General features: G+C 52.7%; 73 protein-coding genes and 2 pseudogenes. 40 read left to right on the top strand and 35 right to left on the bottom strand.

All coding sequences use genetic code 11. The features are described 5' to 3' along the window. Positions 1-376 precede the first annotated feature (376 nt). The 3 genes from J2I46_RS29540 to J2I46_RS29550 all read right to left on the bottom strand — a co-directional run bounded on the left by J2I46_RS29540 (position 377) and on the right by J2I46_RS29550 (position 13,714). The gene (locus tag J2I46_RS29540; protein WP_207332711.1) at positions 377-5,809 is read right to left on the bottom strand and encodes an SdrD B-like domain-containing protein; all 5,433 of its coding nucleotides are present in this window, start codon (positions 5,807-5,809) and stop codon (positions 377-379) included. Positions 5,810-5,963: 154 nt separating this feature from the next. Beyond that, positions 5,964-6,278, bottom strand: a complete 315-nt coding sequence (locus J2I46_RS29545) for a hypothetical protein (protein WP_207332712.1) — start codon at positions 6,276-6,278, stop codon at positions 5,964-5,966. 506 nt (positions 6,279-6,784) lie between these two features. Then, positions 6,785-13,714, bottom strand: coding sequence for a DUF7948 domain-containing protein (locus J2I46_RS29550; protein WP_207332713.1), 6,930 nt, complete (start codon positions 13,712-13,714; stop codon positions 6,785-6,787). 632 nt (positions 13,715-14,346) lie between these two features. On the opposite strand from J2I46_RS29550, the pseudogene J2I46_RS33385 reads away from it, so the two are divergent. The 3 genes and pseudogenes from J2I46_RS33385 to J2I46_RS33395 all read left to right on the top strand — a co-directional run bounded on the left by J2I46_RS33385 (position 14,347) and on the right by J2I46_RS33395 (position 15,129). Further along, positions 14,347-14,759 (top strand): annotated as a pseudogene (locus J2I46_RS33385) (Y-family DNA polymerase). A 62-nt stretch (positions 14,760-14,821) separates the two neighbouring features. Continuing rightward, positions 14,822-14,950 (top strand): hypothetical protein, encoded by a 129-nt coding sequence (locus J2I46_RS33390; RefSeq protein ID WP_310589101.1) that lies wholly within the window; start codon positions 14,822-14,824, stop codon positions 14,948-14,950. Beyond that, positions 14,947-15,129, top strand: coding sequence for a DinB/UmuC family translesion DNA polymerase (locus J2I46_RS33395; RefSeq protein WP_310589102.1), 183 nt, complete (start codon positions 14,947-14,949; stop codon positions 15,127-15,129). Before J2I46_RS33390 ends, J2I46_RS33395 begins: the two co-directional genes overlap by 4 nt. Before the next feature lie 1,140 nt (positions 15,130-16,269). Here J2I46_RS33395 and J2I46_RS29560 read toward each other — a convergent pair. Together J2I46_RS29560 and J2I46_RS29565 are read right to left on the bottom strand one after the other, a co-directional pair. Next, entirely contained in the window at positions 16,270-18,225 is a 1,956-nt protein-coding gene (locus J2I46_RS29560; protein WP_207332714.1) for a sensor histidine kinase, read from the bottom strand. A gap of 23 nt (positions 18,226-18,248) precedes the next feature. Beyond that, entirely contained in the window at positions 18,249-18,935 is a 687-nt protein-coding gene (locus J2I46_RS29565; protein WP_207332715.1) for a LytR/AlgR family response regulator transcription factor, read from the bottom strand. A gap of 1,001 nt (positions 18,936-19,936) precedes the next feature. Between J2I46_RS29565 and J2I46_RS29570 the strand changes: the two genes are divergently transcribed. From J2I46_RS29570 to J2I46_RS29580, 3 genes are all read left to right on the top strand, one after another. Further along, positions 19,937-20,149 carry a hypothetical protein gene (locus J2I46_RS29570; protein ID WP_207332716.1) on the top strand — a complete coding sequence of 71 codons (213 nt, stop codon included), beginning with the start codon at positions 19,937-19,939 and terminating at the stop codon, positions 20,147-20,149. A gap of 52 nt (positions 20,150-20,201) precedes the next feature. Then, positions 20,202-20,345, top strand: coding sequence for a hypothetical protein (locus tag J2I46_RS29575; protein WP_207332717.1), 144 nt, complete (start codon positions 20,202-20,204; stop codon positions 20,343-20,345). A 188-nt stretch (positions 20,346-20,533) separates the two neighbouring features. Then, a complete protein-coding gene (locus J2I46_RS29580; protein WP_229380015.1) occupies positions 20,534-21,097 on the top strand; it encodes a hypothetical protein in 564 nt (187 codons plus the stop codon). Between the two features lie 72 nt (positions 21,098-21,169). On the opposite strand, the gene J2I46_RS29585 is transcribed toward J2I46_RS29580, so the two are convergent. The 3 genes from J2I46_RS29585 to J2I46_RS29595 form a co-directional block, all read right to left on the bottom strand. Beyond that, positions 21,170-21,406, bottom strand: coding sequence for a hypothetical protein (locus J2I46_RS29585; RefSeq protein ID WP_207332718.1), 237 nt, complete (start codon positions 21,404-21,406; stop codon positions 21,170-21,172). Between the two features lie 158 nt (positions 21,407-21,564). Further along, positions 21,565-21,795 carry a hypothetical protein gene (locus J2I46_RS29590; RefSeq protein WP_207332719.1) on the bottom strand — a complete coding sequence of 77 codons (231 nt, stop codon included), beginning with the start codon at positions 21,793-21,795 and terminating at the stop codon, positions 21,565-21,567. A 92-nt stretch (positions 21,796-21,887) separates the two neighbouring features. Continuing rightward, on the bottom strand, positions 21,888-23,480 hold the full coding sequence (locus J2I46_RS29595) for a peptide chain release factor 3 (protein WP_207332720.1): 1,593 nt from the start codon (positions 23,478-23,480) through the stop codon (positions 21,888-21,890). Positions 23,481-23,693: 213 nt separating this feature from the next. Between J2I46_RS29595 and J2I46_RS29600 the strand changes: the two genes are divergently transcribed. The 5 genes from J2I46_RS29600 (at position 23,694) to J2I46_RS29620 (ending at position 26,585) form a co-directional block, all read left to right on the top strand. Further along, a complete protein-coding gene (locus tag J2I46_RS29600) occupies positions 23,694-24,188 on the top strand; it encodes a hypothetical protein (RefSeq protein ID WP_207332721.1) in 495 nt (164 codons plus the stop codon). Between the two features lie 349 nt (positions 24,189-24,537). After that, complete coding sequence (locus tag J2I46_RS29605) at positions 24,538-24,720, top strand: hypothetical protein (protein ID WP_229380016.1); 183 nt, start codon at positions 24,538-24,540, stop codon at positions 24,718-24,720. A 28-nt stretch (positions 24,721-24,748) separates the two neighbouring features. After that, the gene (locus J2I46_RS29610; protein ID WP_207332723.1) at positions 24,749-25,162 is read left to right on the top strand and encodes a four-helix bundle copper-binding protein; all 414 of its coding nucleotides are present in this window, start codon (positions 24,749-24,751) and stop codon (positions 25,160-25,162) included. 119 nt (positions 25,163-25,281) lie between these two features. Beyond that, positions 25,282-25,785 (top strand): pyridoxamine 5'-phosphate oxidase family protein, encoded by a 504-nt coding sequence (locus tag J2I46_RS29615; RefSeq protein WP_207332724.1) that lies wholly within the window; start codon positions 25,282-25,284, stop codon positions 25,783-25,785. 71 nt (positions 25,786-25,856) lie between these two features. Next, positions 25,857-26,585: a DUF3891 family protein gene (locus tag J2I46_RS29620; RefSeq protein WP_207332725.1), complete on the top strand. Its 729-nt coding sequence runs from the start codon at positions 25,857-25,859 to the stop codon at positions 26,583-26,585. 65 nt (positions 26,586-26,650) lie between these two features. Here the strand turns inward: J2I46_RS29620 and J2I46_RS29625 are convergent, their stop codons facing one another. Continuing rightward, positions 26,651-27,316 (bottom strand): YggS family pyridoxal phosphate-dependent enzyme, encoded by a 666-nt coding sequence (locus tag J2I46_RS29625; protein WP_207332726.1) that lies wholly within the window; start codon positions 27,314-27,316, stop codon positions 26,651-26,653. 175 nt (positions 27,317-27,491) lie between these two features. On the opposite strand from J2I46_RS29625, the gene J2I46_RS29630 reads away from it, so the two are divergent. The 12 genes from J2I46_RS29630 to J2I46_RS29685 all read left to right on the top strand — a co-directional run bounded on the left by J2I46_RS29630 (position 27,492) and on the right by J2I46_RS29685 (position 37,836). Then, positions 27,492-28,460 carry a DUF8428 domain-containing protein gene (locus J2I46_RS29630; protein ID WP_207332727.1) on the top strand — a complete coding sequence of 323 codons (969 nt, stop codon included), beginning with the start codon at positions 27,492-27,494 and terminating at the stop codon, positions 28,458-28,460. Positions 28,461-28,616: 156 nt separating this feature from the next. Next, a complete protein-coding gene (rpsF, locus tag J2I46_RS29635) occupies positions 28,617-28,985 on the top strand; it encodes a 30S ribosomal protein S6 (protein ID WP_207332728.1) in 369 nt (122 codons plus the stop codon). Positions 28,986-29,000: 15 nt separating this feature from the next. Next, a complete protein-coding gene (gene rpsR / locus J2I46_RS29640; protein ID WP_085412948.1) occupies positions 29,001-29,252 on the top strand; it encodes a 30S ribosomal protein S18 in 252 nt (83 codons plus the stop codon). Between the two features lie 117 nt (positions 29,253-29,369). After that, positions 29,370-29,825, top strand: a complete 456-nt coding sequence (gene rplI, locus J2I46_RS29645; RefSeq protein WP_207332729.1) for a 50S ribosomal protein L9 — start codon at positions 29,370-29,372, stop codon at positions 29,823-29,825. A 370-nt stretch (positions 29,826-30,195) separates the two neighbouring features. Then, positions 30,196-32,916, top strand: a complete 2,721-nt coding sequence (locus tag J2I46_RS29650; protein ID WP_262898070.1) for a PAS domain-containing protein — start codon at positions 30,196-30,198, stop codon at positions 32,914-32,916. 35 nt (positions 32,917-32,951) lie between these two features. Then, a complete protein-coding gene (locus J2I46_RS29655; protein ID WP_207332731.1) occupies positions 32,952-33,320 on the top strand; it encodes a photoactive yellow protein in 369 nt (122 codons plus the stop codon). A 52-nt stretch (positions 33,321-33,372) separates the two neighbouring features. After that, the gene (locus J2I46_RS29660; protein WP_207332732.1) at positions 33,373-33,750 is read left to right on the top strand and encodes a photoactive yellow protein; all 378 of its coding nucleotides are present in this window, start codon (positions 33,373-33,375) and stop codon (positions 33,748-33,750) included. Further along, on the top strand, positions 33,750-34,157 hold the full coding sequence (locus J2I46_RS29665) for a hypothetical protein (RefSeq protein WP_207332733.1): 408 nt from the start codon (positions 33,750-33,752) through the stop codon (positions 34,155-34,157). The genes J2I46_RS29660 and J2I46_RS29665 overlap by 1 nt, the downstream gene beginning before the upstream one ends. Then, positions 34,154-35,257: an AMP-binding protein gene (locus tag J2I46_RS29670; RefSeq protein WP_207332734.1), complete on the top strand. Its 1,104-nt coding sequence runs from the start codon at positions 34,154-34,156 to the stop codon at positions 35,255-35,257. The genes J2I46_RS29665 and J2I46_RS29670 overlap by 4 nt, the downstream gene beginning before the upstream one ends. Before the next feature lie 74 nt (positions 35,258-35,331). Then, a complete protein-coding gene (locus tag J2I46_RS29675; RefSeq protein WP_207332735.1) occupies positions 35,332-36,330 on the top strand; it encodes a GSCFA domain-containing protein in 999 nt (332 codons plus the stop codon). Positions 36,331-36,414: 84 nt separating this feature from the next. Continuing rightward, positions 36,415-37,524 carry an Mrp/NBP35 family ATP-binding protein gene (locus J2I46_RS29680; RefSeq protein ID WP_207332736.1) on the top strand — a complete coding sequence of 370 codons (1,110 nt, stop codon included), beginning with the start codon at positions 36,415-36,417 and terminating at the stop codon, positions 37,522-37,524. Between the two features lie 42 nt (positions 37,525-37,566). Continuing rightward, positions 37,567-37,836, top strand: a complete 270-nt coding sequence (locus J2I46_RS29685; protein ID WP_207332737.1) for a NifU family protein — start codon at positions 37,567-37,569, stop codon at positions 37,834-37,836. Between the two features lie 83 nt (positions 37,837-37,919). Here the strand turns inward: J2I46_RS29685 and J2I46_RS29690 are convergent, their stop codons facing one another. The 4 genes from J2I46_RS29690 to J2I46_RS29705 form a co-directional block, all read right to left on the bottom strand. Next, complete coding sequence (locus J2I46_RS29690; RefSeq protein WP_207332738.1) at positions 37,920-38,756, bottom strand: hypothetical protein; 837 nt, start codon at positions 38,754-38,756, stop codon at positions 37,920-37,922. A gap of 18 nt (positions 38,757-38,774) precedes the next feature. Next, positions 38,775-39,701, bottom strand: coding sequence for an MOSC domain-containing protein (locus J2I46_RS29695; protein WP_207332739.1), 927 nt, complete (start codon positions 39,699-39,701; stop codon positions 38,775-38,777). 67 nt (positions 39,702-39,768) lie between these two features. After that, positions 39,769-40,596, bottom strand: a complete 828-nt coding sequence (locus J2I46_RS29700) for a hypothetical protein (protein ID WP_207332740.1) — start codon at positions 40,594-40,596, stop codon at positions 39,769-39,771. A gap of 150 nt (positions 40,597-40,746) precedes the next feature. Then, positions 40,747-41,613, bottom strand: coding sequence for a DUF58 domain-containing protein (locus tag J2I46_RS29705; protein ID WP_207332741.1), 867 nt, complete (start codon positions 41,611-41,613; stop codon positions 40,747-40,749). 150 nt (positions 41,614-41,763) lie between these two features. Here J2I46_RS29705 and J2I46_RS29710 point away from each other — a divergent pair, with 150 nt between their 5' ends. The 3 genes from J2I46_RS29710 to J2I46_RS29720 all read left to right on the top strand — a co-directional run bounded on the left by J2I46_RS29710 (position 41,764) and on the right by J2I46_RS29720 (position 44,347). After that, positions 41,764-42,159 carry a DUF4296 domain-containing protein gene (locus J2I46_RS29710; RefSeq protein WP_207332742.1) on the top strand — a complete coding sequence of 132 codons (396 nt, stop codon included), beginning with the start codon at positions 41,764-41,766 and terminating at the stop codon, positions 42,157-42,159. After that, positions 42,156-43,460: a protoporphyrinogen oxidase gene (hemG, locus tag J2I46_RS29715; protein WP_207332743.1), complete on the top strand. Its 1,305-nt coding sequence runs from the start codon at positions 42,156-42,158 to the stop codon at positions 43,458-43,460. Before J2I46_RS29710 ends, hemG begins: the two co-directional genes overlap by 4 nt. Before the next feature lie 104 nt (positions 43,461-43,564). Continuing rightward, complete coding sequence (locus J2I46_RS29720) at positions 43,565-44,347, top strand: polyprenol monophosphomannose synthase (protein WP_207332744.1); 783 nt, start codon at positions 43,565-43,567, stop codon at positions 44,345-44,347. Positions 44,348-44,369: 22 nt separating this feature from the next. On the opposite strand, the gene J2I46_RS29725 is transcribed toward J2I46_RS29720, so the two are convergent. Further along, positions 44,370-45,818, bottom strand: a complete 1,449-nt coding sequence (locus tag J2I46_RS29725) for a Gfo/Idh/MocA family protein (RefSeq protein WP_207332745.1) — start codon at positions 45,816-45,818, stop codon at positions 44,370-44,372. 239 nt (positions 45,819-46,057) lie between these two features. On the opposite strand from J2I46_RS29725, the gene J2I46_RS29730 reads away from it, so the two are divergent. The 3 genes from J2I46_RS29730 to J2I46_RS29740 all read left to right on the top strand — a co-directional run bounded on the left by J2I46_RS29730 (position 46,058) and on the right by J2I46_RS29740 (position 51,394). After that, entirely contained in the window at positions 46,058-47,350 is a 1,293-nt protein-coding gene (locus tag J2I46_RS29730; protein WP_207332746.1) for an asparagine synthetase B, read from the top strand. A 201-nt stretch (positions 47,351-47,551) separates the two neighbouring features. Then, a complete protein-coding gene (locus J2I46_RS29735; RefSeq protein WP_207332747.1) occupies positions 47,552-50,068 on the top strand; it encodes a DUF2339 domain-containing protein in 2,517 nt (838 codons plus the stop codon). Positions 50,069-50,113: 45 nt separating this feature from the next. Next, complete coding sequence (locus J2I46_RS29740; protein WP_207332748.1) at positions 50,114-51,394, top strand: hypothetical protein; 1,281 nt, start codon at positions 50,114-50,116, stop codon at positions 51,392-51,394. Positions 51,395-51,430: 36 nt separating this feature from the next. On the opposite strand, the gene J2I46_RS29745 is transcribed toward J2I46_RS29740, so the two are convergent. The 15 genes and pseudogenes from J2I46_RS29745 to J2I46_RS29815 all read right to left on the bottom strand — a co-directional run bounded on the left by J2I46_RS29745 (position 51,431) and on the right by J2I46_RS29815 (position 73,532). Beyond that, complete coding sequence (locus tag J2I46_RS29745; RefSeq protein WP_207332749.1) at positions 51,431-52,234, bottom strand: alpha/beta fold hydrolase; 804 nt, start codon at positions 52,232-52,234, stop codon at positions 51,431-51,433. 331 nt (positions 52,235-52,565) lie between these two features. Continuing rightward, positions 52,566-53,390: a sugar phosphate isomerase/epimerase family protein gene (locus J2I46_RS29750; RefSeq protein WP_207332750.1), complete on the bottom strand. Its 825-nt coding sequence runs from the start codon at positions 53,388-53,390 to the stop codon at positions 52,566-52,568. A 61-nt stretch (positions 53,391-53,451) separates the two neighbouring features. Further along, the gene (locus J2I46_RS29755; RefSeq protein WP_207332751.1) at positions 53,452-54,318 is read right to left on the bottom strand and encodes a sugar phosphate isomerase/epimerase family protein; all 867 of its coding nucleotides are present in this window, start codon (positions 54,316-54,318) and stop codon (positions 53,452-53,454) included. Positions 54,319-54,412: 94 nt separating this feature from the next. Continuing rightward, positions 54,413-57,589, bottom strand: a complete 3,177-nt coding sequence (locus J2I46_RS29760) for a PVC-type heme-binding CxxCH protein (protein ID WP_207332752.1) — start codon at positions 57,587-57,589, stop codon at positions 54,413-54,415. Positions 57,590-57,593: 4 nt separating this feature from the next. Further along, entirely contained in the window at positions 57,594-58,496 is a 903-nt protein-coding gene (locus tag J2I46_RS29765) for a ThuA domain-containing protein (protein ID WP_207332753.1), read from the bottom strand. Positions 58,497-58,657: 161 nt separating this feature from the next. Beyond that, positions 58,658-59,812, bottom strand: a complete 1,155-nt coding sequence (locus tag J2I46_RS29770; RefSeq protein WP_207332754.1) for a Gfo/Idh/MocA family protein — start codon at positions 59,810-59,812, stop codon at positions 58,658-58,660. A 143-nt stretch (positions 59,813-59,955) separates the two neighbouring features. Continuing rightward, positions 59,956-60,987, bottom strand: a complete 1,032-nt coding sequence (locus J2I46_RS29775) for a sugar phosphate isomerase/epimerase family protein (RefSeq protein ID WP_207332755.1) — start codon at positions 60,985-60,987, stop codon at positions 59,956-59,958. A gap of 130 nt (positions 60,988-61,117) precedes the next feature. Continuing rightward, positions 61,118-62,344 (bottom strand): class I mannose-6-phosphate isomerase, encoded by a 1,227-nt coding sequence (locus J2I46_RS29780; protein ID WP_207332756.1) that lies wholly within the window; start codon positions 62,342-62,344, stop codon positions 61,118-61,120. 155 nt (positions 62,345-62,499) lie between these two features. After that, positions 62,500-63,564 (bottom strand): aldose 1-epimerase family protein, encoded by a 1,065-nt coding sequence (locus tag J2I46_RS29785; protein ID WP_207332757.1) that lies wholly within the window; start codon positions 63,562-63,564, stop codon positions 62,500-62,502. 23 nt (positions 63,565-63,587) lie between these two features. Beyond that, the gene (locus tag J2I46_RS29790) at positions 63,588-64,349 is read right to left on the bottom strand and encodes a 3-keto-disaccharide hydrolase (protein ID WP_229380022.1); all 762 of its coding nucleotides are present in this window, start codon (positions 64,347-64,349) and stop codon (positions 63,588-63,590) included. Positions 64,350-64,421: 72 nt separating this feature from the next. Beyond that, positions 64,422-67,118 (bottom strand): c-type cytochrome, encoded by a 2,697-nt coding sequence (locus J2I46_RS29795; RefSeq protein WP_207332759.1) that lies wholly within the window; start codon positions 67,116-67,118, stop codon positions 64,422-64,424. Positions 67,119-67,340: 222 nt separating this feature from the next. After that, positions 67,341-68,759, bottom strand: coding sequence for a DUF1501 domain-containing protein (locus J2I46_RS29800; RefSeq protein WP_207332760.1), 1,419 nt, complete (start codon positions 68,757-68,759; stop codon positions 67,341-67,343). 66 nt (positions 68,760-68,825) lie between these two features. After that, positions 68,826-71,188: pseudogene (locus tag J2I46_RS29805) on the bottom strand (DUF1549 domain-containing protein). 202 nt (positions 71,189-71,390) lie between these two features. Further along, positions 71,391-71,903, bottom strand: coding sequence for an acyl-CoA thioesterase (locus J2I46_RS29810; protein ID WP_207332761.1), 513 nt, complete (start codon positions 71,901-71,903; stop codon positions 71,391-71,393). A 111-nt stretch (positions 71,904-72,014) separates the two neighbouring features. After that, positions 72,015-73,532, bottom strand: a complete 1,518-nt coding sequence (locus J2I46_RS29815; protein WP_207332762.1) for a glycine--tRNA ligase — start codon at positions 73,530-73,532, stop codon at positions 72,015-72,017. A gap of 134 nt (positions 73,533-73,666) precedes the next feature. Here J2I46_RS29815 and J2I46_RS29820 point away from each other — a divergent pair, with 134 nt between their 5' ends. Continuing rightward, the gene (locus tag J2I46_RS29820) at positions 73,667-74,698 is read left to right on the top strand and encodes a ComEA family DNA-binding protein (RefSeq protein ID WP_207332763.1); all 1,032 of its coding nucleotides are present in this window, start codon (positions 73,667-73,669) and stop codon (positions 74,696-74,698) included. A gap of 232 nt (positions 74,699-74,930) precedes the next feature. Here the strand turns inward: J2I46_RS29820 and J2I46_RS29825 are convergent, their stop codons facing one another. From J2I46_RS29825 to J2I46_RS29840, 4 genes are all read right to left on the bottom strand, one after another. After that, positions 74,931-75,131 carry a hypothetical protein gene (locus J2I46_RS29825; RefSeq protein ID WP_207332764.1) on the bottom strand — a complete coding sequence of 67 codons (201 nt, stop codon included), beginning with the start codon at positions 75,129-75,131 and terminating at the stop codon, positions 74,931-74,933. Between the two features lie 199 nt (positions 75,132-75,330). Beyond that, complete coding sequence (locus J2I46_RS29830; RefSeq protein ID WP_207332765.1) at positions 75,331-76,557, bottom strand: ABC transporter permease; 1,227 nt, start codon at positions 76,555-76,557, stop codon at positions 75,331-75,333. Between the two features lie 159 nt (positions 76,558-76,716). Next, on the bottom strand, positions 76,717-79,350 hold the full coding sequence (locus J2I46_RS29835; RefSeq protein WP_207332766.1) for an MGH1-like glycoside hydrolase domain-containing protein: 2,634 nt from the start codon (positions 79,348-79,350) through the stop codon (positions 76,717-76,719). A gap of 112 nt (positions 79,351-79,462) precedes the next feature. Next, positions 79,463-80,269 carry an SDR family oxidoreductase gene (locus tag J2I46_RS29840; protein ID WP_207332767.1) on the bottom strand — a complete coding sequence of 269 codons (807 nt, stop codon included), beginning with the start codon at positions 80,267-80,269 and terminating at the stop codon, positions 79,463-79,465. Positions 80,270-80,407: 138 nt separating this feature from the next. Here J2I46_RS29840 and J2I46_RS29845 point away from each other — a divergent pair, with 138 nt between their 5' ends. The 3 genes from J2I46_RS29845 (at position 80,408) to J2I46_RS29850 (ending at position 82,435) form a co-directional block, all read left to right on the top strand. After that, entirely contained in the window at positions 80,408-80,623 is a 216-nt protein-coding gene (locus J2I46_RS29845; protein WP_207332768.1) for a hypothetical protein, read from the top strand. A 68-nt stretch (positions 80,624-80,691) separates the two neighbouring features. Then, positions 80,692-81,018, top strand: a complete 327-nt coding sequence (locus J2I46_RS33040; protein ID WP_310589113.1) for a deoxyribodipyrimidine photo-lyase — start codon at positions 80,692-80,694, stop codon at positions 81,016-81,018. A 25-nt stretch (positions 81,019-81,043) separates the two neighbouring features. Beyond that, positions 81,044-82,435: a cryptochrome/deoxyribodipyrimidine photo-lyase family protein gene (locus J2I46_RS29850; protein WP_310589114.1), complete on the top strand. Its 1,392-nt coding sequence runs from the start codon at positions 81,044-81,046 to the stop codon at positions 82,433-82,435. Between the two features lie 302 nt (positions 82,436-82,737). Here the strand turns inward: J2I46_RS29850 and J2I46_RS29855 are convergent, their stop codons facing one another. After that, positions 82,738-83,703 (bottom strand): NAD(P)H-quinone oxidoreductase, encoded by a 966-nt coding sequence (locus J2I46_RS29855; protein ID WP_207332769.1) that lies wholly within the window; start codon positions 83,701-83,703, stop codon positions 82,738-82,740. Positions 83,704-83,785: 82 nt separating this feature from the next. Between J2I46_RS29855 and J2I46_RS29860 the strand changes: the two genes are divergently transcribed. From J2I46_RS29860 to J2I46_RS29890, 7 genes are all read left to right on the top strand, one after another. Then, a complete protein-coding gene (locus tag J2I46_RS29860; RefSeq protein ID WP_207332770.1) occupies positions 83,786-84,289 on the top strand; it encodes a DinB family protein in 504 nt (167 codons plus the stop codon). A 123-nt stretch (positions 84,290-84,412) separates the two neighbouring features. Continuing rightward, positions 84,413-85,426 carry a bestrophin family protein gene (locus tag J2I46_RS29865; protein ID WP_207332771.1) on the top strand — a complete coding sequence of 338 codons (1,014 nt, stop codon included), beginning with the start codon at positions 84,413-84,415 and terminating at the stop codon, positions 85,424-85,426. A gap of 68 nt (positions 85,427-85,494) precedes the next feature. Next, positions 85,495-85,854, top strand: a complete 360-nt coding sequence (locus J2I46_RS29870) for a hypothetical protein (protein ID WP_207332772.1) — start codon at positions 85,495-85,497, stop codon at positions 85,852-85,854. Positions 85,855-86,204: 350 nt separating this feature from the next. Next, entirely contained in the window at positions 86,205-86,882 is a 678-nt protein-coding gene (locus J2I46_RS29875; protein WP_207332773.1) for an outer membrane beta-barrel protein, read from the top strand. 163 nt (positions 86,883-87,045) lie between these two features. Further along, positions 87,046-87,603 carry a hypothetical protein gene (locus J2I46_RS29880; protein ID WP_207332774.1) on the top strand — a complete coding sequence of 186 codons (558 nt, stop codon included), beginning with the start codon at positions 87,046-87,048 and terminating at the stop codon, positions 87,601-87,603. Positions 87,604-87,684: 81 nt separating this feature from the next. Continuing rightward, a complete protein-coding gene (locus J2I46_RS29885; RefSeq protein WP_310589116.1) occupies positions 87,685-89,361 on the top strand; it encodes a T9SS type A sorting domain-containing protein in 1,677 nt (558 codons plus the stop codon). Positions 89,362-89,466: 105 nt separating this feature from the next. Further along, positions 89,467-91,545, top strand: a complete 2,079-nt coding sequence (locus J2I46_RS29890; protein ID WP_207332775.1) for a thioredoxin domain-containing protein — start codon at positions 89,467-89,469, stop codon at positions 91,543-91,545. Positions 91,546-91,714: 169 nt separating this feature from the next. Here J2I46_RS29890 and J2I46_RS29895 read toward each other — a convergent pair. Next, positions 91,715-96,326, bottom strand: a 4,612-nt coding sequence (locus J2I46_RS29895) for a beta strand repeat-containing protein (RefSeq protein WP_207332776.1), incomplete at its 5' end; no start/stop codon positions are given.

A 96,326-nucleotide genomic window follows, 5' to 3' on the forward strand; every position in this document is an offset into this window, starting at 1 on the left:
TACGAGCCACTGTAGTAAACCAGTTGCATTCGTAAAAGGAGACCGGTGTGAAGAGCCTGTACAAACCCATCAGCCTACCTTTCCTCTTCTGAAATGAAAAGCCTGTTTCGGTTCTATACTGACCGAAACAGGCTTTTCATTTCCAACCCAGCTAATCCAGTAATCAATCTATCAGACTAACAATCACACCCTGGCGCACGACCGGCACTCATCAGTAACGCCGCACAAACAAGTCGTAAGGCGGTGTGTTCAGCCGTTAGTCTCGCCGTTTTATTTCATGCCTTCCGAGCGGCCTGCGCTACTGGGTAAACCCAAAAAAAGGAGGGTAAAAGATGATTCTTTTACCCTCCCGACAAAACTTAAATCCGATTAGTTATTAGTTGCCGGTACGACCTGCACGCTTGCTCTTCCGAATTACATATGGCACGCACACGTCCGTCGGACAAGCACAAACCGTTGGCTTCAATACCACCGTCACATCCGTATAACAACCCGACTCATTGTAGACCCGGACCGTATAGGGCTGATCCGCTACCGGATTCGACAGATTGCTTACAAGCACTCCATCGGCCGGAATCGCTTTGGCCGCGCCTGACAGCGAAGCCCCTGCGTTGAAGGTGCTACCCAGCGAGTACTGATAAGTGTATGCGGAGTTAAAGCCGCTCAACACCAGTTTACCATCGGTCTGTGGACTGCTGCCTGCGCAAGTGACCGGCACAGCCATGGCCTGGAAGGTAGGTAGCGTGTCTTCCTCCACAATGAAGGGACAGCAACTGAAATCAGGGCAGTTTCCGCTGGCATTATCCACCATCAGGCTGTAAATACCCGGCTCTGTCACCGTCAACACGTTGCTGGTCTGCCCCGCAAGCGGCACATTATTCCGGAGCCATTGGTAACTGCTTCTTCCGAGCGGAGCTGTCAGGTTGAACATATACGAATCGCCGGCACATGCCCTGAAGGGTACCGATGTACAGACTGTAGCAACATCGCCAGGAATGCTCGCCGTGTTGTAGAGGATACCGGTGCTGTCTACCCTGGCCTGGAACGAGAGGGATAGACTCTGTCCTCCACTCAGACTACCCACCAGCCAGGTGCTGATAGGAGAACCCTGGGTGAATGTCGTTCCAGCGGGAATAGTTGCCGAGTTAGCTATGTAAGTGAGCCCCGATGTTGTAGAATCGCGAACGACAACGTTATTGGCCGTGACATTTCCTGAATTGGTGAGCACCAACGTGTAGGTCAGCACGTCGCCAACTTTTGCCCGTGATTTGTCGACCAGCTTTTCAAGAGATAATTGTGGCGTAGAGCTAATCGAACAACTGGCTGGGGCCGCGTAGGTCAGCGAAGTCATACCGCAGGCGGTAGCACTGCTTAGCACTGTCAGGGTTTTGACTAAGCCATCCGAAGGCAGACCCGTCAGCGTGTAGCTGGCCGGACCGTTGCCGCTCAGGCTCACCACCGTGCTCACACTGCCCACACTGATGGTCAAGCTCTGTGGGCTGGCATTGTTGACAGCCGCGTTGGTGGCCGAGACCGTGCCTGTCACCGTGTAGGTGTTGGTGGCTGAGGCACACACACCAGGAGTGGCTGTGGCCGTCAGTGAGCAGACGGGCACAGCGCTGGTCACAATACTCAGGGCCGCTACGGCTGAGCAGGACTTGGCATCGGAGACCTTCACCGTGAAGGAGGCCGTACCGCTGGCGGTGGGCGTACCCGAGATGACACCCGTGGCGGGGTTCAGACTCAGCCCCGCGGGCAGACTACCGCCCGTCACCGTATAGCTCAGCGGCGCCGTACCACCGGTAGTAGTCAGCGTCTGGCTATAGGGACTGCCCACCTGACCGGCAGACAGACTAGCGGTGGTCAGGCTCAGCGAGCAGACCGTGCAGGAGGCTGGCGTGGCGTAGCTGGTGCTGGCCGTAGCCGTGCCCAGACTGGCCACCACCGTGTGCGAAGGTGGAGTCGAGCCCGATACCCCCGTCACCGAGAAGCTGGCTGAGCTCTGGCCCGCCGTCACGGATACCGTCCCCACGGTAACTCCGTTGTCGGTGAGGGTGAGCGTACCCGCCGGCGCATTGGTGAGTGAGACCGTGCCCGTGGCGGTGTAATTGTTGGTCAGTGTGTTACAGAGGGGTGTGCCTATCACTACCGAGAGACCCACCGTGCAACTGGCCGGAGCCGTGTAGGTGGCGCTGGTGGTCTTGCCCCCCAAGCTGGCCGTCACCGTGTGACTGCCCGTGCCCGAGTTCAGGCCCGTCAGCGAGTAGCTCACCGAAGTGGCGCCCGCTGAAACGGCCAGGGTGGTCGAGACAACCCCATCGGTGATGGTGGCTGTGCCCGCTGGCGCGTTGGTCAGCGAGAGGGTACCCGTCAGGGTGTAGCCGTTGGTGGCCGACTGACACACTCCAGGTGTGGCCGTCAGGGCCATCCCTACCGTGCAACTGGCCGGAGCGGTGTAAGTCGCCGTAGTGGTGCCGCAGCCGGGCAACGAGACCGTCACCGTATGCGAGCCGGTGCCACTGGTCAGGCCACTCAGGGAGTAGGCCACCGAGGCAGCCGCAGCAGGTACGTTTACGGTGGTCGATTGGGTACCATCCGTGATGGTGGCCAATCCGCCCGACGTATTACTCAGGCTGATGGTGCCCGTAACCGCGAATTGATTGGTAGCCGAATTGCACGTACCTGGCGTGGCCGTGGCGATCAGGTTACAAGGCAACACACAGGCCGCAACCGTCAGGCTCGACACGGATGCCGAACAAGCCGTATTGCTGCTGAAATGAGCTTCCAGCGTGTGCGTGCCGGTTCCTCCAAGTACGAAGAACTTGGTGGGCTGGGGTGAGGTCAACCCGTTGGTGACCTGAATCGTGTCGACAGCTACGCCATCCCAGCTAACAATGATGTCCTCGCCTACTGGTCCATTACTCCACGATAGGGTTGCATTTATTTCGCGCTGGGTGCCGGTGCAGGCACCCGGCAGTACATTGCTAATGCCAAGCGCACAGACGGCCGGGGCACAGGGTTGCGGAGCCAGAATCGAAGCCGCATCCTGACAGCCGGCATTGAAGCCTGCCGTAATGGCGTGGGCCGCCCCGTCGGCCGCGATGGTAAAGCTGACCAGCGCAGGCGAGGTAGATCCGCCCGTTACGTTAATGGTTTGCGGACTGGCTCCGGCCAGCGTAACGGTGATGTTCTGACCAGCCGGTGGATTAGCCCAGGTCACAAAGACATTCACCGTAGCCCGGCTCACACCGCCCGAATACGAACAGGGGCTAACCGTCGTGTTGGCTACTTTCACATCACAGGTGGTGCTGGGGTAGAGACCCAAATCCCAGGTCAGGTCGATCTCGGTGGCCGACAGGGAGGTCACCGCAGCAATGATGCCTTCGGAATCTTTCGTTTTATCCGGACCAACCAGGCTGGGCGAAACGGCGTAGCCGGATGGTGGGTAGAACACGGCAAAATAGTCGCCGGGGGCCAGATTGGGGAACAGGTAATTTCCCGACCCGTCGGTAACGGTGAAGCCCACGAAGGTATCGGTTGTCTTGTTGGCCACTCCATCGCCGTTGTCTTTGTAGAGTTCAACCTTCACGCCCGATATGCCCAGTTCGCCGGGGTCCTGGATGCCGTCTTTGTCCGTATCCAGCCAGACAAAATCGCCATATATAGCGGGAGTCAGCGGCTGTACCTTAATACCCACTTTGATCGGTTCGGCGGGTAACAAAGGCTGATTGTTATCGGTGCGTGTGCCAACGTACCCAAACGAGTTCCAGGCAATTTCGCCAGCCGTGGGGGCATTGGTCGGGGCGCGCATGGGCCAGGTGAGCAGCAGCGAATCGCCCGGCTGCAACACAATCGTGCCAAAATCAAACCCAAGCGATTGCACTTTGGTGATATCTGCCGGTGGAGCCGTCGACCAGTTGGCGGGGGTACACCCCGCCGGATTATAGCCCAGTTCGGGACGACAGGGATTGCTTTCAATCGAATAATAGACCGTTACGCCAGTGGGCGGCGTTACCGGCCCGGCCAGGTTGGGCCGCCACTGGGTGAGTCGATCCTGAGTATCCAGCACGCCTTTATCACCAATGAAAGGTAGAATGTCCATTACCTGAATACCGGTCATGGGCACATTTCCCTCATTGGACACCCGAAGCCGATAATCGGCCAGCCCACCGGGCACGGTCAGGCCAAAGGCAGGGTATTTGGAGTAACCCGCATCGAGCTGCCCCTTCACCAGTTTTTCGGACGTGAGTTTAGCCAGCGACTGGAGGGTAATAGGCACTGAATTTGAACAGGTCATTTCGGTGGTATTACCGTCTCCGTCGATGTCGTAGGTATCTACGTTCTCTCGGTAGGGACAGCCAGCTATATTATCGGCAATTATATAGCCCTGATTGACTTTTTGCGTCAGGGCACTGGAGTTTTTGACAATGGCCTTTAACGTAATAGTCATCGACCTACCCGTAGGTATACTTTCATTGAGTTGCCACTTCAGAAAGGTGTTGGCACCACTGGTAGTGGAGCTGAAGACAGGCATAGTAGCTCCATACTGACTGGTATACGTCCAGGAAACAAACTGTAGCTCATCTGTCTTGAACACATCGGCGACAATGGGATTATCCAGGGGTAACGATGGGGCTCCACCGTTGGTAAAAACAAGCTGATAAGTCACCGTATCGCCAACGGTGCGGGAAGGACTACCCACCAAAACCTTGTCAAATGATATGAATGCCCCTGTTCTGGGTGGCTCAATAGTTGCCGTAACACAGGCCGATCTGTTGATTTGATCGGAGGTGGCGCGTGCGCAGTTTGTAACAGGGCCTAATGGCGCATCGGCTGCCACATCGAAATAAACCCTAAACCCGGTTGACGTATTAGCCCCGGGTGTAAATGCATTAGTAAGGCACCAGCGCACAATGGTTACGTACTCGTTGGCGGGTAAAGTTACTGGTATACTGAGGCCAGCCGTTACCAAAAAAGGCGAACCCGGCAGCGTAGTCCAGTTTGTATTCAGGTTTGTCTGGTATTGGATACTAACGGTATTGCCGTCATAATTTTGCATTATGCCGGTGTTAATGGATTTGACTCGTAGCTTACTTGCCATCGGCAGGGTATCAACCAGGCATAAGTTGGTTTTAGCCACGTTACCGCTTGAGCCAATATACAAATCATAATAACCTTCCTGACCTTGCATCAGTCGGTTCGCGCCCAAAGAAGGAACAGCTTGTATCTGTTTATTGAGATCAAGGCTAAGTACACTGTTAACCGTTGTCGATACGGTGTTACTCACCGTGGTTGAGCCCCCGGAAGTGATGGTGGCACTGTTGGGCAATACCGTTCCGCCGGGGATAGCGGAACTAACATTACCCGAAATTTTCACCTCACCCGTCGTACCAGCGGGCAAATTACCCAAACTAAACGTTACCTGCCTCAGGCTCGAATTATACACCCCATTGGCAGGTTGTAATGTTACACCGTACATGGGTGGAATAATGTCATTGATCACCACATTCGTACAGGGGTTTGTGATGCTGACACAGTTATACTGGATCGTATAGGTCAGGATTCCGTCGGGATTGAGCGATGACCTGTCAACCGTCTTTCGAACCTGTAGACTCTGCGCCTGCGCTTTATACGACGGTGACGCTGCGAAGAGCCCTAACAGGGCTAGTAGAACATAGATAAAGCCAGCGCTACGTCCGGTGGGTGCGGGCGTACAGGCTCTCGGCGGAACACACCTCAGCACAGCCCCCCCGGAGGTAATGTACTGACGGATTCGATCGGGGTAAAAGCGAGTATGTAGTTGGTTCATAGACTGCCTTTTCTTTTGAGGATTTTGCTGTTTTACCATTGTGTGCTTCTGTTACGGTAGTTTGTTGCTCGATGCGTTCATTTGGTCAGGAGCGTGTCGCCCATTTTACCAAGCCGAGTAATAGGATGCTTCTGCTGGCTTGAGTGCCGCTTTATCAACTACTATAGCCGTCTTGATTTGGGTTGTAGGCGCTACCAATTGAAGTCGGTTGACTAAGTCCGTTGGCCGGAATAGTGGCCGTCAACTTAACCCCCGTACAGTTGGCGGTTATGCTGGCACACTTATACTTGAAGGTGTATGTGAACGGTTCGCTGGCTAACACAGCCGCTTTGTCGGTGGTGGCGGTTAACTCAAGGGTTTGTGCCTGAGCTACACCGACCAAAAGAAGTACGCCCAGAAGTGTAAAGAAACCCCAGCTTGCCAGCTTGCTTCTGTAGGTGCGATAGAGGAGAGAGTAAAGTTGATTCATATACCTAAATTTTTCCAACAGGTGTGTCACTGGCGGCGGTAACCAATAGGGTTGAGTGCCATTGAATGAAAACAATTAGCCGGTTTCAGGCTGTTGCCGGAGCCGATTCATCACTCCCAGCTTCCGGCGCTGCTGCTTTCCCCCTGGTCAAACAATGTGCCACATGGTCTATGGTTTGGCAAGTATCGTATATTAGTTTACTCATTTTATATTGAGTAAATTTACTATTTCCATTTCAACCTAAGCCAGCAAACTACAAGGCTAAGTCAGCAATCAAGCCATTAGAGCTACTATGGTTATCAAGTTCTGTGCCAACTACTCAAAATAAATACTCATACTTTCATGTATTAATTGATTATCCTTCGACAATTGACAGAATTAACAAGCCCAAAGCCCCCAACTCCTTCAGCACTACCGCCCTGGTCTGCACCATTAGCGGGCGGTAGTGCTGAAGGAGTTGGGGGCTTTGGGCCGTTACTTGCCTTAGCGATCAACCAGACTACGCACTAAGGCCGCACAATCTTCCTGACAAGGATAGGGACACAACGGTTGGGCGGGCACGCACAAAAGGCAGTCGGTAGCACTACCGCCACATCGCTCACACAGCCCCCCGCCCCATAGACCCGAACCGTATAGCTTTGTCCGTCTGGCTGACTGGGGTTGGCTTGCCCGCTCAACAAGGCCTCCCCTACCCCCGGCAAGGGCTGATTGCTGGCCAACAGCATCTGGCTGGGGTTGAAAACGCTGCCCAGGCTGAGGTTATAGTGGCTGGCATTGGTACTGCTCACCAGCACCAGGCTGGCGTCTGCGTTGGGGGTAGCGCCCAGACAGGTAGCCGGTACGGCGGTAACGGCCAGAGAAGGCAAGGGGTTGAGGGTCAACGCAGCGGTAGCCGTGGCCGAACAGCCCGCTGAGGACGTACCCGTTACCGAATACGTGCCGGCCACACTCACCGAGATACTGGCCGTGGTGGCTCCCCTACTCCACACATAGGTAGTGGCTCCGCTGGCCGTCAACGTACCTGATTGCCCCTGGCAGACCGTCGCTGAGCTAGCCGTGACTGTGGGCAGCGGATTCACCGTTACCGTAGCTGATGTCGTGCTTGTGCACCCACTGGCAGTGGCCACCGTTACCGAATAAGTCGACGTCGCGGCAGGGCTCACCGCTAACATACCTGTGGTGTTCACAATCCCTCCGGTGAAGCTATAGCTAGTGCCGCCGGTGGCCGTCAGCGTAGCCGATTGCCCCCGGCAGATGGTTGCCGACGTGAGGGCTGGCGCGATGGAACAACAATTCGGAGCTGCTACGGTTGTCGACGACACACAGCCGCTCAGACTGGCCGTGAGGGTCAGGGTTTGACCGGCAGGTACGTTAACAACACTGTCGCCCTGAACTGTACCCAGGTTAGCCGTAACAATTGCGTTGGATGGACTCACCGTGAAGTGTACGGTGAACGTGCTGTTGGGCCGACAGGCGGGCGTACCCAACGCTATGGCAGGCAGGGGACTGAGATCGACCGAGACCGGCCGGATGGTCGTACAGCCTGTGCTGAACATCGCTCTGACATAATACGTGCCTGATCCAACTGCCGCCGTGTTGGCGACCGGAATGCTCTGGGCACTGGGGTCGAGCCAGTAGCTCAACGTACCTGAGCTTTGGGCGGCTGCCGACGCAAGGCTCACGGTTGCCGTACCCGCTGCATTCTGACAGGCCGTAAGTGCTTCGTTCACAGCCAGAGTGGGCGAAGGGCTCACCGTTACGACGATCTGGTCAGAAACCGAACAACCTGAAGCGGGATCGGTGGCCGTTAGTTCATAGATGGTGCTGCCTGTGAGACAAACCTGCGTCTGAAAGTTGGTCGGTGTATCAATCGTGGCAGCTCCTGCCGCCGTATTGGGGGCCGTTTTCCAGCTATAGGTATAAGGCCCGTTTACGGCTGGACCAATTGTGACGCAGGTATTGGCACAGATGGTCTTGTCGGTGCCCGCTGCCAGCACCACGGCGCTGACCGTAATCTCCTGCTCGACGGTAGATGAACAGCCGCTGCCATAATTCACCGTGATCAGGTACTTATAAACGCCCTCTGGCGGGTTGTCGGTCACCAGGAATGTTGGCGTGGCTGAGGCATTGTTGGAAATCCGGCCTGTGGTGGGGTTCGTATAGCCTGCTACCGTAGTCCAGGAGACCGTAGCACCGCTTGGAATCGTGTTACTAAGCCCAACGGTTGGGTTTGTGGTACTGGGCAGGCAAATACTGATTGGGTTAGCCTGCGCAGTGTAGGCAGGTGACGGTACGTTGAAAACAAATTTCTGCACGCAGCCACCTGGTGCCGTGGTCGTCAGGGTGTAGGATGTAGCCACGCTCGGATACACCTGAATACTACTTCTGGTGGTGCCGGTCGACGACGGAGCGAGCGGCTCTGTCAGTACCCCGGCAAACGGCGACCAACTGTACGTATACCCCGTCAGCGCGCTGGTATTGATCACCGCTAACAATACGCCCGTGGCCGAACAGGGTGCTCCGCTGACCGTGTTGACGATTGGAACCGGTGCGGCGGTAACCGTGACACTCTGCGAGGTCGGGCAAGCGCCAGCGTAAGAAGCCGTCACGCTGTATGTCCAGGGGCCGCTGCCCGTTGGTGTCACCTTTGGGTTGCGTTTGGCAGCTTCAGCCGGCGTCAGCCCATTCCCGGCCGAAGCGGATGACCAGGCGTAGGTCAGCGTAGCATCGTTGGCATCTCTACCGATATTGATCGTTCCGCCCACGCAACTGACCAACGGCGTATTCAGGCTGATGGTTGGTGCGGCCACACTGGTGTAGGTCACGCTGGACACATCGGAGCAGCCCGTAATCGGATCCGTTGTGGTCAGTTGAAATACAACGTTCGTTGTCTGAGCCGGAATGGTCGCCGTCGTAACATTATTGTTCGCGTTGGCGATGGTGGCCGTGCCCGCCGTAACCGCCCACGAATAGGTCAGGTTTGTGGGGCCGGGCGTACCCAGCGTCACCGATTTACCCGTTGTCCGGCAGAAGGTCCCCCCCTCGCCAATGGGCATGGCTACCGTCCGAACGGTGACGTTGACCGTATCATAAATGAAGCAGGTGGTTAATTCATCGGTTATCTTGACGATGTATTGTCCTGAAACAATCGTACCGGGTGTAAAGGTTGGCTGCGAAAGCGTCGTGCTCGACAGGCCGGTCGGTGGTGTCCACAGGTACGTATACCCCTGAATGGCTGGCCCGCCAATTGTAATGGGCTGTCCGGCGCAGGTAACGGCATTCTGAGGAAAATTCTGATTTGGCAATGACGACGCCCCCCCAAACACCTTGATAACCAATGCACACACCTGCCCCCCCGGATATACCCCCGTCAAGGTGTAGGACGTTGTCGAAGTGGGATTGGCTTTGACATAGGGGGAGAATGGGCCCGTTCCGCTCAGGGGCGCTCCCGTTACGGCATCGCTAAGCCCGGTGAGCGGCGCCCAGTAATAACGAACCCCGTTGGCTGCCTGAGCAGGCCCTATCGTTGTGTTGGCACCTGCACACGCGCCCGCTGCGCCTGCCGGCAGCGACAGCTGGCAGTAAGTCACATCACCATCACCACACCCAGGTACGTATTGAATGATCACTTCATCGGTGCGACTACAGGCTGGATTAGCCAGGTTGTAGCTGGTGCGAATGTAGGTGATCGTATAAGGCAGTTTCGATTTCCCAACCGTAGGGAACGCTGCTCCCGCCGGAATCAGAAAGGTGGTGGTGCTGGCGGTCGAGCTGCTCAGTAAGGCTACAGCCTGGGCGCTGGTGGGGGTACCGGCATCGGTAGCCGTGGCTGACACGACTGCCGACCAGGTATAACCAGCGCCCGCCTCTGCTGGCGTGCCGAAGGTCCAGGTGGCGGTGCTGTTCGGGTCGGTTGGGCAAATAATAACCGGATAATTACCCGCTACGGCATAGTTACCGATCTTATATACCGTTACGCTTTGGGTCGCTGTCAGTGAACACCCCGAACTGGCTTGCAAGGCGGTCAGGTAATACGTGTACGTATTGACGCCAGCGGGCGCCAGCGAACCCGTTGCCAGCGTGGTTGGAACCACATCGCTCATCACCAGGCCGGAGCCGGGCGACCATTGATAGGTAAAAGCAGGGTCCTGCGTGATGCCCTCCCCCAGCGTCAGGTTGGCACCCTGGCAAACGGTCAGGCTGGGAAGTGTCGGGAGCGGACTGGGTTGTGTGTTCACCACGACCACCGAAGTCGACGCGCAGGTCACGCCATCCAGCGTGGGAGTGAGTGTGTAGGTAGCCGATCCGCCTGACGGAATCACGACGGTGTTTAGTGTTGGATTTAGAATAGTTGTTCCACTCAGTCCAGTGGCCGGGCTCCAGTTGAAACTCAGCGCATGATCGTCTGACAGGACGGGCGTGTCCAGCGGTCCTAGTTTCACGGTGGGCGCTCCGCAGGTGATCAATGTTGTGTTGGAAGCGGCGGGTAAGCTCAGCGTGGTCAACTGAAGCGTATCTACACTGGTACAACCCCGCGAGTCGGTGGCGTAGAGGTAATAAGTACCGTCCTGCGTGAAATTGGCCCGAATAGGCGACGTACCGTTGGCGGCTATCGTGCCACTGGCTACAGTCGTGTTGTCGGGCTTTTCCCACTGGTAGCTATAAACGGGTTTGGCTCCATCGGGGCCCGGCACTACGGCAAACGTTTTCGCCAGCGGCTGCCCGGGACAGTGTACATAAGGTTTCGAGTCGATGGTAGTCCGGTGTGTCAAGTTGCCGCCGCAGTTGACCTGTACGGCCGCGCTCACCAGCGAGTCTCTACAGACACTGCCCAGCCAGTTGGTTGCGCAGTAGGCAATTCGGCGATAAAACGTATTGTTACCCGTACAGGTGGGCGCAAAATCTTTGCCGGTCGCGTCGGGGATCGTTGTCCAGGGGCCGCCTGCACTGGTAGCCTGCTGCCACTGATACGCTACTTTAGGCGGGCATTGGGGGGCTTGGTTCGTCGCCGGTATATCGAGGTTCTGCGATGCGTCGTTGCCGGTAATGACGGGTACGGCGGAATTGATGCAGTAGGTTGTGCTGCCACCTGTGAAGGTGAGCGTATTCTGCTTGAGCTTTACCGGCCCAAATTTGACCAGCAACAACTCCTTGTCGGCTTTGGGCCCCGCATAGCCTGTAATGACATTACCGCTGGCATCGAAAGCCGATGGTGTCCAGGGATAATAGATGGAGTTCGAACCGGCGGTCGAATACACATACAAATTGCAGCCCTTCAACAGAATACGCGATGTGGGATTGTAGCTGTCCAATCCCACGAAATTCACGAAGCTGCCGTATTGTGTCTCTCCCGTCGCGCCGTTGAACGTGGCGATGTAGGTGGGGTTAGTTGTTGTGTTAGGGGTTGGCGTATTCGAACCAATGCAGGCATCAGGAGATATATATTGTGGACTATCCTGCATGATTTCGGTGCGGCCCCGCACCAGTAGCATTACGCTTCCCCGGCCATCGGTTGCAATAGACGGTATCAGCGGCCGGGAGGTATTGGCCGCCGCCCGAACGTACCTGAACGACAAATCCGTTTTATTCAGTGCGATCAACGGGGCTACGCTCGACGTAGCCGTGGCACCAGGAGGAAGCGCCCCCGTAAACGGAATCGTGGTGGCGTTGACCAACATATCCCGGCCCGGAAAATAGATACCGGAACCATCTATGGCCATAGGAAATACACCCACCCCACTCGCAGTTGTCGGTGCCGGCATCGACAACACATCATACGGGACGGCAGTGGCAGCCAGTAGCCCTCCCGTGCTGCTCATTTTGGTCACGGTGGTCGGGCGCGCGGTATAGCTCGTAGGCATACTACTTCGGGTCAGGGGAAAGCTGGCAAGTGCATCGGAGGTTCCCAGCACGTAAGCCGTTCCGTCAGGATCAACCGCCAGCGCCGCCGTCCGGTCGGTTCCAGTCCCACCCAGATAGGTACTCCACCGGAGCGAACCGGTAGCGCTGAATGACGCCACGAACTGATCTTCCCCACCCCTGAAATAGGCCTGATAAGCGCCCGTAGTGATGGGAAAATCAAGGCTATTGGTGGTGCCGGCAACGTAGATATTATCGTTGCTGTCGATGCCAAAGGGTTGCGCAGAGCCCCCAAACACAGAGGCATCATCGCCAGACCCACCAAAGTAGGTTCCCCACTCCACGGTGCTGCCGTCGGCCGAGAGCTTGGCCAGGTAGATGTCCCGAAGACCCGCCGACGCTGGCTGGAGAGCGCCCGGTGTCGTGTAGGAAGGGGGCACGTTTCCGGGGGCACCGGCCACCGTGGTGGTGGTCGTATGCATGAGCACCACTGGCTTGCTGTCGGAACCAACGACCAACGCCACATTCAATTCATTTCCATTGAAATCGCCCGTGTGCGTATCCAGGATGGTGCTCCAGATAATCTGATTGCCATTGGGGTTCAGTTTCATTACAAAGACCCGCGCATAGTTCGGGATGGACGTCAGACTATTGGCCAGCGTCGTAGGAACCCCTGAGCCATTACGGGTAGTCCCTGTCAGGTAAATAAAGCCCTGATCATCGACCCAGATGCCACCATTATAATCGCGGGACGATCCCCCAATAAACGTACTCCACAGAATTACCACCGGGTCGATCACCAGCGGCTGGCTAACGTCGTAACTACCAACTTCGAAGCCAATGCTGTGATCGGGTTGTAGTTTATAGCGAACCGCCACGGGCTTTTCTTCGCCCCTGATGGTCTGATAGGCATACGGTTTGGCTTTTTTCAGATCGCCAACCGGCAGGCTAAGGATCAATTCGCCCCCTGGCGACAACTGTATGTCGCTCACTCCATCCATCGCCAGTCGAATGGCGTTGGGGTGCCCGCCAGGTTTCACCACGAAATCATATTCCAGGTCTGTTTGCCCCCGTCCGTAAAAGCGCAGGTCTGTCTGTTCGTACACATCGGTATACCATAGTTCGGCATATCGGCCAATAGGATGGCTACCGTGCTTGTCTACAAAGCGATAGTCTCCTTTATCGTCTAGTTCATGGACCGGCTCTGGACGCTGTCTATTTTTGGCTCCCAGCCAGCGCATGCTCCAACTCACAGCAGCGGGGTTCTGACCGGAGGTCTCCGTCGATGGCACCCCCGAAAACTGGACCCGGTCAGCCATAAACGCCAGATTGACCTGAGGCGTTGCCAGCAGGTAACTGGCTTCTCCGCCAAAGACGTTGGTTTCAAACGCCAAAGTAGTGGCGTGGTTTCGTACCGTTTGCTGCGCCAGTTTCACCTGTGTTGCGGTTGGCTGGCTAAGCAGTGTCTTTCGCGCCTCCTGCCCAACTGCGTGTATAGTTGTTAGCAGGAATACCGCCCAGACACTTATTTGTCTGATAGAGCAGAGCCGATAAGCAATTGTATACCGTGTGCGCATAGAATGGATGTGTAGGGTGGCACTACCGGATACGTCCGACAGCTACCAATGAACATCTGGGAGCGCACAATAACCGTGCAACAAGTATGTGTATAAATACTCAATCTGTTAACAACTAGAATATGAACGCATTAGCAGTAAGTAGTAACCATTAATAAAAAAAATCAGCCCATTAAGCAAATAACCTGCCAAATCGACTATTGTTCTCTCTATAATTACCTGAAAATAAGCTACTTATGTATGTATTTAAGAAAACAATAAATGGGAAATACCAATTATTCTTGCCTCAATTTCAATATATTTCAAGTTACTATTTATACTCATTTTATAAATAGCAGTTTGTAAGCATTAAACGAATTATACTGAAATAAAAATACGTCTATCTCTATTATTCCTTTGAGCGGATCGGGGTACTTAGCAGTTGACTCTTTTTCGACGATTATTCTGTCTAGAATCCATTGAAATAGCTTGAAAACGAGTTATCTCAATAGTTTACAGTGACCAGTATATTTGCCTTTTACTATAGTGAGCCATGGCAGGTGTTTCCGTCCGCAAAATCATCCATATCGACATGGAGACCTTCTTATGTGTCGGTGGAGCAACGCGACAACCCGGCGTTGGGAGGTAAGCCCGTGGCGGTAGGCGATTCGCGGGAACGGGGTGCGCTGGCAGCGGCGAGTTACAAAGCCCGGGTTTTCGGCGTACGGTCGGCCATGCCGTCGAGCACCGCCCGCCGCAAATGGCCAGATCTTTTGTTTGTAAAACCCTGTTTCGAGGTCTACAAGGCCGTTTCTCCGCAAATCCGATTCATTTTTGCAGCATACACGCCGCTCATCGAACCCATCTCGATGAAGCTTATCCTGATGTCACCGCGAACCAGTTGGGAATTTCGTCTGCCACCCAGATTGCCCGGGAAATCAAAGCCAGGAGTCTGGCAACCACCGGCCTGACCGCTTCGGCAGAGGCTTCATACAACAAGTTCCTGGCGAAACTCGCCTCCGGCCACAGTCAACCCGATGGTCTGTCTGTCAGTAAGCCGGACTAGCGTTTGTCGAATCGTTGCGCGTGGGCCAGTTTCATGGTATCGAGCTAGCCACGGTGGGCAAAATGAATCAGCTAGGTATAGCAACCGGCCTCTACCTCCGGCAGCAGACCGAGGCCTTTCTGGTACGGCATTTCGGCAAGATAGGCCACTTCTATCACGCCATTGCCATGCCATCGATGACAACCCAGTGAGGCCCGACCGGGAACATAAATCGGTCGGCTCCGAAACGACCTTCGCCACCGATCTATTCGAATGGGATGAGCTTACCGACGGCCTCGACGGCTCGATCACTAACCTTTGGCAGGATTGCCAGCGCCTGAAAACAACCGGGCGAATGGATTTTCTACATTTGACTGGAGACAGGTTCTAAGCACATTGTGGGACAAACTAAAAGGTACCCATGAAAAAAGGCGTGTGTTCGACGAGAGGTTTAAAAAATGCCCCGCGCCGACGGACCGGTTGAGTTATCCCATGCAAACTGAATACTTGACATGTCCAGGAAACGTTTATTGAGCTGCATGACGTTGAGCCAGGATCGCCGCCATGACCCACCCTTGCGCCACCTTGTTAAAATGATAACACCCCCCTTGCCAAGTCAATTGTTCATCGTCAAAAAACTGTTTAACAGGGAGTTTTCGCTATTGATAACCCGTCTTGACCTCGTAAAGTATAGCTTCAACTAGAGCGGTCATATTTACTATGATGCGTATATCCCGTTAGTCTACAATTAGATGCGGCAGAATCCGGAGTGGGATGATAGTTTATCTAAAATTTCCAATACGTGAGTTAATTTGAGTGTAGCGACTAAAATTTCGCACTTCGACGGAAGTTTTTTTTCATTAGCCTAAACAACTTCATCGTTACAATAAGCAGGTGTCCGAAGCATAGAACGTATAAACTACCTCAGAATTAGCAGACGTTCTTTTCATGTAACAGTCACGTAGACCGGGATAGCTGAGTTACTTGGCACGGGTTCTCGAATCAGGCAAAAAACCACTAACGATCGCTGAATTATGGGACAATGTTTATAAGTAGTTGATGTACGAATTTACGAATGCCGCCTTCATTATTGGCTTAGACAAGTACTATGTTTAGTCAGATTAAAAAATAATCAGTCAACCAATCTATTTGGTTGAAAAAGCGCGTAGCGTAGCGAAATGGATTGGTTATCACTCTTTTATGCTACACTTAAACGATAGCTGGAAATAGCATAGAAAAGTCGAAATGCAAGAGAAATGGTGCTACCCTACCGGCTGTAGCCAGATACCAGCCCAAACAGTAGTTAGATAGTGAACGTACCTAACTGAAACTAGTGGACCAGTTTACCGTCTTTTGCATTACAATCAGTCACAGAGTTCTACGCAGTTACTTGCGAAAACGACACAAAAACTTATGCACATATTTCTGACGAAAATCGGTCGCAATAGGCGTGCGAGAATTGAATAAAAGCGGGCAAGTTGGCGACGAACCTCTGTTTATGTACACGAACTGCAAGAGGATCTCCTATCAGTCAATAGGTGTTGGGGACGCGGCGATAGGCCGGATTTGTTAACTCGGCTACAGTCTTTGTTGTAGGCAAGGTAAGCGTAAATGTGGTGCCGACTGCGGGCGAACTCTCGACCAGTATGCGGCCCCGATTACGCTTCGTAAACTGACTGATTAAAACCAGCCCCAGCCCTACGCCAGTCTGTCCGGGTTGAGCGTTGGTATGATCTGCCAGCATATGCCTTATCATTACCAGTTGCCGCAAATTCATGCCATTCCCTGTATCCTTAATATAAATAGTGATCGCCTGCGAATCAGTCTGAGTGGCTTCGATTCGTATGCTTCCTCCCTTCTGGCTCATCGATTTGAGAGCATTATCGATCAGATTACGAAAAATTAAGTCAATAGCATTTGAGTCTGCGAAGATATAAAAGTGGTCAGGGCAGGTAATTGAAAACGTAACCGGATACTTATAGGAAAGGCTCTCAAATAACCCAATGACTTCATTCAGTTTTGGTAGCAATGCGATCGTCTCAGGATGATAAGGTAGCTCGTCACGCTGCGAGAGTGCCCACCGAAGCAGGTTATCGAGCAAAAGCTGAATCTTATAACCAGCTTCATCAATGGCCTGAGACAGCGTTTCAATCGCCTCATACCGGTGTGTTTTAAGGTAATAGCTAACCAGCTTATTCATGCCATGAAACGTGTGCATGGGGCGACGCAGATCATGAGCGATAATACTGAAAAAGCGTTCTCGTGACTGGGTTAAGGCTTTAAGCTGCCGATTCGCTTCTCGGAGCTGGTTTACCAGTACGCCAAAAAACAGGGCTACGATAACAACTATAGCTAAAGCCAGTACCATCATGCGTTGCTGCTCGTCGGCGTCATGCTGCTGTTGCTGTAGTTTCTGAATTTGTATCTGTTTACGCTCAAACTCAAATCGGCTTTCAACCTCAAGCATTTTCTGACTATTTTCAACCTCTTCAGCCAAATTCACATACTTAAAAACACTATCTGAATAAGCGAGTGCATCAGCCATGTTTCCCTGTTGAGTGGCAGCTACTTTCAGGTTGATATAGAATTCACGGAGATATTGGTAATTCTTTGGTTCATAGCGCCTAATGATTGCAATTCCGCTATTACAGTACATTACACAAGCCGTGTATCGTTTCAACCTTTTGCAATCAGTTGACATATTATAATACATCACCATCAGCTCCTGAAACTGACCCTCATGAAGGCTGGCTACTATTTTTCTATTTTCCAAGTATGATTCCTCTATCCGTCCTTGAAGAAATAAGCTTATCGACAAATCTATTCTAACCCGAAGTTCAGCATATCGGAGCGATGGCTTTTCTTTTGTTTTTTGCAAAACTTCTGTCATAAGTTGCTCCATATACTTTGCATATTTTTGCTCTGTCAAAGACTTAGACTGGGCAATTTTTCCTTGCAAATAATCGTGATCATTATCAGATATCTTCAACAGTTTTTTTAGTTCATTTGCGTATTCTTTTTCAAAAAAATCTTCTTTAATTATAGAATCTCCGAACGTATCGTATTGTATCTGAACCAGGAGGGCATATACATGAATTAGGCCGGAAATATCATTTGCAGATTGGAATAGATCAAGTGCCTGTTTTATATATTGAATAGATGCATAAACTCGTTTTTTGTTATGGTATTGATATCCATTCAGGTAGTAATATACAGCGCGTGCTGCCGGAATATTATATTTTTTCGTTAACCGATTAATCTCAACAAGGTTCGTACCTATTTTACCAGAATATTCCCAGGTATAGGTACGTTCCAGATGAATTAAGTTCTTTAATCGGGATACTGAAGGTTTGGGATTATCCCTTATCCATTTCTCCAGGCTATCTACATTATTAACAGGGTACGTATCTGAGAATTTAAATGATTGCGCGAAGGCAAATTCAGTTGATAACCAGAAAAAAAGAAGCAATTTTACGGCAAGCCTCATATGTACTCAAAAAAAGCGTAAAGTTATTCATTTATATTATTCAGTAATTCTTTCCGATACATACGGCCAATGGGAAAGTGTACGCCATTAACATTTACTCGAGACTCGCTCAAATCTATTCGGTTGATAAAATCTTTATTGATTATGTATGTCTTATGAATCTGAACAAAACGTAAATCCAACTGCGATAACACACTTTTAAGTGCTCTTTTCAGCAGATATTTTCGATCTACCAGATGGATCATCGTATAATTGCCCTGGGCTTCAACATGCACAACGGTTGAATAAGGCAACACTATCTTTTGCCTGTGCTTACCCACAACTGTTAAACCCTTAACCATTGGCTTAAAGGATTGCCTGGGTTGGTTCAGCATGTTCTCAATCAGGGCTACTAAAGAATAATCGTGGAAAGGTTTTACTAAAAAACTGCTATTTGGCAGTTGCAACGCTTCCTGTAGAAACTCATGATTAGCGTAGCCAGTAATAAATATGACTGGGTACGTTCTGTTATCCGATTGGAATAAATTAAAAGAAATCTGTTTATTCAGCGACACATCAGAAACAACTATGTCTGGTTGGTTATGCTCTAAATACACCAGCGCTTCATCATATGTAGCTAGTTCAACAATTGTTGAGTTGGTAAACTGTTCTGCGATCATGCGGAGGTTCAATCGCCAAATCGGATCATCTTCAAGCAAAAGGATTGTCATAAAACGCTTAATTTATTATCTATCTTCTTGTCAAAGCATAGATAAATGTCCCTTGGTCACTCATTCCTACTAGTGGAAGACAGGCTGAAATGGTTGCTCAACCCAATAAGTATTAATACAGACATTCGCTGTTTCCCTCCACTGAACTGATTTAATTATTACTTACGATAGTCAATAGTGTTGTATTAATTGTGAATCAAACTTGTCACAAAGCTTCGTTTCTAAGTTTCTAATTCATGAGCGATAAATCTATCAGCAAACAGAGGAAGTAAATCATGTGTGCACACTCTTGCTTAATTTAATTTAGCTAATACTAATAAACGGCAAAAAGCGGTGACGAACAACACGCAATTGTATTTAATTCATTTTTTCTTCATAAATACATAAAATTGTTTGTCTATGGCTGATTATTTTATACGTATATACATCAAAAATAGACCTAAGTTTACCTTCTGTAACAAACAGAAAATATATACAATATAGATTAATCTACTATGTCTATAGTCTAATTATTATATTCCTGGAAATTATTCTCTACTGCTGGTACTTACAGATTATGCCGGCAAACCAAAAAAATAACTTACCAAAATTATCAGTTTATGATTTAAGAAAACTACGCAGTTACCGACAGCTAAAACAGTTGACAGATCGTTGCTCGCAAACTAACATATCATCGATGTCAATTATGATTTAAAACTGCCGGAAGCGAAGTATGAATTGCGCTTACGCTTGTTTCATCCAATTGATAGTAATGCAAATTAGTATACCAGTCAACATAACGTTGACTAGTATACGTCGATAGTTACGTTTTCAAACTCCTATTCTCCACGTAGGCACTTAGCGAGAGTAGTAGGTAGTTGCTAACGGGCATAGCAACAACACTTCAGCTCTGTTTCAGGATACACTGCCAACCTGTCTTCTTCGCGTTCATCGGCTTGATAATGGTCTTGAAAGCATTCACCGAGCGCCCTAAGGCCCGCATGAGCTGACTTCTTATCATTATGAACCATTTCTGGGTAGCGCTGGCCATTTCGTTCAACGAGCAATTCCACTACACACAAACACTGCTGTACCTGAGCGGGCTAGCTACTGGTTTCATCTGCATTAGCCGAATCAAGTCACTTGAGAAAGATATCAACCTCGACCAGTTTCATGGACACTCATTGAAGCGATCCAAGCTGGCGTTCATTTTTTCCTGGCCTGTCTGGGCGTAACTGGTTTCCTAATCACCTCTACATTTATTGTGCAGATCTGATTTTCGGCCACATGCTTGAAAAGCAGATCATTTTGGCCCTTTTCGTATCACTGAGCTTCATCCTTGACGGACTAGCCATCATCCGTATATACGCCCTCATCTTTCTGGGGCCATACGTGAAGTCGATCTACGAAACGGCCTATCGGTCATCTTGACCTGAAACTTTTCCCCGACAGGCCGTTTATCTGACATTAATGCTAATAACTGCCTTAAAATCAAGGCACTATCAGAAAAGAAGGGCATACCTTTACTCTCATTTGAATTTAGGATTAAAGACCCCTTAACAGGCCAAAGTGACCTTCGTGGCACTACCAAATAACGACAAACGAACTAAACAAATCACATGGAAACAGTGGCCAAACCGAGTACCCATTTTGTTCCTGCGAACGGTCTCGCGGGCATAAAAGAGATCTGGCAATCAGACCTGATTTCGGGCTTTCAGGTGTCGCTTATTGCCCCTGAGTCTCGGTATTGCATCGGCCAGCAACTTTCCGCCTATTATGGGTGTGCCCTGTTGATTGGTAGCGCCGTCGGCATCGTCACTGAGTTTATTATTCAGTTGGTAATGGGTTTACCGGTAAACTATCTGTTCAATCCGGTTCAGACGCTTGAGTCAGATGGTAAAAACCACACCCTGACGATCAAAGGCGCGGCTTTATTTACCAATTACCTCTCGATCAAAAAACAGCTGGATTTAAGTCCACAGGAAGCCGGTCAGCATGTCATCGTTGACCTGCACCACGCCAGGTACGTCGACCACACGGTGATGAAGAACCTGCACAACTACGAGCGCGATTTTAAACTGGCGGCGATTTTCACGTCATTAATCCGGACGAGTACAGGCCAATGTCGCTCCACCCACTGGCTGCCCGTCGTAAACTATAAAATGTCTAGTCAATCTCACTGATTGACAAACCCATAAAAAAGGGAGACACGGTCAATGTCTCCCTTTTTTATGGGTTTGTCAAGTTTAAAGAACCTATGGATTCTTCATCGCTTTGGCTTCTTTTTTAGCCTCTTTTGCTGCCTTCTTACTATCCTTAGCCATATCTTTTGCCATACCGTTGTCATTGGTACCGGCTTCATGTTTCATTTTACGAGCCTCTTTTTTGGCCATTTTCGCTTCTTTCTTGGCAGCTTTAGCTGCGTCGTCCTGAGCAAACGAAACCGACGTACCTGCAATGAGGAGCGCGGCAAACAAGATCAACTTTTTCATAACCTGAGTTTGGTTTGTTTTCCTATTAACTACTCAGTCTATAGACTTGTTATTAAAAATTTGTTAACCTGTTCGGTTTGTATTCGTAGGGCTAAACAAGCAAAAGGGAAGGCCATTTGGCCTTCCCTTTTGCTTGTTTAAAGAAATCAGGGATAACGCTAATTCGTCGTCATCTTGACTTCTTTCTTCATATGTTTGGCTTGTTTCTTGGTTTCCTTAGCTACATTTTTAGCTACCTTGTCGTCAACTTTACCCGCCTCATGTTTCATGTGCCGGGCTTCTTTCTTAACCATTTTTGCGCTCTGTTTCGCAACCTTAACGCTGTCTTGTGCAACTGATACCGACGTACCTGCAACAAGTAATGCGGCAACCATAATTAGCTTTTTCATACGGAGTGATTGGTTTATTACCAGCTAAACAAGCAATCACTCAAGAAAGCCGAAATTCCGCTTAAACGGCCTTCAAGCACGCTGGAACAACCTTATACCATTTCCGTTTTAAACTCAGATGTTTTGTGGAATGTAATAGCCGGATTGTTATCCTGATTCATCCTCAGCATCCAGTCTGACTCGGCCAGGAATACCGGATTCTGGTCTTTGTCGTAGGCAACCTGATTGCCCTTCAGTCGAATAAACTCGTTTAGTTTCACCTTGTCATCGGCAGTGATCCAGCAGGCGCGACTTGTATTAAGCGGCACCCAACGGCATTTTGCGCCATATTCGTGTTCAAGGCGGTACTGAATTACTTCAAACTGAAGTTCACCTACTGTACCAACGATTTTACGGTTACCCAGCGCCAGCGTAAACAATTGAGCTACGCCCTCGTCGGTAAGCTGTTGAATACCTTTGTCGAGCTGCTTGGTCTTCATCGGATCGAGGTTAACCAGCTCTTTGAATAACTCCGGAGAGAAACTCGGAATACCCTGATACTGAAAATCTTCCCCTTCTGTCAGCGTGTCACCGATCTTGAACGTACCTGTATCGTACAGACCAATTACATCGCCGGGGAACCCTTCATCGACAACCGCCTTTGCATCGGCCATAAAGCTGAAGGGACTGGAGAAACGAACATCTTTATCAAGGCGTGTATGGTGGTAAAACTTGCCCCGTTCGAACAAACCCGAGCAGACCCGCAAAAAGGCAATCCGGTCGCGGTGACGCGGGTCAAGATTGGCGTGGATCTTAAATACAAACCCACTGAACTTGCTTTCTTCCGGTTCTACAACTCGCTTATCAGTTGGACGGGCAATGGGTTCAGGCGAAACCTGACAGAATCCGTCAAGCAATTCTTTCACGCCAAAGTTATTCACGGCCGACCCGAAGAATACCGGTGCTATTTTACCAGCCCGGTACGCAGCCACGTCAAACGGATCGTACACGCCCTCAATCAGTTCCACGTCTTCGCGTAACTGGTTGGCATCGCGGGTACTTACCTTCTCGTCAAGCAATGGATCATTGATATCGATGGGAAGCACATCATCTTCTACTTTGGTTTTATTGACCCGGAAGAAATATAACTTTTTCTCGTAAAGGCTATATACGCCCTTAAAGTCAGAGCCCATATTTACAGGCCATGTCAGAGGACGTACCCGGATATTCAGCTTCTCTTCCAGCTCATCCAGCAGATCAAACGGATTGCGGCCTTCGCGGTCCATTTTATTCACAAAAATGATCACCGGCGTATCGCGCATCCGGCACACTTCCATCAGCCGCTCGGTCTGCTCTTCTACACCCTTTACACAGTCAATTACCAGAATGACACTGTCTACAGCTGTCAGCGTACGATACGTATCCTCGGCAAAGTCCTTGTGACCAGGCGTATCGAGAATATTGATCTTCTTTCCGTCATAGTCGAAGGTCATCACCGAGGTAGCCACGGAGATACCCCGCTGCTTCTCGATCTCCATGAAATCGGAAGTAGCCGACTTCTTGATTTTATTAGATTTTACAGCCCCGGCGGTTTGAATGGCTCCGCCAAAAAGCAGCAGTTTTTCGGTCAGTGTGGTTTTGCCGGCATCGGGGTGGCTGATGATGGCGAAGGTCCGCCGACGGGCAATTTCCTGCTCTCTGTTCATTTAGTACTTTTCTAAGAATCAGGCTACAAAGGTACAAAAAAAGGAGGAGAAAAGGGACCCGGATTAGCACCGTAACCTGCACAGAAAACCGATTACCTTTTATGATGGGTTCCCAAACCCGCAGCTACATCCGTGTTGCCCTACAGATAAAATCGCTAAACCTCAACCTGGAAATCCCGTTTATCAGATCAATCAACCAAAACACACAACGTTATGAAAAAGATGACTTACGCGGCCACTATGCTGGCCATCATGCTGGGTACGTTCCAGTTTAGCTGTGAATCGAAAACAGAGAATAAGGCCGAAGACGTAGCCGAAGCCAAACAGGAAGTGGTGAACGCTCAGGTAGAAGGCGAGACCAAAGAAGAAGTAATGAACAAGCAAGCCGATCTGGATTCGGCCCGGAAAGACTTCAAGAAAACCTGGGATGCTGACCGCGACGACATGCGTAAGGAGTTGAACGCCGAAATCGAAGATATCGACGAAAAAACAGCTAAATACGAGCGTGATCTGAAAACGGCTACGGGTGCTGCGAAGACAAAACTTACCGCTGGGTTATCCACTTTGAAAAAAGAGCGCGCCACGATGACTGGTTTACTTAAGGAAATTGACCAGGTGACAGCCGCCAGCTGGACTAAAACCAAGCAGGCCATTGAAACGGTTAAAGACGGAGTTGATGATCGCGTAGACGCACTGGACGCCTATTAATAAAGAGCGAGCAGAGGCGTTACTTCTCACTACCTACGCATTCTTATTGAGTAGTGTAAGCATCGATTCCAGCAAATGGATTAATTCCCCAACTTCCACAGTCGGGGATTTTTTGTGGAAAAAAGTGGGCAATAAACTCTACAGTTTTCGCAGTCCCAATTCAGTTATTCTCCGTAACACAGGGTCAAATATCCCCGATAACTATCTGATTATGAGAAATTAAACAGACTACCCATTAACGATGGTAGCACTTTCCTGGAATCTGGCACAATTATTTACCCGTTTCAGGCAAACAGCAAGTATTATGACGACTATTATGAACTGGACTCCTACTCACTTTCCCGCAGCAATGCGGTCTTTAAGTCCAACCACCCGGGCGAAGGCTATTGAGTTAGCCAACATGATGATGTCTCGGGGCGACATGGACCGTCAGGAAGCAATACAGGCCAGTATCATAGAAGCCCGTCGGCAAGCTCGCGCTGCTTTTCCCGATACGCAGAGCCAGCCAATTTATACGTACCCACAAGCCTGATTTACGCTATTTCTAACGGATACACCTCATGATCTGGAACAAAACCATCTACGACACACTGACTGGCTGCGCTGCACTATGCGACGAAACTGCCACGGAGTCTTCTCGGGCAACTGATATTGAAAACTGGTATCGGTTCATTTTCCTGAATCTTGATTGTGCGGATCTGTGCCGTCAGGTAGCTATGCTTTACGTTCGTGGCTCAGAGAATACCCGGCTTTTGGCACAGACCTGTATTGAGGTCTGCGAAAAATGCGCTGATGAAGCCAAACAGTTCAACAACGAGCGAGCCAAACAGGTATATGCGATGTGCCAGCAGACGATCGTTAGCTGCGCCAACATTCTGAAAATGGATGCACCACGAGAAACTGAGTCCGCTACGGTATCAACGCCTGCCTCGCGTTTTTACGGAATTGACCTTCGCGACGCGCTCTACAACTAACATACTTTACCTTTTCCAGTTTACTGTATTCAGTCACTCCTTACTGGGCCAACTGCCTTACCCGCAGCGTGACCTGTAACTGGACTCTGAAAGCAGTAAACTTTTTTTTGCTCAACACGATGGAAACTCAACAACAGAAAAACGCCGGATTAGAAAAAATCAAAGATATGGTCGACGACATTCGCATTGCGATGATGACGACTCAGGATGAGCAGGGCAACCTGGTTAGCCGCCCAATGGCCTGCATGCAAATGGACGCCGACGGTACACTCTGGTTTTTTACTAAAAAATCATCTCCCAAAGTAGCACAAGTTGAACAGCACGACGATAAGGTTAATCTTAGTTTCGCCGACGCCGGTGATTCTGATTTTGTCTCAATATCCGGTTCAGCACAGGAACTTGACGACCGCGCCAAGATTGATGAACTATGGTCAGACATGGCCAAGCCGTGGTTCCCGAACGGGAAAGATGATCCGGAACTGACTCTTCTGAAGGTCCATACCGAACTGGCCGAGTACTGGGATTCTAACGACAGTCGCTTGGTTCGTCTCTTTGAAATGGCCCGTGCGGCCGTAACGGGCGATACCTACAAGGAAGGCGAGAATGTGAAAGTTACCAATTAGTAGTAAGCCACTACCATACCGCAGCCGGTTGTCGTGTTCGGGAGAGCAATGCAACCGGCTGTTTCTTTTTTATGATCGTTAATCTTATTGATGCTGGCTGGGAAATAACTCATCAACCGGCACATGGACTGCTTGCTTTTCAACTGGCCATGCACTGGCAGCCTGATACACGCCCTGCACACTGGCCCGAGACGCTGATTGCACTCACCGAACATGATGACGGGCAACTTCCTTACGAAGGCCGCAATCACCTGACAACGGCAGGCGCACCGCTCCATTTTCAGGTACTGGAATTCTCTGTAGAACAGGCGAAGAACATGGTTAACGTGGCATTACAGAAAAGTCGCTGGAACGCCTTGATGGTTTCGATGCACGCCAGTTTTTTGTACGAAGAAAAACGCGGGGAATCAGCCGGTTTAGATGAGTTTCTGGATGAGCAAAAAGAAAATCAGCAATCGTGGCGCCGCGAGTATAAAGTCTCAAAAGCGGTAGCTCAATACGCGTATGATTTCGTGCAATGGTGCGATGCCTTTTCGCTAATCCTTTGCCTGAATCAGGTGCCCCCGGAAGGCCGACGGCTCGAGATCAGCATCGGGCCGGATGGCGTGCATTATTACGTTTTTCAGCGAAAAGATGAATCAATTGGAGTTGAGCCGTGGCCGTACAACGTACCTGAATTTACAGCACACATCGAGTACAATAGTCTAAATCAATTGGTCTTTACCGACGATCAGGAATTATATAATGCCTTGCAGAAAGCGCCTGTTCAGGTACGTGAATGGAGGCTATCCAACTCGTGAGTGAGCAAACGTTGCGCATAAGGAGTATAGTCACTGGATTTTCTGAGTAACCCCTCTCTCTCGCTTTAAACGCTTCTGCTTCCGAAGATGGCGCTTCCAACGCGCACCATCGTACTGCCCTCTTCAACAGCAATCAGGTAGTCGCTGCTCATGCCCATCGATAGTTCGCGCAGGGAAACATTGGGGCGTTCAACCGGTCGCAGGGCATCAAAAAGCTGCTTCAGACTTTTAAACTCCTGCCGAATCTGAGCGTCATCATCAGTATTGGTGGCAATACCCATGAGCCCCGTGATCCGAATATTAGGCAGTTCGTCGAGCACCGGTGACTGTAACAGATCGATTACTTCTTCAGGCAACAAACCGAATTTAGTCTCTTCATCAGCGATATACACTTGTAGCAGACAATCGATCACCCGATTATATTTACGGGCCTGCCGATTGATCTCTTCTAATAATTTCAGGCTATCAACCGATTCGATCAGGCTTACGAAGGGAGCAATGTATTTGACTTTGTTTGTCTGCAAATGACCGATCTGATGCCAGCGTACATCGCCTGGTAACTGCGGCTGCTTTTCGGCCATTTCCTGCACCCTATTTTCGCCAAAATGCCGACAACCAGCGTCATAGGCCTCTTGCAACAGATTGACCGGCTTTGTTTTTGTAACGGCAATCAACGCCGCCTGCCCCGCTAGTTGTTGCTCAATATGATGAATAGATGCTTCGATTGTCATATAAAATGCGTCATTCAACGCTTACCGTTAGGGAAGATTGTGCAAAGATAGGTTTGAGTTTCGTGGAGAATGCTGTAGTTTTTCCGCCGCAAACTGGTGAATTCGGTGAGAATCTATACAAATTGCCGACAACCTGCCGTTTCCACTCTAACCGCATCACCCTGTATCCTATACTATGGAACAACGACCCGAAAAACGAAACGATAACAGTAGCCGTAGTTTTCTCATCATTGCCCTACTGGCTTTAGCTGCGCTGAACGTGTTGCTGCTGTATTTCTGGTACCAGGAAAAAGAAAACAACAAAACAAAAGACGCCACCATTGCCGCCAAGACAGAGGAAGTGCTGGTGACGAAGATGAAACTTGATTCCATTTCGGCTCAGTTAGACGCCAAGATTGCCGAAATTCAACAGTTGGGAGGCAGCGTTGATTCTCTGTTGAAAGTCAAAGAGCAGATTGAAAAAGATAAGATTCGGGTTCGGGATGTAAACAATTTCGACGCCCGGGCCTTCAACCAGAAGATCCGTAACTATGAAAGCCTGCTGGCAGAAAAAGATCAGGAGATTGCCCGACTACGCGAAGAGAACGGCATTCTGACCGAGCAGAATACGGCCTTAGCATCTGAAAATACAAATCTACGATCCGAGAAGCAGGAGCTATCGGATACGATTGTCAGTTATGCTGCCAAAACAAGAGAGGTTAAGGCCCAGAATCGAGAGCTTAGCGATAAGGTTACTGTAGCGGCGGCACTTCATGCCGATGATATTGCGGTAACGGCTCTAAACACCCGTGGTAAAGAGCAGGACGGGGGCAGCTACAAAGCCAAACGCCTCGACAAAATCAAGGTCTCGTTCAGATTAAGCCCGAACCCGTTGACGCAGCAAAATGCCAAAGATATTTATCTGCGTATCCTGGACCCGAGCGGCGCCGTTATTTCTGACATGGCCACTGGCTCCGGCGAGTTCACGTATGCCAATAAAGAGATGATCTACACGTCTATGCAACGAATCGATTACAACAACACAGGCCAGCAAATTGCCTTTATCTATGGTCGCGGTGGTCAACGTTTCAATGAGGGTCGTCATACCGTCGAAATCTATTCAGAAGGCTTCCGTATTGGTCAGGGAGAGTTTACGGTAAAATAGAAAGTAGTCGTAAGTAAAAAGGAGTCATAGGTTGTAAGTCGCGCTGCCCGGTAACGTACCCGGCCTGGCAATATGACTTACAACCTATGACTCCTTTTTATTTACGACTTTTTTACTTACCTTTGCGGCCTCATTTCAAATCAAATTAATTTCATCATGTTCCAAAAGAACTACGAAACGGTGTTCATCCTGACTCCCGTTTTATCTGAATCTCAGATAAAGGACGCCGTTGACAAGTATCGGACGTTGCTGACTGGCAACGGAGCTGAGCTTGTGCATGAATACAGCATGGGTCTGCGTAAACTGGCTTACCCCATCAAAAACAAGAACACGGGTTACTATCAGGTGTTCGAGTTTAAATGTGATCCTACGCTGATCGAGAAGCTCAACATTGAGTATCTACGTGACGAGCGCGTGATCCGTGACCTAACGACCGTGTTAGACAAACACGCCGTTGAGTATAATGACCGGAAGAAAAACGGTTTGGTGGGTAAGAAGAAACAAGAAACAGCAGACGCCCGGTAACCGGGACGAACAACCATGAGCTTACAGAACGAAGCAATGAATAGCGGCGAAGTCCGCAAAAAGTACTGCCGCTTCAAGAAAGCCGGTATTAAGTATATCGATTATAAAGATCCCAATTTCCTGCTGAAGCTGTTGAATGATCAGGGCCGTATTCTGCCCCGCCGTATCACAGGTACCAGCCTGAAATACCAGCGTAAAGTTGGTCAGGCCGTTAAACGTGCCCGCCATCTTGCCCTGCTTCCTTTCGTAGCCGATTCACTTAAATAAAGTTTATAGTTTACTGTTTACAGTTTGCTGTCTACTGTTGCGCTGCTTAGGCAACGTAACGTACCTACGCAGCGCAATAGTAGACAGCAAACTGTAAACAGTAAACTCTTTATAGACATGGAAATCATTCTCAAAACCGATATAACCGGCGTTGGGTATAAGAACGACATTGTTTCGGTGAAGCCGGGCTATGGTCGTAATTATCTGATTCCGCAGGGCTTTGCTGTTATGGCAACCCCTTCGAATAAAAAAGTAGTGGCCGAGAACGTACGTCAGGCTGCTCACAAAGTAGAGAAGATCAAAAATGACGCCCTGGCCCTGGCCGAGCAGATTGGCGATTTGAAACTGACGCTTGTGGCGAAAGCCGGTGAAAGCGGCAAAATCTTTGGTCGGGTAACCAACACGCAGATTGCCGATGCCCTACGCGAAAAAGGCTTCGACATCGACCGGAAGAAGATCACCATCGAAGACGTGAAAACCCTGGGCGAATACCAGGCTACGCTTGACCTTCACAAAGAAGTGAAGCATCAGGTTAGCGTTGACGTGGTTGGCGAAACTGTTGTGCAGGCGTAATGCCAGCCTAGGTCTCTAAAACCACCATCAGTTTATAAAAGCGGACCCGAAAGGTCCGCTTTTTTTGTGCTCAATACTCACAAGTTACTTTATACTTATTTTACTAAACTAATATCCGCAAAATATTCTTCCCTGGAATATTTTGTTTATCAAAAGTTAAACAACTCTGCTATATTTACTCAATAATGCCAATATATCCATGTGTATATACTTAATAAATAACTTAAGTACACGCAATTGGTTTATTCTTTTTACTAGCTTAGCGTATTTAGTTTTCTAGTAGTACATAAGCGTCACTGTCAATTGACCTCTAGCTCGATTTAGTTAATCAGTATGATTCACAGCCCCAAAACTAGCTCTTTCAACAACGATGAACGCTATTACTCAATCAGCTCCAGCTTTGCTACAAAGCTTATTGACAGCCTCTCAGAACGGAGTGTTATTGTTTAGTGGCGTACAAGATGAGGAGGGGACTATAAATGATCTGCGGTTAGTTATGCTTAATGCTGTGGCCGAGCAGGATTTAGGGCGTTCGGGTGTAGAGCTCCTTGGGTTGTCATTTAATGAGGTATTCCCGAGAGATACCAATAAACAATTGTTCCAGCGTTACCGTGACGTACTCCTGTCAGGCAAAGCAGATCGATTCGAGCATCAGTACACGCTGAGTGGCCAAGTACAGCCCAACTGGTTCGATGTATCTGCAGTTCCACTGGAAGACATGGTGGTGGTGTCGTACAACAACATATCACAACTCAAAGCTGAAGCTGATTCGAAAAAGTTAACTGAAACCCTTACGCAAGCCTTTAACGCTTCGCTTAGTGGAATTACCGTTTTTGAGCCCATCTACGGTGCAAACGGCCAGATAGATGATTTTCGGTTTGTTATGATTAACGAAGTCGGTCTGCGCATGAGTGGCGGCTTTACCCGTGAAGAACTCATAGGACAAACGATCTGGCAAATTTACCCTGCGACCAGTATCAATGGTCTTTTCGACAAGTATGTGCAGGTTTGCCGAACCGGCCAATCTCTATCTGGCGAGAAGTACTACCCAGAATATGACATTTGGCGTGAGTACACCATTCTTCGGGTAAACATTGGCATTATGGTGACGTATAATGATATCACGATGTACATGAAGCAGGAAGAAGCGGCTCAACAAAGTTCTCTTCTGCTCGACGATATCCTGATGGGGGTCCCCGTGGGGCTTGCGATCTTTAAGGCCGTTCGCAGCCTCAACCAACATATTACTGATCTACAGATTCTACACGCGAACAACTTTTTCCGAAAGGTATTCGGCACTGTAACTAATGGCCAATCTAGTGAGCTCCTCAGTGAACTGCTGAAAGGGGATACTAATTTGGGGTTGCTCAACCGTTGTATAGCGTCCGTGGAAGCGAGATTGCCGCATGCCTTCGAGATGCCTTTTAAAAGTCAAGGCCAAACTCATTGGTATCAGGCCTCGCTTACTCCAAAGAAAGATCAGTTGATTCTGACGTTGACAGACATCACGCAGTCGAAACTGACACAGCAGGCCATTCATTCTCAGGCCGAATTGCTCCAATCGATCAGCAACAACACGCCGGCAGGGCTTGTGCTCTGGGACGCCGTTCGGGATAGTAACCAGCAGATCATCGACTTTAGATACCGGATGACCAACCGGATGAACAATTACCTGACAGGCTTTACGGAGGAGTATCTGGTTGGTGAAGACCTGTTAACCTTATTTCCACGCTTCAGAGGTACGGAACTTGAAACTACCTTAAAACAAACCATAGAAACGGGACGTACCCAGCACATGATTCTGACCTATTACACCGAACGCTCCGACGGGTGGTTCGACGCCCAGTTCAACCGGGTAGGTGATGGTGTACTGATGACATACATGGACGTCTCGGAGCAACATAAAGCGCAGCTTGCTCAAAAAGAGCAGGCTGACTTATTGCAGCTGGTAATCGACGCTCAGCCGTCGGGACTGGTATTGTATAAAGCCGTTCGGGAGAAATTGGCTAACGGGCAGCCGGGAAGCATTATTGACTTTACAATAGAGTTGGTCAATAGTGTTAAGCTCAACACATCGAAGCGCACAATGAGTCAGTTGATTGGCAAGCGAATGCTAAAGCTGTTCCCCGATGAGGAGGGGCACGCTTTTTTTGATCTAGTAGCCGAAGTAGCCACAACGGGCGTTACTAAAGAATGGGTGCTACCCAATATAGTAGAGGGCGTTAATAGCTGGTTCAAGTCCTCGCTGATTCGTCATGGTGACCTGGTCCTCTTCACCTTTCTGGACGTTTCGGAGTTAAAACACCAGCATAAGGCGCTCGAAATGGCTAATACGGAACTCCGTAGAAGCAATGAAAATCTACAGCAATTTGCCTACGTAGCCAGCCACGATTTGCAGGAGCCGCTCCGGAAGATACAGTCATTTGGCGACTTACTGGCCAACAACTATGCGGTGCTTCTCGACGAAAACGGCCGCGATATGATTCGCCGAATGCAGCTGGCAGCCCAGCGGATGTCGAATCTGATTGCTGATCTGCTCAGTTACTCACGGGTATCGACCCAACGTAGTCCTTTCGAGCTGGTGTCGTTGACACGACTAATGAGTAGTGTCATCGATGACCTGGACATAGCTGTTCATGAATCAGGCGTTGTGTGCGAATTTAGCAATCTACCTACAGTGATGGGCGATAGAACGCAGCTTAATCAGCTGTTTAGAAACCTTCTGTTCAATGCCATACTTTACCGTCGGCCAAACGTACCGCCTGTTGTAAAGATTTCAGCGCGAAAGGTTGCTGCCGCTGATCTACCAGAGTCAATATTAAAAACGGAACTATCACTGACAACTGACCAGTCAGCCAACATTCCGTTTTTCTACGAGATTAGTATTACCGATAACGGTATCGGCTTTGATGAGAAGTACCTCGACCGGATTTTCCAGGTCTTTCAGCGATTACACAGTAAAACAGCCTATCCCGGCACCGGTGTTGGGTTGGCGATTTGCCGGAAAGTTATCGAAAATCATAGGGGAGCCATTACTGCGACCAGTAAACCTGGTGAAGGAGCAACGTTCAGCGTATACCTTCCTGTCTAAGCTGCCATCCAAACGGCTGCATTACCCAGTCAATTATGATCAGACTCGTTGACTTTTCAGCTCCAGAACTGCTCGCCTGGCTGGATACCCAGACAGACGAGCAACTCGATGAAGTGCCGTTTGGCATCGTTCGCATGACCCTCGAGGGAGTTGTGGCAGGATATTACAAATCAGAATCACATATTACTGGCGTCTCCAAAGAGTACGCGATAGGCAAATACTACTTTACCCAAGTAGCGCCCTGTGCCAACAACATGATGATAGCAGCAAAGTATGCGCAGCCAGAACTGGACGAAGAACTTGATTACATGCTGACCTATGTATGCGATCCGGTCAAAGTTCGACTACGCTTGCTTAAATCGACTTTTAGCAAGTACCAGTATTTTTTAGTCAATATACAGTAAGTATCTGACGATCAAAGCAATTCATTTCTCGTCTCTCTTAATAACCGAAATCGTGACTCAGCCAATTACTTTTTCTGACCCAAATATGCTCGCCTGGCTGGAGTCTCAAACAGACGACCAGTTCGATGAGGCCCCTTTCGGCATTGTGCGTATGACACGCGATGGTATCGTAGCCGCCTATTGTAAATCAGAGTCACACATAACCGGTATTTCGCAAGAGTACGCGCTTGGCAAATACTACTTCACGCAAATTGCGCCTTGTGCCAATAACATGATGGTGGCCTCAAAGTATGCGCAGCCGGAACTGGACGAAGAACTTGACTACATACTGACCTATGTCTGTGAGCCAGTTAAGGTCAGGTTACGCCTGCTTAAATCGCCCGATAGCCGGTTTCAATACTTTCTGGTTGATCGTAAATCGTTCTCCTGATGATGGACGCGCAACTTCATCTTCAGAAACTGCTCCCTATCTTCCACCATTCGCCGCTGGCCATGGTAGAAGCTAATGCTGAAGGAAAGATCCGGCAAGTGAACCCGAAAGCAGTTCAACTGATGATGCCGCTGGCAACGTACCTGGACCTTCCGGGTACAAATATCATCGATACGCTTTCTGGCTTCATACCGGCTATTCGAGGCGCAATAGCCGATTTCTACTTCGACTCGGGACTGATTATTGATCAGGAACCGTACATCATTCACTTCGCCTACGGACAATCATTGATCGAGCGACACTTCAGCCTGACGATCGAAAAGATCACGCCGGATAGTCTGCTCTTTTTCTTCGATGATGTTACCGATTTTCTGGTGAAGGCTGACGCACTCCGGCACCGGTCATGATCTGGACTCCTGAGAACGTCGGGCGGATTATTCTTGATACGGCCAGCCGAATCACCCAACTGCCCCAACATGGGCTGACTGTCGGCGCAATGGCCCACGTAGACCTTCACTACGATTTGGGGCTAAATTCCCTGCAACGTATGGAGTTGGCCGCTCATATGAATGAGTTGTTTGGCATTTTTCAGACGTCAGCAGACAACTATTTATTAGCCAATACCAGCCTGTCTCACTGGATAAATTGCGTGCTGCGGGCAAGGGCGCAGGCCGACCAAGTGCTGACTTTCCGCACATCAGGCTCTACAGGGGCCTCTAAATCGGTAACCCATTCGTTGACCTCGCTGCTTGCCGAAGCCCGTTTTCTAACGGAGCTGATACCAAGACCGGCTCATGTAGTTACCAGCGTACCCGCCAATCATATATACGGGTTCATTTTTACGGTTCTTCTCCCTGCCCTTTGGGATTGTCCACTTCAATCGCTAAACCAGCAACAGGTTTCGGATTTAACGGAAGATACCCTTGTTGTTGGCACTCCCCTCACTTGGGAATTCCTCTACAGGGCATTACCTGAGAATCCGGCAATACATTGTCGGGGTATCTCGTCGGCAGCACCGATGCCACCCGATCTGTTTAATCGGCTCAGCAAGGCCGGCGTTGTGCTGACTGAAATTTACGGCTCATCAGATACGGGTGGCATGGGCTATCGTCATTCGCCCGATCAGCCATTTACGCTTTTCCCATATCTGGAGCGATTTACAAACGACCCAGCAACGATTACGAATACAAACACCGGAGCAACGTACCCAGCCCCCGACAGGCTGAACTGGATTTCAGAACGTGAGTTGTCTGTAGTAGGCCGTCTAGACGATGCTATACCCATTGCGGGCGTGAATGTATCAATCACTCATGTTCAAAAAGTCATAGAAGACTGTCCTCTTGTTGCTGAATGTGATATACATGCAAAGGCAGACAACGGAGTCAGTCAGCTGTACGCGGCCATCCGGCTCCGCACGCTGACGGAAGCCAACCGAGTTGCCTGCCTACACTGGATTAATGAGCGATTGATAGCGCCCGAAGTACCCAAGCATATGTATCTGTATTAAGTATTGCTCCTGAAGCACTATCTCAACAGTCAGTAGCGGATCAACTATCAGGCGGTTTTTTGCGTTGACTCCGTATGCAATTTCGCACCGAACTAACGCCCGACCGCCTGCCAGTTCAGCTAAAGCTGACCGACCGGATCGTAACCATCGGTTCCTGCTTTGCCGAGGTGATAGGCGCGCGACTCGCCGATCATAAGCTAACGGTACTGAATAACCCGCTGGGTACGTTGTTTAACCCGTTTTCGATCAGTAAGCTGCTCAAGCTGGCCTTAACCGGCAACTTGCCTGACGAGGTGGGGTATGTAGAGCGCGACGGGCTGTGGTTCCACTACGACTTCCACTCGTCATTCTGGGGGACATCCAAAGCAGCGTTGGCTCAGTTACTACAGGTACGTTTACAGGAAATAGGAACTGGCTTGCAGCAGGCAGACTGGCTGTTGCTGACCCTCGGATCAGCGGTAGTTTACCAGCACAAGGAAACGCAGCAACTAGTGGCAAACTGCCACAAAATGCCAGGTACGTTGTTCAATAGATTTCTGTGTCAGATTGGCCTGGCCCGTAACGAGCTGACAGACCTGTTCAGGCTGCTTCAGCAACATAATCCTAAACTGACGATCATTCTCACGGTTAGTCCCGTGCGCCATATCCGAGATGGGCTACCGTTGAACTCAGCCAGTAAAGCCCTGCTCAGAACCGTCTGTGCTGAGTTGTGCGGCGAATCCGAATCTGCACTGGATATGCCTACACCGATGGTTTATTATTTCCCGGCTTATGAGCTTGTTCAGGATGACCTTCGCGATTACCGATTCTACGAGGCTGATCTGATTCACCCGAATGCACAGGCGCACGAATATGTATTCACGAAGTTTGCCGAAAGCGCCTTTACACCCGACCTTTGTGCCTTCGTTAAACAATGGGAACAAATTCGGCGGGCAATGGCACACAGGCCGCTACATGGCCTGACCGACGCGCATCGGCTTTTTCTACAGAAACTCCTCCGACAAATTGAAGTGCTGCCCGCCAGTATTGATACAACAGCCGAACGCGCTGAGATTTTGAATCGTTTACTATAAAACAGTTTACCGTTTTCAGTTGCGCTGCCAGCAACCAACTGTCTTGTCTAGCAGTGCAACTAAAAACGGTAAACTTCTTCAGAAATGTCAAGTTATAAACTCACCGAACCAACCGTACTGGCCGCTTTAGGCCATGTTGAGGAACCAGACCTCAAGCGCGACATTGTGTCGCTAGGCATGGTTAAAGACATCAAGCTAGGGGTTGATTCTGTTCGCTTTACGGTTGTACTGACCACGCCCGCCTGCCCGTTGAAGGAGTTGATCCGGCAGCGGTGCGAGGATGCTATTCACACGCATATTGGCCCTGAAGTGACTGTTACAATCGATATGACCGCCAACGTCACGTCGACGCGTAATGACGCCCCGTTGCTTCCCGGCGTGAAGAACATTATTGCAGTGGCCTCCGGTAAAGGTGGCGTTGGCAAATCGACGGTAACGGCCAATCTGGCCATAGCCCTGCACAAATCGGGCGCGAAGGTAGGCATCATCGACGCCGACATTTACGGTCCTTCCATTCCGGTTATGTTTGGCGCCGAAGATATGCAGCCACAGATCATCCAGATCGACGGTCAGAATCGTCTTCAGCCCATCCAGCAATTCGGCATCAAGCTGATGTCGATTGGTTTTCTGGTACCACCCGATCAGGCCATGCTCTGGCGTGGGCCGGTAGCCAGCCGGGCGTTGCAGCAGTTTTTTTCCGATACAGAGTGGGGCGAACTCGATTACCTGCTGATTGACCTTCCTCCCGGTACGGGTGATATTCACCTCTCGCTGGTACAGACTGTTCCGGTTACCGGGGCGATCATCGTTACAACGCCGCAAAAGGTAGCGATTGCCGACGCCATCAAAGGGTTAGCCATGTTCCGGCAGCCTCAAATCAACGTACCTGTGTTGGGAATCGTTGAGAATATGGCCTACTTCACTCCTGCCGAATTGCCCAATAACCGCTACTACCTTTTTGGTTCGGGCGGCGCTGCTATCCTGTCCGAGAAATTCGACGTACCGGTGTTGGGTCAGGTTCCGCTGGTACAGAGCATTCGCGAGGCAGGCGATGAAGGTAAACCAGCCCTGGTTTCGGGAGATGGCCCGGCAGCTGATGCGTTCCGGGGTGCTGCCGAAGCCCTGGCCCGCCGGGTAGCTATTCGTAATGCCACGCAAGACGAAACGAAGCGCGTCGAGTTTACACGGGTATAATACCTGAATTGTGCTATATTTACGAGAGAAGACATTGATTTTATGCAAATGGTCGTAGACAGCGTGAATCCTCTGATTGCCCGTGTTGACAAGGCACTTGACAGTATGCGGCCTTATCTGGCTGCTGATGGAGGTAATGTTAAAGTACTTGATATCAGCGATGAAGGCGTTGTTCGTCTGGAGTTGATGGGGTCTTGCGGAAGCTGCCCTATGTCGGCAATGACGTTTAAAGGCGGCCTGGAAGAAGCGATTCTTCGAGCCGTTCCGGAAGTTACCCGTGTTGAAGCCGTCAACCTTACGGCTCTCCCCTAACGTACCTGCTTTTCATATAAAAGGCAGCCCTGATGAAAGGGCTGCCTTTTTTTATGCTGGTGAAGCAAACTGGTCACTCCTGGCTATAGTACCAGCGCAGGGAGCCAGAATACAGCATCGCCAATAAATCGATACCGATTGTTTTTCAGAAAATAAGCCGGATAACGCTGAATAACGTACAGCACCAGACTCATAATACCCAGCATTAAACTGGCGCGTTGTGAGAAACGAGCTCCGCCACCAGAATCGTCGGCAGTAAAACACAAAGCCAGCGCGCCAACCACAATAACGAACGTCAGCCAACGCAGAACAGCCTCACATCGACCGACACCCCAGGCCGTAGCCAGCGAAACGGTATCTAATGAGCTGGAAGCATCTTTTTGCTCAAAGATCGAGAACAGCAGTAAATTTTGAATGGCAATACCAAAAAACAAGGCGATCTGCACCTTGAATGGCCAGCCAATCGTTTCTCGCTGCACCCAAACCGTTCCCCAGATACCAGCCGTAAACAGTACGGCAACAAGGGGCTCTTTCGCTACCAGAACCGGGTGTCTGTCGCGGAGTTGGTAGACAGCCAGCACATAGGCGATACAGGCAATGCCCAACACGGCACCAAAGCGCACAACAGGACCGGGCAGAAAGAAGACGAGAATAGCGCCAACAGCGCCCAACCCACCAACCATACCCCACAGGAGGTCGGCATTTGCGGCATGAAAGCGATGGCGGGAAGTACGCGGAACAGGCATCTGGCGGACGTCCAGCAGGCGATCGGTTGTATAGATCATCCAGACAACAATGGCCAGCAGCGGTGTGGTAGCCCAATGGATTGGATCAACGTCAGACAGCCGCACCGCCAACCGGTTCGAGAAAACAGCCCCCAATACAACAGGGAGACTTAAATAAATAGCAGGACGAAGCATGATGGTTACGGTTACCGTTTATAAACTGACAGGCAACCACGGTTCTTTACGCTCCAGAACCCGGATGCTTGCTCCTTCATGTATGGTGTGGCCGGCACAACTGGTAGCAGGCATGAAGTTTTCCCCAAACAGAATCTTGTTCTCGTAACTGCGGTAGGTTGCCAACGTCCGCAATGGTTCTTTTCCTCTATCTCCGGTTTCGGGGTCAATTGTTGTCAGCACACACCGTACGCAGGGCTTTACTCCATAGAATGTTGCCCCGTCCAGATCAATGGCTGCCCAGGTGTCTTCATCGTGGGGCCAGCAGAGCCCTTCCACAATGAAATTGGGCCGAAAACGGGCCATGGTCAGTGGCGCATCCACCGATTCGGCCAGCCGCCGGTTCAACTCATCCAGCGACGATTGGGTGACCAGCAGCATCGGAAAGCCATCGGCAAAGCTCACGATCGGGTCGGCCAATTCATCGTGCCGGGTGTGGCGTGAGGTAATCGATCGCCGCGTCGTATCGGGCATATAGACGAGGCGGCATGGTTTGCCAATTACCCGGCTGAACCAGTCGTCGGCCTCGGCGCTGACAAGCTGCGCAGGTACGTCTTCACTATCCCAGATCGATACGCTGATCGGCTCATTTAACACGTGTGGTACCAGCGGTACGGTTAGCACGTCGGCTGGCGCGTGCCGATGCCATACACGCAATTCGTTTTCAGGTACGTTGATGGCCGTATCGATCAAGGCCATTGAATGCACGGTTCGCTGCGTAATGAATCTGCCCTGGCGGGTTGCTGGTTCAGTAGCTTCGTCTGCCTGGTTGTCAGTCGATGGCTCTACCAGCATATACCGGCGATCATATTTCAGGCCACTGGCTTCTATTGTTGCTTCTGATACAGAAACGCCACCCAGCGACTTAATCGGATAAATAATAATCTGTTCGAGCGTAAGAGACATGAAACATCATTTTATAGCCAGTCAGTTGAGTAACCCGGGAAGAGCAGTGCAACCTACTGACGTGAAACTAACTAATTGCCGCGCGGCGACGCTGATACGCCGCCACTGCCACGTCGAGCAGTACGCGCAGGGCCAACGGCGACTGATCGGTGAACGAGCCACCGTAAATCATCCGGTCGGTTTCGCGCAGGGCATCGGTCAGCCGGTCGTCACCAATCCGGTCGGCAATTTCGCTACTGGTAAGCGAGGTATAAGGCTTTTTTTCCAGCCGTTCCAAATATTTTTTCCAGTTCACAATGGCCTGGTTGGTGGTATCTCCCGTTGACTCGGGCCCCAGATTGCGCGTAAGCTGATTGTAGCCAGCCAAAAAACGAGCGTGGTAGCGGGCAAGCAAGTAGCGCTCCCACCGCTGGCGAAGCAACGAGCCGAACAAAATATAGATGGCTGCCGCCACTACCCCCATTGCAGCAACGGCCACGGTTAAATAGGCGTAGTTAAATTCCTGCGGTAATGGCGTCAGCACGGCATCGGCCGCTAACTGCAGGGTATCGGGGCGGGTTGTGGCTAGTACCGTCGATTGAAGAAAAACGGTATCGGGCGACGAAAGGAGGGCAGTACAGTCGGCCCCGTTGGCCAGATAAACAGGTACCTGCAATACCCTGGCACGACTTACTTCAAACGACACCAGCGTATACACGGCGCTGTCGATGCTGGTCTGATCAATGGTTCTTGTTGGGAACACCGCCACGCCCTGCACCAAAAAAGGAGCGAAATGCCGGGCCGTATCCGGGTAGAACACGTCTTGCGATGACCGATGGCGCACGGTGAGAGCGAACCGAAACGGGCGCCCTACTTCGATGGTGTCGTCGATAAACTGCCCAACCGGCTGTGCCACTGAACCATGAGCTATGAGCAGTAAGCCGTAAACCAGAAACCATACCGCACCCCTACAGGCACGCAAACCATGTCTCACTGTTGCCACCAAAACCATAGCCAACTGGCTATCACCTGCGTTCATCGAAAGTATACTGATTATTGCTGCTTGTTACCTGTATTTCCGCACCCGAAACAGCTCGGCTAAGGTTGGCACAAAATCTGACTGGGAATCGAGGGCCACATAATCAGCATCATACTGGCGGCAGAACCGTTCGAGCCGAACGCGACTTTGCGCAAACTGATCGTGAAGCTGCTGCCTAAACCGGGCCGACGACGTGTTGAGCCAGACCGTGCGCCGCTCTTCCATATCATACACCGGAATGACACCAAGTTTCGGCAAATTCACCTCACGCGGATCATAAAAGTGTATAACAACCAGATCATGTTTTCTGGCCAGCGCTTTCAGATTATGCTCGTACCCCTGATCGATAAAGTCGGACAGCAAAAAAACCAGGCTCCTGCGTTTCAACACGTTAAGCGTAAACAGTAACGCCTCCGCAATGTTGGTCCGTATCGATTCGGGTTGTAGTTTACCCAGCGACGTGATCAGTTGATAGCCCTGTTTCTGCGTATTGCCAGGTTTTAGATATTGTTCTTTTTTATCCGAAAAACAGTATAAGCCAACGTGGCTGGCCTCGCGCAGGGCAGACATAGCGAGCGTCCCGCAGACTTCCTTGGTGGTATCCAGCTTCGATCGCTGATATGTACCTACCTGCTGCGATGCGCTCACGTCGACCACAAAAAATACGGTCTGATCCTTTTCTTCCCGGAAGACTTTCACAAAGGCGCCGTGGCCTTTCGACGATACGTTCCAGTCGATGGCCCGCACGTCGTCGCCGTATTGGTACTGCCGCAAATCGGCGAATTCCAATCCAGACCCCTTAAAAACAGACCGGAAATTTCCGCGCAACTGCGATGTAACGGCCTTTCGGATTCGGATCTCGAACTCCTGCACCTTTACCAGAAAATCATCCATGCCGCACTGCTTTTAACGATTTTTGATATCCCCTTCGTAAACGATTTGCCCACGATTGGGGGTTAATTTGTAAAAGTACGCCCTGATTCTGTCAGGCCATTCAAAATTACGTCAAAGCCCCGCCCGTCTTATCCACGTCGGAAACTTACAATGATACGTCAACTCGCCGTCTGGCTGTGCATCTGTCTCTTCTTTGCGCAATGCACCAGCACTGGAACGCCCGAATTGGGCGCAAAGCCCGCTAACCTGGTCGATGAAGATAAAATGGCCGCTATCTTAACTCAGGTCCATTTATCAGAAGCACGCATCGTCAAACTCACCATTGGGTCGAGCGATACGTCGGCTTTGCTGTTTAAACGACTTCAAGCACAAACGCTGAAGAAGTTTAATGTCGATACAGCGTCGTACACGCAGAGCTTTGTGTATTACTCGTCGCACCCCGCCAAACTGGCGAAGATCTATGAGCAGGTGGTTGAAAACCTGAAAGAGGTAGAAAAAGAGAAAAAAGAGAAGGTCAGCACCACCAGGCCAAAGCCCATTCCATGACAACCGGTATCATTGGCGCGGGAATCTCGGGCCTGACCCTGGCCTACGAATTGCAGCAACGTGGCCAAGCCTACCAGCTATGGGAGGCCAGCCCGCAACCAGGCGGCTACATCCGGTCGGTGCGCGACGGTGACTACCTGCGCGAACTTGGACCCAACTCGTTGCTTGGCGATGAAGCGTTGCTAAACTGGCTCGATGGCCTTGACCTTACTCAGGACATCGTATTTGCCAATGCCGTCAGTAAGGCGAGGTACATCTTTCGAAATGGTGCCTATCGGGAGTTGCCCGGCACACCACCTGCCCTGCTGTTCGGCGGATTCTTCAGCCTGAAAACGAAGTGGGCCGTCTTTCGAGAGTTGAGTAACAAAACGACGTCACCGCCCGGCGAAACGCTGGGGCAGTTTTTCCGTCGCCGTTTTTCGCCCGAGATCGTCGAGTATGCGCTGGGGCCGTTTGTAGCGGGAATCTACGCGGGTGACCCTGAACGGTTGCTGGTTTCAGAGACGTTCCCGATCCTGTTGCAGTATGAACGTGAGTTTGGTTCTGTGCTGAAGGGCCTGATCAAGAATCAGGGTAAAACGGGGCGCCGTCAATCATTCAGTTTCCGCAACGGCATGCAGATGCTTCCCGATGCGCTGGCCGCGAAACTGACAAACGCTCATTTCTCCTGCCCTGTCGACCAGATCGAACGTACCCAGACGGGCTGGAACGTGCACACAGCAACCGGTTCGCACTTGGTCGACAACCTGGTGCTAGCCGTTCCAACCGACGCTGCAGCCCGATTACTGGCTAGCCACGCTCCGGCTTTTACAGATGCGCTGGGGCAAATTGACTACCCACCAATGGTTGCGGTTCATACGGCCTACAAACGAGCGGATGTGGCGCACCCATTAAACGGCTTCGGGGGGTTGAATCCAGCCGTTGAAGGCCGGTTTGCTGCGGGTCATATCTGGAGCAGTTCAATCTTCCCCGACCGATGTCCGGCCGATGACGTACTGTTCACCACCTTCGTGGGCGGTCAGCAGAATGCCATTAACGCGCGGTTGCCCGAAGCCCAGATTCGTACGCGGGTTCACGAAGAACTAGTCGATTCTTTCGGTATTCGTGCCGACCAGCCCATCTGGCAGCAGTCGTTCAACTGGCCCAAAGCCATTCCGCAGTACGACCAGAATCTGGCAGCCGTTAAGCGCCTCGTTTCTTCATTGGAAGCCGATCATCTGTTCATCTGCGCCAACTGGTACGGAGGCGTTTCCCTCTCCGATTGCATCGGGAAAGCAAAGGCACTGGGCAACCGACTTTAAGCCCTATGTCAACGGCTCAGGTACGTTTGATTAACGTTATTTAACGGCTGGAATGCATTATTTTTGACCACGCACCTGTTATAGAGAATAAACGCTTATCCGCCGTGACCGACCGCCTCGTCATCATCCCCACGTTCAACGAAATCGAGAATATCGAAGCTATCATTCGGCGCGTGTTTTCGTTACCAACGGCCTTCGACCTGTTGATTGTCGACGATGGATCACCCGACGGAACGGCAAAGATTGTCAAGCAGTTACAGGCAGAATTTCCTCAGCAGCTCTATTTACTCGAACGGCGCGGCAAACTCGGCCTCGGCACAGCCTACATTGACGGATTCAAGTGGGCACTGGCGCGCGGATACGAGTATCTGTTCGAGATGGATGCCGATTTCTCGCATAACCCCGATGATCTGGTTCGCCTGTACAACGCCTGTGCAACGGGCGGCGCGGATGTTGCCGTAGGGTCACGCTATATTAAGGGCGTCAATGTGGTAAACTGGCCCATCGGCCGGGTTCTAATGTCTTATGGAGCAGGTATTTATGTTCGATTCATCACCGGCATGCCCGTCATGGACCCAACGGCTGGCTTTGTATGCTACCGGGCTCACGTATTAGACATTCTCCTTCAGAACCCGATCCGCTTCGTTGGCTACGCGTTCCAGATTGAGATGAAATTTACCTGCTGGAAATACGGTTTCACCCTCACCGAAGTACCCATCATCTTCACTGACCGCACCCGTGGCGAGTCGAAAATGTCGACGAAGATTTTCAAGGAAGCCATTCTGGGTGTCATTCAGATGAAGATCAACAGCTTCTTCCGTCATTACATTCCCGTCAAAATAACAACGGCTACCCCCGTCTCGGGAGAAGCCGTTGAAGCGGTGTAGGTACGTTGGTACGGCAACCCTACTATTTCTTTTTCTTCGGGGTAGCTGCCACCCTTGTTTCACCCGTTTTCATGGTCATCGTTTCGGGGTTCCAGTGCACCACTTTCTGCTCAAAGTAGCTTTGATTACTGGCGAGCACCGGCGCCGCAGCACGGAAGCCGAATACGGGATCTTCAATGGTGCCCTGACTACCCGCCCGCACGTTTTTGAAGAAATCGGCGAAATGGAGTGAGTGCGGATCTTCGCCTTTGGGGGCGTTGAAACGTACTTCCTTTACCGGTTCCACCGTGCGTGTTTCGGGCGGATACTGCGCATCATACTGTTTCTTGAATTCTTCTTTCACGGGTTCGGTAAACGTGAAATAGCTATCGTAGCCATTGTAGCCCGGCGCAACAGGCAGCTTGTGTTTCGTCAGAATCAGGTTGTCTTCCGAAAACTCGATCTGGCCCTCGTTTCCAATAATGCGTGTTACGTTACTGATCTTGCCGGCGTTGGCAAAGTTTACCCGCAAAACCATCTGGAAAGCCTCATGATCGGCCGTTTTGGGGTAGTCCATTACGCTTGTCATGATGTCAGGTACGTCGCGCCCGTCTTTCCAGTAGGCCAGGTTACCCGAGGAGAAAATCCGCGTAGGGCCCATGGCATTGGTTACAAAATGAACACCCGTAATCAGGTGGATGAACAGATCGCCCGCTACGCCGGTACCGTAATCTTTGTAGTTGCGCCACCGGAAGAACCGCTTGGCATCGAAGGGTCGTTTGGGTGCATCGCCCAGGAACCGGTCCCAGTCGAGGGTTGTCAGCGATGCATCGGGCGGAATAGAGTAGTTCCAGGCGCCAATAGCGTTGAAGCGATCGTTATTGGATTCGATGTAATTGATCTGGCCAATATCGCCCGCCTGCACCATGCGTTTGGCTTCCTGAAAAGCAGAACTGCTAATCCGCTGACTGCCCACCTGCATGGTTTTACCCGATTTCTTCCAGGCGTCGATCACGGGCTTGCCTTCGTTGATATGCTGCACCATCGGCTTTTCGCAGTACACGTGTTTACCCGCCTGCAGGGCCGCAATGGTAATGTGATCGTGCCAGTGATCCGGCGTAACAACCAATACCGCGTCGACGTCGGGGCGGGCTAATACCTCGCGAAAATCACGCGTGGCGAAGAGGTCTTTATCTTTCCCATAAGCCGTTTTTGCGTGTTCGAGACGCCCGTCATACAGATCAGCTACGGCTACCAACTCAACATCGGGGTTACGCAGGGCGGCCATGGTATCATAGTTACCCTGAATACCCATGCCGATGGTCGCAATCCTGATCTTGTCGTTCGGGCTGACGCGCATCAGGTTGGGAATGTAGGCTGGTGCGCCAACGCTGGTGGGTACGTTACCCATCACCGTTTGAACGCCTCCCGCGGCAGCCAGTGCGGAGGCGGTTGAAAGCGTACGAAGAAAATCGCGGCGCGAGGGAGTCATAGTTTGTCGTGTTTTCAGGAAAAGACGGGGGTTTGATCAACTTACCCGGTCGGTTTCTATTCGCTCAGTCAGGTACGTTCCATAGCCGCCAACTGACGGCCAATCATCCTGGCAACGTACGTGAGCGCCGGATGAAGACCGTTACCTCTTGTTCCATAATTAAAACGCCGCAACTACTGTAAATCAGCGTTGTTATGCTGTAAATTACACCATCAACCGCTTTCTAACCGACTTCTGTCATGAAACGAACAACCCCGTTTCTGTTGCTGTTCTGGGCCATCATCAGCTATGCCGGACAGGCACTGGCAGGATCGATTCTGATTCCGATGGATGACCGCCAGACAGACCACCTGAAAGCCTATGGCATTGCCTATGCCGTATTGAAAGATGAACAGGACGTTGACTGGCTTCTGAACTACCGGGGTGGCAGTTTCATGATCAGGCACTCAGCCAAATTCGAGAACGAATGCCGCATTCGGGGTGTAGCTTTCGAGTCGCTGACCGACGCGGGTGCTGCGTCTATCAAACGGCAGATTGCCAACCCGGACCTGAACATGGACGTGGTGACGCTCAACAAAGCCGCCAAGATCATTGTGTATTCGCCCGCTAAAGTTGGCCCCGCTGAGTTTGAGAACAACGACGCCGTGCTGCTGGTGCTGACCTACGCCGAAATTCCCTACGAACTGGTGTATGATGAAGAAGTCTTGAAAGGCGACTTACCGAAATATGACTGGCTCCACCTGCACCACGAAGATTTCACGGGGCAGTTTGGTCGGAATATGCAACGCATGACGCTGTCTGACATTAAGGCGCAGGAAGATATTGCCAAGAAATATGGGTTCGCGAAAGTATCGCAGATGAAGCTGGCCGTTGCTAAAGGTATCAAAGCATTTTGCGCAGGTGGCGGCTATCTGTTCGCTATGTGTTCGGCCGCCGAAACGCTCGATATAGCCCTGGCGGCTGATGGTGTCGACATTGTGGGCGATACGTACGACGGCGATGATGTTGATCCGGCAGCACAGGCCAAACTTGATTTCAGCAAAACGTTTGCCTTCCATAATTTCAGGCTTGAAGGCGACAACGGCGGCGGGCGCGGTTTCTCTACGTTTTCCGACATCAATTCAGCGGCGGGAATGGGCTATGGTGGCGGCGGTTCATCGAGCGGTTATTTCGAGTTGTTTAATTTCTCGGCCAAGTGGGATGTCATTCCGGCCATGCTGACGCAGAACCACGAGGCCATCATAAAGGAATTTACCGGCCAGACAACGGCGTTCCGCAAATCGACGGTGAAGGCAAGCACTCTGGTGATGGGCGAAAGCACAACATCAGACCGGTATCTCTACGGCGAAATGGGTCGGGGGCAATGGACGTTCTATGGCGGGCACGACCCCGAGAACGTTCGCGGCGGCGGTGGTGGTGGCGGCTGGCGCGTACCCACCGACCTGAACCTGCACACCCATTCGCCCGGCTACCGGCTCATCCTGAACAACGTGCTGTTCCCATCGGCCAAAAAGAAGAAGCGGAAGACATAGGAATCCACGATTGTGGTTCGAGGTCAACGTCCAGCATGCGCTCCCAGTTTTGAGATCTGATTCTCAGGCAGCGCATGCTGGACGTTGACCTTTAAAACAGACTGTTTACCAGACAATTAATCAGACAGTTGTGATTAATACTGATTTTGGCATCTTTGCCTGGTTGCCGAATGTGGCCACCCTTTTTCCTATCATTCCCCTATGGAAAGTCTTTACATCCTGCTCCTCATTGTGCTGTTTTTGTACCTCAATCAGCAGTTTGTTCAAATAAAAGGCAGCATTGCTGAACAACGCGATAACCTGCTTCAGCTTCAGAAATCATTACTGGCTAAGGAGCAAGATCGACCATCGTCTTCAGTGAGTACCATGCCCAACGCTCCTGTTCGGCCTGTAGTGCCACAGGTCAGTCCAGTTTTACCTCCGGTTACTCCACCACCTATCTCTGAACCGCCTGTCCAGCCTGCTTTCCGGCCTGAACCTACGCCGAAGGAAATGGAACCGGTACTGTCTATCTCAACGCCTGAGCCACCCAGAGCACAGAAACCTAACCTGTTGGATGATTCGCTGCTTGATCCGCCAGCAAACGTACCTCCTGTTTTCGCAGCACCCAAACCTTCCTGGTTCCGGCGGTTTCTCGACGAGAATCCCGATCTGGAAAAATTCATCGGTGAAAACCTCATCAACAAAATTGGCATTGCCATTCTGGTGGCTGGCATTGGCTATTTCGTTCGCTACGCCATTTCGCAGGAGTGGATCGGCGAGGCTGGGCGGGTACTGATTGGTGTGCTGGCCGGTGGCGGTTTACTGGGGGTAGCGCACCGAATGCGACAACGGTTTGCGGCGTTCAGTTCGGTGCTGGTGGCCGGTGGGCTATCGGTGCTTTACTTCACCATCGCCATTGCTTTCTCCGATTATAAGATCTTCAGCCAAACGGCGGCGTTTCTCCTGATGGTTGTGATCACGGGCTTTGCCGTTGCCTTATCCATCGCCTATAACCGCGTTGAACTGGCCGTGATGTCGCTGATCGGTGGATTCGCCACACCCTTTATGGTCAGTAGTGGTCAAGGCAATTACGTAGTGCTGTTCGCCTACATTCTCATTCTCGATCTGGGAATGCTGGTACTCTCGTCGTTCAGGAAATGGCCACTGGTGCATTGGGTAGCCTATGGCCTGACCGTGTTGCTGTTCGGATCGTGGCTGGCTACAGATGTACTTGACCACATACCCAGTCCTGATGCGCCAGCCCCACCCTACAGCGGCGCGTTTGTGTTCGGCACCATCTTTTATACCCTGTTTGCCGCCATGAATCTCTTCGACCGGCTTCGGCACGACATTCGTTTTTCAGCGCTCGACGTCAGCCTGTTTATGAGCAATACTGCTTTCTATTACGGCGCGGGTATGGGTATTCTGGCCTATGTAGACAAAGGCTCGTGGCAGGGGCCGTTTACCCTGGCGCTGGCGGTGGTCAATTTTGGCTATGCAGCCTTACTTCGTCGACGTAATTCAAGCGACACTACGCTTTTCTATTTACTGATCGGCCTGGTGATCACGTTTGCCAGTTTAACCATTCCGGTGCAGTTAAACGGCAATTTTATTACCATGTTCTGGGCCCTGGAGGCCGTTCTACTGCTGTGGCTCAGTCAGCGGTCGGGATTGCGGCTGGTGGCAACGGCGTCGGTCATTGTGCTGGGATTAATGGGCATTAGCCTGCTGATGGACTGGGCCGCACTGTACGACACAGCCGTTACGCCTCCGCTGTCTGTAGTTATCAACAAAGCATTCATTACCAGCCTGGTTTCGGTGGGTGGGCTGGGTGTTTATTACCGGTTACTGGCCCAGCAGTCGGTGCCCATTTCGATATACATCAGCGAATGGCCCGCCCCTTCGTATCGGCGGTTTGTTGGGTACGTTGCCGTAATTGTCACTTATCTGGCAGGTATCGAAGAATTGGATTACCAGCTTCTGACTGCTTTCGGCTACGATGCGAACAGGGTCATTCTGCTGGGTACGTACAATCTGCTGGTGGCGGTGGCTTTCCTTGTTGTTTCGCTCCGGTCGGGCAGCAATCAGCGGGTATGGGTAGCGGTTCTGTTCAGCCTGGTCATTCTGATCATTTACCTGTTCAATACAGGCCCCGCCGTGATCGACCTACTCGACTCCTACTATCAGGGATTGGTTTCGAGCCGGGCGGCATTCCTGTTTCAGTATGTCAATCTGCTGGCGGCAGGTGCCGTACTCGGGTTGCTGTTCAGAGCCAAAGTACGGCTGGCTACTGCTACTCCCCTGCTGGAAAAACTGTGGCCCTGGTTCCTGGTCATCACGGTCGTATCCATAAGCAGTATGGCCCTGTTCGCCAATGTCATTGCCTTTTCCTTTTCACCGGAAGAAATAGCCCGTGTGCCGAATCAGCAGGCGGCCGTTCAACGGCGGTTTGATGCACTGATTGAACAGGCAAACAAGGTGGGGCTCCCTGTAGTATGGGGGCTTTGCGCCTTCGCATTTATGTACGTGGGTCTCGTTCGCCGAAACCGAATGTACCGGATCCTGTCGCTAAGTCTGTTTGCACTAACCTTGCTAAAACTGTTTATTTATGATATTCAGGGTATTTCGGAAGGCGGTCGGATTTTGGCGTTTATCTCACTTGGGGCGCTGCTACTTGTCATTTCGTTTATGTACCAACGCATTAAACGACTACTCGCCGCCGACGCAGCAGCTTAGTGGCACCGAAGCTGGAGCTTCGGCGTTATAGGGAACCTCACTTGTATGCACGTACGCACTCACTTTCTCATACCCTTCTTTCTCTGCTTCCTTCCTGCGTATACCGTTGCGCAACAGGCGTTCCTATACAAAGCGCAGGTTGGGCCAGTGGCAGCATCAGGGTATCATCGAATCGAACTACCTCCTGATTTAGTCGGCAGACTACATGAAGGGCTGGGCGATATTCGCCTGTATGACGGACGAAAACGCGAAATACCGTATGTGATGACTCGTCAGACCGGCGTTCAGGCCACGGCATTCATCACTTATGAAGTAGTGCGAAAAACCAACGTACCCAACGTCAGTACAACCATTGTGGTGAAGCGGCCATCCAGACAACCGATTACCGCGCTTGGAGTGGAGAGTCAGAATACGGAGGTAGAGAAGAAAGCGACTCTGAGCGGTAGCCACGATGGCAACGTATGGTACGCGCTCGACGACGGCATACGACTTGGCAACAACACCAATGCAACGACTACGGCCACCCTACAAACGATCACCTTTCCTCTCACCGATTATACGTATTTCCGATTGGTCGTCAATGATTCAACCTCTGCCCCGCTGAACATTCGACGTATTGGCAACTACGGGCAAACAAACGCATCGGCCCACTACACGCCTATTCCGGGCTTGCAATTCACCCAGCATGATAGCAGCGATCACTACACGTACCTGGTGCTCAACCGCCCCTCCCCCGCCCGCATCGACCGCCTGACCATCCACGTTAGCAATCCGGCACAGTTTAGGCGACAGGCGGCGTTCGGGCATAAGTTCACCGAAACCGTAGCGCGCAAACGCCATCAGCGACCTGTACTCAGGCAATCGTTCGATCCACTGATTCCATTCACGCTCAGTTCTACTGGCGACACGACCATCACATTACCGAGCGTACTAACCGAAAAACTTTGCCTCCGAATTGCCAATAACGACGACGCGCCATTGAGGGTCGGCCGCATCAATGCGGCGCAAGTAACAACGTACCTGACCGCCAACTTACAGGCCGCTACTACCTACCAACTTCAGTTTGGGAGCATGCTTGCCCCCGGCCCGGTATATGATCTGGCTTTCTTCAACGATCAGTTGTCAGGTACGTTGCCAATCGCCTCCGTCAGTAACCTGACGAACTGGTCTGGCAGCCCTTTATCTACTTCAGCAGATGAGTCAACCGACCCGTTTGAGTTTCACCAGATTGCCCTTTGGGTAGCGATACTCGGTATCATCCTCCTGATGGGCGTCATGACATACCGCATGCTGACCGGAATGACTCGCGAACAGCAGGACGCGTAAGCATTGGCTGACATGTTTTGCTTCGCGCTGTAGGCACTAATGCGCCAGCAACCACGAGCGAACACGCGGGTTGAAATCGTCGATACACTCCCAATGGAACGCGTGGCCAGCTTCGTCGTAGAGATGGAGTTCACTGTTGGGGATGGCAGCTGCTACTTCTTCGGTCATCCAGACGGGCGTGAAGATGTCGTTTCGCCCGCCGATAACTAAAGAGGGCTGTGTGATCTTGCCCAGATCGGCCAGGGTATGATGCATGATGCAGGCTTCGGCCTGCCCTTCCAGCCCATGCAGCGGCTGCGGATTGGCATCAATTGCCGCTGCTTGCCGCCCAGCCTGTAGATCAGCGAACGTGGCATCATCGTCCCAGCTTCGCTTTGAGTAAATCAGCAGTTGGATATAATTGGCAAATTCCTCGGGGCGAAGGCGAGCTTTGATGGTGGCCATATGCCGGAAAATGGCTTCGGCAGTGCGGTCGCAGCGAGCCCAGGGGCACATCAGCACCAGCGATTTCACCTTACCGGGATGGCGCAACGCCAGTTGTTGCGCAATGGTACTGCCCATCGAAACCCCAACGACCCTCACGTTTGTCAGGCCAAGCGCATCGATCAGACCGGCGTAATCGTCGGCCATTTGCTCGGTGCTGTAGGGTCCAACGGGTTTATCAGATTGCCCCACGCCCCGGTTATCGCCCAGGATACATCGGAAATAGTTGCTCCAATCGTCTGCATGTTTTTCCCACACGGAACCGGGGGCCGTAATGCCCATGATCAGGAGCAGCGGCTCTCCGGTCCCGCGCTCTTCGTAATATAGATTGATGCCGTTGGTTTTGACGAAAGGCATAGGTGGAGTTGGTTGATTGGGTAATTGGTTAACTGGGTGACCGAGCAGCGCTTTTGTCATCCCGACGGTAGGAGGGATCTTGGCGTTCTTATTAAAAGTGCCAAGCGCTGTTAGAAGGAGCGCCAAGATCCCTCCTACCGTCGGGACGACAAAAGCGCTGCTTGCCAACGTCTATACATTGGCTTAGATGAGTGTTAAGTGACTCGATGATTGAGTAAGTCGGGAGTCGTTGAACTGTATTAGTTAATTACTGGGTGAACGGGCTATTACCGATTTACCTCAATCAACCAATTAACCAGTCAACCAATTAACCGATTACCCAGTCAACCAATCAGCCAACCACCGAAGGAAGCAGCGTTTCGTAGACCCAGCGGCCATCGTGGAGCGTGACGCCGTCGGGGTCGTTCATAGCTTCTGGGCCTTCATCTTCGCAAATGATCCAGCCGCTATATTGCCGTTCGATGAGCCAACGCGTGATACCGACGAAATCGACTTTTCCGTTGCCGAGCAGGGCAAACTCCGGCTCGCCATTCCAGTCTTTGAAATGCACCAGGTTGATCATCGAGGCGTACTCTTTCATCTTTGTCAGTGGGTCCATACCGCCATTGATGAGGTGGCCCACGTCAGGCGTCCAGCCCGTTACTGACGTATCCAGCGATTCCAGAATAACCCGGTAATCCTCTTCGGTCCGGGTAATCGATGAATGCGGCGAATTCGGGTGAAAACTACAGGGGACACCCCGATCAAACGCCCGCCGCGATACCCGATTCACGATGTTGACCAGATTTCGACGCCGTTGTTCGATGTCGTGCCGACCGGTTGGTTTCTGAACGGTACAGAGTATGGCTCCTGGAAAGTGCGTTAGCAGGTCAATGGCCCGGTCGGCTTCGCGGCGTTCGTGCTCGCTTTCTTCGGTACCGTTCCAGTCGAGGGCCAGCGCAATGGCGGCTAGCTCAACGCCTTTTTCGGCTAGTTTTTGGCCGAGGCTACCGGCATCGGGCAAGTCGCCCATCCAGTTGAAAATGGGTTCGATGCCAGCAAATCCAGCCTGCGCCGTAATGTCGATCATGTGCCCCTGCCGGTTAGCGTGGGTCTGACCGTTGTTGTTCATGAACCAGGTATACGCCTCAGCGCCAAATCGGAAGGGTATGCTCATATGGGTGTAGTGAAACAGGGGGTTAAACACAGAGACGCAGAAGATACAGCGTTTCTATATTTCAACAACTATACTTCGCCTGCATGGCTTTTATGAATGTCAGGCCGTTTTCGGCAATGGCCCAGGGGTCGTTGTATTCGCGCCAGACGTTGATCGAATTGGCGAAGTCAATGTCGTTGCGCGTAAACGCTTCGATCGTCATCCATCGGTTGAAACCTACTTCAGCCAGCGTTTTAAACGTATCGTCCCACGGAATATGTCCGTCTCCGGGAGTACCCCGGTCGTTTTCGCTGATGTGCACATGGGCCAGCACCGGCGCAATGGTTCTGATCGCGTCCGGGAAGCGTTTTTCTTCGATGTTGGCGTGGTGCGTATCAAACATGGCCCGCACGTTCGGATGGTCGGCTTTTTCGATCAGGTACGTTAGCTGCCCCATCGTGTTGCAGAGGTAACACTCGAACCGGTTGAGCGCCTCCACTGCCAGAACGATACCAGCCTGTTTGGCATAATCGCCTACGGCATGAAGCACCTCGGCGCTGTACGCATATTCGTCGGGTTGTGGTTCACGCTTACTGAACGTAGCAAAGGCGGAGTGAACAGGACCGCAGATCACCGTCGCGTTCATGGCTTCGGCCCGGTCGATCGCCCCCTTCAAAAAATCAACCGCCTGTGCCCGAATGGCTGGTGAATCACTGGCCGGATTTGTGTCAGGACCCGCTACGGTGACACACGTACTTTGCAGGCCAAGCTGATTCAGATGCTCACCAAAGCGGCGGTACGCAGCCACATCCCCGTTGTCGATAAAACATTCGATACCGTCGTAGCCAATGGTTTTCAACCGCTCAGTAATCGGATTTAGCTTTTCCGACATAACGGCTGTCCAGGCCAGTACGTTGAAGCCAATAGGGCACGTTGTTAATGAAGGCATAGTAAATATCCTGTAGCACCGAAGCTCCAGCTTCGGTAGTCAGCTCTAGGTTAATTACACGACCGAAGCTGGAGCTTCGGCGCTACAGAACTCATCACTTTTCCATTGGATGAGCCTTGAGCAATTGATCGGGTGAATAAAAATCGACCTTACTAGCCGTGGCGGCACGTACTTTTTTCACCTGGTCAGGCGTGATAGCGGAAGCGTTGTTGCCGAACGAATTCCGCACGTAGGTTAACACGGCGGCTATTTCGTTGTCTTTCAACAAACCTCCAAACGGCGTCATGGGCACCTGACCTGGGTACGTTTTCCCCACCACTTCGATCGGCCCCATCAGTCCGTTCAACGCAATCTTGATCAGTCGATCCTGATTACCCGACACCCAGTTGGTGCCTGTCAGCGGCGGGAAACCCGACGCAGCCAGGCCTTTGCCATCAGGCTGATGGCAGGTGGTGCAGTAGCCTTCTTTGGCGTAGATCGTTTTGCCCAGATTGAACAGTGCCAGTTCCTCGCCTTTCAGCGTCGACTTCACCGCTATTTCTTTTTCTTTCTTCACGTTTTCCCCTTTCAGGTGCGCCAGCGCTGCGTCGTAGGCGTGAACCATCCAGTCGTCGAGGGGCTTTTTGGCAGCTTCGGCCAGAATGGGCAGGCCTTTTTCTTTACCGATCCAAGAAGCGGCCACGATGGCATCCAGACGTACGCGGCTGTTTTCGTCACGGGCGGCCTGCATCAGCAGGGCGGCCTGGTCGGGTACCTGATGGCCGGTGTAGCGAACCACCTGAACGGCGGCGGCACGTGCGTGGTAGTCCTTTGCTTTCAACACTTGCCGAAGCAGTTTCTGATCGACCTTATTCATACCCCAGCTTACCCAAAGCCCTTCCAGCAGATGGTGTTCGTAACGCGGGTCTTTCTTATCCAGGCCCGCCACCCAGGCGTTCAGCCTGGCCAGCACCTGCGAGGCATCGCGGCCACGAAGCTCGCGGCGGGTGCGGTAGCGGGTCCGGTACTCAGGCAGTTTCAGGTTATCCAGCAACTGTTCAATGCTGGCACCGTCTATCTTGGCAGGCGTCACCAATGGTCGTGCCGGGTACGTTATCCGGTAGATTCGTCCGTGCGAATGGTCGCGCAGGGGGTCGCGGGCGTTGTGCTGCATGTGGCCAATCAGGATATTGTGCCAGTCGATCAGGAAGAGCGAACCGTCGGGGGCAAACTCCATATCGACGGGCCGGAAGTTACGGTCTTCGCTCACGACCAGATCCTGCCGGTGTCTGCTCTTGTAGCCGGTACCGTCATCCACCAGCGTGTGCTCTTTCATCCCCAAAAAACCGATGGTGTTGTTGATCAGGAAATCGCCCTGAATCTCATCCGGGAAATGGCGGCTCGACACGAATTCCAGGCCTGACGTGGGGCGAACCATATGGTCTTTTTCAATCAACTGAACCGATTTATGCGTGGCTTCGCCGTAGCGCGGTAACACCGTTCCGGGCATCATCCAGCGAACGTCGGGGCTCGATGTCTCGGCAAAAAACGGCTGGCCCCAATCGTCGAAAGCAATGCCCCAGGGGTTTGGAATCGACAGCTGGGCCGTGCGTTCCAGCTTGCGCAGTTGCGGCGCATAGCGGTAGAAACCGCCATTGGTAGCCCGTACGGGACCGTAGGACGTTTCTACGTTGGTGTGCAGGAAGACCCCCTCGCCCGAGTAGATCGCCCCCGATGGATCGACGGTAAAGGCGTGGCTGTTGTGGTGGGTGTCGTGGTCATCGAAACCACTCAGCAGAATCTCGCTTTTATCAGCCTTATCATCGCCGTTGGTATCGGTGAAGATTTTCAGGTTCGTTCCCTGCGACACGTACACGCCCTCTTTGGCGATCTCGAATCCAAGAGGCAGGTGAAGTCCATCGGCGAAAACGGTTTCTTTATCAGCTTTCCCGTCGCCGTTGGTATCTTCAAAGATCAGGATCTTGTCGTTCGGTTTGGCGTCGCCGGGTTTGTAATGCGGGTAACTGGGCATCACCGCCACCCACAGCCGTCCTTTGCCATCGAATGACATCTGCATCGGTTTGGCCAGGTCAGGAAACTCTTCTTCCGACGCAAACAGCTCAATTTTGTAGCCTGCCGGCACTTTCAGTTTGCTCAGGGCCTCCTGCCCGTACAGGTACGTCAGGCTCCCGTTTTTTTCCGGGTTAAAATTGGTCTTTACCGGCGGCAGTACCTTTGTCCGCTGGTCGGCGGCGGCAATGTCCATTTTCTCTCCTTTCGATGCTGCCACCCAGACGGCCGTGTCGCGAATGGCGGTCATCTGCCGGATCTTCTCAATTTCAGCGGGGTAATTGTCTGGTCCGAATGGGTTGTACCGACGACCGTAGACGTGAACGCCATTCGGAATTTTGTAGTCGTTGTGCCACATCCAGTTCTTTTCCAGAACCGCTTCGCGCACCAGTTGCCGGTTGGCTTCTGCTTTAGCCGACGTTTTCCCGAAAAGCTGATCGGCCAGTAACGTACCTAGCTTTATATAGCCTTCGTCGTTCAGTTGCGACCCGTCGATCGTCAGCGGTTCCTTGCTGGCGGCGTACCAGTTTTGCGAGGGCGTGAACGCATCAACGAACAAAACATTATTTTGATCGGCTACTTCACGCATCGCGTTCGCATACAACGACAGGTTCTCGTTTTCGACCTTACCATTCGGCAAATCATACGTACCTGACAGATCTTCAAATGCGATTGGTGAAACCAAAGCGAGTTGCGGTGCCGAAACGCCGTTATACTTCTGTTTCAGCGTCCATTTAACGAACGCATCCAGTTCGGCCTTGTAGTTGGCCAAACCGGCTTTGCCCTGAAACGACTCATTGTAGCCAAAGAACGCCACAATGATATCGGCTTTCAGGCGGGTTAGCCACTGGTCGGGATATTCCATATGCCCTTCGCTTTCCGACTTATTAGCATACTCTGTCTGGAATTTTTCGGCACCGGGAAACGCCCAGGGTGTATTACGGCTGGAGTGCGGCCGAAAGCCAGGGGTATCGCCCCCATCGCACATGTTGCGTATGTACAGCTGGTCATCCGGGTAGCGTAGCTGAAGCTCAGTTTCGAAATGACCGTAGTTCATCATTCGCGACCCCAGGTTATTACCCAGCAGCATAATGTGGCTGCCTTTTTCGACTTTCAGCACATCGGGCTGGTTAAACTGGAAGGCGCTGAATGCAACAGCAAATAGCCCTGAAAGGGCGAACAGTACGCTAAAACGCGTAGTTCGGGGAGACAGAGAGCGCATCAGATCAAGGCTGTTTAGGGTGGCCGTAGGGTACGTTGATGTCGAGTTTCCCCTTCCATCGCTTAGGAACGGACTTGCCCGCAGCCCAATGGATGGCGTTAATGACCAGTCGCTGAAAGGCTTCGACCTGAAAATCTTCGGGATGACCCAGTGTAGTCAAGAACGCTTTACCGCCCCACTGATTTTGCCAGGTCCAGGCCACGGGGTTATCAATAGCGGCTTTGTCAGGATTCACTGACTTGCCCATCAACAGCGGCACCGCGCCTTTGGCCGGGTAGTCAGGTAGAACGCGATACAGCCAAGATGCGGCGTGAAATGCTGGCGCAACACCCGTTAAAATCGGATTGTTGGCTGCTTCGGGGATGATGGTAACGTCGGTCGTGCTTTTGTGGCCGTAGTGCGTGTGCTGCGCTTTTCCACCCCAGCCGGGCGGTGCGCCGAAGGCAAATTCGCCAAAGCTGTTCCAGCGTTCGCGCGGGTCACCGGCCGGAAAATTGAACGCGTGGGTTGTGGTTCGGAAACCCATAACCGGTTTACCCGATTTCAGGTAAGCATCAATATAATTGAGCTGTTCCTGAGGCAGTTGCCGCCAGCGGAGGTAAAAAACGGCCAGATCAGCATCTTTGAGCGCTTCAAGGCCGGGAATGTCTTTTTCGCCGTTATAATCCGGGTACGCTTTCAGCACCTTTGTTCGCATGCCGTAGTTTTTCTCCAGCTCAGCGGCAATCAGCGGTAGGGTCAGCTCACCGCTGTATTCATGATCACCAGTAACGAATACGACCAGCGGCTTAGTCGCTTTTGCCGCCGCGGGTTTCAGTCGATCGGCAATAGCGTCGGGCAGGCCTAATTGAGTGAGTGCCAGCAACCCGGCAGTATAATGAATGAATTCGCGGCGGCTATTTTTCATACTTAATTGGATACGCAGATTGAGGGAATTGAACGGATTTGCGCGGATTTTTGGATTTAAACTGATCAGCCCCGCTTTAATTAAAAAATCTGCGCAAATCCGTTTAATCCCCTCAATCTGCGTATCCATTAGACACTCATAAAAAAGCGGTGTGCTATAGTTTATACCGTTACGCCGGTCTCTTTCCAGCTTTTCGAGGTGGCCGATTCGAGTACGGCTTCGCAGACTTTCTGGGTTTCGAGCGCGTCCTGGAAATTCGGAGAGCAGGGTTCGCCAGTTTCCAGGCTCTTCAGGAAGTCAGCCACCTGATGCAGGAAGGTATGTTCGTAGCCAATGCTAGTCCCCGGAATCCACCAGCGGTTCATGTAGGGCTGATCTCCGTCGGAAACGTGAATGTTGCGCCACCCCCGCACGACCGATTCGTCAGAATGATCGAAGTATTCCAGGCGATTCATGTCGTGCAGATCCCAGCGAATCGACGCGTGTTCGCCGTTAATTTCGAAAGTGTACAGTGCCTTGTGGCCACGTGCATACCGGGTTGCTTCAAAGAGACCCAACGAACCGTTGTCGAAGTGGCAGTGAAACAGGCAGGCATCGTCGATCCCGACGGGCTCTACCTTGCCGGTCAGCTGGTGCATGCGCTCTTTTACGAAGGTTTTGGTCATGGCCGATACATCCGTAATGGCACCGTTGAGCCACATGGCCGTATCGATGCAGTGCGCCAGGAGATCGCCCGTTACCCCTGAGCCGGCGGCGGCGGCATCGAGTCGCCAGAGGGCCGTTCCACCCTGCGGCAAGTCGGCGTTGATGGTCCAGTCTTGCAGGAAGTTGGCCCGATAATGGAAAATCTTGCCCAGTTTACCGGAATCAACGATTTGTTTGGCCAGCGTAACGGCCGGCACACGCCGGTAGTTGTACCAGACGGTGTTGGGTACGTTCGCTTTCTCAATAGCATCGACCATGCCCTGCGCTTCGGCCAACGTGCGGGCCAGGGGTTTTTCGCAAAGAATCATTTTTCCCGCCTCAGCCGCGGCAATGGCAATTTCGGCGTGTGTATCGTTGGGCGTACAAATGTCGACGGCATCGATATCATCACGGGCAATCAGGGCCTTCCAATCGGTTTCAAACGACTCGTAGCCCCATTGTTCAGCAAAAGCTTTTACGCCCGCTTCATTCCGTGAACACACGGCTTTCAATACCGGCCGATACTCGAGTTCAGAAAAGAAATGAGCTACCTGAAAGTAGCCGTTTGTATGGATCCGGCCCATGAGGCCAGTTCCGATTAAGCCAATTCTGAGTTCTTTTTTGGTTGACATAGTTAAGGGAAAGGTCAATTTGTTGTCATTCGCTTCCAGCGTTATTATGCTGCCCTGTCATTTATGGTCATTGATAGTAAGGCCATTAATGACTATGAATGACTTTACTACCAATGACCATGAATGACAGGGCAGCATACGTATTACACCTCGTACCAGCCGTGCTTCTTACGTACCTCGATCATGGTGGCCAGAATGTCGTTCCAGGTTTGCTGGTTGGTCATCACCGCGTTGGGGAACATGCAGCCATCCCAGCAAATATGCTTGAACGTTTTGGTGAGCTGACCGTTTTCATCGCGCAGCCAGAAGCCTGCGTCGTTGGCTACATCGAGTTTACCGTTGGGGTCCAGCGCCTGACAGTGGCGACCGGTTTTGTCGTGCGAGCCTGAGCCGAAGACAGTGCCGTCGTTTTGGGCCACGTGGAAATCGATGGTCCAGGGGCGCAGGGCATCAGAAACGGTCTTCAGCCCTTCGGTTAGTGCCGCGCGGTCGTTCCAGTCGAAATCGTCGGGCAGAATACGGTCTTGCGGACGGTTATAACCGAGCAGGTACAGTAACGTATGCGCCATGTCGGCCTGGAAACCCATGTTTGGGCGGTCAACCGCTTCAAGGGTTTCGAGCATCGTTTTCCAGCTGTGCATGCCGCCCCAGCAGATCTCCCCTTCGGCGGCCAGTTTCTCGCCAAAGTCAGCGGCAACATCGCAGGCTTCGCGGAAAGTCTGGGCAATGAGTTTGGTGTTTCCAGATGGGTCAGCATCCCAACTGTGGGGCGAACTGGCCGAGTCGATCCTGACCACGCCGCTGGGCCGCACACCAAGCTCGGTCAGCCGTTGACCGATGTGGCACGATTTACGGACCATCTCCACAAACTGGGTACGTTCCTCTTTGCTACCCATTGCCGGACCGCCCCAGATAGGTGCCACCAGCGAACCGATTTTCAGGTTATGTCCCGACACTTTATCGGCCAGACGTTTGATGCCGTCGTCGTCCAGGTTAACGTCGATGTGCTCGAACAGGGCGAGGTCGACGCCATCGAATTTCACGCCATCTACTTCGGCAGCGGCGGTCAGATCCAGCATGGTATCAAAGGCAATGACGGGCTCCGAATCGGGGCCCTTGCCAACCACGCCGGGCCACATGGCATTGTGCAGTTTGGGATAGTTATTTTCGTTCATGGGGATTGGAATTGGTTGATTGGTTGACTGGGTAATTAGTTGATTAGACGACTGGGTGACTGGGTGATAGGTTGACTAATTCGCACAGATCTTACGAACGCCCTAATTACCCGGTCAACCAATTAGCCAATCAACCAATCACCAAATCAGGGTTCGATGGGCCGAAGTGTTTCAGGATCACGATCGGGTCGGTGGTGGATGGGTTTACGATGGTAACGCCTTCCATGGCCGCTTTTTCACTGACGAAAAACTCGTCGTTCGTCAGTTGGCCGTACCGGATCAGGGCGGGGGTCTCGATGTCCCAGACGCCCAGTTTACCGTGGCCCTGCATCACGATCAGGCCGTAGGCAGCGCTGTCTTTGATGGTCACAGTAGTACCCGGCATAACGGTCAACTCTTTGGCACTGAACGCGTCTGATTTGTAGCAAACCCAGTTTTCAACGTACCCGGCGGCTTCCATTTCGGCTTTATCCCGAACCGGCAGCGGTGCCATGAACCGATTGGCCATCATCTGCGGGTCAACATTCAGGTCCCAATCGATGGCTTCCATCAGTTGGTCGTAATCGCCGATCCGTTCTTTTGGCGTGCCATTCCAAAGCAACTCTTCGGGAATGATCGCTTCATTCACCAGCGACTGATACATAGCAAAAACATCGGACGCTTTTTGAGGCTCGTAGGTGCACAGACTACCCGGCGCGTGGAGCAGTCCGGGCGGTACATCCCAGCCGGTTCCGGGCTCTAGGCGATAGGCCATCGAGTAGTTGGTGATCTTGTTGTCGCCCTTCGTGAAGTTCATCAGGCACTCCTTGATCTGCTCTTTCGACGTACCTGGCGCAATACCGATGAACGTGTATGGAAAATCGCCGCCGTGGTTATTCAGTTGCGGCGGGAAGTAATAGGCTTCGGGTTTACCCAGTTGACCAATGTGTGCAGCCTGCTCGTCGTTGTGGTGCAGGTGATGCGGCAACGGGCCCATGTTGTCGAAAAACTTGGAGTACATGGGCCAGCTACCGTACTGATCCCAAAGCCGGTCGCCGATCAGACTACCTTTCAGTTCCTCGACGGCATCTTTCAGCAGGAACTGTACCTCCTGATCGCCGTCGTTGAAAACGATGGCACTGAGTCCTTCATTTTCGCCAGTCAGCGGACCGTTTTTCGCCGGGGTCGTTGACGACAGCCAGCGTTCGTCGATGCCGCCGCGCTCGCCGCCCAGCACGTAGTAATCGTTCGGATGAAGTTTGATGCGCCGACCGGGGACGCAAAACGACCGGGGCACCCAGGTTGGGGCCAGCCGTAGCACGCCTTTTCCCTGGTCTAATGCTTTTGCTGCTATACTCATTGTTGCGGTTGTTTCCATGAAGGGTTTAGTTTTTAAAGAAGAGGTCGTTGGTTGGGCTATCTTATTTTGTCATCCCGACAACGGAGGGATCGTGGCGTTCCTTCTAATAGCGCTTGGCCCTTTTGACAAGAACGCCACGATCCCTCCGTTGTCGGGATGACAAAAAAGGACTACTATCCTTGTCCTTGATTCACAAAGTCATCAATCTGTTCTGCGCTACTCAGCACGGTCAGTTCAACATCATACAGTTGGGTTTCGCCAGGTTGCAACATGATCAACGTTTGGTTTTCCCGCGCCTTTGCCTGACCAATGGGCGGATGCGTACCGGGCTCAATACCCGTGACGTATTCACCTTTACCCCAATGCTGCCAGTTGGTTAGCCACGGGAGTTGCGCCTTCTGAAACCGGATCGATACGGCCAAACCGAGTTTGGTATTGTGCAGACCGGCCGTGCACCAGCCCGATGCATCAGGGGCGGCGTCGATAAACGCGACGGCTTCTCCCGTTCCCAGATGCGATTCCAACGGGGCAGGGCAGGTTTTAAAGTCGCTGCCTTCCCGGAAAATATCGGCATGAATACCACCTTCGCGCGGTTGCCAGTTGCCCCGCCAGATGAGCTTCGTGCCATCGTCGACCAGTGGCCAGCCGAAGTTGAGGTGGTAAAGCAGCATGTGCGGAGTGGGCGTATTGCCTCGGTTGGTCACCTCATCGTGAATGCGGATGGTAGGGTCGCCGAGGGTGGCCGAGATGGTCCGTTTCAGCTCGAGACTGGGACCAAAAATCTTGGTTTCCTTCATTCGACCGGTAATGCTCATCGCCAGTCTTCCCATCACAGGATCAGGCTGAACGATGGATTCGATCTCCGCAGGTACGTTGCTGATATGTCCGTGAATGCCTCGTTCGCCATACGCATCGGACTCAGGTCCGCCCACATGCGCCAGCCCACAGGTGGTCAGCAAACCACCGTTGAAGGTTCTGAGCCAGTCGAGTCCTTTGTCAGAAAACGGTTGCGGCGTGGTGATGCCCGAGTGACATAACCAGGCCAGACTATGCTGGTTGTAGAATGCATCGGCAATATCCAGGCCCCGGTCAATGACGACTTTGAAACGAAGTCCCGAGCCGGTGTTGATCCAGGCTACCCGAACGCCACGACCAGCGCCGTTGTCGAGAATTGCCGTTTCGATGCCCCCGACCTGCGCCGGGTTGTTGATTTTATCTGTCCAAGGGTACGGTGCCAAGGGATAGGTGGGGTTATGGGCGACTACAACGTTTTCAGCATCAGGTTTCTGTACTGTACTTTCATGGGTGGGCCAACGTGTACCTGTACACCCAGCAGCCCTTTTCTCATTCCATTTACGGTGTCTTCGTCCGTGACATCGCTCATCAATACGCCGTTGATATAATGCTGGAGGTGGTTTCCTTTCACAACCAGGTGAAACTTGTTCCAGTCCTCCGGTTTGATAAACGTCTTGAGCGAATCCGAGCTACCCAGTGAGCCAGTGACGGTCAAGCCATTCCAGGCATTGTTCTTCACATTGGCGCGAACTCCTTCGGGCGTCGCGGAACCGGTATAGGCCGGGATCGTGGTTTTCTGTCCCCGATAGGCCAGCGTTGTCCGTTTGCGTTCTTCGTAGTTCTGCCCGGTGTAGCGCATTTTGCCGTCGATGTCGGCCTGGTAGCCACGCAGGGCAAACGGTACGTCAGTCAACCGGTCGCTGCGGTAGTTGATGCCCGAGTTTCCCTCGGCGGTGATGTTGAACTCGCCGGTGAACTCAAAGTCAGCGGGCTCACCCCCTTTCCAGATAATGAACGAGTTGGTTTTCAGCAATGTAGCAGGCGTAATTTCCCCGACCAGCACACCGTTCTCCACGCGCCAGTATGTCGGATCACCTTCCCAGCCGTTGAGCGTCTTTCCATCGAATATCTGGACGAAGCCGTCTTTTTTCGCTTTTTTGCTCTGCGCATCACAAACCGTTGCGAAGGTCACCGCCAACGTTGCGATCAGGAATAACGTTCTTTGCATCATACTCTGTAGGTAGTTTATAGGTTTTAGGCAGGCTTCGCGTTCTAAGTTGCTTTCGCGTAGCCCTTCGCCCTATTTACCCTTACCCGTGTCAGACGTTTTGTACAACTCATTGGCCTGGTTACCACCCGATTTCAGGTAGGCGATCAGGTCTTTCAGTTCGCCGGGATTCAGGCTGTTGATCAGACCGGGCAGCATGATCGACGAGGGTGAGTACTTTCTTGACACCACGTCTTTCTTCGCCACCTTCCGGAGTTGATCTGACGCAAATGGGTTCTGAGAGATGAAGTAGTTTGCCTTATCTTCATTGATCAACCGACCCAGCACCGACTGCCCGTTTTTGAGCGTGAAGATGCTCGAGGCGTATTGATCCGAAACGGTTTTATCGGGGTAAATAATCGCTTCCAGAATGTCTTTGTTGGAGAAACGGGTGCCGAGTTGAGTCAGGTCGGGGCCGATATCGCCACCCTGACCGCCCATCGAATGGCAACGGCTACACAGAATGGCACCGTATAGTTTTTTACCCGTTTCGTAGCTGCGTCCCGTCAGGCCACTATCAACCACGGCCACGGCGTTTTCCAACTTCCAGTTCCGGTACGGTCCTTTTGGCGTGTAATCCGACGCAATGTCATTGCCCGATTTCGTCAACAAATCAGCGCCCGAGAGTTTGTTGTACTTCTCGAATTGCTCTTTAGGTACGTTTGCCAGAGCCAGTTTACGCGCTTTATCGACGTACCCAACGTAGCTGTTACCACCCTGGTAGCCAAACGCTTTGGCAAACCAGGCAAAGTACTGATCGCGCAGTTGCGACGTCCAGCCAGTTTTGGCACTGCTGAGCATCGTGGCGTAATAGGTTTGTTGGGCAGGCGGCACCTTCGCCAGCATCTTGGCAATATCGAGCCCGTATTGTGGATTACGGAGAATCAGGTCGCTCGATGCTGTCACGGTTTCGCCACCTACCGGCCCGTTGTCTTCATTGTTGAGCGCCAGCAACTTCAGCGTCTTGTCGACCGCCCCCGGCGCTTCCAGCGAAATAAGCAATTTGCTATATGCCCGGTTCAGCATGGCCGAACCAGCCGGGTAGCGAGGACTCAGTACGGCAATAGCCTTGGCCCGGTCGGTACCTTCAGGAAGGCCCATGCGGGTACACACCAGTTCAATGGCCCGCAACACGTCAGCCTGCTGCTGTTCAGCAAGTGTGTTCAGTTTCACATTCAGCAACGAGGTTAGCATCTGGCTTTTCAACGACGCATCGCCGTGGTGAGCCAGGGCAATCATGGCTTGCGTGAGGCGTTGGGGATCGGTTTCGGCCAGGGCTTTTGCCTGCCATTCGGCTACCGGCTGATGCTCAACTGCCACACGAGCGGCATAGCGAATAAACCGGTCGGGATGATTCAGGTACGGCCAGGCCGTATTAACCGCGTCGGCCATCGGCGCACCGTGGTATTGCTCCAGCTTCGTACGAATCTGATGTTCAGCCGTAATGACAGGCGCTTTCGTGTCCGGCGCGGTGGCCTCGGTGCCGGCGTAGGTGATCCGGTATAGATCAGATTCCAGCCGACGGCCACCGGTAAGGAAATACAGGGCACCATCCGGGCCGATCTGCCCGTCGGTCAGGGGTAGTGGCGAGCCGGAAATAAACTCCTGGGCAGTGGCTTTGTAGGAAGCGCCCTGTGGTTGCAGATGAACCGCATACATGATGCCGAAGCTCCAGTCAAACGCGTAGATGGCCTTCTGGTATTTTTGCGGGAAACGAGCACCACGGCCGGCAAACACACCCGTTGGCGATCCCTGACCCATGTTTAGTGTGGCAGGCAGGCAGTCGGCAAACGTTGGCGACCAGTTTGTGGCCGATGTGCGCCAGCCAAAATCGGCTCCGCTGGTGATGTGGCAAATGCGGGTAGGCTTATACCAGGGAAGGCCAAAATCCCATTCCATGTCGGAGTCATAGCCGAAAATGTCACCGGCATCATTAAACGCGAAGTCGAACGTGTTACGGAAGCCACCGCCAACGAACTCCCAATTCTTTCCTTCGGGGTCGATCTTGGCAATCCAGCCACCGGGGGCCATACGGTCCACGGCATGCCCACGCGGGTCTTTAATGGCGGGAAACAGGTTGTCTTCTTTCCAGACGGGCGGTAACCGATAGGCGTCCATCTTGGGTACGTCCGTAAAATTGCCGCACATCAGGTAGATCGACTTTTTATCGGGCGACAGCACAAGGCTGTGTGGCCCGTGTTCTCCTTCACCTTTCAGCGCTTTAATAAGGGTGATCTTGTCAAACTGATCATCACCGTTGGTATCCTGCAACCGATAGAGCCCACTCCCCTTCCCGAAATTTTTATTCTCCCGGTTGTTCACCATGACGTACAGGCTATTGAACGCATAGAGTAGCCCCTGCGCATAGCCCATGCCTATGGTGGTATCTCCGGGCACCTCACTTACCTTCAATTTTTCAACATTGGGCCGCTGCACACCTGAGCCAATAGTTGGCAATTGGAGGCGGTAGAGGAACCCATATTGATCGGACGTGATCATCCGCCCTTTATCGTCGAACGCCATTGCTACCCACGACCCCTGCTGGTTGGCAGACGGGCTGTAGAGGTGCTCTGCCTTAAAACCGGGCAGAAGCTTCAGCTTATCGATTTTAGTGCTATCGTCTACCCGTTCGCTCCAATAGGATTCCCGAAGGCTAACCCAGGACGTACCCAGTAAAACGAACGTGCAAAGAGCAATGCCAATTTTGGTCGGGCTAGTCAGTTTAAACATGCGGTTTATAAGAGCTTAGTTGTTGATAAAAACTCCCTCAACAAGTATTCTACTGAGTTAACTTCCCCGTTTCATCCTTAACCAATGGAGAAAGCCATCAGCCTAAAAGTGCAATTCGATCGCTAAATTTTACCAGACCTTTTTCCCTAACTTACCTCCACCTCCCTACTTCGTTCTGATTCTTCGTGATTATCTATTTTGTGACCTGATCCGGGTATTGAACTAGGTTAATAAATCCAGCACAGGCTTTCCTAACCCATCCGGCGTGGAATAAAACGGCCGCTTCTCTACGTCGTAATGGGTATCGGGTGCTATACCCAGCGCGTGGTAAATTGTCTGATGGATTCCGTCGATCCGAACCGGATTTTCGATGGTTTTGCAGGGTCGCTCATCCGCTGTTTTTCCGTAAACGAATCCTTTCTTGATACCACCACCAAACATCAGCATCGAGCAGCCATCCGTAAAGTGTCGGTGCATGCCATAGAACTTCAGGTCAGACAGGATCTCCGGCTGATTCACCTGTTCCTGCACCTTGGCATCGGGCCGTCCTTCGACCATCATATCGCGGCTAAATTCACTGGCCAGCACAACGAGCGTCCGGTCCAGATGACCGGTTTTATCGAGGTCTTTGATCAGCTGAGCAATCGGGCCGTCGATCTGTTTTTTCATGGCCTCCAGCCGCGTGTGACCATTTTCGTGCGTATCCCAGCCTTTAAACGGCTCATACTCGGTAGTAACGCTGATAAACCGGGCACCCTGTTCGGTCAGTCGGCGGGCCAATAAACAACCCAGTCCGAATTTACCAGTGTTGTATATATCGTAGCTGGCTTTCGGTTCCTGACTCAGATCGAACGCTTTAGCTTCGGGTGAATTCAGCAGTCGATACGCTTGCTCCATCGACCGCTTGAGCGACTCTTTCTGGTAATCACTGCCATACTCGCCAATCGGTCCATTGCTGATCAGGTCATTATACAACTGATTTCGGCGTTCAAACCGTTTTGCATCCATCCCTACAGGTGGCCGAACGCTCTCTAGCCCCTGACTGGGGTCGGGAATGAAGAAGGGGCCAAACTCATTACCCAGGAAACCGGCGGTATGGAAAGCTTTCAGTTCTTCGGCCTCCCCCACCGTAAACCGTTGCCCAATGTCGACGAAAGCCGGAATCACCGGATTTTTGGGACCTAACTCCTTGGCAATCCAGGCACCCAGATGTGGCGCGGCCACTGTTTGTGGTGGTTCGTAGCAGGTATGCCAATGGTACTGGTGGCGTGAATGCAGAATATGCCCCATGTCAGCGGCGACATACGATCGAATTAATGTGCCCTTATTCATCACCTGCCCGATGGATTCGAGTCCTTCCGAAAAATGAATACCATCCAGCACCGTGGGCACCGATTTGAACGTGCTCAACACCCGATTACCTTCCATGTCTTTTTCAAAAGGCGTGTAGCGTTTCGGGTCAAACGTTTCAGTATGCGCCATGCCGCCCGCCATCCAGAGCAGGATCACGGTATCGGCCGTGCTGGACGTACCCGCCCGGCTACAGCCCGACAGCAGGCTCGATACCGGTGCACCCGCCGCCATCGCTGCCAGCGTAGCCGCACTGGTTTTTTGCAAAAACTCCCGTCTGTTCCAGTTCATGGTGTTGATTCAGTTTAGGCGTAGCACAACGGCGGCGGACTGTGCGAATAGCCTGTCTAAAATTCATCAATAAATCAGTTGAAATTCGGGATGCAGGCTGATCGCCCAGACCAGATCCTGTACGCTTTCCGTAGTGGGCTTCTGGCCAATCATTTTTTGGCAATGGCGAGTTCACCCGCTTTGGGTTCGCGGCCCAGCGCTTTCCAGTACAGCTTTCTTACCAACGCGTCTGGGGCAGGATAAGCCGCCCTCCAGCGCAATGCCGCCCGTTTAAGCGTACCATTGAATTGATCGCCATTCGTCAGTTCCAGCGCCTGCAACAGATTCGCCTGTGATGACCGGCTGGTGCTTACCGTTTCCCGATTTGGGCGACCCAGGGCCGTTAAGAACGGGTCGTTCTTTACCAGCGACGCCCGGGGAAACGGCATTTCACGGCTGAGTTGTGGCGGAAAGCGCGTCGCGGCAACAGAGGTATCGCCGTAGATTGGGCTAAACGCCAGACTGACCGCATCGGCAAACTGCTCGGCGGTAAGGCGGCGGCGAACCATACCCTGAAAAACAAACGAAGGCGCTGTCAGGTGATCGGCATCTTGTAAACCGACCGAGGGAAGCTGGTACGTTTTAGACGTCAGAATGGTCACCATCAGCTTTTTGATATCGTAGCCGTTCGCCGCAAAATCAGCCGCCAGCCAGTCGAGCAAATCCTGGCTCCAGGGTTCATTATCCATGGCATCGACCGGTTCAATAATACCCCGCCCCATCACCTGCGCCCACACCCGATTCACCACCGTCCGGTATAGCCGACCATCTTTCGGTTGTACCAGAAAATCGGCCAGTTCTTTCAGCCGCTGCGCGGTTGTGGCTTTTCCGTTGATTGTCCCCAACTTCTCGAAAATGACTTTCGTACCCGCCATTTTGCCGGTAGGTTTGTCGCAACGGTTTATCTCCAGCGTCGTGTCGGCAAAGATGTTGGCGAAGGCGTAGGCATCGGCCAGTTTCCAGTCGCTGATGAAGCTGTCGTGGCAGGAAGCGCATTTCAGGTTCAGCCCCAGCAACACCTGCGACACGTTTTGCGCAGCCTGCATTTCGGTGCGTTGGCTGGCATTGATGGTACCGCGCCACTGAATGCCTTTAATAAACCCGGCCGACTCTTTATTTGGGCTGACCAGTTCCCTGACAAACTGATTATAGGGTTTATTAGCTTTCAACGATGTGTACAGCCAGGTCGTGATATCAAACCGCCCGCCGGTGATGTAGCCGGTTCCGGTGTAGTCGTTTCGGAGGGCGTCGTTCCAGAACGTGAGCCAGTGCTGGGCGTAATCGGCGTTTCGGGCGAGCAATTCATTTACCAGTGCCTCCCGTTTGTCAGGTCGTGCGTCAGCTTCGAAGGCATTGATCTTTTCGGGCGAGGGCAGCAGGCCGATCACATCCAGATACACCCGGCGCAGGTACGTTCGATCGTCGACAACCTGTTTCCAGGGAAGTTTATGCTGCTGGAAATAAACGTTCACGAACCGATCAACGGGGTTTGTAAGACCATCTGTTGCGGCGGGTAATTCGGGGAGTCGTGGTTCCAGATCGGCCACACGGTAGATGCTCTTTTCGGCACCGTTCGGCCAGGGTGCGCCCTGTTTGATCCAGAATTCGAGCAGGGCGATGTCGTGGTCGGTCAGGCGTTTTCCTTTGGTTGGCATCGCCTCCTCGTGGCCAGCCGGTAATTTGATACGTCGGATCAGGTCGCTTTTTTCGGGGCTGCCCGCCACCAGCACAATGCCGTCTTCGCCGCCCTTCATCACGAATTCTTTCGTATCCAGTCGTAAGCCGCCTTTCGATTTGGTCGCGCTGTGGCAACTGTAGCAGTTATGCGCCAGAATAGACCGCACTTCCAGATTCAGGTCGCCAATCTGTTTGTCGGTCAGCGGTTGGCCAACCATACTGGCAAAGGCTACTCTGGAGTTACCAGCTACTGCATTTCCAGTTGAGGAATTGCCAAACGGCAGAACGCTGCTCAGGTAGTTGTCGCCGTGGGTGAGTAGCGCGCCAAAATGCCCGGCTAGGCTGACGCCTACAACCGTGGCCACAAGCCCTGACCGATACAGCGTGGTTCGGCCTGTGCGAAGGGCAAAAACGGTTAGTAAAGCCAGCGTCATGGTTGCCAGCCCCGACCACTGATGCACCATTACCGTGTTACCCGAGTAATCTTCCTGATTGACCAGTACCAGGCCCAACACCGCCGCCACCACAGCACCACCGGCTCCGATCAAGACCATCGCCCGGATACCGGCCGCCATCTCGCTCGATTTACGGAACCAGCCGGCCACTTCGAGCAGTAGGGCAACGCACAGTAAGCCGATGGGAAAATGAACGACGAGCGGATGCAGGCGGCCGAGAAACTGCCAGAGCCAGAATGATTCGATTGCTACAGTCATTACGTCGACAGTAAAGGGCTTTCTGCTGATACTGAACACATCAGTTAGGCATGAAAGAAACCTGTACAGTCTATCTAACTAAGTCAGCCGTAAGAGCTAAGAGCCAGGAAGCAAGACAGGCCGTCGTTGTAGTTGCTCTGCTGGAGCTAACACAACGACGGCCTGTCTTGCTTCCTGGCTCTTAGCTCTTACGGCTCTACTCCTACAACAAACTTTGCTTGATATCCCGGATACGGTCGTTGAAGGCAATGGCGTGCACGTCCAGATCAGGGACTTTGGTGGCTTCGAGCAGGTCCATCACGGCGGGGTGGTGCGGAATGCGCTTGCCCGTTTCAATGCTGATGTATTTCGACGTTACCCACAGCACGTTCTTAAGCTGCCCTTTGCGGTCGTCGGTCATGTAATATTCCGTGATCGTGGTATCGATATCGAAATACACGATCCGCGACATGATACGTACCCATTCACTCACCAGCGCCGGCCGGATATACGCGATCTGGTGCTGATACACGACCCAACTCGACTTGTATTCGTGGAACAACTGCGCTGGTGCAAAGCCATACAACGTCGCCACCTGATCTTCGCGGGCGTTGAAGTAATAATCGAAATACTTGGCGTTGTTGAGGTGCTGGAGCGGATCACAGTCCTGAAAACGGATGATCGTCCGCGTTTCTGTCTCGACCGGGTACGTCCGGTTTGGGTCACGTATGAACATAAAACTAAGTTTCAGGTGTCAAGTTTCAGGTGTTAAGTGGCGCTGCTAGTTAACCTTGTGGTGCCTCAGCAGCGCCACTTGAAACCTGAAACTTGACACCTGAAACTTCTTTTACATTTTCTCTAAAATCCGCTCAATCGATACGTCGTAGCCGATTTTGGCTTTCAATTCACTGATGGGGACACGTACCTGTTCGGTGGTGTCGCGGTAGCGGATCGTCACGGTGTCGTCTTCCAGCGTCTGGTAATCAACGGCGATACAGAACGGCGTACCGATCAGATCCTGACGGGTGTAGCGTTTGCCAATGGCGTCGCGCTCTTCCATGATCACGCGGAACTCCGATTTGAGCGATTTCACGATCTGCTCCGCTTTTTCGGGCAAACCATCTTTCCGGACCAGCGGGAACACCGCCGCCTTGATGGGCGCCAGTGCTGGATGCAGTTTCAGGTACGTCCGTTCTTTTTGCTGGTCACCTTCGCCTACGGTCTCTTTCGTGAAGGCATTGCAGAACGTAGCCAGGAACAGGCGGTCGGCACCCACCGACGTTTCTACCACGTACGGGATGTAGTTGCCGTAAGGTTTGCCCGTTGCCGGATCAACGTCGTTATCGAAGTACTGTTGTTTCTTACGGCTCAATTCCTGATGCGCTTTCAAATCGAAATCGGTGCGCGAGTGAATACCTTCTATTTCGCGGAAACCGAATGGGAACTTGTACTCGATATCGACGGCCGCGTTGGCGTAGTGAGCCAGCTTTTCGTGGTCGTGGAATTTCAGGCTGGTGGCAGGCATGCCAATCGCCTGGTGAAACTTCATCCGGGTTTCTTTCCACTTGGTATACCACTCCATTTCGGTGCCGGGGCGAACGAAGTACTGCATCTCCATCTGTTCAAATTCCCGCATCCGGAAAATGAACTGACGGGCAACGATCTCGTTCCGGAACGCCTTACCAATCTGAGCAATACCGAAGGGAACGCGCATCCGACCCGTTTTCTGCACGTTCAGAAAGTTCACGAAAATACCCTGCGCCGTTTCGGGACGAAGGTAGATCGTGCTGCTGTCTTCGGCCAGAGAACCAACCTGCGTGGAGAACATCAGGTTAAACTGACGTACCTCGGTCCAGTTCTGGTTGCCCGAAATCGGGTCTTTGATCCCCTCAGCGATGATCAGGTTGCGAACACCCTCGAGGTCTTCGGCGCCCAGCAGACGGCCCATTTCTTCAAGCAGGGCCTTGCTGCGGGCTTCGTCGCCAGCGTTGGCATATTCTTCAGCCTTGGCTTCCAGCAACTGATCGGCACGGTACCGCTTCTTCGAGTCGCGGTTGTCGATCATCGGGTCGTTGAAGGAGTCGACGTGACCGGAGGCTTTCCAGGTCAGCGGGTGCATGAAAATAGCCGCGTCGATACCCACTACCTCATCATGAAGCTGGGTCATGGCCTTCCACCACACGGCTTTGAGGTTGTTTTTCAGTTCAACGCCGTTCTGACCGTAGTCATAAACAGCCTGTAGGCCATCGTAGATTTCCGACGAGGGGAATACGAAGCCATATTCTTTCGCGTGAGCGATAATGTCCTGAAGCGAAGTAGCCGGAGCGGCGGGGGCCGATCCTTCGGCCGACGTATTGGTTGTCATAATGGCCGCAAAGATAGCTTTTGCGGCCAATACCACCGACTATCCATTACCAAACCTCCGCAGTGTCTGTGCCCCTGGTCACCAATAAAGAAATTTACTTACCTTGCAGTAAGTAATCCTACCATATCATTTTTATGTTTAAACAAGTACGTGCGTTTATAGCCGATACGTTTGCTATTGGGCATAAAGAGGCGACCGGCGTTTTGGCGCTATTGCTCCTGATCATCCTTTTCCTCACGTCACCGCTCATCTATTCGTGGCTTCGTCCCGAACGTACCCAGGACACCAACGCATCGGATCAACGGAAACTGGATAGCCTGCTGGCTAAGATGCAGTTGGATGGTGCCGCCGAAGAAAAAGCTCGATACGGCGACAAACGCCAGTCTGACAGGGCGCAGCGGGCCGATGACGACCGGCAAACGTCGGAACGGTATCAGGAAGCAAACCCCTTTCCGTTCGACCCTAATACGGTGAGCGTAGCGGGTTGGCAGCAATTGGGTTTACCCCGATGGATGGCTGAGCGCATTGAGAAATACCGCAGCAAAGGCGGTCAGTTTCGGAAGAAAGAAGACCTGCTGAAGATCTACGATTTTCCGCCCGATCTCTACGAAACGCTGGAGCCTTATATCCAGCTTTCCAATTCATCACCACAACTGGCTGGCAAACCGAACGCGCCCGGTAACGTACCTGGCAGAGACCTACCTGATGCTTCTGCCAACATAAGCGCTATCGGTACGGCAGCCCCGCGCGAACGCTACGTAAAGCCCGTCATTCAACCGTTCGACATTAATACGGCCGATACCACGCAGCTAATTGCGCTGAAAGGTATTGGCAGCAAACTGGCGGCGCGAATCATTCAGTACCGCGACGGTTTGGGCGGTTTTCTGTCGGCAGAGCAGTATAATGAAGTATATGGGCTCGATTCGATCAACCTGGCTGAATTGACGCTGTACGCTAAAGTGAAGTCGCCCGTCCGGAAAACACCGATCAACACAGCGTCGGCGGCTGATCTGGACCGCCTGCCTTATCTGTCGCGGAGGCAGGCCGAGGTGATCGTAAATTACCGTAACCAGCACGGTGCCTACACGTCGCCCGAATCATTGAAAGCAATACGGGTACTCGGTCTGCACACAATCGAGCAGATTACGCCGTATTTGTCATTTTAGGGATATGTCATTGGGAAGTCATTTTTCGTAGGCCAACAAATGATCTCTCAATGACAGCGCAGCCTGATGACCACAAAAACGAAAACCCCGCCAGGTGGGCGGGGCTTTCAAGATCAAGTTACGGTACGTTTGGTTGGTTTGGTACTTGGTACTCTTCTTTGTTACGAGGCACTCTTCCTGTTAATTGTTACGGTAATTGGGACAATCATTGCTACGGTGAACGCGGAATCACTTAGAAAAAACGCGGTACTGTTTTTTTACGTGGCCAGAAGGTAGGTAAACCGCTGGTCATGTAGGCTCCAATTGGCTTGTTAGCCAACAGCTGAAACTGCTTCTCAACAGTCAGGTTAGCAGCGCTCGACTGCTTCCCGTCGTTACGGTACAACTCATCGCCCAACATAGACGATAGTAAAACAAACTGGTCCAAATTCATAATTTACGGTGTCATCTCGGTAGGTATTACAAATATCCATAGAACAAACAGAGTTTGCAATACATCCATTCGAGCTTTGCTGATAATTTATCGTACGCATTAATCAGAGACATCCGTTGGATAAAGCAGGTAGCCAGTAACCTGGCCGAATTTTACGTGAGACGACCGGCGGCACCAATAGTAACGCCTGCCTATCAATTTATTTTCTGGCGGCAACTAGCTGCTGAGCAGCACGTTGGGCTGGAAATAAAGATGTCAGGGCGGTAACCACCAGCACGATAAGTACAGTCACGATCAGGTCGTTTGACCGAACTTTCACCGGGTACGCATCAACGATGGCCGAGGTAGTACCAAAGCCCACCAGACCGTATCGTTCCTGCGCGTAACAGAGGGCTAATCCGGCAACCAGACCAACCGTGGCACCCGTCAGCGAGATGATAGCCCCTTCCAGCAAAAAGATACGCCGGATCAGGCCGGGCTCTGCTCCCATAGCCCCCATAATGCCGATGTCGGCTTTCTTCTCAAGCACCAGCATCGACAGGGAGAAAAAGGTGTTGATACTCGCCACCAGAATGATAAACGCCAGCGTGAGCGTCACAAACAGTTTTTCTATGCGGATGGCCCGAAACAGATCGGGATTCATCTCATCGCGGGTACGTACCTGGAGGTTGTTGCCAACCAGTGTTTGCATCGTTGCCTGTAGGGCCAGTTCGTCTGTACCGGGCGTTAGCTCAATTTCAAGGTTGGTATACTCGTCAGGTGTATAACCTAGCAATTCGCGTGCCACCTGAAGCGGAATCAGAACCAGGTCGTCGTAATTGGTTGCTTCGATAAAAAATACCCCGGAAACGTTCAGCCGTTGCTGCCGGAACGCATCGGGCGAGAGTGACGACAGCTTGCGGTTCCGGTCGGGAAAAAGCAGTTCGAGCGGTGTCAGCGGGTCTTCGGGCGTTATTGTCAGGTTATTCCGAACGCCTTCAGCCACGATAGCAAAGTTATAGCCGTTGCGGGTGAGCACCTGCCGGCCCTCCACCATCACCGAATCGAGCTGGTGCCGCTGGCTGTAGGTGCTGTCAACACCTTTTACGCGCACCACCGTCTGACTATCTCCGTAGCGGGCCAGGGCATTATCGATGGCCACGCCCGTCAGCACCCGAACGCCGGGCAACTGCCGAAGTTGACGAATCAACGCCGGTTTTGCTTCGAACCGTTTGCCTTTAGCGGGCCGGATGGTCAGATCAGCCTCAACCGATTTGAATAGTTGCCGGTTTAGCTCTTCCATGCCGTTGAAAACCGAGAGCACGACCACCAGGGCCATGGTTCCCACACCTACGCCCAGCATCGCCAGCAATGACAGCCAACTGATGAAGCTGCGTTTACGGCGTGAAAAGAAATAACGACGGGCAATGAAAGCGGGGAGATTCATGACGTACCTACAGAAATAAAGAACGAAGATACGCACCCCGGCCGGGTTAGCACTTCCTCCAATACAGACAGCCTGTTTCCCCATTCACCGGCCTCTATCACTACTCGACTGGTTTTGAACCAGACAGGCGAGCTACTGACTTCCGGTAACGTACCTGGTCTACTCCCACTCCCAGGCATCGTCGTTGATGAGTTCAGCAATAACCGCCGTCCAGCCGGTTTGGTGGCTCGCGCCGATACCCTGCGCGGTGTCGCCGTGGAAATATTCGTAGAAGAGAAGCAACTCCGCATTTTCGGGGCGCTGGTAAAACGGACTGAACGGGCCGTGTACCGGACGGTGACCCGATGCGTCGGCTTCGAACGTGGATACGATCCGCCTGGCCAGCTGGTCGGATACCTGTTCCAGATTCAGCCGGTTGCCCGACCCCGTTGGGTATTCAACCGTAAGAGTATCACCGTAGAACTGATGGTATTTCTTCAGTGACTTGATAAACAGGTAGTTGATTGGCATCCAGACCGGGCCGCGCCAGTTTGAATTACCGCCAAACAACCCCGAGTCAGAATCGCCGGGTACATAGCTGATGGTGTGAACCTGACCACCCAGATTGATGCTGTACGGATGGGCTTCGTGGTATTTGGATACCGCCCGAATGCCACCCGGCGAGAGAAACTCAGCTTCATCGAGCATCAGTCCCAGTAGTTTTTCGAGACGCTGTTTCGATACCAGCGACAGCAGAATATCGCCGTCGGGCGTTACGTGCTGGTCGGGCATGGGCAGGTGCAGATCAGACCGGTATTTCTGAAAAAAGCGTACCCGTTTCAGGAAATCAGACAATGGCTCGCTTTTGTGCCGCTTGATGATGGAAACGGCAAATAATACCGACAAGCCTACGATGGAACGCACCTGCAGTACCCTGGGTGGGGATGTAGCCGAATAGATGCGGTCGTAATAAAAGTGATCGTCCTCATCCCAAAGTGCCTCATTCAACGACTCGGCAATGAGCACAAACTGCTCATAAAATTTAGTGGCAACATCTTCGAACGACGGGTCATGGCGGCTTATCTCCAGCGCAATATCCATCATGTTCAGCGCATACATTGCCATCCAGGCGGTGGCGTCGGCCTGCTCCAGCAACGTACCCGGCGGCAGGTTACTCCGGTCAATTACTCCAATATTATCCAGTCCCAGAAAGCCGCCAGCAAATACGTTATCTTCTTCAGGATCAAGGTGATTGGCCCACCACGTGAAGTTGATCAGCAGCTTTTGAAACGCCCGTTTCAGGAATTGTACGTCTGCGTTATTATAGATCGCCTTTTCGAGCCGATACACCGATAGAGCTGCCCAGGCATGTACCGGCGGGTTCACATCCGAGAATTTCCATTCGTAGGCCGGTATCTGCCCTGTGGGGCTCATGTACCACTCCCGCATGAGCAGGATCAGCTGATTTTTGGCAAAGACCGGGTCGACCATCGCCAGCGGAACGGTATGAAACGCCAGGTCCCAGGCCGCATACCAGGGATACTCCCACTTGTCGGGCATACTCATCACGTCTTCGTTGTTGAGGTGCTTCCAGGTATGGTTGCGCCCATACCAACGCTCCGACGGCGGCGGCGGATTACCCGGATCGCCCCGTAGCCAGTGCGGGATATCGTAGTGATAGTATTGCTTCGTCCAGAGCAGACCGGCCAGTGCCTGCCGTTGAATACGCTTCAGATCGTCGGAGGCTCCGGCGGGAATCAGCGGTTCGTAAAACGCATCGGCGTCGGCTTTCCGGTCAACGAATACCCGGTCGAATGCTGCGTCGAACGGCTGGGTCTGAATGGTTTTGCAAAGCCGGAGCGCAAGGGTCCAGGTTTCGCCTGCGGCCAGTTCTTTTCTGTAGACCGGGGCAAATTTGGTACCCGTTTCGTTCTCGCGCAGCAGGTCGCAAAGGTAATCGTTATGCTCGGCGATGGCTTCATGAAACGCATCTTTGACAAACGGCGACCCGTTCGGCATACCATACAGACGCTTCGTATTTGACTCATTATCAGTCATCAGGCTAATCTCGACCGGCTGATAATACAGGTAATAATTTCCGGCGCGGAAGTGCGACAGAAACACGTTGCCGGCCGTTGGCATATCGGGACGGCGACTGATGGTGGGCTTCTGAAACTCAGGATCGAACGACCAGCGGTTACGGCACCAGAGCGTGGGCAGCACCGTCAGCGGAGCCGATTCTGGCCCGCGATTGGTAACCGAGATACGAATACACACATCGTCAGAATCCTTTTTGGCGTACTCGACCAGCACATCGAAGTAGCGGCCTTCTTCAAAAACGCCCGTGTGCAGGATCTCAAATTCGGGATCGTTGCGGGTACGTTGCCCGTTTTCGTGCACCAGCCATTCGTAGGGGAATGCGGCCTGCGGATATTTGTAAAGGCCTTTCATGTACGAATGCGTCGGCGTATTGTCGAGGTAGTAATACAGCTCCTTTACATCTTCACCGTGGTTGCCCTCGTTGTTGGTCAGGCCAAACAGGCGCTCCTTCAGCAGGCTGTCTTTTCCGTTCCACAAGGCCAGCCCAAAGCACACATTCATGCGCCGGTCGGCCATGCCCATCAGGCCATCTTCACCCCAGCGGTATACCCTACTACGCGCCTGATCGTGGGGAAACGAGTTCCAGGCATCACCATTGGCCGAATAATCTTCGCGCACGGTTCCCCACTGACGGTCAGCCAGATAAGGCCCCCATTTTTCGAGTGGTACGGCCTTTTTAGCATTTTCCTGCAGGCGATCTAGTTCGGGATTCATTGATTTACGATTTACGATGTACGAATGACTACGTAGTTTTTTCGAAGCATACGAATCCGACCACTGAAGCATCACACCGTCGTCGTTCGTAATTCATCATTCGTACATCAGATCATCCGCCCGTGGCGAAGCCTTCGAATACAGTCATACCACCATCGATGAAGATGCTGGCACCCGTGATATAGTCCGAATCGTCGGAGGCCAGAAAAACGGCCAGATTACCAATGTCTTCGGGTTGGCCGATCCGGTTGTAGGGAATCAGCGTCATCAGCGAATTCAGCGCCTGCGGCGTATTCCAGGCCCCCGTGTTGATGGGCGTCTGGATGGCTCCCGGGCAGATGCTGTTCACCCGGATCTGCCGGTCGCCGTACTCCTGCGCCAGCGATTGCATCAGCATTTTTATGGCTCCTTTCGACGAAGCATAGTTGACATGGCCAGCCCAGGGGATAATCTCGTGCACCGAACTCATGCAGATAATTTTACCCGTAGCCCGCGACACGTCGGGGCGTGGACCACGGCGTAGAAACTCCCGTATGGCCTCGCGGGCGCAGAGGAACTGCCCGGTCAGATTTACGTCGATTACCAGTTGCCACTGCGCCAGGGTCATCTCGTCGAACTTCGCATCGCGCTGAAGACCAGCGTTATTTACCAGTATATCGACCGTTCCAAACTGATCAACGGCCTGGCTGAACATGGCCTGCACTTGTTCTTCCTTCGACACATCGGCCTGAATGGCGAGCGCATCGACCCCGTAGCTTTTCAGCTCAGTTACCATGGCCTCGGCATCTTCCGGCTTCGAGACATAGTTCACAACGACGTTTGCCCCGGCCTTGGCGAGCGACTTGGCCACGCCAGCTCCGATACCTGAATTTGCTCCGGTTACCAGCGCCGTTTGACCCGACAGTTTTTTATCTCCCATAGTTTTGATAGGTGGTACGTAAGTAGCTATGCTACTAACTACTCGGTTTCGGCCCGGATAGTTATAACCGTTGCCTTGAATTAATGACTTCTTAAAGGAAACGGATGGTTTTATCGATACACAAGCAGAGAATCAATCATGATAGAACGCCCGGAATCAGGTCAGGCCACGCCCGACCGCGCACAGAATACGACTACACCCGCGAAAGGTCACTTCCTTAAATCGATCGACGAAACTACAGACGCAGATACCAGTGAGGTAGAGGATGAATCGGACGGAATGGCGAAACCCGATTTTTTAGGAACGTCTAACCTCGAAAATCGGGGCGAAGCATCGGAAGAGGATAAAAAGTAGTGATTGGCCAGAGAGCGGGGCTGTTTTTTTTGTTACTACACAGGTACGTACCTACCGCCCCAATCACGGTGGCCAATCAACGCGTTATTCCCGCCATGTCTACTCGTCCACCCGTTTATGTTCTCTGGTTCAAACGCGACCTGCGGCTGCGCGATCATGTGCCGTTGCAGGAAGCGGTCAGGTCGGGGAAACCGGTGCTGCTCCTGTATTGCTTCGAGCCATCGGTCATGGCCGATCCGAATTATGATCAGAGACACTGGCGGTTCGTTACCGAATGTCTGGCCGATCTGAACCGGCAGTTACCAAAGCTGATGAGCGAACCGGCAGGCAGGCAGGCAGGTACGTACCCACGAATGGCTGCCGTTCGAGTTCGATGCCGAACCGGCAGCAGATAACGTACCTGATATCGGATTACCCACCGTGTGGCTGTTTCACCGGGAAGTGGTGGATGTGCTGGGTACGTTGCTGCAACAGTTCACGATCGATACCCTCTTTTCGCACGAAGAAACTGGCCTGAAAATTACTTACGACCGCGACAAAGCCGTGGCGCAGTTTTGCCGCGAACACAACATCGACTGGCAGGAGTACCAATGCAACGGCGTTATCCGCCTGTTGAAGAACCGCGATACCTGGGCCGACGACTGGCAGCAAACCATGCGATCGCCCCAACAGCACCCCGACCTGACGCGCTGGATACCCGCCAACGTACCTGCCGACTGGTATGAGGCCGAACGAGGCCCCGACCTCCCCGCCACCTGGCACGTACCTGACCCGGCATTTCAGCCGGGCGGTGAACAGAATGCGTTCCGGTATATGGACAGCTTTCTCACCGAACGTATTGCTCTTTACGCCAAATCCATTTCAAAGCCACTTGAAAGTCGGCGGGGGTGTAGCCGTGTGTCGCCCTATCTGGCCTGGGGCTGTCTGAGTATCAGGCAGGTATTTCAGGCGCAGCTTCAGGCGGCGCAGCATCCGGTGCAACCCGGCCTTGGACGGCAGTTCAGCGCGTTTGCCTCGCGGCTACGCTGGCACTGCCACTTTATCCAGAAGTTTGAATCGGAAGACCGGATCGAGTTCGAGAACGTGAATCGGGCGTTCGACTCACTGGCCAAGAACGAGAATCCGGTTCATTACAGGGCCTGGCGAGATGGTTTTACGGGCTACCCGATGGTTGATGCCTGCATGCGCTGCCTGATTGCCACGGGCTACATCAACTTTCGGATGCGGGCCATGCTGATGTCGTTTCTGAGCCATCACCTGCTTCAACACTGGAAAGACGGTGCCCTGCACATGGCCCGGATGTACACCGATTTTGAGCCGGGAATTCACTACGCCCAGATTCAGATGCAGTCGGGCATGACAGGCACAAACACCGTTCGAATTTATAATCCGGTAAAGCAATCGCAGGAACACGACCCGAACGGCGTCTTCATTAAGCAATGGATTCCCGAACTGGCCAATTGCCCCGTTGCCTACATCCATGAGCCATGGACCATGCCGCCGCTGGAGCAGGACATGGCCCATTTCCATGTCGGCATCAATTATCCCGCTCCTATCGTCAACATTACCGAAACAGGCCGAGAAGCCCGACTGAAGCTGCATCAGCCCCGCAAAACGGAAACGGGTCAAGAAGAGCAGGCCCGCATTCTGAAACGCCACGCTATTCCAAATGCGCAAGCTGATTCAACGAGGAAGAAACGCACAAAAACGGGTAAGACAACGGCGAAAAAGCTTGTGGAAACGACTGCTCTACCGCCTAAAGATCAGGTTATTGCAAATGAGTTGAATAACTACAAAACTCAGGATGCGTAAGATCAACACCGTACCGTCATCCCCAACAATACCGACCGAAATGTTGTCGCTCAGTAGTGTGTCCAGCAGTATACGAAGTAGTGGCCATATCACTAGCGCAATGGGGAAAGCGAACAGCGCGAAGACCTTCCATCTATTGCGCCATTTCCCAACTAGAAACGTATGGCAAAGCAGGTTGACGCCAATCTGAATGGTTATAAGGATGAGCCAGAGCGACATGGGTGGATGTGTTATTGTTACTTCGCGCGTTCTCGTTGTCGCTTGCCTGTGGCGAGTGACAACGAGAACGCGGTTGGCTACTATCACGCCACTTCCAGTATAATCTTGCCAATGTGTTTGCTACTCTCCAGCATGGCCTGCGCCTGGGCAGCTTCGGCAAGGGGAAACGACTGATAAACAACCGGTTTCAATCGACCGTCGGTTAATAAAGGCCAAACGTGGTGGTGTACGGCGGCGGTTAGGGCGGCTTTAAACTCGGCGTCGCGGGGTTTTAACATGCTGCCACTGATGGTGAGCCGCTTCTGCATCATCGTAGGAATATGGATCTGGCTCTCGGCCCCCTGCATCGAATTAATGAACATCAGCCGACCATCAGTGGCCAGCAGACGCAGATTTTTAGCCGTGTAGTCGCCGCCTACCATGTCCAGCACCACGTTGATGCTGATACCCTGAAGTGCCTGTTCGAAGTCTTCCTTTTTGTAGTTGATACAGCGGATGGCACCCAGTTCTTCGCAGGCGTTGCATTTCTCGTCGCTGCCAGCCGTAGCATACACCGTTGAACCCAGCGCTTTGGCAATCTGAATGGCCGTGACGCCGATGCCGCTACTACCGCCGTGAATCAGCAGCGATTCGCCCGGAGCCAGACGGCCCCATTGAAACACCGTTGACCAGACCGTCAGCACCGTTTCGGGGAGCGAGGCCGCTTCCACGAACGATAAGTTGGCGGGAATGGGCAGGCAATGTCGTTGATCAACAACCACATACTCGGCATAACCGCCGCCACTGATCAGCGCGCAAACGCTCTGTCCCACGCGCCAGCGATCCGTTTTCGGACCGCACTTTTCGATCACTCCGGCCACTTCAAGTCCCGGAACCTGCCCGCCCGGGTCAGCACCATAGCCGCCCTGCCGCTGGTGAATATCGCTCCGGTTCACGCCCGCCGCCCGTACACGAATCAGAACCTGCCCATCGGCGGGTTGGGGCTGCGGGCGATCCTCCAGCTGAAGAACAGACCCGTCGCCGGGGCGAGTGATGTTAATTGCTTTCATACGAACGTGAGTTAGTTAAAAAGAATAACCACCCAACCGCCGAAATGGTAGTTACCAACACAAACTAATCTCTGTAAACGACATGGCCAATACGAACCACCCCGGCGCTGACACCAACGCGGCCCTACGAAGGCAACTGGTTGATCTGCTCCAGAAAAGTGAGGCTCATCAATCCTTCGAAGCGGCCGTTAAGGAGTTACCCGCTGCCTTGCGCGGCGTAAAACCCGACAAATTACCTTATAGTATCTGGCAACTCGTCGACCATATCCGCATTGCGCAGTGGGATATTCTCGAGTTCAGCCGAGACCCGACTCATCAATCGCCGCCCTGGCCCGAAGGCTACTGGAATACGGCTGTTCAACCACCCGACGATGCTGCCTGGCAGCAGGTGCTGGATCAGATTAAAGCCGACCGGGATGCGTTTGTTGCGTTGCTGAACGAGCCTGAACAGAATCTGTTTAAGCCGCTGGCGCATGGGCAGGGCCAAACCCTGTTGCGCGAAGCCTTGCTGATTGCCGACCACACGGCTTACCACGTGGGCGAGATTATCCTTATCAGACGGCTGCTCAATGCCTGGCAGGGCTAACGTACCCAGACACGTCCGACTGGCCCAACGATTGGGCGTGCCTGGGTACGTTGCGTCGTTTTATTCTGAGCCATTGTGAGTTAGCCTTCTTTGATTGCTCGACTAGTGCGCTATTTTTGGGTTATGTACACGCGCAAACGCATCGCCTTCCGGCACCTCTGGCCCTTTGTCTGGCGGTCGCTTACTTTTTTCATCCTTTACTCGTCGGCTATCGTCGGCCTGTATGTGGCCACAAACTGGCCCTTGCTGACAGTGCCCTTTATCCCGATCGCCACGATTGGCACGGCGGTTGCTTTTTATGTGGGGTTCAAGAACAATTCGGCGTATGACCGGCTCTGGGAAGGGCGGCGGGTGTGGGGCAGCCTTACCAACGCCAGCCGTTCCTGGGCCATCATGGTGATCGACTACGTTACGAATCTGCACGCCGCCAGCCCACTGGCAGCCAGCGAACTGGGCGAACATCATCGGCTGTTGATCTACCGGCATCTGGCTTTTCTGAATGCGCTACGCCTGCAACTGCGCAGCAGGCAGGTATGGCAGGAGCACCACGGCACCGAGCTACAGATCATTGATCAGATCGACGCCTTTCATCAGGAGAAGATGGATGACGAGCTTGGACTTTTCCTGCCCAAAGAAGAAGTGACCCGTTTGCTGAAAACCGCCAACATTGCCACACAACTGATTCGTGAGCAGTCGGCCCACCTGCGCGAGTTACGGGCTCAAGGCCTGCTATCCGACATTTATCACAACGAACTGGAACGTCTGCTGGTTGAGTTGTACAACCAGCAGGGGGCGGCCGAACGGCTGAAATCGTTTCCGTTTCCCCGCCAGTATGCGTTCTTCAGCTACATATTTGTGTGGCTGTTCATTCTGCTGCTACCCTTCGGTTTGATCACCGAAATGGCCAAAGTTGGCGGCTGGCACATCTGGCTGACGATCCCGTTCTACACGCTGATTGCCTGGGTGTTCAATACGATGGAGGTAGTGGGCGACACCAGCGAAAACCCGTTCGAGAACAGCATCAACGACGTACCTATGTCGGCCATCTGCCGAAACATCGAGATCGATCTGCGCGACATGCTTGGCGAAACCAACCTGCCGCCAAGGCTACAGGCCGTCGATAATATTCTCATGTGATACCAACGCCTGCGAGTTATTGCGGGTCTTGCCCATAAGGGAAAAGTGGCTCCCGTCACTCACGTTACATGGCATCACGTTCATTACTCGTCTTTGGGGACTGCCTGCTGGCCCAGTTGGCCAATGGCCAATCGGTATCATCACACCCGTTTATGCTCGGCCCATCGGTTGGCTTTGATTGGGTTTCGTATGTCAACGGCACTGGGTACGTTCGCGCCCCCACGTATAGCTCACCCACCGGTCTGCACGTCGGCATCGATGCGTCGTATCAGGTCAACCGGCTGTTGGTGGGGGCTAAAATGCTGTATACGAATCGGCTCTCCAGGGTTGATTCGCCTCCAGACCCGCCTAATCCGGAAGATTATATCAGTATGTCTGAGACAGACCTGCACGTACTGACGGTGCCCTCAGCATTGGTTACCGACTAACGCCCGAAGGTAGGTTTCGCTGGTACGTGGGTGCTAACATAGCGGCCGAATACCTGCTGAACACCAGCAAGAGCCGTTTTTTCAGTGTAATTATAGCCTTGGAGACCTACAACTCGATAAGCGCAATTATGGCAAGTCTGTCAACATCGGCTATGGTGTCCAAACCACATTGCGGTATACGTTAACGCCCCTTCTCAGCCTGCAACTCGAGCCGGCTATTCGGTATTATCCCGGCCGCGGCTTTCCGACCAGACTTTATACCAGCTATCAGTTTCAAAGTGCGTTTTCAGTTTTACTTAAGGTCTGATAAGTCCATTTAGCTATTCTGTTTCAGTCAATTTGTAACGTTCATGAAAAACAGTTTCCTACCCCTCCTGGCTATTGCCTGTCTGACGATTCAGTTCGCCTGTGCCCAGTCAACGCCAACGCGCACATTCATGATTGGCCCAACGATTGGTTTTAACAAAACAAACTACGTTGATGAAGAATTTTACATGAATTACACACTGATTACCGTACCGCCTGGCGTATATGGCGGCGTCGACGCCTCCTACCAACTAAACCACTGGTTAATTGGCGCTAAACTACTCTACGAAAAACGGACAAATCAGGTGTCAACTCCAATCCCCGAATACATCATTGATCCGCTTTACCCCAACCCGGCCAGGGTTTTCAGGGCTGATTATGACTATAACGTGATCACCATGCCGCTTTCTGTTGGGTACAGTCTTACTGCACCAACCACCCGCTTGCAGTGGTATGTAGGCGGCAACGTCGCGTTTGAGTACGTAGCAGCAACGGGCCGCCAAACCGTTTTTTCTTCGACTGGCATCAGTACCAGCGACAACGCAACGGCCACACCCAGAGTCAACCTCGGGTATGGCCTGCAAACAACGCTTCGGTACACCGTCACTCCGCAAGTTGTGCTGCAACTCGAACCGACAGCCCGGTATAATCCGGCAGGCAATCATCAGATCCGCGATTCATATCAATTTCGGGGTGCCTTTTCAGTGCTGGTAAAGCTGTAAATTGCGTACAACTTCGTTGGGCTGGTTGCCACAGCGCAGACTATGTACAAGACAGAAAAACCTCGTGAAGCATTGGCATGTAGTACTCCTTTTACCAATAACGGGTTTGGCTATCGACCTCGGCTACGCTACTGCCAACCGGCAACCGAACACAGCTGCCTGTATGCGTGGAATCCGATTCATTATTCAGCCACCCGCCCCAACACCGCTCGTTATCCATGATACCATTCCCGGCAACGAGGAAATCAGCGAAACTGGTGTTCTGAAACAGGTCGATGATGCCGGTTACCCGATGGTCACCCTGACCATTGAATGGCCGAAGCAGAAACGTACGGAACAGTTCATCCTCAATCTGGAAGACATCCGTACCGTGCCGTTGGCTACACTGTCGGGGCTGGTTGGCCAGTCTGTTTCGTTCCGTTACACTACCGAGCAAACCAATGCGCTGCTCGATATTGAAGTTGGCGGGCGGTTCCTGCTGGATGCCGATGCGGGCGTGATCACCAATGAGACCAGCAAGGTAACGGGTGTACTGGGTGCCGATGAAATCACCACCGGCGATGTACCCGGCCTGCTGATGATTACGGCCACAGACGGTGAGATCACCGAGTTTCCGTTTTTCATTACCAGCGAGTTGCTGGAGGTGAACGGTTCAGTAGTAACGGCCTTTTACGAGGAACGGACCACCAACACCATTACAGCCATCACGATCACAAAATAGGTAGTCGGCGGGCCGTAGGTAAGTTTGTGTTGATAAAACGAACGTTCTGAACCTAGCTTTGTCGAAACAAACCCACTAGCTGTGCGCTACCAACAACGTACCTGGCATGGAGGTACCCGGTATGCAGGTACCTGGCTTAGTTGCCTGCTTACCCTGCTGTTACTCACCGGCAGCCTGCCTGGTATGGACGTACCCGGGCAAGCTCAGGTACGTTGTGCCGAACCGCTTGCGTTTACGCCCGTTACGCAGCCCAACCGGGTTGAGTGGAGCAAGTTTCCGGCCTTTACCCTGCCCGATGCCTTTACGATCATCTACGGCGGCGCCCGGCTGAGCGGCGACGCGAATGGCCCGTCTGCTCACGGCTTCAATCGCCTTGTTCAGCCGGTAGCGGGCGAAGGTACCGCCCGACAACAACGGGCGTTGGAATACGCCGGTTTTGCCTATGGCCTGAATCAACCGTGGGAAACGCTCGAAAGCCCGTGGGGAAATGACCTGGCCCTCTACCGCACCAAATGGGATGGCTGGCTCCGCGAACAATCGGGCGGGCAAACCAACGCGGCGGGTCAATTCATTCTTCCGGCCGACGTGCTCATGATCGACGTTGAACGGCAGATCGATACCGACGCGGGTATTCTCCGGCTGAAGACAAACGCCGCCACGCCCGCCCAGTACCGCGCCCTGACCGACGCCGATTTCGTACGTACCTACAAAAAAGACCTCGTTGCCCTCTACGCCTACGGGTTGCAATACCTTCGCCAGCGTGCCGACCTTTCACAAACGCGCATTAGCACCTACAGCGACGTACCTATCCGCAACACGTACCTGAACGTAGTGGCCAACACCTGGCCCGACTGGACCACCAACGCCAGCCGCCTGAGCTACCTCACCAAAGACAGCACCGGCACGAAGCTCGGCGGAGCTTTTTACGATCAGCTCAATTTCCTGGCTCCGTCAGTCTATTATTACTACAACTACGACCCGGTTCGACCCAGTCCCCTGGCGGGCGATTACCTCGCTTATACGCTGTTTCAGATCGAAGCAAACCGGGCCTGGAGTAGTAAACCGGTGATTCCGTTCGTCTGGATGCGGTTTCACGACTGCTGCGGTAACTACCCTACGTTCATTCAGCCGCAAATGGCCGAGGCCACGGCGATATTCCCCTTCTTCGCCGGCGCAAAAGGGCTGTGGTTTTGGGATCAGCTGAACCTCTCGACCACCCGGCAGGATGTGCACGCTGCCTACGAATACTTTATTCATGGCCTATACCGGCTCTCGCAGTTCAATAGTCAGTTTCAGGGGGCCTATGAGCTGGTGGCCGAAACCAACGCCCGCGACCTGATGAACAGCCAGCAACCCATTTGGCGGGGCGTTCTCAATACTAACAAGCTGCTGGTTGCCGCCCAGAACCCCTACGCCACCGACGGGCAGCAGACGGTGGTACCCATCCGCTACAAGAGCTGGCAGGGAAGCATCACCCTCACCGGCCGGGAGGTAGCCCTTTGCCAGTACGACCTAACCATACTGGCCACCGAGGCTCCCGTCCTGCCCGACATTCGCCTGTACCCCAACCCAGCCCGCCAGCAGGTAACGGTAACCACCAGCCAGCCGGGCGGCGTGACGTTGGTTAACGCGCAGGGGCAGATTATCCGCCAATTCATGAACATTTCGGCCCCGCTCGTCATTGATACCAGTACCCTCCCCGCCGGTCTGTATCTGGTCCGAACGGGTGGCGTAAGCAAGCAATTAATCATTAACTAGTTTACTGTTTACCGTTTACTGTCTTCTGTTGCGCTGCTACATCACCACTTGTGAAGAAGCAACGCAACAGAAGACAGTAAACGGCAAACAGTAAACTGAATTTCCATGAACCGCCTTAGCACCGAATCATCGCCATACCTTCTTCAGCACGCCCATAACCCAGTGGATTGGTATCCGTGGGGGGACGAAGCCCTGCAACGCGCCCGCAACGAAGACAAACCTATCCTGGTCAGTATTGGCTATTCGGCCTGCCACTGGTGCCACGTAATGGAGCGTGAATCATTTGAAAATGAGCAGATTGCAAAGTTGATGAACCAGAACTTTGTCTGTATCAAAGTAGACCGGGAAGAACGGCCCGATGTGGATGCGATCTACATGGAAGCCGTTCAGGCGATGGGCGTACAGGGCGGGTGGCCACTCAACGTATTTCTAATGCCCGACGCCAAACCGTTCTACGGACTCACCTACGCGCCACCCCAAAACTGGCATAACCTGATGAGTGGGGTGCGGGAAGCGTTCGATACCAACCGCGACAAACTGGCCGAATCGGCGGAGGGGTTTGCCGCCCACCTGAACGCGTCGGAAACGGATCGGTTCAGACTTAGCAACGCCGAACCGATCTATGCGCTGGAAACCGTGGAGGCCATGTACCTCAAGCTGGCGTCGCGCTTCGATCTGGAAGACGGCGGTACTGGCCGTGCTCCCAAATTTCCGATGCCGACGCTCTACGGGTTTCTGCTCCGTTACGCCGACCTCACCGGCGACGCGTCGGCGTTTAATCAACTGGTGCTGACACTGAACCGTATGGCGCTGGGGGGGATTTACGATCAGCTCGGCGGTGGTTTCGCGCGCTATTCGACCGATCGGCACTGGTTTGCGCCGCACTTCGAGAAGATGCTATACGACAACGCGCAGCTACTGACCCTGTATTCAGATGCCTTTACGCTGACCGGCAACAAGCTGTACAAAGACACCGTCTACGGCACCATTCGCTTCATGGAGCGTGAACTGCTCGGTCCCGAAGGCGGCTTTTTCTCGGCGCTCGATGCCGATAGTGAAGGCATAGAAGGCAAATTCTACACCTGGCAGGCCGACGAACTACAGCAGATTCTGGGCGACGATTACGACTGGTTCGCCAGACTCTACACCATCACGCCGGAGGGTGCCTGGGATATAGGCCATGGTCATGGGCGAACAAACATTCTGCACCGCACCGAAACCAACCCCGCCTTCGCCGATCAGCAGGGCTGGACCGCCGCCGAACTAGAGCAGAAACTCACCGACACCCACCAGAAGCTGATGGCCGTTCGCGATCAGCGCATCCGCCCCGGCCTCGACGATAAGATCCTCTGTTCATGGAACGGGCTGGCCCTGAAAGGCCTTGTTACAGCCTATCGTGTGTTTGGCGACCCCGAGTTCCTGTCGACGGCGCTTCGACTGGCCTTTTTCATCAACCAGAAACTGACCGATCAGCGCAACGGCGGGCGGCTCTGGCATACGTACAAAAAACGTGAAGGTGAACCCGGCCGTGCCCGGCAGATCGGCTTCCTCGACGATTACGCCGCCGTGATCGACGGCTATCTGGCCCTCTATCAGGCCACGTTCACAGAAAGCTGGCTGACCGAAGCCGATAAACTAACCCAATACGTACTGGCTCATTTCGATGATCCAGGTACGTCGACGGACGATTCGGAAGCCACCCCGGAGCCCCTGTTCTTCTTCACGGATAAATCGGGCGAAGAACTGATTGCACGGAAGAAAGAGCTGTTCGACAACGTGATTCCGGCCTCGAACTCGATCATGGCGCATAACCTCTACACGCTCAGCCTCCTCCTCGACCGCCCCGACTACGGCCAGCGCGCCGATGCTATGCTCGGCCTGATTCAGCCCCTGATGGCCAACGAAGTCAGTTACCTTACCAACTGGGCGTCGCTCTACGCCTTGCGGGTACGTCCCACCGCCGAAATCGCCCTGATAGGACCCGAAGCGATGGCTTTCCGGCAACAGATCGACAGTCAGTTTTTCCCCAACAAAGTGGTGGCAGGTACGTTCAGCAGCAGTTCATTGCCCTTGTTAGAGCAGCGCGGCACCATCAACGACCAGACCGCCATTTATGTCTGTTATAACCGCGCCTGCCAGCTACCCGTCACCAATGTAGAGGCTATGTGGACGATCGTAAAGTAAGGTTCCAACCAACCCTATACGTCCTTCAGATATCTTACAGTTCTACAAAAGTAAAGCCGCCGGTCTTTCGATCGGCGGCTTTTTGTTGCCGTTTCAGACAACAACGTGCAAGTCCGGTGGGACGGGTTGCCTGGTTAATTGGAAATCAACCAGGCAACCCGTCAACCAATCAACGTCTAACCACTTTTCTAATCGTAATCGGCACGCATTTCGCAGGTGGGCACTGGCAGTCCGAACGTGGAATCGTTACTACCGTATCCGAGAAGCAACCATCAGCCGTGAATACCCGCACAGTGTACGTACTACCTGCAGCTGTTGGCGGATTCAGTAACCCACCAGCCAGTACGCTACCCGTCATCAGGCCTGTCAATGGCTGGTTCGTGGCAAACAGCGCGCCGATGGCAGAGAATGAAGTACCAACACTGATGTTGAAGCTTGTTCCGGCCAGTACGGGGCCTGCCAACACAATCTGCGCGTTATTCTCAGCGGCTGGTGCCGTAGTGCTGCAGGTAGCGGCGATGGCCGTTACAGACAGCGACACCGGTGCCTGCAACTCCGAGATAATGATCGGGCAACACGAATTACCAGGGCAATTGTTGCCACCCGACGTCACCACCCGATACTCACCCGGCAACGTGGCAATGAAGCTATTGTCCGTTCCGTCCTGAACAATGGTGCTGCTTGTTGAGCCCGGCGCCGTGTACTGCCACTGGTAGTTACCCAGACCGGCTACCGTTGTCAGGCTATAGGCGTAATTGCTGTTGGCGCATGGCGTGAATGGCACCGACACGCATACCGTAGCCACTTGCGTACAACCAGGCCGCTGCGTAACTGCCACGGTGAAGGTATACACACCCGATGCCAGACCAGACGTTTGCACCGCCGATGCGTTGACAGGCGAGATAGAGACACCATTCGGCGCACTCCAAACGTAGGTGTAACTACCCGACGGCGATACAATGGCCGACAGGAAGGCTGGCTGACCGGCCGCTACCGTTGCGCTGGCCGCCGAGGCAGTCACCACAAGGTCGCAGGCCGCCACCGTGCAGGATTCCGGTGCAACGTAGGTGGTAGATGCTGATGCGTAGGCTGAACCACTCACCACTACCGTATGTGTACCCGAACCAGAGATCAGACCAGGCAGGCTGAAGGTAGCCGTTGTCTGCCCCGCCGTTATCGACACCGTTGTTGTGCTGGCACCGTCAGTTACGGTCAGGATACCCGCCACCGCATTCGTCAGTGAGATGACGCCTGACGTGGTGTACGTATTCGTTCCGGCATCACACGTACCTGGATCGATCACGCTGATGGCCAGGTCTGGTGTTACCACCGTTACCGACACAACCGCCGTAGACGTACAACCTGGTTGGGTGGTAACCGTTACTGTGAACGTATTCACGCCCATTGGCAGGCCAGCTGCAACTACCGTAGCTGCGTTTGCCGGTGTGATCGTTCCGGGTCCACTCCAAGCGTAGGTGTACGACCCGGCTGGACTAACCTGAGCCGTCAGGCTTACCGACTGACCGGGCGTAAGCGTGTAGCTGCTGGCCAGTGCTGTCACCGACACACCGGCACAGAACGTCTGACAGGCAGGTACTACAACCGCTACCGTATCCGTACAACCGCCGGCCGTGTAGATGAACCGGTATGAACCAACCGCCAGGCCACCAACCGAAGTCGACGCGGTGTTCGGCGTAAACGTGGCCACCGTTGGGTTACCCGTTGCGTTGCTCCAGACCCCACCGGCTGGCGATGCTGTCAGCGTGGCCGAGGTTGGTGTTTCGCCCAGTGGTCCGCAAACCAGCGTCATATCCATACCAGCGCTTGGTTTTGGCTTCACCGTTACCACGATGCTGTCGATACTGAAGCAGCCAGTGAGCGGTACAGCCACGCGGGTAAAGAAAGTCGTTGTCACCGTTGGCGCAACTATCAGATTTGTTAGCGGATTGACCTGTGCGTTGGCGTTCAGGCGAGTGGCGAAGAACGTACGAACATTGTCTCTTGCGGTCGACAATTGCGCCGACAGATCAACCGTTTCACCCAGGCAGATGCTCAGGCTCGTCGCTACTACTACTGGCCGTGGCGCCGTCGTGATTGAAACGAATACCGTATCCGAGCAAGTAGAGGTTCCATTGGCCACCAGCGCGAAGTAGACCGTCTGGCCTGGTGCTGGCAGTTGAGCCGCCGTTGGCGTGAAGGTCAGCCCGGCACCAACCGTAGTGCTGAACAGGCTGGTCGTGTCCGTCAGCGGCCCGAAGAAGAAGCTGCTGGCGATTGTACCGCTGGTTACCGTACCGATGATTGGCAGTGGCAAGGTGCCTTCGCAGATTGTCTGCGACCTGAGCACAGCTGCTACGCTGATCACGGGTTTGATGTTGAGCGTTACGTCGATTGGCGTAATAATCGTGCAGCCCGTTGGGTTCGTGCTCATCACGGTGAACAGATTGACACCAGCTGCCAGACTAACGTTGGCAGGATTGGCGATGACTGCGCCCGTCATGCCACCTAACCGGAAGATGTTGGTCAGGCCCGCCACATTACCGTTTCCGGCCAGGATGGCGCTCAGATTAATCGGTGTATTCACCGCCGCGCAAAGTGTAAGGCTGATTGGCGTAACCACTGGCACATCAACACCCGTTACCGAGATTGGTGCGGCAGCCGTACAACCAAACGGACTCGTTGCCACTACGTTGAAGAGATTCACCCCAGCACTGATGTTCACTGCCGTTGGTGTCGTCACCAACGTACCCAGGCCGAGCAGATTACCTGTGCGGAACACGTTAGTCAGGCCGGCCAGGTCGCCCAGGCTGGTCAGATCGAGCGTGACACCGGCGCAGAGGCTCAGGTTAATTGGCGTAAGTACTGGCGTAGCGGCTCCGGTCACCGAAATTGGCGTGGCCGTGGTGCAACCCGTTGGAGCCGTGCTTACCACATTGAAGAGGTTCACCCCTACACCGATACTTACGGATGTTGGTGTGTTTACCAACGTACCCAACCCCAGTATCCCGCCCGTGCGGAACACATTCGTCAGACCAGTTAAGCCACTCAGGCTTGTCAGGTTAAGGTTTGTACCCACGCAGAGTGACAAGGCGATCGGCGCAATTACCGGCGCATCAACACCCGTTACCGAGATCGGAGTCGCCGTAGTGCAACCCGTTGGGGCTGTGCTCACCACGTTGAACAGGTTCACCCCTGCACCAATGCTGACCGAAATCGGCGTATTGATTAACGTACCCAGACCAAGCAGGTTACCTGTGCGGAACACGTTGGTTAAACCGGTCAGGCCACTTAAGCTAGTCAAATCAAGATTGGCACCCACACAGAGGCTCAAGGCAATCGGCGCAATCACTGGTGGGTTAATACCTGTCACGCTGATCGGCGTAGCGGTCGTACAACCGAATGGATTGGTCGACACTACATTGAACAGATTCACGCCGACGCTCACGGATACCGGTGTGTTAATGACCGTACCCAGCCCTAACAAACTACCCGTGCGGAAGACGTTGGTCAGTCCAGTCAAGCCGCTCAGGCTCGTCAGATCCAGGTTAGTACCTATACAGAGCGACAGCGCGATTGGCGCAACTACTGGTGGATTCACCCCTGTTACACTGATCGGAGCAGCCGTAGTGCAGCCGAACGGACTGGTTGACACCACATTGAAGAGGTTAAGACCAGCCCCAATGCTCACCGCTGTTGGCGTATTGATTAAGGTACCCAAGCCTAGCAGGTTTCCTGTGCGGAAGATGTTTGTTAGACCTGTCAAACCAGACAGGCTGGTCAGATCCAGATTCGCGCCTACGCAAAGTGACAGCGCAACTGGTGCTACTACTGGCGCATCTACGCCCGTTACCGAGATCGGCGTAGCGGTTGTACAACCCGTTGGAGCCGTGCTCACCACGTTGAACAGGTTCACCCCAGCTCCGATACTGACTGCCGTTGGTGTGCCCAGGATATTACCCAGCCCTAGCAGACCACCTGTGCGGAAGACATTGGTCAAACCAGTCAAGCCGCTTAAGCTAGTCAAGTCCAGATTCGCACCAACACAAAGTGAGAGCGCGATTGGCGCGATCACTGGCGGATTCACGCCCGTCACTGAGATTGGTGTGGCCGTAGTACAACCCGTTGGAGCCGTTGATACCACGTTGAAGAGATTCACACCAGCACCAATGCTGACCGAAGTTGGCGTACCGAGCAACGTACCCAGACCAAGCAGGTTACCTGTCCGGAAGATATTCGTCAAGCCGGTTAGACCAGACAAGCTAGTCAGATCAATGTTGGCGCCTACACATAGGCTCAACGCGATCGGCGCGATCACCGGAGCGTTCACACCTGTTACACTCACCGGCGTCACAGTGCTACAGCCCAGCGGCGAAGTCGATACCAGATTGAAGACGTTAGCACCCGCAGCGACCGTGACAGGTAGTGTACCGCCACCTAAGAGTGTGGTAGTCAAACCCGTCAGGATATTCCCTGAGCCAGCGCCTAGCAAGGCCGTCAGGTTCAGCGGAGCACCCACGCAGAGCGATACCGAGATGGGGTTGAGCACGGGGGCGTTCACACCCGTCACGCTCACGGGCGTCACAGTGCTACAGCCTAGCGGCGAAGTCGATACCAGATTGAAGACGTTAGCACCAGCAGCGACCGTCACAGGTAGCGTACCACCACCTAAGAGCGTGGTAGTCAGACCCGTCAGGATGTTGCCTGAGCCACCCAGCAGACCTGTCAGGTTCAGCGGAGCGCCTACGCAGAGTGATACCGAGATCGGATTCAGCGTTGGGGCG

The organism is Fibrella forsythiae, assembly GCF_017353175.1.
GTDB classification, from domain to species: domain Bacteria; phylum Bacteroidota; class Bacteroidia; order Cytophagales; family Spirosomataceae; genus Fibrella; species Fibrella forsythiae.

What these genes read in the sequence shown, in the direction of transcription:
- J2I46_RS29540 (WP_207332711.1), bottom strand. Translation starts at nt 5,809, where the DNA reads ATGAACCAACTACATACTCGCTTTTACCCCGATCGAATCCGTCAGTAC.
- J2I46_RS29545 (WP_207332712.1), bottom strand. Translation starts at nt 6,278, where the DNA reads ATGAATCAACTTTACTCTCTCCTCTATCGCACCTACAGAAGCAAGCTG.
- J2I46_RS29550 (WP_207332713.1), bottom strand. Translation starts at nt 13,714, where the DNA reads ATGCGCACACGGTATACAATTGCTTATCGGCTCTGCTCTATCAGACAA.
- J2I46_RS33390 (WP_310589101.1), top strand. Translation starts at nt 14,822, where the DNA reads ATGAATCAGCTAGGTATAGCAACCGGCCTCTACCTCCGGCAGCAGACC.
- J2I46_RS29560 (WP_207332714.1), bottom strand. Translation starts at nt 18,225, where the DNA reads ATGAGGCTTGCCGTAAAATTGCTTCTTTTTTTCTGGTTATCAACTGAA.
- J2I46_RS29565 (WP_207332715.1), bottom strand. Translation starts at nt 18,935, where the DNA reads ATGACAATCCTTTTGCTTGAAGATGATCCGATTTGGCGATTGAACCTC.
- J2I46_RS29570 (WP_207332716.1), top strand. Translation starts at nt 19,937, where the DNA reads ATGAACCATTTCTGGGTAGCGCTGGCCATTTCGTTCAACGAGCAATTC.
- J2I46_RS29575 (WP_207332717.1), top strand. Translation starts at nt 20,202, where the DNA reads ATGCTTGAAAAGCAGATCATTTTGGCCCTTTTCGTATCACTGAGCTTC.
- J2I46_RS29580 (WP_229380015.1), top strand. Translation starts at nt 20,534, where the DNA reads ATGGAAACAGTGGCCAAACCGAGTACCCATTTTGTTCCTGCGAACGGT.
- J2I46_RS29585 (WP_207332718.1), bottom strand. Translation starts at nt 21,406, where the DNA reads ATGAAAAAGTTGATCTTGTTTGCCGCGCTCCTCATTGCAGGTACGTCG.
- J2I46_RS29590 (WP_207332719.1), bottom strand. Translation starts at nt 21,795, where the DNA reads ATGAAAAAGCTAATTATGGTTGCCGCATTACTTGTTGCAGGTACGTCG.
- J2I46_RS29595 (WP_207332720.1), bottom strand. Translation starts at nt 23,480, where the DNA reads ATGAACAGAGAGCAGGAAATTGCCCGTCGGCGGACCTTCGCCATCATC.
- J2I46_RS29600 (WP_207332721.1), top strand. Translation starts at nt 23,694, where the DNA reads ATGAAAAAGATGACTTACGCGGCCACTATGCTGGCCATCATGCTGGGT.
- J2I46_RS29605 (WP_229380016.1), top strand. Translation starts at nt 24,538, where the DNA reads ATGCGGTCTTTAAGTCCAACCACCCGGGCGAAGGCTATTGAGTTAGCC.
- J2I46_RS29610 (WP_207332723.1), top strand. Translation starts at nt 24,749, where the DNA reads ATGATCTGGAACAAAACCATCTACGACACACTGACTGGCTGCGCTGCA.
- J2I46_RS29615 (WP_207332724.1), top strand. Translation starts at nt 25,282, where the DNA reads ATGGAAACTCAACAACAGAAAAACGCCGGATTAGAAAAAATCAAAGAT.
- J2I46_RS29620 (WP_207332725.1), top strand. Translation starts at nt 25,857, where the DNA reads ATGATCGTTAATCTTATTGATGCTGGCTGGGAAATAACTCATCAACCG.
- J2I46_RS29625 (WP_207332726.1), bottom strand. Translation starts at nt 27,316, where the DNA reads ATGACAATCGAAGCATCTATTCATCATATTGAGCAACAACTAGCGGGG.
- J2I46_RS29630 (WP_207332727.1), top strand. Translation starts at nt 27,492, where the DNA reads ATGGAACAACGACCCGAAAAACGAAACGATAACAGTAGCCGTAGTTTT.
- rpsF (WP_207332728.1), top strand. Translation starts at nt 28,617, where the DNA reads ATGTTCCAAAAGAACTACGAAACGGTGTTCATCCTGACTCCCGTTTTA.
- rpsR (WP_085412948.1), top strand. Translation starts at nt 29,001, where the DNA reads ATGAGCTTACAGAACGAAGCAATGAATAGCGGCGAAGTCCGCAAAAAG.
- rplI (WP_207332729.1), top strand. Translation starts at nt 29,370, where the DNA reads ATGGAAATCATTCTCAAAACCGATATAACCGGCGTTGGGTATAAGAAC.
- J2I46_RS29650 (WP_262898070.1), top strand. Translation starts at nt 30,196, where the DNA reads ATGAACGCTATTACTCAATCAGCTCCAGCTTTGCTACAAAGCTTATTG.
- J2I46_RS29655 (WP_207332731.1), top strand. Translation starts at nt 32,952, where the DNA reads ATGATCAGACTCGTTGACTTTTCAGCTCCAGAACTGCTCGCCTGGCTG.
- J2I46_RS29665 (WP_207332733.1), top strand. Translation starts at nt 33,750, where the DNA reads ATGATGGACGCGCAACTTCATCTTCAGAAACTGCTCCCTATCTTCCAC.
- J2I46_RS29670 (WP_207332734.1), top strand. Translation starts at nt 34,154, where the DNA reads ATGATCTGGACTCCTGAGAACGTCGGGCGGATTATTCTTGATACGGCC.
- J2I46_RS29675 (WP_207332735.1), top strand. Translation starts at nt 35,332, where the DNA reads ATGCAATTTCGCACCGAACTAACGCCCGACCGCCTGCCAGTTCAGCTA.
- J2I46_RS29680 (WP_207332736.1), top strand. Translation starts at nt 36,415, where the DNA reads ATGTCAAGTTATAAACTCACCGAACCAACCGTACTGGCCGCTTTAGGC.
- J2I46_RS29685 (WP_207332737.1), top strand. Translation starts at nt 37,567, where the DNA reads ATGCAAATGGTCGTAGACAGCGTGAATCCTCTGATTGCCCGTGTTGAC.
- J2I46_RS29690 (WP_207332738.1), bottom strand. Translation starts at nt 38,756, where the DNA reads ATGCTTCGTCCTGCTATTTATTTAAGTCTCCCTGTTGTATTGGGGGCT.
- J2I46_RS29695 (WP_207332739.1), bottom strand. Translation starts at nt 39,701, where the DNA reads ATGTCTCTTACGCTCGAACAGATTATTATTTATCCGATTAAGTCGCTG.
- J2I46_RS29705 (WP_207332741.1), bottom strand. Translation starts at nt 41,613, where the DNA reads ATGGATGATTTTCTGGTAAAGGTGCAGGAGTTCGAGATCCGAATCCGA.
- J2I46_RS29710 (WP_207332742.1), top strand. Translation starts at nt 41,764, where the DNA reads ATGATACGTCAACTCGCCGTCTGGCTGTGCATCTGTCTCTTCTTTGCG.
- hemG (WP_207332743.1), top strand. Translation starts at nt 42,156, where the DNA reads ATGACAACCGGTATCATTGGCGCGGGAATCTCGGGCCTGACCCTGGCC.
- J2I46_RS29725 (WP_207332745.1), bottom strand. Translation starts at nt 45,818, where the DNA reads ATGACTCCCTCGCGCCGCGATTTTCTTCGTACGCTTTCAACCGCCTCC.
- J2I46_RS29730 (WP_207332746.1), top strand. Translation starts at nt 46,058, where the DNA reads ATGAAACGAACAACCCCGTTTCTGTTGCTGTTCTGGGCCATCATCAGC.
- J2I46_RS29735 (WP_207332747.1), top strand. Translation starts at nt 47,552, where the DNA reads ATGGAAAGTCTTTACATCCTGCTCCTCATTGTGCTGTTTTTGTACCTC.
- J2I46_RS29740 (WP_207332748.1), top strand. Translation starts at nt 50,114, where the DNA reads ATGCACGTACGCACTCACTTTCTCATACCCTTCTTTCTCTGCTTCCTT.
- J2I46_RS29745 (WP_207332749.1), bottom strand. Translation starts at nt 52,234, where the DNA reads ATGCCTTTCGTCAAAACCAACGGCATCAATCTATATTACGAAGAGCGC.
- J2I46_RS29750 (WP_207332750.1), bottom strand. Translation starts at nt 53,390, where the DNA reads ATGAGCATACCCTTCCGATTTGGCGCTGAGGCGTATACCTGGTTCATG.
- J2I46_RS29755 (WP_207332751.1), bottom strand. Translation starts at nt 54,318, where the DNA reads ATGCCTTCATTAACAACGTGCCCTATTGGCTTCAACGTACTGGCCTGG.
- J2I46_RS29760 (WP_207332752.1), bottom strand. Translation starts at nt 57,589, where the DNA reads ATGCGCTCTCTGTCTCCCCGAACTACGCGTTTTAGCGTACTGTTCGCC.
- J2I46_RS29765 (WP_207332753.1), bottom strand. Translation starts at nt 58,496, where the DNA reads ATGAAAAATAGCCGCCGCGAATTCATTCATTATACTGCCGGGTTGCTG.
- J2I46_RS29770 (WP_207332754.1), bottom strand. Translation starts at nt 59,812, where the DNA reads ATGTCAACCAAAAAAGAACTCAGAATTGGCTTAATCGGAACTGGCCTC.
- J2I46_RS29775 (WP_207332755.1), bottom strand. Translation starts at nt 60,987, where the DNA reads ATGAACGAAAATAACTATCCCAAACTGCACAATGCCATGTGGCCCGGC.
- J2I46_RS29780 (WP_207332756.1), bottom strand. Translation starts at nt 62,344, where the DNA reads ATGGAAACAACCGCAACAATGAGTATAGCAGCAAAAGCATTAGACCAG.
- J2I46_RS29790 (WP_229380022.1), bottom strand. Translation starts at nt 64,349, where the DNA reads ATGCAAAGAACGTTATTCCTGATCGCAACGTTGGCGGTGACCTTCGCA.
- J2I46_RS29795 (WP_207332759.1), bottom strand. Translation starts at nt 67,118, where the DNA reads ATGTTTAAACTGACTAGCCCGACCAAAATTGGCATTGCTCTTTGCACG.
- J2I46_RS29800 (WP_207332760.1), bottom strand. Translation starts at nt 68,759, where the DNA reads ATGAACTGGAACAGACGGGAGTTTTTGCAAAAAACCAGTGCGGCTACG.
- J2I46_RS29810 (WP_207332761.1), bottom strand. Translation starts at nt 71,903, where the DNA reads ATGTTCATACGTGACCCAAACCGGACGTACCCGGTCGAGACAGAAACG.
- J2I46_RS29815 (WP_207332762.1), bottom strand. Translation starts at nt 73,532, where the DNA reads ATGACAACCAATACGTCGGCCGAAGGATCGGCCCCCGCCGCTCCGGCT.
- J2I46_RS29820 (WP_207332763.1), top strand. Translation starts at nt 73,667, where the DNA reads ATGTTTAAACAAGTACGTGCGTTTATAGCCGATACGTTTGCTATTGGG.
- J2I46_RS29825 (WP_207332764.1), bottom strand. Translation starts at nt 75,131, where the DNA reads ATGAATTTGGACCAGTTTGTTTTACTATCGTCTATGTTGGGCGATGAG.
- J2I46_RS29830 (WP_207332765.1), bottom strand. Translation starts at nt 76,557, where the DNA reads ATGAATCTCCCCGCTTTCATTGCCCGTCGTTATTTCTTTTCACGCCGT.
- J2I46_RS29835 (WP_207332766.1), bottom strand. Translation starts at nt 79,350, where the DNA reads ATGAATCCCGAACTAGATCGCCTGCAGGAAAATGCTAAAAAGGCCGTA.
- J2I46_RS29840 (WP_207332767.1), bottom strand. Translation starts at nt 80,269, where the DNA reads ATGGGAGATAAAAAACTGTCGGGTCAAACGGCGCTGGTAACCGGAGCA.
- J2I46_RS29845 (WP_207332768.1), top strand. Translation starts at nt 80,408, where the DNA reads ATGATAGAACGCCCGGAATCAGGTCAGGCCACGCCCGACCGCGCACAG.
- J2I46_RS29855 (WP_207332769.1), bottom strand. Translation starts at nt 83,703, where the DNA reads ATGAAAGCAATTAACATCACTCGCCCCGGCGACGGGTCTGTTCTTCAG.
- J2I46_RS29860 (WP_207332770.1), top strand. Translation starts at nt 83,786, where the DNA reads ATGGCCAATACGAACCACCCCGGCGCTGACACCAACGCGGCCCTACGA.
- J2I46_RS29865 (WP_207332771.1), top strand. Translation starts at nt 84,413, where the DNA reads ATGTACACGCGCAAACGCATCGCCTTCCGGCACCTCTGGCCCTTTGTC.
- J2I46_RS29870 (WP_207332772.1), top strand. Translation starts at nt 85,495, where the DNA reads ATGGCATCACGTTCATTACTCGTCTTTGGGGACTGCCTGCTGGCCCAG.
- J2I46_RS29875 (WP_207332773.1), top strand. Translation starts at nt 86,205, where the DNA reads ATGAAAAACAGTTTCCTACCCCTCCTGGCTATTGCCTGTCTGACGATT.
- J2I46_RS29880 (WP_207332774.1), top strand. Translation starts at nt 87,046, where the DNA reads ATGCGTGGAATCCGATTCATTATTCAGCCACCCGCCCCAACACCGCTC.
- J2I46_RS29890 (WP_207332775.1), top strand. Translation starts at nt 89,467, where the DNA reads ATGAACCGCCTTAGCACCGAATCATCGCCATACCTTCTTCAGCACGCC.